General features: G+C 64.1%; 107 protein-coding genes, 1 tRNA gene, 1 other RNA gene and 7 pseudogenes (2 of these 116 running past the window's edge). 59 read left to right on the plus strand and 57 right to left on the minus strand.

The genetic code is table 11. The features are described 5' to 3' along the window. On the plus strand, positions 1 to 501 hold the 3' portion of the coding sequence (glk, locus tag AUC68_RS14805) for a glucokinase (RefSeq protein WP_069438475.1). Its footprint begins 477 nt before the window's first position; only the last 501 of its 978 coding nucleotides appear in the window; the start codon falls outside the window, past its left edge; the stop codon is at positions 499 to 501. Between the two features lie 18 nt (positions 502 to 519). Here glk and bla read toward each other — a convergent pair whose 3' ends face one another. The 3 genes from bla to carB all read right to left on the minus strand — a co-directional run bounded on the left by bla (position 520) and on the right by carB (position 5478). Beyond that, the gene (bla, locus tag AUC68_RS14810) at positions 520 to 1407 is read right to left on the minus strand and encodes a class A beta-lactamase (RefSeq protein ID WP_069438358.1); all 888 of its coding nucleotides are present in this window, start codon (positions 1405 to 1407) and stop codon (positions 520 to 522) included. Positions 1408 to 1475: 68 nt separating this feature from the next. Then, positions 1476 to 1949: a transcription elongation factor GreA gene (gene greA / locus AUC68_RS14815; RefSeq protein WP_069438359.1), complete on the minus strand. Its 474-nt coding sequence runs from the start codon at positions 1947 to 1949 to the stop codon at positions 1476 to 1478. A gap of 91 nt (positions 1950 to 2040) precedes the next feature. Beyond that, a complete protein-coding gene (gene carB, locus AUC68_RS14820) occupies positions 2041 to 5478 on the minus strand; it encodes a carbamoyl-phosphate synthase large subunit (protein ID WP_069438360.1) in 3438 nt (1145 codons plus the stop codon). A gap of 150 nt (positions 5479 to 5628) precedes the next feature. Here carB and AUC68_RS14825 point away from each other — a divergent pair, with 150 nt between their 5' ends. Further along, on the plus strand, positions 5629 to 6048 hold the full coding sequence (locus AUC68_RS14825) for a hypothetical protein (RefSeq protein ID WP_141701313.1): 420 nt from the start codon (positions 5629 to 5631) through the stop codon (positions 6046 to 6048). Positions 6049 to 6074: 26 nt separating this feature from the next. Here AUC68_RS14825 and carA read toward each other — a convergent pair whose 3' ends face one another. Beyond that, positions 6075 to 7325, minus strand: coding sequence for a glutamine-hydrolyzing carbamoyl-phosphate synthase small subunit (carA, locus tag AUC68_RS14830; RefSeq protein WP_083240795.1), 1251 nt, complete (start codon positions 7323 to 7325; stop codon positions 6075 to 6077). Positions 7326 to 7618: 293 nt separating this feature from the next. Here carA and AUC68_RS14835 point away from each other — a divergent pair, with 293 nt between their 5' ends. The 3 genes from AUC68_RS14835 to AUC68_RS14845 all read left to right on the plus strand — a co-directional run bounded on the left by AUC68_RS14835 (position 7619) and on the right by AUC68_RS14845 (position 9479). Continuing rightward, the gene (locus AUC68_RS14835; protein WP_069438361.1) at positions 7619 to 8068 is read left to right on the plus strand and encodes a GatB/YqeY domain-containing protein; all 450 of its coding nucleotides are present in this window, start codon (positions 7619 to 7621) and stop codon (positions 8066 to 8068) included. Positions 8069 to 8519: 451 nt separating this feature from the next. Further along, positions 8520 to 8906: a hypothetical protein gene (locus AUC68_RS14840; RefSeq protein WP_069438362.1), complete on the plus strand. Its 387-nt coding sequence runs from the start codon at positions 8520 to 8522 to the stop codon at positions 8904 to 8906. A 171-nt stretch (positions 8907 to 9077) separates the two neighbouring features. Beyond that, entirely contained in the window at positions 9078 to 9479 is a 402-nt protein-coding gene (locus AUC68_RS14845; RefSeq protein WP_069438363.1) for a hypothetical protein, read from the plus strand. A 104-nt stretch (positions 9480 to 9583) separates the two neighbouring features. On the opposite strand, the gene AUC68_RS14850 is transcribed toward AUC68_RS14845, so the two are convergent. Together AUC68_RS14850 and AUC68_RS14855 are read right to left on the minus strand one after the other, a co-directional pair. After that, complete coding sequence (locus AUC68_RS14850) at positions 9584 to 9841, minus strand: hypothetical protein (RefSeq protein WP_069438364.1); 258 nt, start codon at positions 9839 to 9841, stop codon at positions 9584 to 9586. A 98-nt stretch (positions 9842 to 9939) separates the two neighbouring features. Then, positions 9940 to 11133, minus strand: a complete 1194-nt coding sequence (locus AUC68_RS14855) for a D-alanyl-D-alanine carboxypeptidase/D-alanyl-D-alanine-endopeptidase (RefSeq protein ID WP_069438365.1) — start codon at positions 11131 to 11133, stop codon at positions 9940 to 9942. A 192-nt stretch (positions 11134 to 11325) separates the two neighbouring features. Here AUC68_RS14855 and AUC68_RS14860 point away from each other — a divergent pair, with 192 nt between their 5' ends. Both AUC68_RS14860 and AUC68_RS14865 read left to right on the plus strand, forming a co-directional pair. Next, entirely contained in the window at positions 11326 to 12132 is an 807-nt protein-coding gene (locus AUC68_RS14860; protein WP_069438366.1) for a class I SAM-dependent methyltransferase, read from the plus strand. 123 nt (positions 12133 to 12255) lie between these two features. Then, entirely contained in the window at positions 12256 to 13479 is a 1224-nt protein-coding gene (locus AUC68_RS14865) for a lipopolysaccharide biosynthesis protein (RefSeq protein ID WP_069438367.1), read from the plus strand. Here the strand turns inward: AUC68_RS14865 and AUC68_RS14870 are convergent. The 5 genes from AUC68_RS14870 to AUC68_RS14890 all read right to left on the minus strand — a co-directional run bounded on the left by AUC68_RS14870 (position 13429) and on the right by AUC68_RS14890 (position 17260). Next, entirely contained in the window at positions 13429 to 14469 is a 1041-nt protein-coding gene (locus AUC68_RS14870) for an SMP-30/gluconolactonase/LRE family protein (RefSeq protein ID WP_083240796.1), read from the minus strand. The genes AUC68_RS14865 and AUC68_RS14870 overlap by 51 nt on opposite strands. Positions 14470 to 14539: 70 nt before the next feature. After that, positions 14540 to 15313, minus strand: a complete 774-nt coding sequence (locus AUC68_RS14875; protein WP_069438479.1) for a DUF2189 domain-containing protein — start codon at positions 15311 to 15313, stop codon at positions 14540 to 14542. A gap of 117 nt (positions 15314 to 15430) precedes the next feature. Beyond that, complete coding sequence (gene pstB / locus AUC68_RS14880) at positions 15431 to 16255, minus strand: phosphate ABC transporter ATP-binding protein PstB (RefSeq protein ID WP_083240820.1); 825 nt, start codon at positions 16253 to 16255, stop codon at positions 15431 to 15433. A gap of 104 nt (positions 16256 to 16359) precedes the next feature. Continuing rightward, a complete protein-coding gene (locus tag AUC68_RS14885) occupies positions 16360 to 16614 on the minus strand; it encodes a hypothetical protein (RefSeq protein ID WP_141701314.1) in 255 nt (84 codons plus the stop codon). Between the two features lie 169 nt (positions 16615 to 16783). After that, positions 16784 to 17260: a MarR family winged helix-turn-helix transcriptional regulator gene (locus AUC68_RS14890; protein ID WP_069438369.1), complete on the minus strand. Its 477-nt coding sequence runs from the start codon at positions 17258 to 17260 to the stop codon at positions 16784 to 16786. A gap of 99 nt (positions 17261 to 17359) precedes the next feature. Between AUC68_RS14890 and AUC68_RS14895 the strand changes: the two genes are divergently transcribed. From AUC68_RS14895 to AUC68_RS16205, 6 genes are all read left to right on the plus strand, one after another. Then, entirely contained in the window at positions 17360 to 17728 is a 369-nt protein-coding gene (locus tag AUC68_RS14895) for an antibiotic biosynthesis monooxygenase family protein (RefSeq protein ID WP_069438370.1), read from the plus strand. 32 nt (positions 17729 to 17760) lie between these two features. Continuing rightward, complete coding sequence (locus tag AUC68_RS14900) at positions 17761 to 18207, plus strand: hypothetical protein (RefSeq protein ID WP_069438371.1); 447 nt, start codon at positions 17761 to 17763, stop codon at positions 18205 to 18207. Positions 18208 to 18352: 145 nt separating this feature from the next. Next, positions 18353 to 20281, plus strand: a complete 1929-nt coding sequence (gene dnaG, locus AUC68_RS14905; RefSeq protein WP_069438372.1) for a DNA primase — start codon at positions 18353 to 18355, stop codon at positions 20279 to 20281. Positions 20282 to 20746: 465 nt separating this feature from the next. Further along, complete coding sequence (gene rpoD / locus AUC68_RS14910; RefSeq protein ID WP_069438373.1) at positions 20747 to 22762, plus strand: RNA polymerase sigma factor RpoD; 2016 nt, start codon at positions 20747 to 20749, stop codon at positions 22760 to 22762. Between the two features lie 305 nt (positions 22763 to 23067). Beyond that, on the plus strand, positions 23068 to 23394 hold the full coding sequence (locus tag AUC68_RS14915) for a hypothetical protein (protein WP_069438374.1): 327 nt from the start codon (positions 23068 to 23070) through the stop codon (positions 23392 to 23394). Further along, entirely contained in the window at positions 23387 to 24505 is a 1119-nt protein-coding gene (locus AUC68_RS16205; RefSeq protein ID WP_083240797.1) for an ImmA/IrrE family metallo-endopeptidase, read from the plus strand. The genes AUC68_RS14915 and AUC68_RS16205 overlap by 8 nt, the downstream gene beginning before the upstream one ends. Here AUC68_RS16205 and AUC68_RS14925 read toward each other — a convergent pair. Beyond that, the gene (locus AUC68_RS14925) at positions 24486 to 25412 is read right to left on the minus strand and encodes an alpha-glutamyl/putrescinyl thymine pyrophosphorylase clade 3 protein (RefSeq protein ID WP_141701315.1); all 927 of its coding nucleotides are present in this window, start codon (positions 25410 to 25412) and stop codon (positions 24486 to 24488) included. The two genes, AUC68_RS16205 and AUC68_RS14925, sit on opposite strands and share 20 nt — an antisense overlap. Continuing rightward, complete coding sequence (locus tag AUC68_RS14930) at positions 25402 to 26349, minus strand: thymidylate synthase (protein WP_069438377.1); 948 nt, start codon at positions 26347 to 26349, stop codon at positions 25402 to 25404. Before AUC68_RS14930 ends, AUC68_RS14925 begins: the two co-directional genes overlap by 11 nt. Positions 26350 to 27093: 744 nt before the next feature. Between AUC68_RS14930 and AUC68_RS17975 the strand changes: the two genes are divergently transcribed. Next, the gene (locus AUC68_RS17975; protein ID WP_244500554.1) at positions 27094 to 27270 is read left to right on the plus strand and encodes a hypothetical protein; all 177 of its coding nucleotides are present in this window, start codon (positions 27094 to 27096) and stop codon (positions 27268 to 27270) included. Then, the gene (locus AUC68_RS14935; protein ID WP_244500566.1) at positions 27240 to 27794 is read left to right on the plus strand and encodes a zinc metallopeptidase; all 555 of its coding nucleotides are present in this window, start codon (positions 27240 to 27242) and stop codon (positions 27792 to 27794) included. The genes AUC68_RS17975 and AUC68_RS14935 overlap by 31 nt, the downstream gene beginning before the upstream one ends. A 210-nt stretch (positions 27795 to 28004) precedes the next feature. On the opposite strand, the gene AUC68_RS14940 is transcribed toward AUC68_RS14935, so the two are convergent. Beyond that, positions 28005 to 28631, minus strand: a complete 627-nt coding sequence (locus AUC68_RS14940; RefSeq protein ID WP_069438378.1) for a GNAT family N-acetyltransferase — start codon at positions 28629 to 28631, stop codon at positions 28005 to 28007. Positions 28632 to 29009: 378 nt separating this feature from the next. On the opposite strand from AUC68_RS14940, the gene AUC68_RS14945 reads away from it, so the two are divergent. Together AUC68_RS14945 and panD are read left to right on the plus strand one after the other, a co-directional pair. Further along, positions 29010 to 30305 carry an adenylate/guanylate cyclase domain-containing protein gene (locus AUC68_RS14945; RefSeq protein ID WP_069438379.1) on the plus strand — a complete coding sequence of 432 codons (1296 nt, stop codon included), beginning with the start codon at positions 29010 to 29012 and terminating at the stop codon, positions 30303 to 30305. 163 nt (positions 30306 to 30468) lie between these two features. Further along, a complete protein-coding gene (gene panD, locus AUC68_RS14950; protein WP_069438380.1) occupies positions 30469 to 30825 on the plus strand; it encodes an aspartate 1-decarboxylase in 357 nt (118 codons plus the stop codon). Here panD and AUC68_RS17980 read toward each other — a convergent pair. The 4 genes and pseudogenes from AUC68_RS17980 to AUC68_RS17990 all read right to left on the minus strand — a co-directional run bounded on the left by AUC68_RS17980 (position 30768) and on the right by AUC68_RS17990 (position 33728). After that, positions 30768 to 31844 (minus strand): erythromycin esterase family protein, encoded by a 1077-nt coding sequence (locus AUC68_RS17980; protein ID WP_244500555.1) that lies wholly within the window; start codon positions 31842 to 31844, stop codon positions 30768 to 30770. The two genes, panD and AUC68_RS17980, sit on opposite strands and share 58 nt — an antisense overlap. Next, positions 31844 to 32914, minus strand: a pseudogene (locus tag AUC68_RS17985) (protein-L-isoaspartate(D-aspartate) O-methyltransferase); the annotation flags it as partial. The pseudogene AUC68_RS17985 and the gene AUC68_RS17980, both read right to left, overlap by 1 nt. 101 nt (positions 32915 to 33015) lie before the next feature. Then, positions 33016 to 33513: an SIMPL domain-containing protein gene (locus AUC68_RS14960; protein WP_244500556.1), complete on the minus strand. Its 498-nt coding sequence runs from the start codon at positions 33511 to 33513 to the stop codon at positions 33016 to 33018. Beyond that, on the minus strand, positions 33510 to 33728 hold the full coding sequence (locus AUC68_RS17990) for a hypothetical protein (RefSeq protein WP_244500557.1): 219 nt from the start codon (positions 33726 to 33728) through the stop codon (positions 33510 to 33512). The genes AUC68_RS14960 and AUC68_RS17990 overlap by 4 nt, the downstream gene beginning before the upstream one ends. 174 nt (positions 33729 to 33902) lie before the next feature. On the opposite strand from AUC68_RS17990, the gene AUC68_RS14965 reads away from it, so the two are divergent. Next, positions 33903 to 33979, plus strand: a tRNA-Ile gene (locus AUC68_RS14965). Positions 33980 to 34108: 129 nt separating this feature from the next. Further along, positions 34109 to 34357: a hypothetical protein gene (locus tag AUC68_RS14970; protein WP_069438381.1), complete on the plus strand. Its 249-nt coding sequence runs from the start codon at positions 34109 to 34111 to the stop codon at positions 34355 to 34357. A gap of 133 nt (positions 34358 to 34490) precedes the next feature. On the opposite strand, the gene AUC68_RS14975 is transcribed toward AUC68_RS14970, so the two are convergent. The 12 genes from AUC68_RS14975 to AUC68_RS15030 all read right to left on the minus strand — a co-directional run bounded on the left by AUC68_RS14975 (position 34491) and on the right by AUC68_RS15030 (position 46210). After that, positions 34491 to 34727: a hypothetical protein gene (locus tag AUC68_RS14975; protein ID WP_069438382.1), complete on the minus strand. Its 237-nt coding sequence runs from the start codon at positions 34725 to 34727 to the stop codon at positions 34491 to 34493. A gap of 443 nt (positions 34728 to 35170) precedes the next feature. Next, entirely contained in the window at positions 35171 to 37900 is a 2730-nt protein-coding gene (locus tag AUC68_RS14980) for a phage tail tape measure protein (protein WP_069438383.1), read from the minus strand. Positions 37901 to 37906: 6 nt separating this feature from the next. Then, positions 37907 to 38449 carry a DUF6441 family protein gene (locus AUC68_RS14985; RefSeq protein ID WP_069438384.1) on the minus strand — a complete coding sequence of 181 codons (543 nt, stop codon included), beginning with the start codon at positions 38447 to 38449 and terminating at the stop codon, positions 37907 to 37909. Between the two features lie 280 nt (positions 38450 to 38729). After that, positions 38730 to 39158, minus strand: coding sequence for a hypothetical protein (locus AUC68_RS14990; protein ID WP_158008331.1), 429 nt, complete (start codon positions 39156 to 39158; stop codon positions 38730 to 38732). 110 nt (positions 39159 to 39268) lie between these two features. Then, positions 39269 to 40183, minus strand: coding sequence for a hypothetical protein (locus tag AUC68_RS14995; protein ID WP_141701316.1), 915 nt, complete (start codon positions 40181 to 40183; stop codon positions 39269 to 39271). Positions 40184 to 40203: 20 nt separating this feature from the next. Next, the gene (locus AUC68_RS15000) at positions 40204 to 40593 is read right to left on the minus strand and encodes a hypothetical protein (protein ID WP_069438387.1); all 390 of its coding nucleotides are present in this window, start codon (positions 40591 to 40593) and stop codon (positions 40204 to 40206) included. Next, positions 40583 to 41146 (minus strand): hypothetical protein, encoded by a 564-nt coding sequence (locus AUC68_RS15005; protein ID WP_069438388.1) that lies wholly within the window; start codon positions 41144 to 41146, stop codon positions 40583 to 40585. Before AUC68_RS15005 ends, AUC68_RS15000 begins: the two co-directional genes overlap by 11 nt. Before the next feature lie 839 nt (positions 41147 to 41985). Continuing rightward, positions 41986 to 42351: a hypothetical protein gene (locus tag AUC68_RS15010; protein WP_069438389.1), complete on the minus strand. Its 366-nt coding sequence runs from the start codon at positions 42349 to 42351 to the stop codon at positions 41986 to 41988. Positions 42352 to 42382: 31 nt separating this feature from the next. Next, positions 42383 to 43924, minus strand: coding sequence for a DEAD/DEAH box helicase (locus AUC68_RS15015; protein ID WP_083240801.1), 1542 nt, complete (start codon positions 43922 to 43924; stop codon positions 42383 to 42385). A 79-nt stretch (positions 43925 to 44003) separates the two neighbouring features. Further along, positions 44004 to 44237 carry a helix-turn-helix transcriptional regulator gene (locus tag AUC68_RS15020; protein WP_069438391.1) on the minus strand — a complete coding sequence of 78 codons (234 nt, stop codon included), beginning with the start codon at positions 44235 to 44237 and terminating at the stop codon, positions 44004 to 44006. 96 nt (positions 44238 to 44333) lie between these two features. After that, positions 44334 to 44882 (minus strand): hypothetical protein, encoded by a 549-nt coding sequence (locus AUC68_RS15025; protein WP_069438392.1) that lies wholly within the window; start codon positions 44880 to 44882, stop codon positions 44334 to 44336. Then, a complete protein-coding gene (locus AUC68_RS15030) occupies positions 44879 to 46210 on the minus strand; it encodes a tyrosine-type recombinase/integrase (protein ID WP_083240802.1) in 1332 nt (443 codons plus the stop codon). The genes AUC68_RS15025 and AUC68_RS15030 overlap by 4 nt, the downstream gene beginning before the upstream one ends. Positions 46211 to 46616: 406 nt before the next feature. On the opposite strand from AUC68_RS15030, the gene AUC68_RS16875 reads away from it, so the two are divergent. After that, positions 46617 to 46757, plus strand: a complete 141-nt coding sequence (locus AUC68_RS16875) for a hypothetical protein (RefSeq protein ID WP_158008332.1) — start codon at positions 46617 to 46619, stop codon at positions 46755 to 46757. Positions 46758 to 46812: 55 nt separating this feature from the next. Here AUC68_RS16875 and AUC68_RS15035 read toward each other — a convergent pair whose 3' ends face one another. The 3 genes from AUC68_RS15035 to AUC68_RS15045 all read right to left on the minus strand — a co-directional run bounded on the left by AUC68_RS15035 (position 46813) and on the right by AUC68_RS15045 (position 48666). Continuing rightward, positions 46813 to 47508, minus strand: a complete 696-nt coding sequence (locus AUC68_RS15035; protein ID WP_069438394.1) for a sulfotransferase family 2 domain-containing protein — start codon at positions 47506 to 47508, stop codon at positions 46813 to 46815. 6 nt (positions 47509 to 47514) lie between these two features. Continuing rightward, positions 47515 to 48207, minus strand: coding sequence for a sulfotransferase family 2 domain-containing protein (locus tag AUC68_RS15040; RefSeq protein WP_069438395.1), 693 nt, complete (start codon positions 48205 to 48207; stop codon positions 47515 to 47517). 87 nt (positions 48208 to 48294) lie between these two features. After that, complete coding sequence (locus tag AUC68_RS15045; RefSeq protein ID WP_069438396.1) at positions 48295 to 48666, minus strand: tellurite resistance TerB family protein; 372 nt, start codon at positions 48664 to 48666, stop codon at positions 48295 to 48297. A gap of 168 nt (positions 48667 to 48834) precedes the next feature. Here AUC68_RS15045 and AUC68_RS15050 point away from each other — a divergent pair, with 168 nt between their 5' ends. After that, positions 48835 to 49896, plus strand: a complete 1062-nt coding sequence (locus tag AUC68_RS15050) for an ELM1/GtrOC1 family putative glycosyltransferase (RefSeq protein ID WP_069438481.1) — start codon at positions 48835 to 48837, stop codon at positions 49894 to 49896. A 112-nt stretch (positions 49897 to 50008) separates the two neighbouring features. Further along, on the plus strand, positions 50009 to 51667 hold the full coding sequence (ettA, locus tag AUC68_RS15055; RefSeq protein WP_069438397.1) for an energy-dependent translational throttle protein EttA: 1659 nt from the start codon (positions 50009 to 50011) through the stop codon (positions 51665 to 51667). A 20-nt stretch (positions 51668 to 51687) separates the two neighbouring features. Here ettA and AUC68_RS15060 read toward each other — a convergent pair whose 3' ends face one another. Beyond that, positions 51688 to 52524 carry a class I SAM-dependent methyltransferase gene (locus tag AUC68_RS15060; RefSeq protein WP_069438482.1) on the minus strand — a complete coding sequence of 279 codons (837 nt, stop codon included), beginning with the start codon at positions 52522 to 52524 and terminating at the stop codon, positions 51688 to 51690. 165 nt (positions 52525 to 52689) lie between these two features. Between AUC68_RS15060 and AUC68_RS15065 the strand changes: the two genes are divergently transcribed. From AUC68_RS15065 to metH, 6 genes and pseudogenes are all read left to right on the plus strand, one after another. Continuing rightward, on the plus strand, positions 52690 to 53817 hold the full coding sequence (locus tag AUC68_RS15065) for an ArsR/SmtB family transcription factor (protein ID WP_083240804.1): 1128 nt from the start codon (positions 52690 to 52692) through the stop codon (positions 53815 to 53817). Further along, positions 53817 to 54803 carry a methylenetetrahydrofolate reductase [NAD(P)H] gene (gene metF / locus AUC68_RS15070; RefSeq protein WP_083240805.1) on the plus strand — a complete coding sequence of 329 codons (987 nt, stop codon included), beginning with the start codon at positions 53817 to 53819 and terminating at the stop codon, positions 54801 to 54803. The genes AUC68_RS15065 and metF overlap by 1 nt, the downstream gene beginning before the upstream one ends. Continuing rightward, positions 54800 to 55849: pseudogene (locus AUC68_RS15075) on the plus strand (homocysteine S-methyltransferase family protein); the annotation flags it as partial. The gene metF and the pseudogene AUC68_RS15075, both read left to right, overlap by 4 nt. A 16-nt stretch (positions 55850 to 55865) precedes the next feature. Further along, positions 55866 to 56228 carry a class I SAM-dependent methyltransferase gene (locus AUC68_RS15080; RefSeq protein WP_069438399.1) on the plus strand — a complete coding sequence of 121 codons (363 nt, stop codon included), beginning with the start codon at positions 55866 to 55868 and terminating at the stop codon, positions 56226 to 56228. A 62-nt stretch (positions 56229 to 56290) separates the two neighbouring features. Beyond that, a complete protein-coding gene (locus tag AUC68_RS15085) occupies positions 56291 to 56557 on the plus strand; it encodes a hypothetical protein (protein ID WP_069438400.1) in 267 nt (88 codons plus the stop codon). Further along, on the plus strand, positions 56539 to 59289 hold the full coding sequence (gene metH / locus AUC68_RS15090; protein ID WP_280138565.1) for a methionine synthase: 2751 nt from the start codon (positions 56539 to 56541) through the stop codon (positions 59287 to 59289). Before AUC68_RS15085 ends, metH begins: the two co-directional genes overlap by 19 nt. A 102-nt stretch (positions 59290 to 59391) precedes the next feature. Here metH and AUC68_RS16600 read toward each other — a convergent pair whose 3' ends face one another. From AUC68_RS16600 to AUC68_RS15110, 5 genes are all read right to left on the minus strand, one after another. Further along, positions 59392 to 59730, minus strand: a complete 339-nt coding sequence (locus tag AUC68_RS16600; RefSeq protein ID WP_141701319.1) for a hypothetical protein — start codon at positions 59728 to 59730, stop codon at positions 59392 to 59394. A gap of 84 nt (positions 59731 to 59814) precedes the next feature. Continuing rightward, entirely contained in the window at positions 59815 to 60309 is a 495-nt protein-coding gene (locus AUC68_RS17995; protein ID WP_244500558.1) for a GNAT family N-acetyltransferase, read from the minus strand. Next, positions 60306 to 61304: a polysaccharide deacetylase family protein gene (locus AUC68_RS18000; RefSeq protein WP_069438401.1), complete on the minus strand. Its 999-nt coding sequence runs from the start codon at positions 61302 to 61304 to the stop codon at positions 60306 to 60308. Before AUC68_RS18000 ends, AUC68_RS17995 begins: the two co-directional genes overlap by 4 nt. A 111-nt stretch (positions 61305 to 61415) precedes the next feature. Beyond that, positions 61416 to 62177: a vWA domain-containing protein gene (locus AUC68_RS15105; RefSeq protein WP_083240808.1), complete on the minus strand. Its 762-nt coding sequence runs from the start codon at positions 62175 to 62177 to the stop codon at positions 61416 to 61418. A 120-nt stretch (positions 62178 to 62297) separates the two neighbouring features. Continuing rightward, positions 62298 to 63455 carry a calcium:cation antiporter gene (locus AUC68_RS15110; protein WP_069438402.1) on the minus strand — a complete coding sequence of 386 codons (1158 nt, stop codon included), beginning with the start codon at positions 63453 to 63455 and terminating at the stop codon, positions 62298 to 62300. Positions 63456 to 63605: 150 nt separating this feature from the next. Here AUC68_RS15110 and AUC68_RS15115 point away from each other — a divergent pair, with 150 nt between their 5' ends. After that, positions 63606 to 64292 (plus strand): TetR/AcrR family transcriptional regulator, encoded by a 687-nt coding sequence (locus AUC68_RS15115; protein ID WP_069438403.1) that lies wholly within the window; start codon positions 63606 to 63608, stop codon positions 64290 to 64292. Between the two features lie 49 nt (positions 64293 to 64341). Here the strand turns inward: AUC68_RS15115 and AUC68_RS15120 are convergent, their stop codons facing one another. Beyond that, the gene (locus tag AUC68_RS15120) at positions 64342 to 65091 is read right to left on the minus strand and encodes a GH25 family lysozyme (protein ID WP_069438404.1); all 750 of its coding nucleotides are present in this window, start codon (positions 65089 to 65091) and stop codon (positions 64342 to 64344) included. 238 nt (positions 65092 to 65329) lie between these two features. On the opposite strand from AUC68_RS15120, the pseudogene AUC68_RS15125 reads away from it, so the two are divergent. Together AUC68_RS15125 and AUC68_RS15130 are read left to right on the plus strand one after the other, a co-directional pair. Beyond that, positions 65330 to 65703: pseudogene (locus AUC68_RS15125) on the plus strand (DUF2852 domain-containing protein). Positions 65704 to 65918: 215 nt separating this feature from the next. Beyond that, a complete protein-coding gene (locus AUC68_RS15130) occupies positions 65919 to 66269 on the plus strand; it encodes a hypothetical protein (RefSeq protein ID WP_069438405.1) in 351 nt (116 codons plus the stop codon). Between the two features lie 5 nt (positions 66270 to 66274). Here the strand turns inward: AUC68_RS15130 and AUC68_RS15135 are convergent, their stop codons facing one another. The 3 genes from AUC68_RS15135 to AUC68_RS15145 all read right to left on the minus strand — a co-directional run bounded on the left by AUC68_RS15135 (position 66275) and on the right by AUC68_RS15145 (position 71716). Beyond that, positions 66275 to 67459 carry an FAD-dependent monooxygenase gene (locus AUC68_RS15135; RefSeq protein ID WP_083240810.1) on the minus strand — a complete coding sequence of 395 codons (1185 nt, stop codon included), beginning with the start codon at positions 67457 to 67459 and terminating at the stop codon, positions 66275 to 66277. 84 nt (positions 67460 to 67543) lie between these two features. After that, positions 67544 to 71167 carry a hydantoinase B/oxoprolinase family protein gene (locus AUC68_RS15140; RefSeq protein ID WP_069438407.1) on the minus strand — a complete coding sequence of 1208 codons (3624 nt, stop codon included), beginning with the start codon at positions 71165 to 71167 and terminating at the stop codon, positions 67544 to 67546. Between the two features lie 18 nt (positions 71168 to 71185). Next, positions 71186 to 71716, minus strand: coding sequence for a gamma carbonic anhydrase family protein (locus AUC68_RS15145; RefSeq protein WP_069438408.1), 531 nt, complete (start codon positions 71714 to 71716; stop codon positions 71186 to 71188). A 183-nt stretch (positions 71717 to 71899) separates the two neighbouring features. Here AUC68_RS15145 and AUC68_RS15150 point away from each other — a divergent pair, with 183 nt between their 5' ends. The 3 genes from AUC68_RS15150 to AUC68_RS15160 all read left to right on the plus strand — a co-directional run bounded on the left by AUC68_RS15150 (position 71900) and on the right by AUC68_RS15160 (position 73898). Further along, positions 71900 to 72202, plus strand: a complete 303-nt coding sequence (locus tag AUC68_RS15150; protein WP_069438409.1) for a hypothetical protein — start codon at positions 71900 to 71902, stop codon at positions 72200 to 72202. A gap of 176 nt (positions 72203 to 72378) precedes the next feature. Further along, positions 72379 to 73038 carry a TerB family tellurite resistance protein gene (locus tag AUC68_RS15155; protein WP_342027504.1) on the plus strand — a complete coding sequence of 220 codons (660 nt, stop codon included), beginning with the start codon at positions 72379 to 72381 and terminating at the stop codon, positions 73036 to 73038. Positions 73039 to 73133: 95 nt separating this feature from the next. Beyond that, positions 73134 to 73898, plus strand: coding sequence for an N-acetylmuramoyl-L-alanine amidase (locus AUC68_RS15160; protein ID WP_069438410.1), 765 nt, complete (start codon positions 73134 to 73136; stop codon positions 73896 to 73898). A gap of 110 nt (positions 73899 to 74008) precedes the next feature. On the opposite strand, the gene AUC68_RS15165 is transcribed toward AUC68_RS15160, so the two are convergent. From AUC68_RS15165 to AUC68_RS16880, 6 genes are all read right to left on the minus strand, one after another. Next, positions 74009 to 74278: a hypothetical protein gene (locus tag AUC68_RS15165; RefSeq protein WP_069438411.1), complete on the minus strand. Its 270-nt coding sequence runs from the start codon at positions 74276 to 74278 to the stop codon at positions 74009 to 74011. Between the two features lie 192 nt (positions 74279 to 74470). Continuing rightward, positions 74471 to 74728: a hypothetical protein gene (locus tag AUC68_RS15170; protein ID WP_141701321.1), complete on the minus strand. Its 258-nt coding sequence runs from the start codon at positions 74726 to 74728 to the stop codon at positions 74471 to 74473. Between the two features lie 232 nt (positions 74729 to 74960). Further along, entirely contained in the window at positions 74961 to 75653 is a 693-nt protein-coding gene (locus tag AUC68_RS15175) for a hypothetical protein (RefSeq protein WP_069438413.1), read from the minus strand. Then, positions 75650 to 76027 (minus strand): hypothetical protein, encoded by a 378-nt coding sequence (locus AUC68_RS15180; protein ID WP_141701322.1) that lies wholly within the window; start codon positions 76025 to 76027, stop codon positions 75650 to 75652. Before AUC68_RS15180 ends, AUC68_RS15175 begins: the two co-directional genes overlap by 4 nt. 129 nt (positions 76028 to 76156) lie before the next feature. After that, the gene (locus AUC68_RS15185; protein WP_069438415.1) at positions 76157 to 76657 is read right to left on the minus strand and encodes a Crp/Fnr family transcriptional regulator; all 501 of its coding nucleotides are present in this window, start codon (positions 76655 to 76657) and stop codon (positions 76157 to 76159) included. Beyond that, positions 76632 to 76874 (minus strand): hypothetical protein, encoded by a 243-nt coding sequence (locus AUC68_RS16880; protein WP_069438416.1) that lies wholly within the window; start codon positions 76872 to 76874, stop codon positions 76632 to 76634. Before AUC68_RS16880 ends, AUC68_RS15185 begins: the two co-directional genes overlap by 26 nt. A 232-nt stretch (positions 76875 to 77106) precedes the next feature. Between AUC68_RS16880 and rnpB the strand changes: the two genes are divergently transcribed. Together rnpB and AUC68_RS15200 are read left to right on the plus strand one after the other, a co-directional pair. Beyond that, positions 77107 to 77516, plus strand: an RNA gene (rnpB, locus tag AUC68_RS15195) — RNase P RNA component class A. A 143-nt stretch (positions 77517 to 77659) separates the two neighbouring features. Further along, positions 77660 to 77830 carry a DUF1328 domain-containing protein gene (locus AUC68_RS15200; protein ID WP_069438487.1) on the plus strand — a complete coding sequence of 57 codons (171 nt, stop codon included), beginning with the start codon at positions 77660 to 77662 and terminating at the stop codon, positions 77828 to 77830. A gap of 272 nt (positions 77831 to 78102) precedes the next feature. Here AUC68_RS15200 and katG read toward each other — a convergent pair whose 3' ends face one another. The 3 genes from katG to AUC68_RS16885 form a co-directional block, all read right to left on the minus strand. Beyond that, the gene (katG, locus tag AUC68_RS15205; RefSeq protein ID WP_069438417.1) at positions 78103 to 80274 is read right to left on the minus strand and encodes a catalase/peroxidase HPI; all 2172 of its coding nucleotides are present in this window, start codon (positions 80272 to 80274) and stop codon (positions 78103 to 78105) included. A gap of 208 nt (positions 80275 to 80482) precedes the next feature. Then, positions 80483 to 81181 (minus strand): alpha/beta fold hydrolase, encoded by a 699-nt coding sequence (locus AUC68_RS15210; RefSeq protein ID WP_244500559.1) that lies wholly within the window; start codon positions 81179 to 81181, stop codon positions 80483 to 80485. Beyond that, the gene (locus tag AUC68_RS16885; RefSeq protein ID WP_069438419.1) at positions 81145 to 81429 is read right to left on the minus strand and encodes a hypothetical protein; all 285 of its coding nucleotides are present in this window, start codon (positions 81427 to 81429) and stop codon (positions 81145 to 81147) included. Before AUC68_RS16885 ends, AUC68_RS15210 begins: the two co-directional genes overlap by 37 nt. 589 nt (positions 81430 to 82018) lie before the next feature. Between AUC68_RS16885 and mraZ the strand changes: the two are divergent. From mraZ to ligA, 23 genes and pseudogenes are all read left to right on the plus strand, one after another. Further along, positions 82019 to 82500, plus strand: a pseudogene (mraZ, locus tag AUC68_RS16215) (division/cell wall cluster transcriptional repressor MraZ). Then, positions 82497 to 83534: a 16S rRNA (cytosine(1402)-N(4))-methyltransferase RsmH gene (gene rsmH / locus AUC68_RS15225; RefSeq protein WP_204377054.1), complete on the plus strand. Its 1038-nt coding sequence runs from the start codon at positions 82497 to 82499 to the stop codon at positions 83532 to 83534. Before mraZ ends, rsmH begins: the two are co-directional and overlap by 4 nt. Positions 83535 to 83578: 44 nt before the next feature. Next, positions 83579 to 83935 carry a cell division protein FtsL gene (gene ftsL / locus AUC68_RS15230; RefSeq protein WP_069438421.1) on the plus strand — a complete coding sequence of 119 codons (357 nt, stop codon included), beginning with the start codon at positions 83579 to 83581 and terminating at the stop codon, positions 83933 to 83935. 11 nt (positions 83936 to 83946) lie between these two features. Then, positions 83947 to 84417: pseudogene (locus AUC68_RS18005) on the plus strand (penicillin-binding protein 2); the annotation flags it as partial. Between the two features lie 289 nt (positions 84418 to 84706). Beyond that, positions 84707 to 85294 (plus strand): penicillin-binding transpeptidase domain-containing protein, encoded by a 588-nt coding sequence (locus tag AUC68_RS18240; RefSeq protein ID WP_280138566.1) that lies wholly within the window; start codon positions 84707 to 84709, stop codon positions 85292 to 85294. Then, positions 85279 to 85644, plus strand: coding sequence for a penicillin-binding transpeptidase domain-containing protein (locus AUC68_RS18245; RefSeq protein ID WP_141701326.1), 366 nt, complete (start codon positions 85279 to 85281; stop codon positions 85642 to 85644). The genes AUC68_RS18240 and AUC68_RS18245 overlap by 16 nt, the downstream gene beginning before the upstream one ends. A 78-nt stretch (positions 85645 to 85722) precedes the next feature. Further along, a complete protein-coding gene (locus tag AUC68_RS15240; RefSeq protein WP_069438422.1) occupies positions 85723 to 87174 on the plus strand; it encodes a UDP-N-acetylmuramoyl-L-alanyl-D-glutamate--2,6-diaminopimelate ligase in 1452 nt (483 codons plus the stop codon). Then, the gene (locus tag AUC68_RS15245; protein ID WP_069438423.1) at positions 87167 to 88618 is read left to right on the plus strand and encodes a UDP-N-acetylmuramoylalanyl-D-glutamyl-2,6-diaminopimelate--D-alanyl-D-alanine ligase; all 1452 of its coding nucleotides are present in this window, start codon (positions 87167 to 87169) and stop codon (positions 88616 to 88618) included. Before AUC68_RS15240 ends, AUC68_RS15245 begins: the two co-directional genes overlap by 8 nt. 60 nt (positions 88619 to 88678) lie before the next feature. Next, complete coding sequence (gene mraY, locus AUC68_RS15250) at positions 88679 to 89767, plus strand: phospho-N-acetylmuramoyl-pentapeptide-transferase (RefSeq protein WP_069438424.1); 1089 nt, start codon at positions 88679 to 88681, stop codon at positions 89765 to 89767. Between the two features lie 12 nt (positions 89768 to 89779). Continuing rightward, a complete protein-coding gene (gene murD, locus AUC68_RS15255) occupies positions 89780 to 91180 on the plus strand; it encodes a UDP-N-acetylmuramoyl-L-alanine--D-glutamate ligase (RefSeq protein ID WP_069438425.1) in 1401 nt (466 codons plus the stop codon). A gap of 11 nt (positions 91181 to 91191) precedes the next feature. Continuing rightward, positions 91192 to 92370 carry a putative lipid II flippase FtsW gene (ftsW, locus tag AUC68_RS15260; protein ID WP_069438426.1) on the plus strand — a complete coding sequence of 393 codons (1179 nt, stop codon included), beginning with the start codon at positions 91192 to 91194 and terminating at the stop codon, positions 92368 to 92370. Beyond that, a complete protein-coding gene (gene murG, locus AUC68_RS15265; RefSeq protein ID WP_069438427.1) occupies positions 92367 to 93470 on the plus strand; it encodes an undecaprenyldiphospho-muramoylpentapeptide beta-N-acetylglucosaminyltransferase in 1104 nt (367 codons plus the stop codon). Before ftsW ends, murG begins: the two co-directional genes overlap by 4 nt. Before the next feature lie 12 nt (positions 93471 to 93482). Then, positions 93483 to 94901 carry a UDP-N-acetylmuramate--L-alanine ligase gene (murC, locus tag AUC68_RS15270; protein ID WP_425283242.1) on the plus strand — a complete coding sequence of 473 codons (1419 nt, stop codon included), beginning with the start codon at positions 93483 to 93485 and terminating at the stop codon, positions 94899 to 94901. Next, complete coding sequence (gene murB, locus AUC68_RS15275; protein ID WP_069438429.1) at positions 94898 to 95818, plus strand: UDP-N-acetylmuramate dehydrogenase; 921 nt, start codon at positions 94898 to 94900, stop codon at positions 95816 to 95818. Before murC ends, murB begins: the two co-directional genes overlap by 4 nt. Positions 95819 to 95984: 166 nt before the next feature. Then, positions 95985 to 96920, plus strand: coding sequence for a D-alanine--D-alanine ligase (locus AUC68_RS15280; RefSeq protein ID WP_069438430.1), 936 nt, complete (start codon positions 95985 to 95987; stop codon positions 96918 to 96920). A gap of 164 nt (positions 96921 to 97084) precedes the next feature. Beyond that, entirely contained in the window at positions 97085 to 97384 is a 300-nt protein-coding gene (locus AUC68_RS15285) for a hypothetical protein (protein WP_069438431.1), read from the plus strand. Next, a complete protein-coding gene (locus AUC68_RS15290) occupies positions 97384 to 97902 on the plus strand; it encodes a cell division protein FtsQ/DivIB (protein ID WP_069438432.1) in 519 nt (172 codons plus the stop codon). Before AUC68_RS15285 ends, AUC68_RS15290 begins: the two co-directional genes overlap by 1 nt. 22 nt (positions 97903 to 97924) lie before the next feature. After that, a complete protein-coding gene (ftsA, locus tag AUC68_RS15295; RefSeq protein ID WP_069438433.1) occupies positions 97925 to 99220 on the plus strand; it encodes a cell division protein FtsA in 1296 nt (431 codons plus the stop codon). An 88-nt stretch (positions 99221 to 99308) separates the two neighbouring features. After that, positions 99309 to 101042: a cell division protein FtsZ gene (gene ftsZ, locus AUC68_RS15300; protein ID WP_069438434.1), complete on the plus strand. Its 1734-nt coding sequence runs from the start codon at positions 99309 to 99311 to the stop codon at positions 101040 to 101042. Positions 101043 to 101380: 338 nt separating this feature from the next. Further along, a complete protein-coding gene (lpxC, locus tag AUC68_RS15305) occupies positions 101381 to 102331 on the plus strand; it encodes a UDP-3-O-acyl-N-acetylglucosamine deacetylase (RefSeq protein ID WP_069438435.1) in 951 nt (316 codons plus the stop codon). 254 nt (positions 102332 to 102585) lie between these two features. Continuing rightward, entirely contained in the window at positions 102586 to 103485 is a 900-nt protein-coding gene (locus tag AUC68_RS15310; RefSeq protein WP_244500560.1) for an outer membrane protein assembly factor BamD, read from the plus strand. Positions 103486 to 103495: 10 nt separating this feature from the next. Beyond that, entirely contained in the window at positions 103496 to 105190 is a 1695-nt protein-coding gene (gene recN / locus AUC68_RS15315; protein WP_069438436.1) for a DNA repair protein RecN, read from the plus strand. A gap of 12 nt (positions 105191 to 105202) precedes the next feature. Next, on the plus strand, positions 105203 to 107347 hold the full coding sequence (ligA, locus tag AUC68_RS15320) for an NAD-dependent DNA ligase LigA (protein WP_069438437.1): 2145 nt from the start codon (positions 105203 to 105205) through the stop codon (positions 107345 to 107347). 43 nt (positions 107348 to 107390) lie between these two features. Here the strand turns inward: ligA and AUC68_RS15325 are convergent, their stop codons facing one another. From AUC68_RS15325 to AUC68_RS15340, 5 genes and pseudogenes are all read right to left on the minus strand, one after another. Further along, a complete protein-coding gene (locus tag AUC68_RS15325) occupies positions 107391 to 109220 on the minus strand; it encodes an aminopeptidase P family protein (RefSeq protein WP_342027505.1) in 1830 nt (609 codons plus the stop codon). 33 nt (positions 109221 to 109253) lie between these two features. Further along, positions 109254 to 110162: a 50S ribosomal protein L11 methyltransferase gene (locus tag AUC68_RS15330; protein WP_069438438.1), complete on the minus strand. Its 909-nt coding sequence runs from the start codon at positions 110160 to 110162 to the stop codon at positions 109254 to 109256. Next, complete coding sequence (locus AUC68_RS18015) at positions 110155 to 110499, minus strand: gamma-glutamylcyclotransferase (RefSeq protein WP_158008336.1); 345 nt, start codon at positions 110497 to 110499, stop codon at positions 110155 to 110157. The genes AUC68_RS15330 and AUC68_RS18015 overlap by 8 nt, the downstream gene beginning before the upstream one ends. Positions 110500 to 110543: 44 nt before the next feature. Beyond that, positions 110544 to 110690, minus strand: a pseudogene (locus AUC68_RS18840) (gamma-glutamylcyclotransferase); the annotation flags it as partial. Between the two features lie 9 nt (positions 110691 to 110699). After that, a pseudogene (locus AUC68_RS15340) lies at positions 110700 to 112816 on the minus strand (UvrD-helicase domain-containing protein) (it continues 169 nt past the right edge of the window).

Genomic DNA, 112816 nt, shown 5'->3' on the forward strand with positions numbered 1-112816 from the left:
GGCGAGGGGGGACATCAGACCTTTCCGGCCGAAAACGAGCGCGAACTGGCGATCCTTGAGCGCATGCGCAAGGGCCTCGAGCGCCTTTCGGTGGAGCGTGCGCTGTCGGGACCGGGCCTTGCCGACATCTATCAGGCGATTGCCGCGTCTTACGGCTTCAGCGACATGGCGTTTTCGCCCAAGGAGGTCGAGCAGATGGCCATCGGCGGCGAGGACGACATGGCCACGGAAGCCCTGGACTTCTTCGTGCGCTGGCTCGGACGCTTCGCCGGCGACATGGCGCTGGCCTTCGGCGCCCGCGGCGGGGTCTATATCGGTGGTGGCATCGCGCCGAAAATGCTGCCCCGGCTTGAGCAGGCCGATTTTCGGGAGGAGTTCGAGCGCAAGGGCCGCATGAAGCCTTATGTGGAGGCGATCCCGATCCACGTGATCGTCAGCGACTACCCGGGCTTGAAGGGCGCGGCGGCCGGCCTGCGGACCAAGCTCGCCAACGCCGCCTAGCGTTCGGCTCGGCGGCGTTCAGCTCACAGCGGACGCGATCGCCTCGCCCACATCGGCCAGGGCCGCATCGCGTTCCGTTTCGTCGGCCTTGGAGCCGGTGAGGAAGGCGGCGATCAGAATGGGATCGGGCCCGGTCGGCCAGGCCACGGCCACATCGTTGCTCGTGCCGTGCGGGCCGGTTCCCGTCCGGTCGCCCACGCGCCAGGTCTCCGGAAGTCCCGCCCTCAGGCGCGCCGTGCCCGTCTTGCAGCCGACGAACCATTCGGTCAGCAGGTCCCGGGAGAGGGGCGAAAGCGCATCGCCCACGAAGAGCTTGTCGAGATTGCCCAGCATGGCGTTGGGTGTCGTGGTGTCTCGGACCTCGCCGGGGCCGACATCGTTGAGCGCCGGCTCCATGCGGTCCATCCGCGTGACGTCGTCGCCGAGGGAGCGCACATACGCGGTTGCCGCCTCGGGCCCGCCGACCGTCTCGAGCACGAGATTGGCCGCCGTGTTGTCGCTCCAAACCATCGCCGCCGCGCACAGATCCGACAGGGATAGGACGCCCCCGGCATGTTTCTCGGTGACCGGCGCATAGGACAGGATCGCGCTTTTCGGCACGGGCACCTCGCGCGAGAGAGTCTCCTCGCCCTTGTCCACCCGGTTCAAGACTGCGGCGACCGCAAGCAGCTTGAACGTGCTGCACATGGGAAAACGCTCATCGCCGTGGAGCTCTGCCGCAAGGCCGGTTCCGGGATCCGAAACCGCGACGCCCAGCCGGCCACCCACCGCCGTCTCGATCTCCGAGAACCGGCGTGTCAGCGCGGCGCCGGGCGTGGCGTCCGCGCGAACGGGCCGGCCACCTGGCAGCAAGGCATAGGTCAAGGCCGCGGAGGCGCCCGCGACAAACATGCGGCGCGAGAACATAGGGTTCACTTACGTGCACATATCGGCAGAAGAAAGATTCCGGCCGTGCGAGCCCCGGATCGGTCGGTCTATTTGTACTCGACCTTGACGATCTCGTAGGACTTGCCGCCGCCGGGCGTCGACACTTCGACCACGTCGTTCTTGCGCTTGCCGAGCAGGGCGCGTGCGATCGGGGAGGTGATGGAGATCTTGCCCTCCTTCACGTTACCCTCGATCTCGCCAACGATGCGGTACTTGACCTTGTCCTCGGTATCTTCGTCGATCAGCGTCACCGTGGCGCCAAACTTGACCTGATCGCCCTTGAGCTTGGACACATCGATGATGTCGGCGCGGCTGAGCTTGTCCTCAAGGTCGGCGATGCGCGCTTCGGTAATGCCCTGCAGCTCCTTGGCCGCATGGTACTCCGCGTTCTCCGACAGATCTCCGTGGGAGCGCGCTTCGGCGATCAACTTGATGATCCGCGGCCGCTCGGCGGTCTTGAGATTCTTGATCTCGGCCTCGAGGGACGTATAGCCCTCTGCGGTCATCGGCACCTTTTCCATATCCGTTCAAACTCCTTAGGGGGTCCCCCATGACAATACTGTCAAGGAAGTGACCCGGCGAAGTCAAGAATCTGTTGATTTTGACCGTTTTCTAAAGCTCTTGGGCGGGCTCTTCAGGGCCCTGGCCAACATAGCTTTGGAGCGGGGCGACGGTCAGGCTGCCTGCGCGCAAGGCTCTAATCGCCTCGGTAGCGGCCAACGCGCCGGCGAGGGTTGTATAGTAAGGAATGTGGTTCAGCAAGGCCGAGCGGCGGATCGACATGGAGTCCGCCAGCGCCTTGGCCCCCTCCGTCGTGTTGAAGACGATGTCGATTTCGCCATTGGTAATGGCATCGACGATGTGCGGGCGCCCTTCCAGGACCTTGTTGACCCTCTGGCAGTCGATCCCATGTGCGGCAAGATGGCGCTGGGTGCCCCGTGTCGCGACGATCCGAAAACCCATGTCGATCATGGTGCGCACCGGTACGAGAAGCTTGTCCTTGTCGAGATCCTTCACCGACACGAACACGGTTCCCGCCAGCGGCAGTTTCGCGCCCCCGCCGAGCTGGCTCTTGGCGAAGGCGACGGCGAAGTCGCGGTCGATCCCCATGACCTCACCGGTCGAGCGCATCTCCGGTCCCAGCACCGGATCGACGCCCGGGAACCGCGCGAAGGGGAAGACCGCCTCCTTCACGGCGATATGGTCGAGTTTGGCCGGGGTCAGGCCGAAGGCTTCGACCGGCTTCCCCGCCATCACCTCGGAGGCGATACCCGCGATCGGTCTGCCGATCACCTTGGCGACGAAGGGCACCGTGCGCGAGGCGCGCGGATTGACTTCCAGGATGTAGATGTCGTCGTTCTGGATGGCGAACTGGATGTTCATCAGGCCGACCACGTTGAGCGCGCGCGCCAGCTCCCCGGCTTGCCGCTCCAGCTCCGTGACGATGGCCGGCTTCAAGGAATGGGGCGGGAGCGAGCAGGCGCTGTCGCCGGAATGGACGCCCGCTTCCTCGATATGCTCCATCACGCCGCAGACGAAGACGTCTTTGCCGTCGGCCAGCGCATCCACGTCCACTTCGATCGCATCGCGCAAATAAGAATCGAGCAGCACGGGGCTCTTGCCTGAGACCACCACAGCCTCGGCGATGTAGCGTTCGAGCTGCGCCTCGTCGTGGACGATCTCCATGGCCCGTCCACCCAGCACATAGGAGGGGCGGATCACGACCGGGAAACCGATCTGCTTGGCGATCGCGATGGCCTCTGTTTCCGAGCGTGCGATGCCGTTGTTCGGCTGCCGCAGACCGAGCCGCTCGATCAACGCCTTGAAGCGGTCGCGGTCTTCCGCCAGATCGATGGCGTCGGGCGAGGTGCCGAGAATGGGGACGTTGGCCTCTTCGAGCGCCGCTGCGAGCTTCAGTGGGGTCTGCCCGCCGAACTGCACGATGACGCCTTTGACCGTGCCGTTGGTCTGCTCCTTCCGCACGATCTCCAGCACGTCCTCTTCCGTGAGCGGTTCGAAATAGAGCCGGTCGGAGGTGTCGTAGTCGGTGGAGACGGTTTCCGGATTGCAGTTGACCATGATGGTCTCGAAGCCGGCATCGGATAGCGCGAAGGCGGCGTGACAGCAGCAATAGTCGAACTCGATGCCCTGGCCGATCCGGTTCGGGCCGCCGCCGAGAATGATGATCTTGTCCTTGTCCGACGGCCGGGCCTCGCACGACTCGCCGCCCGGGAATCCGGTCTCGTAGGTCGAGTACATATAGGCCGTCGGGGACGCGAACTCGGCCGCGCAGGTGTCGATGCGCTTATAGACCGGATGCACTTGAAGCGCGTTCCGCGCGCGCAGCACCTCGCCCGGAGTCACGCCCGCAAGCGTCGCAAGCCGTTCGTCCGAGAAGCCCATGGCCTTCAGTGTACGGAACGATGCGGAACTTGTCGGCAGTCCGTGCTCGCGCACCCGGTTCTCGGTATCGATGATGTCCTGAAGCTGGCGGATGAACCACGGATCGATGCGGCAGCTGTCGTAGATCTGTTCGTGATCGACGCCGAGCCGCAGCGCTTGCGCAACCTTCAGCAGGCGGTCGGGCGAGGGCGTGCCGAGCGCCTCGCGGATCACGTTCTTGTCCTCGCCTTGGCCGAGCCCTTCGAAATGGAACTCGTCGAGGCCAGTGAGGCCTGTTTCGAGCGAGCGCAACGCCTTCTGCAGCGACTCCGGAAAAGTGCGGCCGATGGCCATGGCTTCGCCGACCGACTTCATCGACGTGGTCAGCGTCGGGGTCGAGCCCGGGAATTTCTCGAAAGCGAAGCGCGGGATCTTCGTCACCACGTAGTCGATCGTGGGTTCGAAGGAGGCCGGCGTCGCCCCCCCCGTGATGTCGTTGGCGAGCTCGTCCAGCGTGTAGCCCACTGCGAGCTTGGCGGCGATCTTGGCGATCGGGAAGCCGGTCGCCTTCGAAGCCAGCGCGGAGGAGCGCGACACGCGCGGGTTCATCTCGATGACGATCAGCCGTCCGTCGTCCGGGTTCACGGCGAACTGGACGTTGGAGCCGCCGGTCTCGACGCCGATCTCGCGCAGCACCGCAATCGAGGCGTCGCGCATGATCTGGTATTCCTTGTCGGTGAGCGTGAGCGCTGGCGCGACGGTGATCGAGTCGCCCGTATGCACACCCATCGGATCGATGTTCTCGATGGAGCAGATGATGATGCAGTTGTCGTCCTTGTCGCGGACGACCTCCATCTCGTATTCCTTCCAGCCCAGCACCGACTCTTCGATCAGCACTTCGCAGGTGGGCGAGGCATCGAGGCCGCGTTCGACGATCTCCAGGAACTCTTCGCGGTTATAGGCGACGCCGCCGCCGGTGCCGCCGAGCGTGAAGGATGGACGGATGATGGCGGGCAGGCCCACGTCCTGCATCGCCTCCAGCGCCTCGATCAGCCCCCGCTCCACATAGCGCCGCCGCCGTTCGGAGTCGTTCCGGGCCCAGTCGGCCTCGACCGCGCGCATCGCTTCGGCACGGGCGTCCGGATCTGGATGCTCCGCCTCGATGCGCGCCACCTCGGCCGCATGGGTTTCGCGGTCGGCGCGCTTGAGAGTGCCGGCATCGGCGAGACGCGACTTGGGCGATTCGAGGCCGATCTTGTCCATGGCCTTGCGGAACAGTTCGCGGTCTTCGGCCTTGTCGATGACCTCGGCCTTGGCGCCGATCATCTCCACGCCGAACTCGTCCAACACGCCCGAGCGTTGCAGGCTCAGCGCCGTGTTGAGCGCGGTCTGGCCGCCCATGGTGGGCAGCAGCGCGTCCGGGCGTTCGCGTTCGATAATGCGCGCGACGAACTCTGGCGTGATCGGTTCGATATAGGTGGCGTCGGCCAGGTCCGGATCCGTCATGATCGTGGCCGGGTTCGAGTTGACGAGGATGATGCGGTAGCCCTCGTCCTTCAGGGCCTTGCAGGCTTGCGTGCCCGAATAGTCGAACTCGCAGGCCTGGCCGATCACGATCGGACCGGCGCCGACGATCAGGATGGACTCGATGTCTTCGCGTTTCGGCATGACAGGAAATGCTCTCGGCTGTGCGCTTATAGCGGAAGTTGGTCGGCTCGCAAGCGGCGCATCACAAGCCGGTGAGGGCCGGTTCCAATGGCGCGTGCGGGCGCGTACATGGTGCCCATTCCAGCGGCGGGACTACAATCGAGGGAAAACGTGCCACGCGACACCAAGCTAGAAGTCTGTCTTCTCATTATGCGGCTGACCTTCGCTGCATTCATCATGGTATGGGCGGTGGACAAGGTCATTGCGCCCGATCACGCGCAACGGGTCTTCTCCACCTATTACTTCACCGAGCTCGCGGCCTCGCCGCTCGTGATCGCCGGTGTCGTGCAGATCGTCATCATCCTCGCCTTCGCGGTTGGCTTCATGCGGTTCTGGACCTATGGCGCCATGCTCGTGATGCACGCGGTGTCGACGCTCTCGACCTGGGACAAGCTCCTGTTTCCTTGGGACGCCGGCCCGCGCGGTCTGTTGTTCTGGGCGGCGGTGCCGGTGCTCGGGTCCATCTTGGCGCTCTTCGTGCTGCGCGATCGCGATCGGCTTTTCTCGGTCGATGCCGCGCGGTCGCGGTAGGCGCGTAAGCAGCATCGGAGCGCGCACTAAGCCTTCGCCTTGTGGGCGGCCATCAGGTCGACGAAGCGCGTGAAGAGGTAGTGACTGTCTTGGGGACCGGGCGAGGCCTCCGGATGGTACTGCACCGAGAAGACGGGCTTGTCCTTGGCCTTGAGGCCGGCGTTGGATCCGTCGAACAGAGAAATGTGGGTCTCGGCGACCGTGTCGGGCAGGCTCTCGCGCGTCACCGCGAAGCCGTGGTTCATCGAGGTGATCTCGACCTTATCCGTCGCGTAGTCCTTCACCGGGTGGTTGGCGCCGTGGTGGCCCTGATGCATCTTCGCCGTTTCGGCGCCCAGCGTCAGGCCCAGCATCTGATGGCCGAGGCAGATGCCGAACGTGGGAACGCCGCTCTCGACGATCTTCTTCAATTCGGGGACGGCGTATGCGCCGGTCGCGGCCGGATCGCCCGGGCCGTTCGAGACGAACACGCCGTCGGGATCGCGCGCGAGGACCGCTTCGGCGCTGGTGTCGGCCGGGACCACGGTGATCTTGCAGCCGGCGGTGGCCAGCTCGCGCAGGATGTTGCGCTTCAGTCCGAAGTCGATGGCGACCACGTGGAAGCGCGGTTCCTCTTGCCGCCCGAAGCCGCGGCCCCATTGCCAGGAGGTTTCGTCCCAGGTGTAGCTTTGGCCGCAGGTGACGTCCTTGGCGAGATCGAGCCCCACCATGCCGGACCAGGCGGCGGCTTCGCGCTTCAACGCCTCCACATCGAAGATGCCGTCCGGGGCATGCGCGATGACGGCGTTCTGCATGCCGTTCTCGCGGATCAGCGCGGTCAGCGCCCGCGTGTCGACGCCGGTGATGGCGATGATGCCGCGCGCCTTCAGCCAGGCATCGAAGTCCTGAGCGGCGCGCCAGTTGGATGGCGCGGTGATCGACGTGCGCAGCACGCAGCCTTTCACGCCGGAAGAGGCCGCAAGGTTCGAGGTCTCGATGTCTTCGGTGTTCGCGCCCACATTGCCGATATGGGGGAAGGTGAAGGTGATGATCTGCCCGGCATAGGACGGATCGGTGAGGATCTCCTGGTAGCCGGTCATGGCCGTGTTGAAGCAGACCTCGCCCACGGCGCTGCCGGTCGCGCCCGCGCCGCGCCCCTCGATCACCGTGCCGTTGGCCAGAACGAGCAGGGCCGTCGGCGCTTCGTCCGTCCAGGGTTCGGTCCGGGGCGGTGCCGCCGGCGCGCTCGCATGCGTCGGCGCGGCCGTGGTCGGCCCTGTGTCGTGCTCGTCAGTCATCCGCGAATATCTATGTCCGGCCGGTGTCGGTGGTGGTCGCCAAGTCGGTTGCCAAGTCGAAAGCTGCAAACGGGGGCGTTGCGCTCGGGTCGGTCAGGCTCATGAACCACGAATCTTAAGGAGCGCGCGTCCTTAAGATGCGTTGTTTACGTCAGCTTTGTGACGCGGTCAATCCATGGCGTCAAAAAATTTCTTGTGAAAACAATGCGTTAGATGCGCAAATTCGCTTGCGTGTGTCCGTGCCGTCGATTAGGTTGGGGGCTTCCTTCCAAAAGCAGCCCAACGCGAGATCGATGCGCGAGACCATCACCGCCGCCCTGAAAGAGGCGACCAAAGCGCGCGAGGCGCGCCGTGTCTCCACGCTTCGGCTTGTGAGCGCCGCCATCAAGGATCGTGATATCGCCGCGCGCACCGCCGGGGCCGAACGGGCGAGCGACGCCGACTTGCTCGAGCTGCTCGCCAAGATGATCAAGCAGCGCGAAGAGTCCCAAAAGATCTATGCCGAGGCGGGACGCACAGAGCTCGCGGAGCAGGAGGCCGAGGAGGCCGCGATCATCCGCGACTTTCTCCCCAAGCAATTGTCCGACGCGGACATGGCCAAAGCCATCGACGAGGCCATCGCGGAAACGGGCGCGAGCGGCATGCGCGACATGGGCAAGGTCATGGGTGTGCTCAAAGGTCGCTATGCCGGCCAGATGGACTTCGGCAAGGCGAGCGGCGCGGTGAAGGCGAAGCTCGGCTAGTCATCCCGCGACTTGGACGCTGTAACGGACGCCGCGGGCAAAGCACACACGGCGTGAGCGCCGCACACACGCGCGCCAAACCGACGCCCCGACAAGACCACAATCGAGACGCGTGCCGCTTGTTTGTGCGTGGCGCGTGCGCACGCGCACGGGGCTGATGGAGCATTGTGCACCTGCACAATTTTGACTCGAAAACGGGCGCTTGGAGCGCGCGCGCATCGCCACACATTGGCCTGCCATTAACCGTTTCTTTACCTTAATAAGCCCGCGACTCGCCTTGTTTTTTCGATCAGAAATGCTGATCGAGTCATTCGGAAATTCCTGCGGCAGCCGGCCACGCGGCAGTATGTCATTGCGTTGCACCATAGACATATCGCGATGCAGCATTACCTATCGAGTCAACGGGGCGCGGAATCAGTTCGTGTCCGACTCGGAAATTGGAGGCCTACTGATGTTCAAGAACATCCTTCCTTTGGCAGCGGCGGTCATGCTGTCGCTGTTCGCCGTTACCGGTCTTGCCGGTGCCGGTGAATCGAACCACACGAATCTTGGGCCGGTCGGTCCGTACGAGCCGATCCTGACGACGGTCGGCAAGTCGCGTCTTGTTGCCTATTACGAGCCGGACGACGGCCGGTGCGCGGTGAGCGTGGTCATGTCCGACGACGGTGGCGTCAAGCCCATGCGCGTCCGTGTGGTGCTACACCCTGGCGAGCTGTTCCACCTCGACAGCGTTGCGGACGAGCGTGTCGTGATCACGTGCGCGCCGAACGCCAGGGGAATGGCCGTGCTCAACAAGGGCGAGATCCTCACCCGGTCGGCGAGCAACGTTCTCTACTAAGACAGACTCTGTCAGACGGCCCTAGCTGCGAGCGGGGACGAAAGCCGGGCGGCACTTCGGTGCCGCCCGGTTCTTTTTTGACGGGGTCTTTGCATCACTTTTCCTTGTGGCTTCGGTGCAACCGGGGCAGCATGCGCGGCGATTTCCACCACTCGAGACAAGGATGATGTGATGAGACTTCTGAAGTTGGCGGCCTTGGCGCCGCTCGCGGCTTTTGCTCTTTCGCCTGTGACCGCGCACGCGGCGCCGAAATATGCTTGCGCCGTACACGAAGTGTTCGAATGCACGGCCGTTTCGGGCTGCAAGCGGGTCAAGCACAGCGAAGCCGGAATCCCGCCCATGGTGACGCTCAACGTCAAGGAGAAGGGTCTTTTCTCGGGTCTCTTTGGCGGTGTCAATCTCTTGGAGAAGGGCGACGTCTACGAGGACGAGAAGGTGCTCATCATGCGTGGGCGCAAGGGCCTCCAGACCTGGACGGCGGTCGTCGAGAAGCCGAGTGGCGCCATGTCCGGAACGATCGCCCAAGCGGGACGCGCTTACACCCAGTTCGGTAGCTGCGTCGAAGCCCAATAGGCATCGGCAGATAGGCATTGGCGCGCAATGCGAACACCGTGCGCGCACTGCATGGAACGGGGCCGGGAGGCGAAAGCCTGCCCGGCCCTTTGTGTTTGGGCTGGCTATTGTGCGTTGGGATAATGGCCGCGCCGCGTGCGCCGCGTCATCAGGTAGAAGAGGGCGAAGGCGCCGATCGCGAGCAGCACAAGTCCGCCGGCCCAGGCCAGGGGCGTGCCATAGGCGTAGATGAGCCCGAAGCCGATCGCCGGCGTGACGCTCGAAGCCACGATGTCGGCCACGTCGATGTCGAAGCGCCACCACACGAACAGGGCGACCGCGGCGAACAGCGCCAGCAGCACGACCAGTACGATTTCGACCATCACCTGTCCCCAAAACGCCGTAGCATTGAGATATCACATTTTCCGACCGCGGGCAGGGGCTACGCACACGGTGCACGGCCTCGCTCGGGCCCCGGCGGCTAAAGGCCCCGTTCGATCGCCTTGAGGACCTGATAGCGTAGACGGCCGCCGCCCCTGAGGGCGATCACGAAGCGGACGCGGCCGTGATTGGCCGTATCGGCGTAGCCGGCCAGGGTCCGGATTCCCGACATCGTGCCCGTCTTGTTCGTGCCGCCGTCGTGGCCCTGCATCAGTTCGGCATAGGTCACGAACAGATTGAGCACCTGGGCCAGGCCGCGCGCCGTGAACCGGTTGCCGCGGCTGAGGCCCGAGCCCTCCTCGAGATAGATGTCATCCTGGAGCCCATGCGCCGCCAGCATCTCGTTGGCGACCTGGAGCGACTTCTCGAGGCTCACTGGCCCGCCATAGCGCTGCGCCCCGATCTCCAGGAACACCTGATTGGCCATGTAATTGTTCGACCCGATCAGCAGCAGGTTGATGATCGCTGCAAGGCTTCGCGATTGCTGGTGAATGTAGACGGGCTCGAGGCCTTCGGGCACCGGCCCGACGGTGATGTCGCCTTCGACCTTGCCGCCGGACTTTGCGATGAATGCCGACAGCAACTCGCCCGCATAGAGCAGGCTGAGCTTAGGATCCTTGGCGAGGCTGATGCGGCCGCGGCCCTTCGGCCCTCGCGCCTTGAACTGGCTGATCGCCAGCGGCGTAATCGGTGTCTGCTCCTCGCCGGGGGCGACCGTGTTGCCGCGTCGCACCGCGGCGATTGTATTGAAATTCACCGCCAGCGCGGAGTTCAGCGCGTTGTAGGACCGGCTATTGTCTTCGATGCCCGGAATGCTGACTTTTTCGGGATAGTAGCTGGGGTCCAGCACCATCCCGGCAACTGGCTCGGTGCCGATGGCCGCGACCAGTTCGGGTGCGAGCAATGCCAGTTCCTCGGAAACCAGCATCGGGTCGCCGCCGCCGCGCACATAGAGCACGCGATTTTCGTCCAGATAGAAGTGCGTCTTGAAGCGGTAGTCGGGACCCAGCACTTCCATGGCGAGCCACGCCGTCACGACTTTTGCGACCGAGGCCGGCACGAACGGTTTGTCGACGTTCTGCGCGACGAGTTCGTTGCCCTGCTCGTCCATCACGAAGACGATGCCGTCTGGCGCCAGGGCCCTGACGCTCTCCTTGGCACCGGCCAGAGCCGCTTTGGGGAGTCCCGGCGCGGACAGAAGCAACAGGACGAGAATGAGCAGGCGGGACCGCATGGCAGCTCTCTTTTACAGGCCGATATGCGCGCATGGCTACAGTGAACTCGGCCTCTTGGCACGGCGGTTCCCACCCGCGATAGGGTTAAGCAATAATTGAACAATAGCTGTAACGGTACCAAAGCGCGTGTTCCAGTCGGAGTGCCGGCCTCAAGATCATTTAAACCATGCCCCAGCGTACGGAGAGTCACTATGGGCCAAACGCCAATGACTGGCGCGGCCAGCAAGACAGATCAGTACGGGCTTGGCTCGTATCCAGCCATTATTCGCGAACCGCTCGTCGCCATGCGGATGCTCGCCAGTGCCGGCGTTGCGGCGACGTTCGATCACGTGCGCACGATCTCCTTGTTGCGGCTGCATAACCGGTTCGTCGACCGTCGGCGCCGCGAAAAATTCGTGGCCTCCCTGGAGCAGGCGACCAACGCCGATGCGCCGCGCGTTCGCACAACGATGCCCGAGGAAGTCGCCGAGGCCGTGCATTGCGCGCCCTTGCCGTCGAAGACCGTCAAGTGGGCCATCGACGCCGCGGGGCTCGATCCGGCCGAGTATCATCTCGTGGATGTGGGGTCCGGCTGGGGCTTCGCGCTCGAGGTCGCCTCGGAACTGCCGTTCCGGAGTCTGACCGGGGTGGAATTCGACGGCGGGTTCCATGAGATGGCCGTGCGGAATTTCGAGGACTTCGCGGCGCGCGGAACGGTCGCGCCCGGCCGGGTCACGCTCAAGCATGAAAGCGCGCTGGAAACGGACTTGCCGGCGGAGCCTCTGGTCGTCCTTCTGGCCAATCCGTTCGGCGAGCAGATCATGGCCCGCTTCCTGGACCGTCTGGCCGCAAGCCTGAAGGCGCATCCGAGGCCCGTGTGCATCCTCTATGTCAATCCGACCCAGGCTCACCTGTTCGACCGGCCCGGTCTCGACGAGATCGCGCTCCAGGGCGCTTCGGCGAGGCTCCTGCGGCTGTTCAGTCCCTACCGGGTGCGCGCCTATCGTTGGCATGGGTAAGGCCGGCGGCGCGATCGCTCCGGCGTTCAAGAGAGCGCTTCCGGACGCCTCCGCCGCGGTCATTACCGGAGTAAGGCTTCTTGGCGCCGGCGCGGCTTCGTCGCGCAGCTTCTGCTTGCACGTTTGCTCGGCGCCTCCGAACTCGGCCTGTTCTACGCGGTCACCAGTCTCGTCGCGGTCGCTGGTTTGATCGTCGTCCAGGGCTATCCGGTCATCATGATCCGCTTCGCCGCCCGCTACCGGGCTGCGATCCCGAAATTTCTCGCCTTCCTGCGCGGCTCAGCGCGTCAGAGCGCGCTGGCCGTGTTGCTCGCCTGTGCTGCGCTCGTGCTCGCCGCGCTTCTGTATCCGTTCGAGCACACGGAGACGCGCTGGGCGCTCCTCGTGGGCGCGGCCATGCTGCCATTCGTGGCGCTCATCAACATGACGTCGGCGATTGCCGCCGCGGCCCGCCGGTTCGCCGTTAGCTACATCCCGGAAGTCTTCGTGCGGCCGTTGCTGTTTCTGGCCGCCATCGTGCTGCTTGCCGGGACGGGCGCCACGGACTCCGCGATGGTCTTCCTGGTCGTCTTCGCCGCGATCACCGCCGGTGTCGCACTTGTCCAGACCCGTTTGGTCTGGCCGCTCGTTCCGAAGGGACAGCCCGCGGCCGTCCCTCCGCGGTTGTCGCGCCGCTGGCGGGGCGAGGCCCATATGGCCATAGTCGTGGCGCTGTTCATGACGGCCTTCGCCGACGTGGCCATCGTCCTGTCCTCGCCGCTCATGAACCAGGCCGACATCGCGGTGTTCGGCCTGTGCTTGAAGCTCTCCTTCCTGGTGGGCTTCATCGTCCAGATCGCCCACCACGTGGCCTCGCCCGATCTCGCGGACGCCCGCAACGCGCGCGATGGGGAGGCGCTTCAGCAGGCTCTGCGCAGGGCCGTGTTCCTGCCCGCGCTCGCAACGCTCGCCGTCATGCTGGCGGCGGTGTTCTTTGGCGACGCCATCCTGTCACTGTTCGGGCCAGACTTCGCGCGCGGCGGTCCCGTCCTCGCCGTTCTCATCGGCGCGCAGGTGCTCATGGCCTTGGCGGGTCCGAGCGTGACCATGATGACGCTGTCGGGCGCGCAACGGGACAATGCGGGTCTGTGCGGCATCGCGCTGTGTGCGCTCGCCATCGCCGACTTCCTGTTGATCCCCGCACTCGGTGCATTCGGAGCGGCGCTGGCCGTCCTTGCCGCCATTGCGATCTGGCAGGTCGCCGTGCTCGTCACGCTGCGGCGGCGCGGCGAAGTCAGAACCGATTGTCTTGCCCTTCTACAGGCCGCGTTTGTCTCGCGCCTGGGCGGCGGCACCGGCAGGCGGTAGCGCCATCCGTCCCAGCGCGGCGTGATGGGGGCTCGCGAGCCAGAGCGTGCCAGTTGCGTCGCCGGCGTCATGGGATTGGGCGACGCCGGTGACGAACGAGAACCGGCGGTGCTTCATCTTGATATTGTGGACCAGCCGTCCGTCGAGATCGTAGGCCTGCACCCAGACGACGCGCCGCGGCCGTGGCCGGAGCGCCGGTGGCATCCTCAGCGCGAGGGCCCGTAAGACCGGCGGCCGGGGCAGCAGGAAATCGAGGAGGCCCATGCGCGGCGCGGGCAGGGCTACCCAGAGGAGTCCCGCCTCCGACAGGCTCATATTGTCCGGGAAGCCAGGCATCCCCGTGACGAAGTCGGACCAGTTCCCGGCGTCCAGGCCCTTGAGCTGGAACTTGCGGATCCGGTAGGCGAGCGTCTCGGCGACGAGGACAAACGACTCGTCCGGCGCGAGCGCGAGCCCGTTCGCGAAGGCGAGGCCCCGGGCCAGCACGGTGACGTCGCCGCCGGGGCCGAGGCGCACCAGGCGGCCCGAGGTCGCGTGCGCAATCGTATCCGCATCGTAGTCGTCCCAGGTCGCGGTGTCGGACGAGGTGGTGAAATAGAGCGTCCCGTCGTCGCAGAGCACGGCGTTGCTGCAAAAGCGCAAGGGCGCGCCTTCGATCTCGTCCACCACGACCGTGATCCGTCCGCTCGCGGGATCGAGGCGCAACAGACCCTTGTCGTGGTCGCAAACCAGCAGGCTCCCGTCCGGGCAGGCCTCGATGCCGAGGGGCCGCCCGCCCGTGTTGCCGAGCACCGTGGCGCCTTCGCGCCCGAGGCGCACCACGTCCCCATTGCCAAGTCCCGTGACCACGGAGCCCGAGGGTTCGATCAGCGCGTCCTCGCCGCCGGGGCCGGGGAGCGCGTGCAGCGCGAGCGGCAGTGCGACCGCGCGGTCGCGCGATCTGGGAGGCGGGCGCCAGCGGACGGGGCGGTGTACTCGCTGCGGACACATGCCTTGCGATGCCACGTCCGGCGCGCCGGGGAAAGGGCGCACCAATGGAGGGCCGTCGAGGAACCTGGCCTCAGTCCGCCAGCGGTCCGGGAACCAGCTCCCGGTAGGCGCGCCAGCTTGCAAGGCCCAGCCACGGGAACACGATCGTCAGCGCCAGAAAGCCCGTTGCCGCGCTGGCGAGCGTCAGGACCCCGAGGATCGCGGCCCAAAGGAGCATCGGCCAGAAATTCTCAGCCACCGCGCGCACGCTGGTGGCGATGGCGGCGAAGACACCCGTATGCCGGTCGAGCAGCATCGGGGCCGCCACGACCACCCCGCAATAGGTGAGGAAGGCGATCAGGCCGCCGGCCACCGTGCCCGTCACGAGCATGGTGTTGCCGTCCGACGTGTGGAGGGCGAAGTCGACGAAGTCGTCGACCGTCCGGTGCAGCTGATAGGTGGAGAGCCCGTAGACGATCTGCGCGATCCGCCCCCAGAGGAGGTAGATCAGCAGCAGGAACAGGCCGAGATAGGCGAGGTCGCCGCGCACGGCGTCGCGGACATAGAGCATCTCCCCCAGCGTCGGTGTCTGCCCGTGTTCGATCTGGCGCCCGGCCTCGTAGAGCCCCATGGCGATCATGGGCGCGACGAACACGAAGCCGCAGGTGAGCGCCAGGGCCCAGAATTCCGCGTCCGAGGCGATCAGCGCATAGGAGATTCCAAGGCTCACCAGCGCAAGAAGGAAGCCGTAGACGAGGCACGGCACGGGCGCTTTCCAAAGGTCGCGCCAGCCGCCCGCCAGCCACCGGAACGGCGCCTTCAGGTCCACAGTGGCGACGTCGGGCAATCCTCCTGAACTATCCAATTCGTTCTCCCAATATCGGTCGCGGGTGTCGCCCGCGGCATCTTTCGCAATGAATTCAAGCAAAGGGCATCACAAGAAGAAATGAAGCAGAAATGGCGGGGACTTGTCACCCAAGCGTCACCCGTAGCGGCCAGAGACGAAATCGGAGCAGCGAATGGTTTTCGGCCGGACGAAGATGTCCTTCGTGTCGCCAACCTCCACAAGAGTGCCGAGGTGAAAGAACGCGGCGCGCTGCGAGATTCGCGCAGCCTGCTGCATGTTGTGGGTGACGATGACGATTGTGTAGTCCTTGCAGAGCTCATCCACCAGATTTTCGATCAGGGCCGTCGCGCCGGGATCGAGCGCCGAACACGGCTCGTCCATGAGGAGCACTTCGGGCTCGGTGGCGATGGCGCGGGCGATGCACAGGCGCTGTTGCTGGCCCCCGGACAGATCCGTGCCGGGCGAGCGCAAACGGTCCTTCACCTCGTCCCACATGCCGACGGCGTGGAGGCACTTCTCCATGAGTTCGTCGCCTTCCCGCCGGTTGGTCACGAGGCCCTTGATTTTGGCCCCATAGATGACGTTCGTGCGGATCGACCAGGGAAACGGATTGGGCTTCTGCGCGATCCAGCCGAAACGGCGGCGCAAGAGCGGCGGGTCGATCTCGGGGCGGTAAATGTCCTCGCCGTCCAGAAGGATCCGACCCTCCATGCGTACATTCGGGATGATGTCGTTGCTCCGGTTGAGGCAGCGCAGCAGCGTGGTCTTGCCGCAACCGGACGGGCCGATCAGCGCCGTGACCTCGTTGCGGTAGATGTCGAGCGAAACGTCTTTCAAGGCATGCTTGTCGCCGTACCAGAAATCCACGTGCTCGACGCGCATCTTGGCGGGATGCGCGTCATTGTGATTGGGCGTCGGACCCAGATGGGCCAGCAACTGCGTGGTGGCGGGTTCGAGCATGTCGATCTCATCCTCAAGACAAAGGACGTATGCGGCATTGCGGCACATCAAGGGCCGGACGCCGTCCGGGGAAATTTTCCGCACTTCCCTGCCTGCGGGCGGCCCTAAAAGGTTTCGGGCTGGCCGCCCGGGCCCGCCGTGAAGTCGGTCCGCTTGGACGTGTTCCTATTGGGCTTGGTCTTGGCCAGGACTTTCTGCATCTGTTTGGGCAGGTAAGGCTCGGCGCGATTGAGCTGCGCATCGAGTCCGCCGTTCCGCCGGCGCAAGAGCCGGGCGTGGGCCGCGACGGTCGGGCTGCTGGCGATCAGCAGCGTCAGTCCGACAACCATCAGGATCAGACCCGTGGGGATGGCAGCCACACCGTGGCGACGCCCGCGGCCATGCAGACCCCGCCGGTGATCTTCGTGATGAGTTTGCTCAGGCCCGAGCCAGTCCTGCCGCGCATCCATCCTGCGTAGTGTTTACGCGTGACAGTACTATGGCGCGGCGACGGCGCAGTGAGGCCGATCCCCGGCATCGCACTGGCGGTCAGTTTGGCTCCTCGTCCTCTCCGTTTCGCTCTAGTTTGTCCAGGAGTGCCGCCATGACCCGGCGCGTGGTTTCGATGTCCTTCACGCGAAGCCCGTCCGAAAGCGCGTTGATCCAGGGCGCCTGCAGCCGCATGGCCGCCTCGAATGTCCGCCGGCCCTTCTCGGTCAGAACGACCAGTTGCGCCCGCTTGTGATGCGGGTTCGGTTCGAAAGCGACCAAGCCCTCTTTCTCCAGATCGTTGACGATCCGCTGCACGTTCTGGCGGTTGGCGCCCATGTCCCGGGCAAGCCACGCGACCGGCTGCGGCCGCGCCGCGGCGACGACGGTCCCGAGCACCTGCCAGCGTGCACTTGTCAGGCCAAGATCGGCGATCAGCCGGTCACCAGCCGCGAGCACCCGGTTGTTGAGGGTGAAGAGGTCCAGGACGAGGTCCGTCAAGGCGGCTCCGGCGGGCGTTCGCGCGAAATCCTTCATTGTGTCACCATGAGTTCGTATTGACATCATCATGTCAAAACACTATGTGATGTATTGTGTCATGTTGACATCATATAACCAAATTGAACGGAGCCCGCCATGTCTTTCCTGCGCCCCCTCGACCCGGCCTTTCCCATCGACCGGCAGCTCGCGATCGAGGCCTCTCCCGTTGTGCTGGTGAACGTCTTCACGCTCGAAAAGGCGGACGAAGAGGCGTTTCTGACGGCGTGGCAGGAGGATGCGAACTTCATGAAGCGGCAGCCGGGCTTTATATCCACCCAGCTCCACCGCGCGATCGGCGACAGCCCCGCCTACCTGAACTATGCGGTCTGGGAGTCCACGGCCGCGTTCCGGGCCGCGTTCGAGAATCCGGACTTCGTCGCGACCCATGCGGCCTATCCAAAATCCGCCGTCGCCGCCCCGCACCTGTTCCAGAAGGTCGGGGTGGCCGGGATCTGCGTCGCCTAGCGGCCGCGAACGCGCACGAACGGAGAGTGACGATGCTCAAGATCCTTCATCCCGTGGCGGGCGCGGTCGCGCTCCTGACGATTGCGACCTTCTGGCTCTCGACGGCCTTCAGCGAGCTCTTCGGGTCCGAAGCGGCCGTGACCGCCGTCAAGACGGCCATCCCGTGGGGCTTCCTCCTGCTGATTCCGGCCCTTGCCGCTGCGGGAGGATCGGGCTTTGCCTTGGCGCATGGGCGCCGGGCCGGGTTGATCGGCCGGAAGATCAAACGCATGCCGCTCATTGCGGCGAACGGCATCCTGGTCTTGATCCCGGCGGCCCTCTTTCTCGCCTCCAAGGCACGCGCCGGACAGTTCGATGCCGCCTTCTATCTGGTGCAAACGGTCGAACTCGTTGCCGGCGCGATGAACATCACGCTGCTCGGCCTCAATATGCGCGACGGTCTCAGGATTGCGGGGCGGTTGCGCCCCCGGCCCGCGTGACGCAGGCCCCCCGCATGCCGTCCCTTTGGCGGCGCCGCGCACCGGCGGGCTGTTTTGGTTCCCCTTTCGTTCCAAACAGTGGATAGTGGTGAAGACTGCGAATCGCGCCGCGCCTTGGCGCGCCTGAAGCCCCACTGTCACGGAAATGAAGTTCTCCGATTCGTTCTTGGATGAGGTCCGTGCCCGGCTCCCCGTGAGCCAGGTCGTGTCGCGCCGCGTGCAGCTCAAGCGGGCGGGGCGCGAATGGAAGGGCTTGTCTCCCTTCAACAAGGAGAAGACCCCGTCCTTCACCGTGAACGATCAGAAGGGCTTTTATCATTGCTTCTCCTCAGGGCGGCATGGCGACATCTTCCGCTTCGTCATGGAAACCGAGGGCTTGAGCTTCCCCGAAGCCGTCGAGCGGCTGGCGGGCGAGGCGGGCGTGCCCATGCCGGCGCCCGATCCTCAATACGAGCGGACGGTGAAGGAACGGCTCGGGCTCATGGACGCGCTCGAGGCCGCCGCCAAACTGTTCGAGGAGGCCTTGCGCTCGGGCGCGGGGCGCGAAGCGCTTGGCTATGCGGAAGGGCGGGGGCTGAGCCGCGAGACCATCGCGGAATTCCGCATCGGCTATGCCCCGGGCGGCCGCGACGCGCTCAAGACCGCGCTCCTGAAGAAGGGCTTCACCGAGCCGCAGCTTCTGGACGCAGGCCTCATCATCAAGCCGGACGACGGGCGGCCGACTTATGACCGCTTCCGCAACCGGCTGACGATCCCCATCCTCGATGCGAAGTCGCGGGTCATCGCCTTCGGCGCCCGCGCGCTCTCCCCCGACGCGCAGCCGAAATATCTGAACTCGCCCGAGACGCGACTCTTCGACAAGGGCTCGATGGTGTTCAACTTCGCCCGCGCGCGGGCCTCCGCCTTCGACAAGGGCGAACTGATCGTCACGGAAGGCTATATGGACGTGATCGCGCTCCATCAGGCGGGGTTCAAGAACGCAGTCGCCACGCTCGGGACCGCCTTCACCGCGCGCCAGATGGAGCAGCTCTGGCAACTCGCGCCCGAGCCCGTGATTTGCTTCGACGGCGACCGGGCAGGCGAGGCCGCGGCGGCACGCGCCGTGGACCGCATGCTGCCCGTGCTGCGCGAGGGCCATTCCTTCCGCTTCTCCTTTCTGCCTCAGGGCCAGGACCCGGACGATCTCGTCCGCAGCGCTGGCCCGTCGGCCTTTTCGGCCTATCTCAAGAACGCCATGCCGTTGATCGACATGGTCTGGCGGCGCGAGATGCGGGCCGGGGCCATCGACACGCCCGAGCGCCGCGCGGCGTTCGAGGCCCGGCTCGAGGCGCTGTTGACCGAGATCGAGAACACCCGCGTGCGCGAGCACTACCGCCGCGACATCAAGAACCGGCTGTTCGAGCTCTGGCGTCCCCAGCCGCGCGAGCGCAAAGGGGACTGGTCCGGGACCAAGGGCAACCGGTCCGGCAAACGGAACGGAACGACGCCGCCCCGCCGCGAAGCGCTGCCGCCGCCGACCGCCTATGGGTTCGGCACCATCGTGACGCTCGCGCTCGTGAACCATCCCTGGCTGCTCGACCGCTTCGCCGAGGAGATCGCCAGCGTCGAGGTGCCCGACAGGAAGCTGGCTGCGCTGCTCGCCGCGGGCTCGCGGGCGATTTTCGATGAACCGTCGATCACCCGCGAGACGTTAATCACGACTTTGCGCGACGGTCCGCACGGGCCGCTGCTCGACAGGCTGTTCTGGGAAAGTGCCTATTCGCGGATGGCCTTCCTGAAGCCCGAGGCCCCGCGCGAGGAGGTGGAGGATCAGTTCACCGAGATCCTGTATCGCTGGCGGGCGCTGCCCACGCTCACGCGCGAGATCGCCGAGAACGCGGAAAGCCTTGCGGACATGTCCGAGGCCGAGTTCGAGCGCTTCGCCGTGCTGCAGCAGGAGGTGGCGAGCGTGGGGCTCAAGCAGGACACGGACGATGCGGCCATGCGCGATGCCAAGCAGCGCTTCGAGGACACGCTCGCGCGCCTGAAAAAATCGCCGCTGTCCAAGGGCCGCCGCCGCGAGAGCCGGGGGTGAGGCGCTTTCCGGAGCGGCCTTCCGCCAGACACCTCAGAACCACGAAAAAACCAGCCGGGTGCGCTGTTTGCGCCCTTGACAGGGGGCGCCCCGCTCGCCAAGTCATCCTGATAACTCAGATGTCGGTTGCTTGCGAACGTGCGTTTTTTCCGCCGTGCCTGCGTCTTTGAGAAATTCCCGGATTCCCGGGCAAAAATCGGGAAAATCCCCGGGGTTGAAAGTTTCCGGGCGGAAAGCGCCGCTCGGCTGTGGCCCATGCTTAATTGACGATTAAGGATGTGCCCGTTAATCGCTTCTGGTCCGTCTGGAGGGTTAGGCGGAACCAGAGACAACCGAAGAGGCTTTAGCCCTAAGACAGGCCTTTTAGACAGGCACGGCTGAAGCAGACGAGAGCCGAGGCGCATCGCGCGCTTCCCGTCGACATATTGGCGCCCTTATTTTCGCGCGCGCCCCGGAGTGACATGCATGGCCACCAAGACCGCCCAAGCCGAAGAACAAGAGACCGAGACCCAGTCCCAGGACGGACCGGTCCTCGACATGTCCGATGCCGCCGTCAAGAAACTGATCAAGACGGCGAAGCAGCGCGGCTTCGTCACCTATGACGAGTTGAACGAAGTGCTGCCCTCCGAGGAGGTCTCGTCCGAGCAGATCGAGGACACCATGTCCATGCTCTCCGATATGGGCATCAATGTGATCGATTCAGAAGAGGCCGAGGAAGGCGAGAACGCGGACGGCGAGGGCGGCAAGGCCGTCGTGGCGCAGTCCGCCGTGGCCAAGCCCGAGACCGCGGCCCGCGAGCCCGCAGAGCGCACGGACGATCCGGTCCGCATGTATCTGCGCGAGATGGGTTCGGTGGAACTCCTGTCCCGCGAAGGCGAAATCGCCATCGCCAAGCGCATCGAGGCCGGCCGCGAGGCCATGATCGCGGGGCTGTGCGAAAGCCCGCTCACCTTCCAGGCCATCATCATTTGGCGCGACGAGCTGAACGAGGGCAAGATTCTGCTCCGCGACATCATCGATCTCGAAGCCACCTATCAGGGCCCCGACGCCAAGCAGGTGCCCTCGCAGCCCCTGCCCGGCGAAGAGCCGGAAGCCGAAGAGGGCAAGCCCAACGGCAAGGCGGAGGCCAAGGCCGACGGCAAGGACGAGGAGGAAGACGAGGAGTCCGGCGAGGGCGAGGCCGAGGAGGACGACGACGACGATATGGAGAACTCGCTTTCGCTCGCCGCCATGGAGGCCGAGCTGAAGCCGCAGGTTCTCGAGACCTTCGACCTCGTCGCCAACAACTACAAGAAGCTCCGCAAGCTCCAGGACCAGCAGGTCGAGAAGGCGCTGAAGAACGACAGCCTCTCCACCAGCCAGGAGCGCCGCTACAAGCAGCTCAAGGACGAGATCGTCGCCGAGGTGAAATCCCTCCAGCTCAATGCCAACCGCATCGAGACCCTGGTGGAGACGCTTTACCTCATCAACAAGAAGCTCATGGGCTATGAGGGCCGGCTGCTCCGCCTCGCCGAAGGCTATGGCGTGAAGCGCGAGGACTTCCTCGGCGAATATCAGGGCAACGAGCTCGACCCCAACTGGCTGCGCCGCGTGGGCCGCCTGAAGAAGAAGGGCTGGGCCGATTTCATCCACGACGAGCGCGGGCTCGTGAAGGAGCTCCGCTCCGAGATTCACCAGCTCGCCACGGAGACCGGCCTGCAGATCGCCGAGTTCCGCCGCATCGTTTCCATCGTGCAGAAGGGCGAGCGCGAAGCGCGCCAGGCCAAGAAGGAGATGGTGGAGGCCAATTTGCGCCTCGTGATCTCCATCGCCAAGAAATACACCAACCGCGGCCTGCAGTTCCTGGACCTCATCCAGGAAGGCAATATCGGACTCATGAAAGCGGTCGATAAGTTCGAATACCGCCGCGGCTACAAGTTCTCGACCTATGCCACCTGGTGGATCCGTCAGGCGATCACCCGCTCGATCGCCGACCAGGCACGCACCATCCGCATCCCCGTGCATATGATCGAGACCATCAACAAGATCGTGCGCACCTCGCGCCAGATGCTGCATGAGATCGGCCGCGAGCCGACGCCGGAGGAGCTGGCCGAGAAGCTCGCCATGCCGCTCGAGAAGGTGCGCAAAGTGCTGAAGATCGCCAAGGAGCCGATCAGCCTCGAGACGCCCATCGGCGACGAGGAAGACTCCTATCTCGGCGACTTCATCGAGGACAAGAACGCCGTGCTCCCCATCGACGCGGCGATCCAGTCGAACCTGCGCGAGACCACCACGCGCGTGCTGGCGTCCCTCACGCCGCGCGAAGAGCGCGTGCTGCGCATGCGTTTCGGCATCGGCATGAACACCGACCACACGCTCGAAGAGGTTGGCCAGCAGTTCAGCGTGACCCGCGAACGCATCCGCCAGATCGAAGCCAAGGCCCTGCGCAAGCTGAAGCACCCGAGCCGCTCGCGGAAGCTGCGCAGCTTCTTGGATAACTAGGCGCGGGTCGCTCCCCAGTTCGTTCCCTAGTTTGTCATCGCCCGGCTTGACCGGGCGATCCAGTAACGCGTGTTATCTATGTCCGCGATGGGCGGTGGTTACTGGATGCCCGCCTTCGCGGGCATGACAGTCCCGTCCACGTCACACTCAAAGCCGTCGACACGGGCATCGCGCGCTTGGCAGCGGAGAGCGCCGCCAACTCGGGGAGTTGAGGGGAAGAATGGTAGGGCACCCGCAAGGGTTGCGCAAATCATCGAATCAGGGGTAAGCCTAACCAAGGGAAAGACTGCCTCGAGGCCCTCTTATTGGAGATCACCTTTCTTACCGCGGAAATTCGAGACCTTTGCGAGAAGCGGGAAGCGGCCTCTGACAAGCTGGGCTACGAGGCTGCGCGCGAACTTGAAGAACGCTTAGCGGATATCGTTGCGGTTGATACCGTCGACGAATTGGCGGACTTGTTGGGTGCTTCAGTTGTCGACGCCGGGCCGAAGGAGAAGGAATTAGTGCTTCAATCGAATCATCGAATTCGCATCGGCTCCGCACACCCCAAAGACATTGCTTCCAAAGACGCGACAGATTGGTCAAAGACAAACCGGGTGAAGATTTTGGAGGTGCGAAAGATCGATGGATGACGCCACTTTTCAACCGAACTGGTTCTCAAAGCCCGGCGACACATTGCTGACCTTGATGGAACAGCGGGAACTTACTGCTGAGGAACTCGCACAACAGCTTGGCTGTACGAATGCAGTAGTCCAGGGCGTTATCTCAGGTGCAGTGAGCATTGATCACAATCTCGCAAAGCGACTCTCGAAGCACGTCGGTGGTACGCCCAAATTTTGGGAAACGCGCGAGCGCAAGTATCAAGAGGCCCTTTCACGAGTTGCTGATACCGTTCCGCGAGAGACGAAAACGGAATGGGTCAGGCGATTTCCTCATAGCGAAATAGCCAAGAACGGATGGATCAAGCACTCGCGGAACAGGGATGAACTCGCTCGAGCTTACCTCGCCTATTTTGGAGTTACAGACCCGAATGAATGGGAAGACCGCTACGCGAAGTTTCTAAAGCAAACGCATTTTCGGACGTCGCCCACGTTTCAGTCTAAGGCTGGGCCGCTCTCAGCATGGTTGCGGCAAGGCGAGATAGAAGCCGAACAAGTTCGCTGCAAACCCTGGAACGAAGCTACTCTACGGGCGTCAGTGCCGCAGATTCGAACCTTATGCAAAACGAAGAATCTCAGTTACTTTTTGCCTCGCCTACAGCGGCTTTGCTCTGAGGCTGGTGTCGCGGTGGTGTTTGTTCGTGCGCCGTCTGGCTGCGTCGCTAGTGGAGCTACGCAATTTATTTCCCCCACCAAGGCGATGATCATTTTGAGTTTCCGACATTTGTCCGATGATCATTTTTGGTTCACGGTTTTTCATGAAATCGCTCATCTGCTTCTGCATAGCTCCGAACTAACTTTTATTGATGGTGAGGAGGGTTTCACGAACAAAAAGGAGAAGGAAGCGAATGAGTTTTCAGAGCAGGTGCTGGTGCCGTTTGATCGACGTGACGAACTGCTTGATCTGAAGCCGCAGCGTGAGAGCATAGTTAAGTTTGCGTATTCTATAGGTGTTTCGCCAGGGATAGTCGTGGGCCAGATGCAGCATCATGGCCTTATCAAGCGGAAGCAGATGAACTATCTAAAGCGGCGTTATAATTGGGCCGATATAGAATCGGCTGTATCTAGCCGCGGAAATGCTTGAACCTTTGTGGGCTCTTCTGCCAGTTGCAGAGCGCGTCCTCCATCACCTGCATGCCGACTGAGAGCACGGAATCAAGCCGCTGCAAGATGGCCTCTAGATCGTCGCTGGGCGTCGTTGACGAACGATTCCTGTCCACCAGCAATCTTGCGCCTTTCAGGGGTCCAGTAGCGCCTCGCAAATACGCCGACCCTGGCTCAAGTGGTGCGAGGTCTAAGCGCCCCAGCAGGCATAAGAAATCGAACTTGGCCAATCGGCCGAACCGTTTGATTTGAAGCGTCCTGTAGGCGACGTCAAAAATTGTCTTTGGGTCATTTCCAACGGCACGTGCTAGTGCGCTGAAGTAGCCTGAAGGTGATGGCGACACCAGATCGACGAAGCTCTGAATTACGTTTGCCGTACTACTCTTAGAGGCTGGATTGAGGGTCTCGTATTTCCGGTGATTTCCGAACGCGCCACCGATTCGGCTGTGGTTCTTTTCTAGCCACTTCCGGAAAGCATCAGGATCAACACTAGCCCGTTGCCAAGTCCAAGTGCCAGTTCCGAGTCCAGAATACACATCGCGAAGTCTTTTCCACCCGTGCTCACGATGTTGTCCAAGGTGGATTGATAGGAAGACGAGCCAGATCGCCTCGTCGACATCGTCCCCGCGCGCGTGAAAGATAGCTGCTCGCTCTGGATCAAAGAGCGGATCGCTGGGATCGGCTCGATCCGGATGAATATCCCTACCTTTAAGGATGGCCGTGTACTCAAGTCGTCGTAGGCTTGCGATCATCTGCATCGCTAGCGTCTTTCGAGCGCGCACGTCTTCTATGCCCTTTAGCCGAGTCTCCTTCTGCGAAAAAAGGGCCAGTCCATCTTCGATCATTGCCTGGCGTGCCGCTCGTTTTGGCCACATGTCATTCGCCATCGCGACGTCTGTCTATGAGTGCGGTAATGTATGGACGGTAGCCTTTGAAAGACATGTTTTCTCGGAGCGCTCGCATCGTGTCTACGTTGGATTGGAAGAACACTTGGAGCAGTCTGACAATGTCGGCCCAATAAGCGTCAACGCCGAGGTTGCCAGCGTCAAACTTTTCTTGCTGTCGCGCGCGCTGCTCTCCGTCTAACACGACCATTATCGAAGGCCATGGATCGCCAATTGGCATCTCAGGCATCCTCTTGCGGGCCTGAAACCCCTCGCTAATCAGCTCCTTGGCGTGTGTGCGGTGCTCATCGTACAAATGCATGCTCCCTACGAAATGACGATAGGTCCCCATTTCACAATTCAGGCTCCTAGCGCAAATCTCTTGGAGCATAGTGAAGCAGAACACGTCATGCGGTAGGCCGAGATAGGCGTCGTTGGAGCGCATGCTCACAATTAGATGGAGGCCATCGTCTCTAAGAAGGAATTGGAGCGTGGCTGTACAGGGTATTTCCTGGTGAAGCTCGGCAATATCCTCGGCATTGAAGATCTGAATCATCGCCCTGCGACTCGGGCGCTGTCGTAGCAAGTCCAATACGTTGTTGATCTGATTGTTTCCGCGTTGAGCGAACAGGCGTGGGCCATATCCCCCATATACCGTGAGTCCGTCTTCGCTCTCGTCTTGATAGCGATCGATATAGGGTTTGATAAACTGAAGCTCGTTTTTGCCGGTTAGGTACCAGAGTAACTCGCCAAGTGAGCTAAACAGTCTTCCTCGCGTCTCCGAGCGACTCAACCGAGCCCGTGGTTGCTCAATCTCGATTAGTACACCCACAAGCTCGACGTTGTCGCCACGAGATGAGACGACTTTGGACGTGACGTCCAACAATTTTGGATAGAGCGCCAAGAGAGCATCATCCAGTGTTTCTGCGTGAATAAGCATAGGGGCTCAGAGTGATTCTACCATAGGTTGGTGAGTACTACCTCTTCATGCTGAGTATTCCTAGTCTGGAGGCTGTCGCCGCTAGAACTTATCCCCCCTCCCCAAAACCTGCCGTACACTCCGTCCCATCCCTCGTTCGTGAGGACGCGAGCTGCAGACCGTCTGCTCTCGGGGCGGGGGACGCAGCGCCCGAGGTGGCGCGGAACGGAAGGGTGTTGATGTCTCCGTGGAGGCCTGCCCCGGACACCCGCGCCGCGGCTAACGGACCAGCCTCGGGGGTCCCCGCTCCGCCCGCCTGCGCTGTAACGCGTGGGCCATCGGGTGAGGCGCATGCGGTTTGCGTGCGCCTGTGCCACCGGCGGTAAGCAGAGCGGATGGGGGCTCTAAAACATCGCTGCGGCGTCGAGGGGCCGCTTTGCGACGTGCGATGCATGTCGCGAAGCGACTTCGATACGCCATGCGGGGCGCCGGAAGGCTGCCCACAAAAAACAAACGGACGGCGGCCGACCAGCGCCCCGCAAGTCCCGCTTCGCGGGCTTGAGTTTTGAGACGTAGAGAGACTTGTTCGGAGGCCGGGTGCATTCACGCGCCGGGACGCTTTTGCATGTCTACTCCGCTGTCATACCCCGCACCCGCGCTCAAGCAGCCGCTAGGCGATAGCGCACAAAAGAGACTCCTCATCCCGCCAATCTGGACAAGCCGGGCGCCCCAGCGCATCCTTTGCTCTCGAAGGAAGCGAAGGCGATGTTCGAAGATCCGCTGTTCTGGCTGCTGGTCGCCCCGGGCGTGCTGCTGGGGCTCTATGCACAAGGCCGTATCAAGGCGAATGTCGCCAAATACGGGCAAGCGCCGACACCGCGCGCGTCACGGGCGCGGATGTCGCCCGGCGCCTGCTCGACGCGCAAGGCCTGCAGGACGTGAAGGTCGAGAGCACCGACGGCGTGCTCTCCGATCATTACGATCCGCGCGCCAAGGTGCTGCGCCTCAGCCAGCAGGTGTATTACACGCCGTCCGTCGCCGCCGCCGGCATCGCCGCCCACGAGACGGGCCACGCGCTTCAGGATGCGGAGGATTATTTCCCCATGGAGGCGCGCACCTACATCGTGCCCGTGGTGCAGCTCGCCTCGCAGATCGCGCCTTGGGCCTTCGTCGCGGGGCTGATGCTGAATTCGAGCGCGCTGACCTGGGCCGGCGTGATGCTGTTCGGCTCCTCCTTCCTCTTCGCGCTGCTGACCCTGCCGGTCGAGTTCGATGCCAGCGCCCGGGCGAAGGCGCTTCTCGTCAGCCACGGCATCATCGGCCCCGACCAGATCGGCGGCGTCGACAAGGTGCTGGACGCGGCGGCCTGGACCTATGTGGCCGCGGCTGTCTCGGCGGTCGGCGTCTGGCTGTTCTACGTGTTCATGATGCTGGCCCGCGGCCGGGGGGCGCCCGCGGTGCGTTAGGGCAGATAAACCCGCGCTCAAGTAGCGCGAAGCGCGGTAGCGCAAACAATCAAGCCCTCAAGCAGCCGCTAGGCGGTAGGGCAAACGATCAAGCCCTCAAGCAGCCGCTAGGCAGTAGGGCGAACAAGGAAGGCCGGTAGCGCAAACAATCACGCGCTCAAGTAGGCCGCTAGGCCGGTAGCGCAAACAAGGAAGGCCGGTAGCGCAAAATCAGAGATCGCTTTCGGAGACCATCAGCGCGGCGTCGTTTGGGTCGCGGTGGATGTCGAGGTCGAGGCTGTGGGCAAGCTGGAGCATGGGCCCGTTCTCAGAATGGATCGTGCCCCAGATATGGGTGTAGCCCATCTCGCGTGCCGCGGCGAAGACGAGCTCCAGCGCCTGGTGGGCAAGGCCGAGCCCTTCCGCCTCCGGGCGGAGCGTCACGGAGTATTCGGCGGTTCTGCCGTCCCGGCTGCCGGTGATGCGCGCGCCGCCCAGGATCTCGCCTTCGAGCGGCCCGTCGCCTTCCAGCACGATGCACAGGTCGCGCTCGGGGTCGGGCATGCAGAAGTCGCGCGCCATGTCTTCGGAGAGGTGCGGCAGGTGATGGAGCACGCGGAACCACCGGCCCCGGTCCGTCATGGCGTCGTAGCAGCGCATGAGCGCGCCGGCGTCCGTCTCGTTGATGGGCCGGGCGAGATGGGGATGGCCGTCCTTACCGGCGATGGTCACCTTGCGGCGGATGAGCCGGTCCCGCAACGGGGAGAACGGCCGCGCAGGGTCGATCCCGGCGTGCGGGGCGATTTGAGCCGCGTGGCGCGCCTGAATGGCTTGGCTGGTCTGGTGGGCTTGGCCCATGGATTTACGCTCTGGTCTGTTGGTTCTCGTGAAAGCCTCTTAACAGAGGCCCTCTGGCCGACCTTGGCGCCGTTCCCTTGCGTTGTGCCGCCGATTCGCTCGGCTGTTGCTATGAGAGATAGGCATAGCTTGAGCAAAAGCCATGGCCGGATGGTGAAGTTTTTGCGGCGCGGGAAGCGGCGTATTGCCTCATGCCTTCAGGGTCTTACGCCCTCAAGCAGCCGCTAGGCGGTAGGGCGAAAGATCCTGCCCTCAAGCAGCGCGAAGCGCGGTAGGGCGAACGATCATGCCCTCAAGCAGCCGCTAGGCGGTAGGGCGAACGAAAATGTGACGCGCCGCCCCGATGCAGACACTTGGATGCATGATAAGGTCCGCCTCATGAGCGATGTCTTGATTCAGGATACCGCAGATGGCGCGCAGCCTGTGGCGGGGGCGCTGGACACCGATGCGTGCGTGTCCGGTCAGATCGCCGATGCGATCATCGCGTCGGGTCTGACGGACCGGCCCGTGGGCGATCTCATCGAGCAGGTGATGGGCCGGCTTGTGGCGGCGGGCGTGCCCTTGGCGCGGATGATGGTGGGCTTTCGCATTCTCCATCCGCTCTTCGACGGCATGACCATCGCCTGGACGGACGAGCACGGCGTGGAGGTCGAATATTTCCAGGCGCTGAACGAGGACAATCCGGATTTCACGCTGAGCCCGTTCTACTGGATGATGAAGGAGCAGGTGGAGCAACTGCCGCTGCGGCTCGACCGGGACGCGATGGTCGATAAGTTTCCGCTGCTGCAGCGCCTGCGCGGAGAGGGCTTCACCGGCTATTTCGCCCGCGTGGTGTCCTTCGGGAACAAGCCCATTGAAGTCGGCACCAATGACGGGCTCGCGCTGTCCTGGTCGACCAAGTCGCCGTCCGGGTTCTCCGCGCGGGACATCTCGATCATGCAGCAGATCCTGGCGCCGCTGTCCTTGGCGCTGCGGGTTATGATCAAGGATCAGATCGCCCGGAACACGCTCAACGCGTTTCACGGGCCGCTCGTGGGCGAACGCATCCTGTCCGGCACGATCAAGCGTGGCGATGGTGAACGGCTCGCCGCCGCGCTGTGGTACAGCGATCTGCGGAACTCGACGGGGCTGGCCGATCAGCTCTCCGTGGAGGGCTTCCTCGAACTGCTGAACGTCTATTTCGACTGCGCGGCCGGCGCCGTGATCGAGGAGGGCGGCCAAGTCCTCGATATCGTGGGCGATGCGATCCTGGCTTTCTTTCCGGCGGATACGGCCGGCGAAGAGGCGGCCGCCACGGCCGCGTTGCGCGCGGCGCTCAAGGCGCAAGAGCGGTTGGCCGCGGCCAAGGCGAGGTCCTGCAAATGCGCCGCGGAGATCAATTTCGGCGTCGGCGTTCATTTCGGCGATGTGGTGTTCGGCAATGCGGGCACGCCCGAGCGTCTGAAATTCGGCGTCATCGGCCGAGCCGTGAACGAGGTCGCCCGGACCCAGGACATGTCGAAACTCCTGGGCCAGCCCATCGTGGCGACGGACCAGGTGGTGCGCCGCACGCGCCCCGAGGCAGGCCTGCGGCTCAACGACATGGGCCTGCACGATTTGCGGGGCATTCCGGCAGCGAAGCGGCTTTGGGCGCTGCGGCATAATGCCGGAATCGCGCCCGCCAATGGCGCGTAGCGCGGAGATTTTGAGCCCCATACGCCAGACTGCGGGTAGAAAATCGCAGATTCGCGCGGATGTTGCGTTGCAACACTTCGGCACTTGCTCTATATCCACAGGCAAGAGAGAGGCCCCGAGTTGGGCCTGCTTGGGATTCGTATAGGAATCTTGGGGCGAACACGTGTTCCTGACCATGTTGAAGGCCAAGCTGCACCGCGCCACGGTGACCGGTGCCGATATGCATTACGAAGGCTCGATCGGGATCGATCGGGACCTGCTAGATGCGTCCGGCATCCTGCCCCATGAGCAGGTGGACGTGCTGAACATCAACACCGGCGCGCGCTTCACCACCTACGCCATCGAGGCCCCGCGCGGCTCGTCCGAAATCGCCGTCAATGGCGCCGCGGCCCGCCTTGTGCAGAAAGGCGACAAGGTCATCATCGTCGCGTACTGCCAGATCCCGGCCGAAGAGGCGCGCAACTACCACCCGAGCGTGGTGTTGCTGGGCGAGGGCAACGAGATCGTCTCGAAGTCTTGAGGCCGCGTCGGCGCTAAGCGCCTACAATCCAAATGGATACGTCTCGTCAGGCCCATGCGGATGGGCTTGTGGCCGCGCGGCGACGGCCTCGGTCTCCGTGAACCAAATCCACGCGTCGAACTGCTTGGAGAGTTCGGCCTGGAAATAATGCGAGAGCAACTCCGTCTCCGGCCGTAGATGACCCCGATGGCGCGCTCCAACATCGGTTCGGCCAGCGCCTCGCGAACGCTCGCCTTCTGGCCCGGACCCGTTTCGAGAAAGAACGCATCGATCCCTGCATCACGTGCGCGACCCTCGTAGGAGTCCGCGCGGGCCGTCCGCACACGTTTGATCTCCATGGGCTCGTCCCAATTGGACGCTGCCGCAACCGTGCCCCGATCCGTGCCGAAACCGATCAGCGCGCAGTCCTCGCCGAAGCGCGCGCGGGCCAACTGGCCGATGTTCAATTCGCCGCGAACCTGACCCATTTCGGTGAACTCCGCATCGCCGATATGGGAATTGTGCGCCCAGACCACGGCCTTCGAGTCGGGGCCGCGATGCTCGAGCACGCGCCCCAGCGTTTCGAACATGTGCTGGTCGCGCAAATTCCATGAGCGCGCGCTGCCGTAATACATCATGCGATAATATTGCTCGGCGGCCACCACGATACGGGCGTTTTGCTCGGCGTTGAAGAAGGCGCTGCCGTCGCGGGAGAGGTAGCCGAGACGCTTCTTCAAGAGGTCAATCAGCGCGTCGGCCACGGGCTTCTCGCATTGGGCATAGCCCTGCGAAAGAGCCATCCGGCCATAGCGCGCCGGGTCCGACCGGAACGGCGCAAGGCAGCCATAGCGCTCGCGGGCGATGCGCGCCGTTTGAGGATCGATGTCGTCCAGATAGTTGAGCACCGCGCTGATCGATGTCGCGAGGCTATACACATCGAGCCCATAGAAGCCGCGCGCCGGTCGGGGTCGGCGATGGTCTCGTTGACGGCTTTCAGCCGCCGGAGGAAATCGTTGACCTGCCCGTTCCGCCACATCCACGCAGGGAAGCGCGTAAACGCGCCGGACGGAACTTCGGGCCGGGGAAGACCCCTGACGAAGGCGTCGTAGACCGATGCATCCGGCCAGTCCGCCTCGACGGCAACGATGTTGAAGCCGTGCCGCGCAACGAGCATCTCCGTGATCCGCGCGCGCGCGTCGTAGAACTCGGCGGTGCCGTGGGTCGCCTCGCCAAGGAGCACGACCCTGTGATGGGCGAAGCGCTCCGCGAGCGCGGTGAGCTCCGTGAGGTCGCCAAACGGCTCGGCGGCGCTGGCCATCACGTGGCTCAGGCTCGTACGCAGATCGTCGGCGCGTGCTGAAGGGATTTGCAGCCCATTGGCAAAGCCCGACGCCTCGGCGTCGATATTGGTTTCCGCCTTCGGCTGCTCGGGGGCGCTCCAGCCTTCTTCTCCGATGAGCGGCACGAAGGCCACGCCGCCATGGTCCTCTTCCTCGAATGTGTCCTCGCCCGTTCGGCGCACGCGCACCAAGCGCTGCTGCACGTCTTGGCCCACGGGAATGACGAGCCGTCCGCCAATCGCGAGCTGCCGTTTCAGGGCCTCCGGAACCTTCGGGCCGCCGGCCGACACGATAATGGCGTCGAAGGGCGCTGCCTCGGGCCATCCCTTGGTGCCGTCGCCGCAAATGATCTCCACATTGTCGTAGCCGAGCCTCACCTCTCGTTCCCGTGCAAGGTTGGCGAGCTCCTCATGGCGCTCGATCGCGTAGACGGAAGAGGCGATGCGGCTCATTACGGCCGCGGCGTAACCTGAGCCGGCCCCCACCTCGAGCACGGTGTCTCCGGGACGGACCTCGGCCAGCTCGATCATCCGGGCGACGATATAGGGCTGGGAAATGGTTTGCCCGGCCGCGATGGGCAGCGGTGCGTCCTCGTAGGCGAACTCCAACAGCGGCTCCGATACGAAGACTTCGCGCGGCACCTTCGCCATCGCCCCGAGCACGTGGGCATCAACGATTCCCCGCGCCTCGAGATGGCGGGTGACCATCAAGGCGCGATCATGGGCGTGAATGTCTTCCTCGCCCGGCGATCTTCCAAGAGCGGATGTCATAGAAAAATACAGTACACGATCCTGCGGGGCTCAGCTTTGATTCGGATCAGAGAGCGTCGGCGTCGGCCTTGCCAGAAGAGGGGGACCGGTCCGGGCGAGCCCTATCTCAGTTCCCACGTGACCCGGATTTTGGCTTCCACGGACAACGTTCCGCCCTCGACCGGGACCGGGCTGGATTCGGCCATCATGGTCGCAGCCCGGGCCTTGTAGGGACGCGGGGTCATGCCGTCCTCCTCGGTAATGGTCACAACCGGGCCGAGTTCCACGCCGGCCGCGTCGGCGTAGAGCCTGGCATTGTCGCTGGCGTTGCGCATGGCGAGCTTCCGGGCCTCGTCCTTGAGCTTCTCGGGCTCCGCGATGTCGAAGCCGATCGAGCCGACCTGGTTCGCGCCGGCCTGCACCACCTTGTCCAAGACGTCCCCGAGCTTCTTGGTGTCGCGCACGGTGATGTGGACCTGATTGCTGACCCGGTACCCCGTGATGAAGGCGGCCTGCCCATCCTTCTTCTGCTCGTAGACAGGCGACACGGCGAAGTTCGTCGTCTGAATGTCTTTCGGCTCGATCCCCGCTTCCTTCAGCGTGCCGACGACCTCGGTCATTGCCTGCGTGTTCTTCGAGAGCGCTGCTTGGGCGGTTTGGCCTCGGAGGTCACGCCCGTCGTAATGCTGACGATGTCCGGCGCGGCCCTCACAGTGCCGGACGCGGCGAGCGAGATCGTCCGTTTGGCGGGTTCGGCCGTCGCGGACAGGGGCAGGGATGCGGCGAGGATGGCGAGCGCAGGCAGGGCGATGCGAAGAGCGGCGGCGCGGGGCATTGGGGTCTCCAGGTTCTTCGGGTTGGTCCTCGAATTTGGGGCCCATAAGGAATCTGTTATGAGGCGGAATTGTGAGTTGCAGCAGAAACCTCTAAAAGGCGAGGCTTCCATCGACGGCGACGTGTTCGCTCCGGATGGTGTCGTCTGGACTATCATCCGTCCTTTGCGCATTGGGGGCCCGTAGCTCAATTGGTTAGAGCCGGCGGCTCATAACCGTCTGGTTGCTGGTTCGAGTCCAGCCGGGCCCACCAACGATTTCAATGTGTTAGGAGAATCCGGGATCGGGGCGCGTCGGGCCGGGGCAGCGCCGGGGCAACAAGGTTCAGATTTGACCCACGGTTCAGCGACGTGCCGGATCAGATCAGGGGAGGGATGCCGTCATGACGAGGGGCACGACACGGACCGGAACAGGATCAGAAGAGGTCGAACGGCTCGCGGAGCGGATCGACGGCATGATCCGCGAGCACTGCGATATGGAAGACGCCTCAGAGGCTGAGGCGAGGGCCGTGGCGCACGGACTGATCCAGGGCTACATCGGGCCGGACCACAAGGTCATCGCTATGAGGGATTTCTATTCCGCGCTGGTCCAGGCGCTGCAGGAACAGCGCGCGCGGGTCGTGACGAGATGAGATCGATCTAGGAGGCGGGGTGCGGAGCCGTCGCCGCACAGTACCAAGAAACAAAACGACGGCCCCGCCATGCTAAACCCAAGCCCGACTTATGTGGTGATGGATCGAGCGGGCCGCAACGCTCCGCGCTCGCTCAGGCCGCCCTTTTCGTCTCGTTCGGATAGAGGGCGATGTGGAGTTTTTCGGTTTCAGCCACGACGCGCCTGAGAAGGTAGCTCACCGCCCCAGTTCCTGCCGTGCCATCGATCCGGTCGGCAAGACCTGTTCCGAACCACGCATCGTCAAGCGCGGCCACCGCGTCGTCCAGGTCAGACATGGCGTCCCTTGCGGTTTCGAGACGCGCTTCTGTGATATTGGGGTCGTTGGTCATCGCGGCGCTTCCTTTCAGTGCTGCGTTGTCAAGTACCGGCCGGGCGTGTCAGGCGCACGGCCGGTGCGAACGTGTCGCTTGGGAAGCGTTGCACGTTTTTAGGTCCGGCGGAATTGCCAGAAATCTGGCCACCTGGCGACACGGTTAACGGACCTTGGGCGGTCCGGGACCCCGGAACGGGGCGCTTGTCAGGCTGCCTCAAAACCATCCCGCATTTTTTAAGGGCTGTCCGAAAACCGCCTGATCCGTGTTGCGGGCCGGGCCGGTCCAAGCTATCCTGATCGCCCCGGCCCCTTCTTACCGCGCCAGGACAACGGCTGATCACACAGCCCCTAAGGCCCGTGCCCCGCGCTCGGGCCTTTTCCTTGGCCCTGATCCGCCGACTCCGTGCCCCCTTAACGTTTCCGCCTTCCGGCGGGCGCGTCCCGCGCGTGTCGTCTCGCTTAGCTGAAATACCAGCCCGGCTTACGACCACCTGATTTGACCTGCTCGCCAAGCGCAAACCTGGTCAGCTTATCGGCAACGTCACGCGGCGCGATCAGGCCACGGAACGTCTCACCGCCAATGGTCAGATCGAGCCGAGTCGTAGCGCCATCGCCCCGTTCCGAACCTCCGGACCGCAACGCATCCGCCACGACCCGGAACGGATCAGACTGTCCCGTCACGAGGCCACCAGATGCGAAGCCCTGGACCAGATCATGCACCGGGACCCGCACCGGACCACCGGCGCTAAACCCGTTCACAAGATCACGGAGCGCCGCTACAGGGACTCGCATGTTGTTCAGTGCGGCGAAGAAGGAAGACCCGTACCGGCGCACCGCTGCGGCTCTGATCACCCATTCCCCGGTGCTGAGCCAGGCCGGAACGGAGTCCGACGTTGAGGTGCCCGCACCGAAGACCGGACCGCCCCTGGCGTAACCCGAACCTCCCGATCCGCCAGAGTTGACCCTGGCGATCTCGTTGGCAGCGGCGGCGGCCCGTGCCGCGACACGATCCAGGGTGGCAATGATCTGACCCAGGCCCGACAGGATCGACGACACCGCCTCAGCGAACCCGTCATCCATCGCGTCCCAAAGCCCGGCCGTGGCCGACCTAACGCCTTGCAGGGCCGTCCTGATCTGGGCCGTGCTCGCGTTCGCCTGGGACGTGACGGATTGGAACGCGCCCTGCGCAGCACTGACCAGGGAGCTAAACGTCGATGCGAAGTCGAAGCTCAGCGCAGAGCCGATCTGTTCCGCCCCTACCGCCACGATTTTCGTGGTCTGATCGAACGCTTCCTGGGCAGCGATGGGGAGCGATCCCAGCAAGGCGCTGAAATCGATCTGCGTGAAATACTCTTGAAGCGTTCCGGCCAGGCCGGAGAGAGTCGTGGTCAGTTGAGACGCGCCACCCGCAACGGCGTCATAGACCTGAGCGAATGCCTGACCTGCGGACCGGGACAGACCCGAGAAGTCAATCGCATCTATCGCGCTCCGAATACTGTTCACGGCCCCCGTGATCTGGTCCGATTCGGTCCGGGCCGTTGCGCCTGTTCTGCGGAACTCTTCGTCGAGGACGCTGATCGAGCCCGACTTGTTGCCGAACTTCTCGCCGAGCAACGAAAAGGCGTTACTGGCCTTGCTCACCGAATCGGAAAGGACGGATACGGACTGCTGTCCTGTTGCGGCCAATTGTTCGAACGAGTTCTTGACCCGCCCGACCGAGTCCTGGGCCTTGTCCCCCATCACGGCCAGAGCCGTGCTGGCCTGATCCGACGTTCCGGCGAACCTACGGATCGCACCAGCCACACCATCCAGGGCGCGACCCGCACCGGACAGCACACCGAGGAAGCTTGAAATGCCGGTCACGTCGAAGGCGCGAAGCGCTTCTCCGAGCCCCTTGATCCCAGCGATACTTCCGACCAGGGCACGGAACGCGCCGGTCAGAGCAGCAGCCACGTTCAGCACGCCGCCGAGCGCATCGATGACCGGGCCGGTGAACTGAACCACCACGGAACGAGTGACACGGACCAGATCGGCCAGGGTCTCCGCCATGGCGGTGAAGGCGGGCAGAACAGCGTTGCCAATCGAAGCGCCGACACCCTCCAACGACTTACCGAGTTCAAGGGTCGCGGCGGTGAAGTCCTTTGCGATCTTTCCGGTGATCTCGTCGATCCCGCGACCCTGGTCCTTGAGTGCCGTGACGTACTCCCCGAGACCGTTCTTCATCTCGTCTACGGCGGGAAGAATGGACCGGCCCACGTCCTCACCGAACGCGGTCATCGCGATCCGGGCCTGTTCCGAGGCGTCGGGGATCGCGGCGAGTCGCTGGGCGAATTCGTCGAACAGATCGACGGGCCGCTTGAGTTTGCCCTCCGTGTCCCGGAGCGACACGCCGAGTTCTTTCAGGCCAGCCACGGCGCGCTTATTCCCAGAGCCGATCTGGGCAATCGCCGAGGTGAGCGCACCGACCGGCACCCCGGCCAGTTCGGCCACGTCGCTCAGGGCTTGAAACTCATTGGCCGTTGCACCGATCTCAGCGCCGCCCGCCTTCATGGCTTCCGTATTCGCGGCCGTACCCTTGGCAACGGCAAGGAGCGCCGTTCCGATCCCGGTCGCCACCACGGCGAGACCGGCCAGGGCGGCCCCGGCCGCCGATGCTACGGGACCAAGCCTGCCCAACGCGGCGCTCAGCTCTTTCACGCCGAGCGCAGCGTCACCGATCCCGGCCCACGAGCCAAGAACCTGGAACACCTTAAGGATGTCTGGTGCTGCGGCACTAGCACTGGCGCGCAAATCGCCGAACGATTGAACAACCGACGCAACGCCACTCGCCACGCCACTGAACGCACCGGCGGTGAGCCGGTCAAGAGCCTGGAACAGCGGTCCGAACGCACCTGATACGCCCTCACCGATCCCAGACACGAACGCGTCACCGATCCCGGTCAGAGCGCCACTAAGTTCCTGTGATGCCGTAACACCGGAACGGACCTGATCGGCAAAGCCTTCCAGAGCCGCACGGCTCCCCGCAAGACCAGCCTCGACTCTTTCCTGCGCATCGGCGGCGGCACCGGCCGCCTCGGCCAAAGCGTCGAACGCTTCACGGCCAGCCTCACCAATCGCATCGACCTGCTCAGCGGCACTCTTCGCGCCTTCGATTATGACTCGGGAGATAATGTCGTTGTCGTTGGCCATGTCGTTTTATCCCTTAAGCGAACGATACACTCGGTAATAGATGTCTTTCACGCGACGCCCCACGCTGCGACACGTCTCGCGGATGTGGAACTTCTGGGGAATGTCGACGCTTTCCTTGCCGAAATACTTCGGCTCACCGGTACTGCGCGACAAGAGCAGCGGAGCCTTGCCGGTACGATCTACACGGAACAATCCGCCCGGGTAGTCGCGAGCCATGACGTTACGTGCATCGCTCGCGAACCCAAGCGGAATCCAGAGCAAGGGCTTGCCCTTAATCTTTCCGCCATACTCGAAAATCTTGAAGTAGGGGATTGTCGAATAGACCGTGACGACGCCACGGGACTGGTTCACTTCGGTGTCGGCCCGCAACGAGGCAGGCCAGCGAGTCCCCCAGTTTCCCGGAGCACTCGTGATGTCACGGCGGCCCTCCTTAACGACGACACGCGCAGCCTCAGTCGTGGTACCCCGAACGGCCCGCGTGATGCGGTCCTTGATCGAAGCCATGGCATCATCGGCACCGCGCACCTTTTTGAAGCGAACCCGGGCCATCCTATTTTTCCGTTGCGCCGTGAAGCGCGTCCCGCGCGTGTCGTCGAATCATTTCTAGCTGCACCTCAACACACAAAAGCGCGACCCCATTGCCGGTGCGAGCCTTATCAAGGACGCGTTGCGCCCGGGCCGCGCCTTCCTCGATCCGGGACAGCGCCTCGGCTAACGGGCCCGACTCGACTGGGGGGGGGTCGCGTCGGGGCCCTGGTCCGGCGCGATCACGAGAGGGACCGCGCCGGATCGTCGGCGATGCGGGTGCCGACGTTCTGGAAAAATGTGGTCAGGCTCGTCGCAAAGGCGTCGAAGCCTTGAGGAAATGTCGTGTCGAGAATGGCCTCGATGATTTCCCATTGCTCCCCGACGCCGAGACTGCGGGCGTCCCGGATCGCATCGGCATCACCTGCCCTGCCGCACCCCGCCGCAATCGTCGCGGCGATACGTCCGGGAGAACGTCGCGGATATCATCGAAACCGACCTTCTCACCGCGCGTCACGATCACCTCACGGAGCAGATCGAATCGAGCGAGCAGATCGGCGACGTGATCAGCCGAAACTCCCGTGATCGCGAGTTCGGCCCCGCGAATCGTCACGACCCGTTTCGGCACGTCACCATCGAAAAGTCCGGCCATTTCAAATCCTTCCTCACTGTTTAGGGGCGGTGCGGGACGCCAACCCAAGCAAGAGATCACAGAAACGTCCCGCACCGTCACGGCACGAGCCTTACCGGCCCGAACCGATCTCAATGTCATGCGGGGGCGCGGCCGACACCTGGCAAGATGAGAAGCCATAAAACCACACCCCCGCCGGGGCCGGTCCCGCATTAACGGGGCCGACCAACTTCAAGGCCAAGCACGGCGCGCGGATCAGCGTCGCGACGCCGCGTCACGTTGTGACCCTGCGCCAGTGCCGCGCATATCGTCGCCTCTTCGTCCCGCTCGGCCGTGAGGATTTCAACGTCGAGTTCGGCGAGCCGCGCGTTTCGCTCGACACTGGTCAGGGTGTCCTTTCCTTCGAGCGCGGCATCGATGTCGGCGGTGAGCTTCTCCACCACATCGCTTTGGCGGAACCAACACATGAACGAAAACAAGGCCTCGACCTCGTTCTTAAAACTACGGCCTCGGTCGGACCGTAGTCGTGGTTCGCCGGGGATAACCGTATGAAGCCCGTACGGCACGCCCTGTGCCGCTCTGGCCAAAACGTGCTCCTTGGCCCGCGCGACAAGTTCCTCCCGGCTCAACGGTGAATCTCCGACCTCGGCACGGGCCCGTTTCAGCGCCGCGATCTCGTCGCGGATCACAGCGACTCGCCGGACCGGATCGGAGCCAGCTTTGGGAACCGGGCCCGGCACGGCGCGGATTTCCGTGCCCGGCTTCACCATGTTCAAGAACCCCTTCGTCAACTGATGAATGCTTTTGATGTGGTGCGCCTGCTCGACACGTTCGTCGCGGATTTGCTCTGCAATCTCAACCTCGGCTCGGATCGAATCGCGCGTCTCCGGGGTTAGTCGAGGATCGGCAAGCGTGTCGCTCAGCGTGCGGACCTTCGCCGCCATGTTTTGAGCGAGGGTCTGCGAGTCGGTCATGGCCTGCCTAAGCTCGGCTAACTTAAGTTCTACGGCGCGCGGCAACTTGGGCGCCAGCGTTACGGTCTTCGGGGCAGGTGCTGGTGCCGGTGCCGGTGCTGTTTCGGCCTTATCGATTATCGTTTCTGTCATCGTCATCGTCTTCTCCGTCACGTGGGTTGAGGGGGGACGCGCTACGCGGCGCGGGGCTTCTTGTGCGCGTTGCGCAGGCGTTCGCAGTATTGATCGTAGGCGTCGCGACGCTTCTTGATCCCGTCCTCCAGGTTCCGGTCCGCGACCCGAGTCGCGCCGGGCCGCGCCGGGCCGGGCTCGCCCGTGGCGGTGCCGGGTTTCTTCTTGTGGGCGTCACGGAGACGCTGGCACATCGCGTCATAAGCCTCTTGACGCTTCTTGATCCCGTCTTCGATCCTCTGATCCGCTGCATCGCGGTAGAGTTCGCCAGGCGAGGTCATCGCCACCGATTTTTGAAATCCGTCGCACATCATCAGAGGGACCCGGATCGATTCGCCGTCCGGAACCGGCTCCGGGGCGCGGCGCGCGCGCTTCTTTTTGTCAGTTCTCATTTTCGTGTTCTCCTATTTTTCCAAGTCTTGAGTCCTCGCCCACCTCCCGGGCAAAGGTTCCGTCGTCACCCTCGATCAGATCGACCCCGGCCTTGAGGGCGAGCCCGTACAAGACATCAAGCTCGTCCGCGTTCAGCCGGGACAGGTCCCAAAAGTGCCGGGGCTCATCGCCGTCACCGTCACCGTCACGGTCACCGACATACGCGCCGTTTCTCGCGAGAAGGCCCAATCCTTGAAGAAGCCGGTTCTGAGCCATCGAGGATCGAGCGAAACTTTCAGGGTCAAGCACCGCACCCTCGACGAGTCGCTCCTCGGAATCTTCGAGACTCATCGAAAGGGCCGCGACGCGCCGAACGGATTGCTTTTTTGCCTCGCTGAGCGACGCGAACCCGCCGAGGGGCCGCGACACCTCATCGATCAGGTCGCGGAACCTGCGGAGCCTCCCCTTGTTCTTCGGGGGACGCCGGAACAGACGCGATCCGTTCGTCACGGCTGATCTCGTCACACGCGGTTTCACTTTGTCCGTACTCTGCGTATCGATATTCGTCACCATGCCGATCAATAGACTCGCTTCGTTCCGCGTCGTAAATGGTCAGGTCCAGCGAATGCACAGCTAGCCCGGGGCAAACGTTGGGCAGCAGGCCAGCGCGGATCGACCTGATAGCCCCGGATCGAGTCCGGAACTACCCAAGAAAACCTGCGATTTTTTACGGGGTTTTTGGGCCAGATACGGTTGTGGACCGTCTGGTCGTGGCATCGGTGCGCAGCGCCGAAAAAATATGCCGTAGACGGAGGACAAAGAATCCGTACCCGCCGGATCGATTCCTGCCGGGCACAACCCGATCCGGTTCCGAACCGAAAACGACACCCACCCTGAGACGGAAATCTAAAATCCGTGATGCCGTTTCGGTGGGGCCGGGTCCCCAGACCAGCCCAACGACCGTTCCGTCGCTCCTGGGGCAGCTCTGGCCGCAACAGCGCCTGCCGTGTTCCGACACGTGACCCAGGCACAGTGCCACGCCTCGACACCGTTCAGATACGGAACCGGTTCGGGGCGTTCCTTCGTTCCACAGACTCCACCATCCGCTTCTGAGTCAGGTTCCGCCCTGACGGCGGGCGTGTCGGGCCAAGTGGCCCGCCCCGCGTCGCTCTCGTTTCGATTCGTGATCTGTCCCGTGACCGGCCCGGCCACCTGGTCCGATGCGTCACCCGCACCAGCGCCCCTCGGGGCGCACCGCCCCACCCACCCACCTGGTACAATGTACATGTGTCCTTGTGATCGGACTGGGGGGAATCGGTTTTATTGAGGAATTTCGAATTTGCGTCCTTCTCATCGGACTGGGACTTTCGTTGCGTCCTTCTCATCGGACTTCTGCGTCCTTCTCATCGGACTCAAGACTTAGCGTTTGCGTCCTTCTCATCGGACTGGGACATCGATTCTCGTTGGGGGAAATTTTGGTTCGGAAGATCGCCTGACACGTCGCAACGATGGAACGTGAGCCGCCATTCCGTCGCCCTCCGGCCGCGCCACACGCCGACCTTCATCGGTACGACAAGCCCGGCGTCATCCAACTCACGCATCGCACGGGACGCGGTGTCTTTGGTGCAGCCCAGTTCGTAGGCGAGTTCGCGAACCCCGAGCCCGATCATGCCGTTATTGATTCCGGTGTATCGGTCGAGGACCTCAATGAGGGCGGAACGCGCGACGGCTGAGAGTCCGTGATACGCCTCAGACCTCTTGACGTTGCGGTAGATCATTAAGAACTGCCGACCACCTTTTGATCGAGGCCTACCCATTTGCTAGGCCCCGCTTGTATCTGAGCTGACCCGCCCTGATCCAGGCCAGGACCTCGGGGCTGGGGGGAGCGGGTTCGACGGTGCGGCGCGGCGGCCAGGTCCCGAACTTTTCCTTATATTTGTGCCCGATCCAGCCCGGCTTATAGCCACGGCGATCCGCGACCCAAGTCAGGGCGGCGTGCCACTCTGCCTTCTCCTCGGGGCTGGCCCGACGCGCCGCTGCTCCGACCCGGACAAGATCGCCGTCGCGGTTCGTGACCTGTTCGGCGCGACGGGTCGGCAGGAATCCACACTCCGGACAGGGCTTCCCTCCGGTCCGTACAGCGCCGCAACTCGTGCAGGTCAGTAGGGCCCGGTCGGATCGGTTACGTTGCTCCTGGACCCGCGAAACGGCTCTGTGGTCCGGTCCAAGACTCCACTTGATGGGATCGCTGGGCAGGCCGTGACTGAACACGGCCCCTGAATGATCCAAAACGATTGCATCCGTTTTCCCCGGTGCGGGCCGAAGCACCCGGCCAACCATTTGCCGGTACAGCCCGAGCGACTTTGTGGGCCGGGCCAGGACGCAGCACGACACTTCGGGGCAGTCCCAGCCTTCCGTGAGCACGGCGCAGTTCGTCACGGCTTCGATCCGACCGTCGCGAAGCGCACCGACGATTTCGTCCCGTTCCGGTTTCGGCGTTGCGCCGTCAAGGTGGCAGGCCCGCACCCCGGCCCTAACGAATTCGTCGCGCAAATGAATCGAGTGCCCCACAGACGTGGCGAACACGACCGTCCCGCGCCGCTCCGCGAGCCGGAGCCATTGCTGGACCACATCGCCGATCAGGTCGGGCCGATCTACGCGAGCCGCGAGCTGGGACTCAACGTAATCACCCCCTCGCGTCTTAACGCCTTTCAGGTCGGGCCGGGCCGGGGCGAAGACTCGGGCCGGAACAAGGTGGCCGTCGCGAACAAGTTCGTGGACCTGTGGGCACTCCACCAGCGCATCGAACGTGCCGCCCAGGCCACGGCCGTCCCGGCGGCACGGCGTGGCGGTCAGTCCGATAATGGTGGCGTCGGGGTAGGACGCGATGAGGCGCTGATAAGTCCTCGCCGTGACGTGGTGCGCCTCGTCGATAAAGACGAAATCTGCGGGTGGCAGGTCAGCACTGCCCCGAACGCACCGAGCCCAAAGCGTTTGGACCGACGCGACCTGGACCCGCCGGGTCGGGTTGCGCGGCTCGCCCGCCAGGATCACCCCAGCAAAAACGCCGAACCCGGCCAGGTGCTGCTGGGCCTGCAAGATCAATTCGCGGCGATGCGCGAGGAAAAGGACGTGCCGGTCCGTGGCGCGCGCGATGATTTCCGAGGCGATTACCGTTTTTCCGGAGCCGGTCGGTGCAACGATCAAGGGCCTGGCGTGCCGTAGCGCCTCGTCGACAACGTACGACTGGTAGGGCCGAAGCCGAACCGTTCCGAAGGAATGGCCCGGATCGTCAGCCAACGGATCGGTGCGGCATTGACAGCGCGGCTGGGGTGTTGGATGGTGGGTCATTCGATGATCCCAAATCGAATTTCTTTTCCGTCAAAACGGGCCCGGCAGCACCACTGCGGGGCCCGTTTTTTTTGCGCCGTCACGCCGCGTGGCCCTGTTCCGCATTGGCGTTGGCCTCGGCTTCGAGGCGGTCGAGGTAGGCCGCGATGGTGGAGCGACGCCAATAAAGCTTCTTTTGCCCTGCAAGGTTGCGAAGCGGCTTCGGGAAGTCGGGGTCGTTCTTGAGCCGGGACCAGATCGTAGTCCTGCAAATCCCGAGAAGCCCCGAGACCTGCCGCAGCGAGAGGAGCTGCAAATCATCCGTACGCATCATTTCATCTCCGGTCGAAATTAATCAGACCGTGACAAAATGGGTGATGCGGGTTCGTGAAAACAACCCACATAAATCATCGTATTTTTACGGAGAAACTTAGCGGGACCGGAGCGGTCCGTTTTTCACGAGGTTCGATGCGCTACGGACCAGATCGTGAATCGCGACCCGGGTCGGGTCTTGGCCAGCCCTGGTAAGGCACCACTCCGCCGCGATTTCCAGCGCACCGATCCGGCCACGGTCTCGGTTCCGGCGGCCGAAGTAGCGGGCCCAAATCTCACGGATCGTTTCGGCGTCACGGATAACCTGGCGAGGCAGGTCGTTCCGGGGTCTGCCCCGTAGCGCGACACGTGGCGGTGGCGTGTAGGCCACGCCCACTTCAGCCATGACGATCCTGGCCAAGTCGTCCTTAGCGATCTCTCTGTCGTGTTCGGTCTGGCCCGTTCTGATTTGATTCATCAGGTGGCGCTTCGGATCAAGATCGACAACGTAGTCGGCGTGACGCTCGATAAGGTGTCGCGCGCCGTAGCGCTGGAAATAGGCGAAGTCGAGCGCCTCCAAGGTCCAGACCCGAAGCGCATCGTCGTCGTGCCAGTCCGGCAATTCCTCGCCTTCCGGATCGATGGGGTATTGTTCCGCGCGGGTCATGCCGCCGTGCCGCGTCGTGTCGCGAAGCTCACCACGTTTCCGCCGCGTTTCGGGGCGGGTCCGGTTTCGCCAACGATCTCCATCAGGACGCGCTCCCACCGCTCGAACGCCTCGCGAATCTCGGACGCGTAGGCGTGCCTATCGTAGATGGCCTCGATCCCGGTCCTGGCGTGCCCGATGCAAAGCTCAGCAACCTCAAGCGGTACGCGTGCAACGGCGAGACGTGTACGGAACGTTCTGCGGATGTCGTGAAACACGAAATGGGGCAGGTCGGTGTCGTTCGGATCGTAACCGCGCCGCCGGGCCAGGGCTCGCAGCGTGACGATAATCCGTGCATCGATTTTTTTCTTGATCGGGCCCCACCGATTCACAGCCTTAGCGCCGTTCGTCGTGGTGAAGATGAAATCGGCGTCACGATCCCCATCGAAACGAGGCGCGCCGTCCAGGATCGCAAGGGCCGTTTCAGTTAGAGGGATGGTGTGCGTCTGGCCGGTCTTGTAGCGGTCAGGCGAAACGACAAGGGTTGCGTCGTGGCGATTCGTTTCGCGCCACCGGGCCTCGCCAACTTCGGACAGGCGGGCCCCGGTCAACATGAGCAACCGGACCGCATCGCCGTCCGGGTAGCCGATCCGTTTCGCGGCTCGCCACAGCGCGAACAATTCATCGTCGTTCAAGACTCGGTCGCGGGCGCGCTTCTCGCCGATGGCGAGCTTGGGTTTGACCAGGACGGCCGGGGACTGGTCGACTCCGAACCTCCCAACGCCTTCATTCACGGCCCATGAAAAAATCGACTTGATGTTCGTCAGCGCGTTGTGCGCGGTACGGCTCCGGCCCGAGTCCCGGATCGCCCTGACTAGGGCAACGACATCGCCGTGACGAATCGAAGAGATGGGCCGGTCCCGCCAGACCGGCACCACGTCTCGCCTGATCTCGGCGGCGGTCCGAGACCCGCGACGCTTCCCGGCGAGGTGTTCGCGGATGTAATTGTTTGCCACGCTTTCGAACGTGACGGCACGGTCGCGGGCCTCGGCTTCACGGCGCGCCCGTTCGACTTCGACCGGGTCCTTGCCATCCTCGACCAGTGCAAGCCAAGCCTTAGCTTTCTTTCGCGCCTCGGAGAGGCCGAGGCGCTTCGCATCGCCGAGCTTCCGCCGGGCCGTTTTGCGCGTGCTGGGCCACCGCGCAACGACGACAAAACTCTTGGAGCCCGTGCTCGTCACCCTCAGCCCGAATCCCGGGACTGCGGCGTCCCAGTGGTCCTGCCTGCCAGATTTCGGTGGCTTCACGGATCGGACGAAGGTGTCTGACAGGCGGCGCTTCTGAGTCATTTCGGTCCTCGGGGCAGCAACGGGGCAACAACATCGGTGCGATGCCTTCAAACCGAACCATACACTTGCGAACCAAAAACGACAATGTTTTGATATGGTTAAGGGCCGTGGCGCGACAATTTCGAACCAGGCCAAACCATATCAAATAGGACGTAATTCCGTCTCATAACCGTCTGGTTGCTGGTTCGAGTCCAGCCGGGCCCACCATGTTTGAAGCGCTCTGAGCGTTTCCATCGTCCGGCGAGGGCCGTAAATTCGATCGTGAGATTTGAGTCCGCCTGCCCACATTAAGGTCATTCGAGGGCACGCTGCCTTAGTTGATAGGCACGCGGAACCAACCCTGTGAGTCGGCGTTCTTCCGTCCGCCTGCACTTGATGCAGGTGCGTTCAAACGGAGGATAAGACCATGAAGTATTTCGTTGCCATGCTTGCCGTCGCCACCACGCTCGCTGCCGCGGCGCCGGCTTTCGCCGGTCCGGACAACCAAGCCGACTGCGAGGCTGCCGGCGGCACCTGGAATGCTGAGAGCAACACCTGCACCCAGTAAGCCCCTTCGAGCGGTGGGCCGGACGCGGCCCGCCGCACTTTTTCGTCTCGAAACGTCAGAAGTCGTATCCGAGTAGGGCAATTTCAGGCTGGTACCATCTCGCCACCTGGTCCCTGAGCTCTGGCGTGTAATAGCTGCGATAGCCGCGGGCCGCATCCTTCTTCGGCGTCACGTTCACTTTCGGAACGCTGACCGGCGTTTTGACGCCGGCCTGCGCCAGCGCGGCATTCAAATCCTCTTCGAGCGTTTCGTAGCGGCCGAGGAAATCGACGGCGAGGCCGCCGTCCTGCATGTAGAGCTCGTGATTGTCCACATAGGCTGTCGGCTTTTGCATGTAGCGTTCGAAGCTCGGGCGCGTCTTCTTCGACTTGGTCTTGTAGAGATACCAGGACACTTGCCGATCCCACGGATTCCGGTCGAACGAGAATTTGAAATAGCTGTTCCAGACGTCCTCGCCCACATAGTTGCGAATGCGCCAGGCGGGCATGTGCTCGTAATAGCCGATCGTGGGATGCCAGTAGCGTTCAGGCCGTCCCAAGAGCTTGCGCCAGAGCGGTCTTTGCGGCTTCAGCGGATGTTCGATCCGGTAGTTTTGCGGGGGCCGTCCTTGGCGATCCTTTTCGCTGGCGGCGCGGTAGGGCGTGATGATGTCGTCCGGACCGCAAAGCTGCGAGATGGCCGCCTCGACAGCCGTGCCGGCGGTCTTTTTCGTCTTGATGAAGATGAAGCGATGCGCGTGTGAAACGATCATGCCTGGCTAGAACTCATAGTCGAGCAGCGAAATCTCGCGCTGATACCACTCGCCGACGCGGCGTTGCGTCTCCGGGGTGTAATAGTCGCGATAGGGCGTCGGATCCTTGCGGAACGTGCCCTTCGCCCGCGGCAGCGCGACGTCGTCACGAATATGCACTTGCGACAGCGCATGCTTCAGATCCTCCGCGAGGGTTTCGTAGCGGCCGACGAAGTCGACCGCGACCTCGCCGTCGATCGCATAGATGTCGAAATTGTTCAGCCGCGCCCGGCGGTCGCTCTCGACGAAACGGTCGAAACTCGGGCGCTCCGACTGGTTCCGGTAGCAATGGTGGTAGTAGGAGACTTGCCGGTCCCAAGGGTTCCGGTCGAACGCGAACTTGAAATAGCTGCGCCAGACCTGATCGTCGTCGAGCAGCTCCTTCGCCGCCTTCGCCGTCATATGGTTGTAGAAGCCGTAGTCTTGAGCGACGCGCCGGAACATGCGGCGCTTCAGGAACGGCCGCCGGCTCTGCCACCACCCGTGCCGCTCCCAGTTCCGCGCTCCCATGCCGCCCGCCCGTGCGGCCTCGTCGGCCTCGGCGAGCGGTGTGATGACATCGTCCTCGCCGCACAGCTTCGTCAGGGCCAGCTCGATACTCGTGCCAGCCGTCTTCTTCGTCTTCAAAAAGATAAATCTGTGTTTGTGCGAAACGATCATGGACGTCAGTAGACGGTCGAGGGATGGCTCCGGAACGGCCCGGGCCGCGCATGCTAGTTGTTTCCGCCGGGCTTCTGCAAGCCGGTCTCAGGCCTTGTTGTCGAGCGAAGCACTCAGCTCCTCGAGAATGGCGCCAAGATGAATTTCTGAAATTTCCAGGGCGTTGGCGATGTCGTGCAGCTTTTTGCGCTCTTCGCCGGCGACGCGGTTGTCCGCTAGCAGGACGCGATAGGCCGCGCAAATGATTTCTTCCTTTTCGGACTTCGCGAGCGCCGGCGCTGCCGCCGCAAGGTCGTCCCGAATATTGATGTTGGCGTTCTCCGCCGCCGAGCGCGCGATCGCATCGGCGGTGAGGGGGTGCCCCTTGCTCGCCTCGTAGATCCTTTGAACGTGGCCGATCTCGCGGCTGTCGAGATGACCGTCGGAGGCGCCATGGCGACCATGGCCTTGAGGACCCAATCGGATTGGGGCGTTTCGTCGCTCACGGAGGGCTCCTTCTAGAGGCCGGTTGGCGCGCTCGATTGTGCGGAAACCGGCCCGGTTTGCCAAGCGGCCTTGAAGGCCTTTGAAGAGGCCGCCAGGGTGCGGTATCAACCTGCCGCCGCCGCAAAAGAGCCACCGCATCCCATGCCTGACAAAACGCCTCTTCGGGTCATCTTCCTCGCCGATACCCGGCCCGGGCACTATCACATCGCCCAAGGCGTCATTGCGGCCCTGGCGCGGCTGCGGCCGGTCGACGTCACACGGATCGACGTCGAACGCAAATGGATCGTGCCGACCAGGTGGCTGCGGGCGCGCATCAACGCCAAGAGCTTCTATCCGCCCCGCATGCTGCGCATGGCCTACCGCATCGACGCGGATACGGTGCCGCAAGCCGATCTGGTCGTGTCCGCGGGAGGCGAGACGCAAATGCCCAATATCTGCGTCACGCGCCTCCTGGGCGTACCCAACATCTTCTGCGGCTCGCTTCTGCGGGGGCTGGAGCCGGAGAATTTCAGCCTGATCATTTCGTCCTACGAACGCGATGAGGGCAGCGACAAGCATCTGGTCGTCCTGAAGCCCTCGTCGATCGATCCGGACGAACTCGGACGTCCCAAGACCGTGCCGCGCTACGGCCCCGATCTGCCTCCCAAGACCCTTGGCCTTCTGATCGGCGGGCGGGCAGGGCGCTTCCACTACCGCGACAGCGAGTGGGAGACGCTTCTGTCGTTCGTGAAGGAGGTTTCAAAGGCCTGGGGGACGCGCTGGCTGATCTCCACCTCGCGCCGCACGCCCGATTCCGTGGCGGACCGCATCGCCGAGCTGGCCAAGGACGATAGCGTGGTGGCCAAGTTCATCGACTTCCGCACCGCGGGACCCGGGACCTTGATGGAGGTTTTCGCCATGGCCGATGCCATCGTCTGCACCGAGGACTCGAGTTCGATGATTTCGGAGGCCGTAGCGGCGCGGTTGCCAGTGGTCGGGGTCTCGCCGAAAGCCTGCCGCTTCACCGAGGACGAGCAACTCTACCGCGACTTCCTTATGCACAATGGCTGGTCGCGTACGCTGCCCATCGCCGACCTCTCGCCCGAGACATTTGCGGCGACGCTGTCCGAGATCGCGCCCCTGCAGGAAAACCCGCTCGACGCCTTGGCGGAAAAGCTGAAACAGCGCTTGCCACAGCTCTTCGACGACCACACATCCGTCTAGTGTGGCTGTCGCGATCGAACGCGGATGCCGCGATCCCGCATTGAGTTGGGCCGGTTGTTTGGCTAAAGCTGCGGGCAAATTTCCTCGAAACGCAAACCTTGAACGGACGCTGATGGCCAACCCGCAATACGTCTACGTCATGACGAAACTCAACAAGACCTATCCCGGCGGAAAGCAGGTCTTGAAGGATGTGACGCTCGCCTTTCTTCCCGGTGCCAAGATCGGGGTGGTGGGCGTCAACGGCGCCGGTAAGTCCACGCTCCTGCGCATCATGGCAGGCGAGGAGAAGGAGTTCACGGGCGAGGCCTGGGCGGCCGAGGGCGTGCGCGTCGGCTATCTGCCGCAGGAGCCCCAGCTCGATCCGGACAAGGACGTGATGGGTAATGTCATGGAGGGCGTGGCGGAGAAGAAGGCCAAGCTCGACCGTTACAACGAGTTGGCCGTGAACTATTCCGACGAGACTGCCGACGAGATGGCGCAGCTCCAGGACGAGATCGACGCCCAGGATCTGTGGGATCTGGATACCCAGGTCGAGCAGGCCATGGACGCGCTGCGCTGCCCGCCGGGGGACGCGGATGTCGCCAAGCTCTCGGGCGGCGAGCGGCGGCGCGTGGCCCTGTGCCGGCTGCTTCTGGCGAGGCCCGATATCCTGCTGCTCGACGAGCCGACCAACCATCTGGATGCGGAAAGCGTCGCCTGGCTGGAGCATCACTTGCGCGACTATCCCGGCACCATCGTGATGGTGACCCACGATCGCTACTTCCTCGACAACATCACCGAGTGGACGCTCGAGCTCGATCGCGGAGCGGGGGTTCCCTACAAAGGCAATTACTCGTCCTGGCTCGAACAGAAGCAGAAGCGGCTCGAGGTCGAAGGCAAACAGGAAGAGGCCAAGCAGCGCACGCTGGCCCGGGAACTGGATTGGATCCGGGCAAGCCCCAGGCCCCGCCAGGCCAAGTCCAAGGCCCGTATCAAGGCCTATGACGAACTCTTGGCCGAGGCCGGCAACGAGAAGAGCGCGCGCGCGCAGATCACGATCCCACCGGGTCCCCGGCTCGGCGACGTGGTGATCGAGGCCGACGGCCTCGAGAAGGCCTTCGGCGACCGGCTCCTCGTGGACGGTCTGTCGTTCAAGCTGCCGCCCGGCGGCATCGTGGGCGTCATCGGGCCGAACGGCGCGGGCAAGACCACGCTGTTCCGCATGATCGTGGGGCAGGAGAGCCCGGACAACGGCGCCATCCGCGTCGGCGACACGGTCAAGCTCGGCTATGTGGATCAGTCCCGCGATGCGCTGGACGACAAGAAGTCCGTCTACGAGGAGATCTCGGAAGGCGCCGAGGTGGTGACGCTGGGCAAACGCGAAGTGCCGTCGCGCGCCTATGTGGGCTGGTTCAACTTCAAGGGCGGCGACCAGCAGAAGAAGGTCGGCCAGCTTTCGGGCGGGGAGCGCAACCGCGTCCATCTCGCCAAGATGCTGAAGTCCGGCGCCAACCTGATCCTGCTCGACGAACCGACCAACGATCTGGATGTGGAGACGCTGTCCTCACTGGAAGCGGCGCTCGAGGACTTCGCCGGCTGCGCCGTCATCATCAGCCATGATCGCTTCTTCCTCGACCGCATCGCCACGCACATCTTGGCGTTCGAGGGCGACAGCCACGTGGAGTGGTTCGAAGGCAATTTCGAGGACTACGAGGAGGACAAGAAGCGCCGCCTCGGCGAGGACTCGATTGTCCCGAAGCGCATCAAGTACAAGAAGTTCGCCCGGGCCTGATACGGCCCGGGCCGAGTGCCCTAAGGCGCGGGCTTCACGAATTTGAGCGTCATGCGGTCGCTCTCGCCGATGGCCGCGTACTTCTCGCGGTCCTCGTCGCCGAGACGGAACGAGGGCGGCAGCGTCCACACGCCCTTCGCATAATCCTTCGTGTCGTTCGGATTGGCATTGATCTCGGACGTCTCCACGAGTTCGAAGCCGGCGTTCTTAGCCAGCGCGATCACATAGTCCTGGTTCACGTAGCCTTTGCCGGCTTTGGGATCCTGCTCGACGTCGGGATCGCCGCGATGTTGCACCAGACCGAGCACGCCGCCCGGCTTGAGCGCCTTGAACATGGCGGCGAACGAGGCCTCTTCGGTGCCCGCCCGCATGAAGCTGTGTGTATTGCGGAAGGTGACGACGAGATCGGCCGACTCCGCTGGCGCGATATCGCCATCCTCGGTCACCTTCGTCCGCTTCACTTGGCCATAGAGCTCGGGCGCGTCCTTCAGCTTCTGGTCAAACGCGTCGAGGGATCGCTGCAGGGCCTCATAGGATGGATCGGCGGGAGGCTCGGCGGCGTAGAGCGTTCCGGCCTCCTTGAGATAAGGCGCGAGAATCTCCGTGTACCAGCCCCGGCCCGGATAGATCTCGACGACCGTCATGTCCGGCTTGATGCCGAAGAAGCTCAGCGTCTCGTACGGATGACGGTATGCGTCGCGCGCCGCGTTGTCGGCCGATCTGTGATCGCCTGCGATCACCTCCTTCAGGCGATCGTCTTGGGCCGGCGATTGCTCGGCGCGTGCGTCAAGAGAGCCGAGTGCGAAGGATCCGAGCGCTAGAAGCAGGCAAGTGAGACCGGTGCGTAATGCGATCATGTTTTCCCCGTGCTGGGTGGTGATAAGGTCGAGTGCCGGCAACGTAGCAGCCGAAAGGCGCACGCGGACTCCTTTGCCTGTTCAAGTTTGCTTGAAAACGGACGGTTCTTGACGTCCTTCCGACGGCTCTTGCGCCCCCTGGAAAGAAGATATAAACATATCTTTATGTCAGATGGGCTCCAGGAAACCACGCAATCGCAATACGGGCCATTGGCCGTGACGGCCGCGCCAGGCGTGACCGCTACGCAGGGCCTGTCCAGCGCCCACGTGCTCGCGGCCTTGCGCGCGGCCGGCGAAGCGACGCGCTTGCGTATTTTGGCGCTTCTGGCGGAGATGGAGCACAATGTGAAGGATCTCACCCAGATCCTGATCCAGAGCCAGCCGCGGATCAGCCGGCATTTGAAGCTCATGGCCGAGGCCGGGATCATCACCCGCTTTCGCGAAGGCTCCTGGGTGTTCTTCCGCATCGCCGATAGCGGGCCCGAGGGCGCGCTGGCGCGGGCGATCGTCGACAGTCTCGATCCGTCCGATCTCACGCTTGCCCGAGACCGCGCCCGGGCCGAGGCGGTCCAGCGCGCACGTGCCGAAGCCGCGCAGGACTACTTCAGGGCCCACGCCGCCGAATGGGATTCGATCCGCACGCTGCACGTGGCCGAAAGCCAGGTCGAGGCGGCGATGGACGCGGCCTTGGGGCAGGGGCCCTTCGAGCTGCTTGTCGATCTTGGCACGGGCACGGGCCGCATCCTCGAGTTGTTCGGCCCCCGCGCCAACAAGTTGCTGGGGTTCGACCTCAATCACGACATGCTGGCCTATGCCCGCATGAAGTTGGAGCGGGCCGGGCTGACCCAGGCACAGGTGCGCCACGGCGATCTCTACAACATCCCCTTGCCGGACGGCGCGGCGGACGCCGTCGTCGTGCATCAGGTCTTGCACTTTCTGGACGACCCGGCCGCCGCGGTCGCCGAAGCCGCGCGTCTGCTCGCCCCGGGCGGCAGGCTGCTGGTCGTCGATTTCGCGCCGCACGAGTTGGAGTTCCTGAGGGAACAATCGGCCCATCGCCGTCTGGGCTTCAGCCGGGGTCAGCTCGGCCGCATGCTGGAGGCCGCTGGGCTTAAACTCCTGAGCTTTCGGGATCTGAACCCGCATGCGGCCGACGCCGGGGCTTCGGACGCAGAGTCTCCCGGCGGCAGTTCTCCGGAAGGCAAGTTGACGGTATCGCTGTGGCTCGGCCAAAGGCCGGCCGCCACAGGCAAGACAAGAAAACGGAACGGCAAAGTGGAGGTCGCCGCGTAATGCCTGCAACGCAACAAACTCAGGGCCAAGAGCCGCCAAAGCGCCGCTTTCTCGGCCGCGGGGACATTGAGGTCTCGTTCGAGTTCTTCCCGCCGAAGAACCAGGCGATGGAGGAGACGCTTTGGCATGCAATCAGGCGGCTGGAGCCGCTGCGCCCCAAATACGTCTCGGTGACCTATGGCGCCGGGGGGTCGACGCGCGAGCGCACGCACGCCACCGTGGCCCGGATCTTGAGCGAAACGACACTCGTGCCTGCCGCGCATCTCACTTGCGTCAACGCGACCACGGCCGAAGTGGACGACATCATTCGCGATTATTGGGACCTTGGGGTTCGCAACCTCGTGGCCTTGCGGGGCGATCCGCCGGAGGGCGTCGGCGAGCGCTATGTTCCGACTCCGGGCGGCTATGAAAACGCCGCGGCCCTGGTCGCCGGCATCAAGAAAATTGCGCCTTTCGTGACGTCGGTGGCCTGTTACCCGGAGAAGCATCCGGAGTCGCCCTCCGTCGAAGCGGACATCGCCATGCTCAAAGCCAAGGTGGACGCGGGTGCGGATGGCGCCATCACGCAGTTCTTTTTCGATAACGAGGTCTATTTCCGTTATCTCGACAGGGTGCGGGCCGCGGGCATCAACATTCCGATCATCCCGGGTCTCATCCCCATCAACAATTTCAAGCAAGCGGCCAGTTTCGCGAAGAAATCGGGCGCGACCGTGCCCGACTGGCTGGAACGGCGCTTTGAAGGGTTGGAGGACGACCCGGAAACGCGGCATCTCGTGGCTGCGGCGGTTGCGGCCGAGCAGGTGCTTGGCCTCGTCGACCAGGGCATCACCTCGTTCCACTTCTACACGCTGAACCGCGCCGACCTTGTCTATGCCATCTGCCATCTGCTCGGCTTGCGGCCGGCCAAGGCCTTTGCCGAGAAGGCGGTCTCGCCTGGCGCTACGCTCGAACCGGTTCCTGTGCAATCGGCAAAGGTGGCGTCATGACCCGCGAAGAACGCATCGAGCGCCTCTACGAGGCGGTCAAGGAGCGCATCCTCATCCTGGACGGCGCCATGGGCACCATGATCCAGCGGCACAAGCTGGACGAGGCCGGCTACCGCGGCGAGCGCTTCAAGGATTTCGACCGGGACCTCAAAGGCAATAACGACCTTCTGGTCCTGACCCAGCCGGACATCATCCGCGACATTCACAGCGCCTACATGGAAGCCGGTGCGGATATTGTCGAGACCAACACGTTCAACGCCCAGTCCATCAGCCAAGCCGACTACGGTTTGGAAGACCTGGCCTATGAGATGAACGTGGCGGCGGCGAAGCTCGCGCGCGAAGCGGCCGATGCCTGGGAAGCCAAGACGCCGGACCGGCCGCGTTACGTGGCGGGCGCCATCGGTCCGACGAACCGCACCGCGTCCATCTCGCCCGACGTCAACAATCCGGGCTTCCGCAACGTGGACTTCGACACGCTGGTCGAAGCCTATTCCACGCAAGTGCGCGGACTGATCGACGGCGGCGCCGACCTGATCCTGATCGAGACCGTGTTCGACACGTTGAACGCGAAGGCCGCGGGCTTTGCGGTCGAGGAAGTCTTCGACGAGAAGGGCGTGCACCTGCCGGTCATGATCTCGGGAACGATCACAGATCTTTCCGGACGGAACCTGTCGGGCCAAACCCCGGAAGCGTTCTGGTATTCCATGCGGCACCTCCGGCCGTTCTCGATCGGCTTCAACTGCTCCTTCGGCGCCGAACAGCTACGGCCGTCCGTGGACGAGATCTCCCACGTGACCGACACCTATGTCAGCATCTATCCCAATGCGGGGCTGCCCAACGAAATGGGCGAGTACGACGAGACGCCCGAACAGATGGCCGCGCTGCTGGAAGATTGGGCCGAGAACGGCCTGATCAATATTGTCGGCGGCTGTTGCGGCACGACGCCCGACCACATCCGCGCCATCGCGAAAGCCGTCGCGCCCTACAAGCCGCGGGTGGTCCCGCAGGTGGAGCATGCCTTGCGTCTGTCCGGCCTCGAACCTTTCGTGCACGGGTGACGCCATGACGGCACTGAAGTTCGAAGATCAGGAGATTCCTGATCTGGACGAGTACGCCACCCTGGCCGAACAGTTCATTCCCGGCCGGCGGGCAATCTTCGCCATCGTCGCGGCGTCGTTTCTCGAGCTTCTTCCGAAAGGGCCGGCCAGGATTTTGGTGGTCGGTGCCGGCGGAGGCGAGGACATCTTGCGCCTCGGTTCGGATAGTGCCGACTGGTCATTCGTCGGTGCCGATACGTATCAGCCCATGGTGGAACTGGCGCGGCGGCGTCTTGCCGGCTCGACCGTCGCGCCCGCGCGCGCGTCGAGACCACGACGATCGACGACCTGGACGAATCGGACTTCGATGCCGCCACGTGTCTCCTGACCGCGCATTTCGTTCCGGACGATGGGTCGAAGCTGGCGTTCTTCGAGGCCATCCATGCGCGCATGAAGCCGGGGGCGCCGCTTGCGATCGTCGACGGCGTCGGCGTTTCGGGCGAGCCTCAGACCGAGCTCTTGCGGCGCATCTGGAAGCGGCATGCCATCCGGAACGGCGCCGCGGAAGAGGTCGCTCAGAAGAACGCGGACAATCTCGAAAAAGTCGCTGTGGTGTCGGCGGAGCGTGAAGAAGAGCTGCTGACCAGCGCCGGATTCGAGCGCCTGACACCGATTTTTCGTGGACTCTCCATCAAGGGCTGGCTTGCCTTCGCCTAGCGCGAACTAGCCCGTCCACTGACCGCCAACAAGAACGGGGCTTCGACCGAATGTCTACCAACGCAGCGCAAAACTTCGTCATGGTCGGCGAACGAACCAACGTCACGGGATCCGCCCGCTTCCGCAAGCTCATCGAGGCCAACGACTACGCCGCGGCGCTCGAAGTCGCGCGCCAGCAGGTCGAGAACGGCGCCAACATGATCGACATCAACATGGACGAGGGCATGTTGAATTCCGAGGAGGCCATGAAGACCTTCCTCAATCTGATCGCCTCGGAGCCGGATATTTCGCGCGTCCCGATCATGCTCGACTCCTCCAAATGGTCTGTGATCGAGACAGGGCTTAAATGCGTGCAAGGCAAGGCGGTGGTGAACTCCATAAGCATGAAGGAGGGTGAGGAACCGTTCCTGGAACATGCGCGCAAGGTGCTGCGCTACGGCGCGGCCGTCGTCGTGATGGCGTTCGACGAAACCGGACAGGCCGAGACGGCGGAGCGGAAGTTCGAGATCTGCAAGCGCGCCTACGATCTGTTGACGAAAGAGGTGGGGTTCCCGCCGGAGGATATCATCTTCGATCCCAACATCTTCGCGGTCGCGACCGGCATCGAGGAGCACAACGATTACGGCCGGGCCTTCATCGAGGCCACGCGTCGCATCAAGGCTGAACTGCCTTACGTGCATGTGTCCGGCGGCGTCTCGAATCTCTCCTTCGCATTCCGCGGCAATGAGCGCGTGCGCGAGGCCATGCACACGGTGTTCCTCTATCACGCCATTCAGGCCGGCATGGATATGGGCATCGTCAATGCGGGCCAGCTTGGCCAGTACGACGACATCGAGCCGGAGCTGCGCGAGCTCGTCGAGGACGTGATCCTCACCCGCCGCGACGATGCCACCGATCGCCTGCTGGATGCGGCCGAGCGTTACAAGGGCGGCGCATCGCAGAAGAAGGAGGCGGACCTTTCCTGGCGCGAAAAGCCGGTCGAGGAACGGCTCTCCTACGCCCTGGTGCACGGCATCGGCGCCTATATCGAGGTGGACACCGAAGAGGCACGTAAGCGCGCGGAACGGCCGCTCCATGTGATCGAGGGCCCGCTGATGGCGGGCATGAACGTGGTCGGCGATCTGTTCGGCGCCGGCAAGATGTTCCTGCCGCAGGTCGTCAAGTCCGCGCGCGTGATGAAGCAGGCCGTGGCCTATCTCATGCCCTTCATGGAGAAGGAGAAGCAGGAGCTCGGCATCGTGGATCAGCCGGCGGCCGGTAAGATTCTGCTCGCGACCGTGAAGGGCGACGTGCATGACATCGGCAAGAACATCGTCGGCGTCGTGCTCCAATGCAACAATTACGAGGTGATCGACCTCGGCGTCATGGTGCATTCGCAAGTCATTCTCGATACGGCAAAGGAACAGAACGTCGACATCATCGGTCTGTCCGGTCTCATCACGCCGTCGCTGGACGAAATGTGCCACGTCGCGGCCGAAATGGAGCGGGAAGGGTTCGACATTCCGCTTCTGATCGGCGGCGCGACGACGAGTAAGGTCCATACGGCCGTCAAGATCAGCCCCAACTACCAGCGGAACCAGGCGATCTACGTGACAGACGCCAGCCGCGCGGTCGGCGTCGTCTCGGGGTTGATCTCCGAGGAGCACAGGGACGGCCACATTGCCAAGGTCCGCGCCGAATATGCGCAGATGGCCGAGTCCTACGCACGCGGTCAGGCGGAGAAGGCGCGGGCGAGCATCGCGCAGGCCCGCGCCAACGCCCTCAAGCTCGATTGGAAGGCCTACACGCCGCCAAAGCCGGCCTTCTTGGGAACGCGCACGTTCACCGCTTACGATCTCGGCGAACTTGCGCGCTATATCGACTGGACGCCCTTCTTCCATGCCTGGGAGCTCAAAGGGACATACCCGCGCATTCTCAATGACGACAAATATGGCGAAGCCGCGCGCCCGCTCTTCGAAGATGCGCAAGAAATGTTGAAGCAGATCGTCGGCGAGAAATGGCTCAAGGCGAATGCCGTGGTCGGCTTCTGGCCGGCGAATTCAGTCGGTGACGATATTGAGCTGTATGCGGACGAAGCCCGCGAGGTTCCGGTTGCGACGGTCCACACGCTGCGCCAGCAAATGGCGCGCAGCACCGGCAAGCCGAATCTGGCTCTGGCCGACTTCGTCGCGCCGAAGGACGGCGGCATTGCCGACTACGTCGGTGGCTTCGCTGTCACCGCGGGCATTGGCGAAGAAGATATCGCCAGGCGCTTCGAGCTGGCCAACGACGACTATTCGAAGATTCTCGTGAAGGCGCTTGCCGATCGTTTGGCTGAAGCCTTCGCCGAGGCGATGCATGCAAAGGTCCGGCGCGAGCTGTGGGGCTACGCGCCGGACGAGACGCTGTCGAATGAGGCTCTCATCGCCGAAGAGTATCAGGGCATCCGTCCTGCACCGGGCTATCCCGCCCAGCCCGACCATACGGAGAAGCGAACCCTCTTCCGTCTGCTCGATGCGGAAAACGAGATTGGTGTGAAACTCACCGAATCGTGCGCCATGTGGCCGGGCGCGGCCGTGTCCGGCCTCTATTTCTCCCACCCGGAGGCGCGCTATTTCGGTGTCGGAAAGGTTGGCCGCGACCAGGTGGCCGACTATGCGGGGCGCAAAGGCTGGTCGCTCGAGGAAGCCGAGCGCTGGCTCGGTCCTATCCTCAACTACGATCCGAAGCAGTCCGCCGACGCCGCGGCGTAGGAGCCAACACGGCAGAGGGCACGCCAAGACGAAGTGGTTCGTCTACGGCGTTTTGTCTCTGCTGGCTTGGTGTTGGCGGCCCAATGGCCAAATACACTCGCCCTAGATCATTCCAAGAATGACGGCGGCGAGGAAGCTGAACGATATGATGACCGAAGCCACGGTCAGTTTGGCTGTCAATTCCATCGGAAGCTCTCCTTTCCGATTGGAGGGGTGCCCGTTCTGCAATGCGATCATTTTACAAACTCCCCTGATTGCGTGCCAAGCTGTTTCCTTGTTGCGCCGCACAAGCAAATGGGCGCGACATACGTTGCCAATCAACGCGTCAAGAGGATTTCGGTTCACGCGGAGAACATTTTTTTCGGTTTTCCACCACGGATCGACGCCCCTGTGAGCGCTGTCGGGCTGCGACATCGTTCCGCAGCCACCGGTGCACAGCATGTGGAAAATCCTGGTGTCCGGAGCGCGCCGAAGCATCGCGCGCGGTCAAAAATGGGGTCGCGCGCCGATCCGCTTCCCGCCGCGCTACGTCAACGTCTTTCTGAGAAGCGTTTCGGCGAAACCATCCGTAACGAGGTCGGGCAGGCTTGCCGCTTCGGTGAAGCCGCAGCGTTTGTAGAAACGCATCGCATCGCTATTGAACTGCGAGGCGCAGACCCAGACGTTGCGCGCTCCAAGCCGCTTTGCCTCCGCCTCGACGAACGTGAGCACCTTTGTGCCAAGCCCGCGTCTCTGAACCCCCGGGAGGATGGCCAGGAGTTCCACATAGGGGCCTTTGAGCCAAGGGAAGCGAATGGACGCGACTCCGGCCAGAGCGTCGTCCACGACGATGGCGTAACGCCGTGCGCCGGAATCCTCGGCTTGCAGAAATGCCGTCAGTGCCTCCGCCGAAATCCCCAGTGTCGACCAGGGCGGGGTCGCCGCGAGCGCCGCGGCCACGGCTCGAGGCGCCTCCGGTGCGAGAGGGCGCAGCTGCACGGTGCCGAGGTCGGCCGTTGGGGGCAGTGCTGACGGTGTCACTTTCTTCGATCGCGGCGGCGCTTCTTGACCTGTGCCACGCGCCGTTGGTCGCCGGGGCGCTCCGTGTAGCAGCTCTGCGCGATCACGGGTTCGCCGGCGGCGAGAAGCTCGCTCACGGTCACGAAGCGATAGCCTGCCTCCTTCAGTTTGGGAATGGCCAGCGTCAAGGCCTCGGCCGTGTTGCGGCCATGGCCGTTCGCGTGGCCGATCACGATCGCGCCGGGATGGGCTAGGCTGACAATGGCGTTGGCGATTCTCTTCGCCGACAGGTTCGGGTCCGGATCGCCGGTCACGACGTCCCATTGAATGGCGAGTTGGCCGGCCTCGGCGACCGCCGACAAGGCTTGGGCGTTGCACCAGCCATAGGGAAAACGCATCAGCGTCAGCTCGTCTTGAAGGGAGGTGACGCCCTCCGCATTCCAGGCGCAGCTCTTGGCCATCAGCCGCCCGCGGGCGCGCAGGAACGCGGCCTCCATCAGGTAGATTTCGTCGTGCAGCGTGGATGCGCTGGCCCTTGAAAAATCGCGGTGGCTGAGGCCATGCCCGCCGATTTCGAAGCGCGGATCCGCGATGAGCTGCGCCCCCCGCTCCGGATGGCTCTCGAGCCATTTGCCGCTGACGAACAGCGTGGCCTTGACGTCTTCGTCGCGCAGATAGTCGATGACACGCCCGTCATAGCCCGTGCGATGGCCGTTGCTCTCGCAAAGATCGAAGGTGAGGGCGATCAGCTTTGCGCCGTCGGCAAGCCTCACGCTCCGGATCGAGCCGCGCAACGGCTCAGGTATGGGCGTGCGGTCCGGCCGGGTCACCTTGCGAAGGGCGTCGAGATCCAGCCGCGCCTTGTTCCAGGTGGAGCGCCGCTCCGGTTCGGTGCCCGCGAGAGCCTCGTCGCTCCAGCAGCCGGACAGCAGCGTCGAGGCCGTGTTGGCTGCATCGGGTCGGTCGTCCGCGGCAGCGGGCACGAGGCTCGCCAAGACGAGCCCGAGGGCACACATGACCCGTCGCCATAGATGCATTGCCGCCCCAACCCGTAGACACCAGACAAGCGGCTTCTTGAGCCAGTTGTGCGCATCGCGTCAATGAAAAGATGGGCGGGGAGGGCTGCGTCAGCGAATGGGGTTGAGCGGCGCCTGCGAGATCATGGGGCAGTCCAAGGTCTTCTCAAGCGCATCGACGAGCTCCTGTTCGTCATTGGCCTTGATGTAGAGACCGTTGTTCTGCTCCGCCAGACACATCAGGTCCATCACGCTGTTCCCGCCCGTCCAGGAATAGCTCTCGTAGCGAAAGCCGATCACATGGACGGTCAGCTGCGCGGCATTGTCGTGAAGCCGCTTGGCCAGTTCGCACGGCGACCGGCCGCAGGTTTCTTCGCCGTCCGTCACCACGACGACCACACCGGGATTGTTGCGATAGTCGAGCGCCTCGGCGGCTTGCTCCACGCCGGATGTGAGCGGCGTCTTGCCCGCGGGAATGATCCGGTTGACCGCGCGCATGATGGGCTTCGCCGCATTGGATGTCGGCTTCATGGCCAGCGACACGTTGCACTGATTGTAGGGGCCGGGGCCGTAGGTCACGAGGCCGACACGGCGGTAGCGCGTGGCGCTGGGAAGAACTTGCCGCAAGGCCCAGCGCACTTCGTCGATACGGGGCTTGGAATTGGGAATGCCGAGGACCTGATTGCCCGACATGGAACCGGAGGCATCGAAGACGATCATGGCGTCGTCGGTGCAAGGGGCTTTCTTCGTCTCCGGCGTGGCGGCATCTTCGGCGCTCGCAACGAAAGCCGAACCGGCCACGGCCGCAGCTGCAAGGCCGGCGACCCAGAATTTCCGCCACTGCATTGCAAACACGTTGCCGCGATCTTGCATAGTTTCCTTGCTCCATAGGCGATTTTGCCAATCATAACCCAATTGTTTTTGCTGCGGAATGGCAGAAAAACCGGGATATCGTTTGGGCGCGGCCCTCTCATGACGCCGTCCTGACCCAAACTAGGGACTGAAAATCAGGACCACATAGACGAGGAAGAGCAGGAGGTGCACCACGCCGTTGATGACGTTGGTGCGCCCTCCGCCGAAGGTCATGCCGCTCACGAACAGGGTCAAAACCAGCAGGACGGTTTCCTGTTCGGTCAGGCCGAGCTCGGCGTCGCGGCCCGTCAGCATCCCGATCGCCAGGACCGCCGGCACCGTCAGACCGATGGTCGACAGGGCCGAGCCGAGACAGATATTGATGGATCGCTGCAGGCGGTTCGACAGGGCGGCGGAGAACGCGCTGAGGCCCTCGGGCGTCAGCACCAAGATGGCGATCAGCACGCCGCCGAGCGCATCCGGCAGCTCCATGTCCTCGATGCCGTAATTGACGATTTCACCGAGATATTCGGCAAGAATCACCACGGGTAGCAGGCACAGCAGCAGCATGATGGTGTGGAAGGCCAGCGAATGGGACTTCTTTCCTGTCTCCCGGAGCGGGTCCTCGTCCGCGCGTGTGCCGTGCGGCTGCGCGTCTTGCGGCTGCGCGTCTTGCGGCCCTTGTTCCGGCTCGGCGAAGAAGGTGCGGTGCCGCATGGTCTGAATGATCACGAACACGGCGTAGAACAGCAGCGTGATCGCCGCGAACAGGATGGCTTTGCCAGGTGCTTTGACGGGATCGGGCGGGATTTCGGTGTGGTTCGGCAGGATCAGGGCAAACACCGATAGGGCCGTCAGGACGACGAGAAAGGCGCGCGCCCCGGCAAGATTGTAGTCCTGCTCCCAATAGCGCAGCGCCCCCATGAGGAGTGCCGTGCCGACCATGCCGTTCAAGACGATCATCAAGGTCGCGAACATGGCATCGCGCGCGAGTGTCGGGTTGTTCTCGCCCTTCAACATGATCGCCGCCAGCATGGCCACTTCGATGATGATCACGGAGAACGTCAGGATCAGCGTGCCGTAGGGCTCGCCGAGTTCCTCGGCCACGGCCTCGCCCTGCTGCATCACGGCATAGGCGCACCACATCATGACGGCGAACAGCCAAACGAAGAGAAGCGCGGACTTCGGGTGATTCTCGAGGTTCGACATCATGTCGTCCCCGAAGGCCACAAAGAGGAGTGCTGTGATGCCGCCGACGACCGCCGGCGCGACGCTATCTAGCAGGACATGCTTGTTCATGACGTTTCGACGCGACGGCTCCCCGGCCATGGCCCACCCTGTTGGCCGCTCTGCAGCGGCGACTTTGGACTGATTCCGATGCCGGTGTAACAGGCGGGCGATGACGGTGAACCTAGCCGAGGGGGCAGCTTTTATGTAATAGCCGTTTACATGAACGATTCCAGCGGCCGCTGGCAGCGGCGCTCCTACCACCACGGCAACCTCAAGGAGGTGCTACTCGAAGCGGCGCGCAAGCTCATCGAAGAGCACGGCGCGTTCGGCTTCAGCCTTGCGGAAGCCGCGCGGCTGGCCGGGGTCAGCCCTGCGGCGCCCTACCGCCATTTCCGCGATCGCGATGCGCTGCTCGCCGAGGTTGCCCGTACGGGATTCGAGCGCTTCGCGGCGCGCCTGGACGTGGCGTGGAACAACGGGATCCCGACGCCGCTGTCAGCCTTCGAGGCCCTGGGGCGCGCCTATCTTGCGTTCGCCCGCGAGGAACCCGCGAGCTACGCGGTCATGTTCGAGTCGGGCGCCGCGGCGGAGCACGGCGGTGAGGCCGTTCACGCTGCAGCCTCGTCGCCCGCCGCCGAGAAGGCCTTCAACGTGCTTCAGAGGGCCGCCGCCGCGCTTTGCCGGCAACTGCCTGAGAACGAACGCCCACCGCTGAAGCTCGTGGCCATGCATATCTGGACCATGTCGCACGGGATCGCATCGCTCTTCATCCAGGAGGGGAGCGCGGCGCGAAAGATCCCGCTCTCGCCGGAGGAGGTGCTCGAAAGCGGCATGCTGATCTATCTGAAGGGGCTCGGCGTCTTGCCGGAGGGTGACGGCCAGGAGTCGTCGAAGGAAACGCCCTAGCGGCTGGCCGTCCGCGCGCCGTGGCCGGTGCCGCTCGCCTCCAGCCATCTCAACACGAGATTCCAGTCCGACCGCGACCCGTTATAGATGTTGCGGTCGCACTTGCCGGGGACGCCGGGCACGCTTCCTGTTGCGGTGAACTGCCAGAAGGCCCATTTGCGGCCCGGATATTTCTCATGCGGTTCGGCCGCGACCGACCGCAGCCAGAATGGTAGTCCTCGAATTCGCCCTGGAGAATGTCCCGGTGAAATCTCGGATCGGTATAGATGATCGGCCGTTTGCCGGTGTGACGCTCCATGGCTTCGAGAATGATCTTGATCTTCTTGAGGGCCAGGCTCCGAGAGATCTTCTTCGGGCAGGTCTTCGAATCCGGGTGCCACTCGAGATCGAGAACGGGCGGCAGCGCGTCGGGATCGTTCGGCACGTTCCGGACGAACCAATCGGCCTGCTCCGAGGCATACCGGCACCAATAGATGAAGTGATAGGCCCCGCGCGCAACGCCGGCGCGTTTGGCGGCATACCAGTTCTGACGGAACTTGGGGTCGATGTGGTCGCCGCCTTCGGTGGCCTTGATGAAGGCGAAGTGGATTCCGGCCTCGCGCACGCGCTCCCAGTCGATATCGCCTTGCCAATAAGAGACGTCGATTCCCTGGACCGGCATGGAATGGGCCCGGGTGACGCCCTTGTGCGGTTTGTGGTCCTTCAGCGACCGGGCCGCGGCCGAACCACTGCCCAGAGCGGTGAGCGCAACGGCCCCGGCAACCGCAAGACTCAGGAACCGGCGATAAGCAGAACACATGGTGACGCCCCCCAAAAAAAAGCCCGATTAGCCTACAATTTTCGGCGAATTGGCGGGGAACTCTCGGGACTTGGGGTTAATTTTGTCTTGGCTGCTGGCGCGCCCTGGGCCAGCCGCCCAGGAGACGGAATCCGCGAACGGCAGACGAGAATCAGACGACGAGACGTTGAACGGCTTGCCAGGCAGACCCATATATGTGAATGTAAATAACATTCACTTGAGCCCTGAAAGGACCCCGATGCAGCTAGTTGCGACCCTCGACGAGTACGGAAAGCCCGCTTGGTTCGCCGCGATGATTCTCGGTTTTATCGTTTGGTGGCCGGTTGGCTCGGTGTTTTGGCTTATCTAATCTGGAGTGGACGAATGGGATGCGGAAATAGGAAGGCTTGGCGCTCGTACTTCAAGGAAGAGGCGCAGCGGTTTCACAGCGGTTTTGCCTCGACAGGCAATTACGCCTTCGATGCCTATCGCGAGGAGACCCTGAAGCGGCTCGAAGAAGAGGCCGAGGAATTCCAGTCCTTCCTGAAGCGTCTTCGCGACGCCAAGGACAAGGCGGAGTTCGACCAGTTTATGGCCGAGCGCAAGCAGGTCCAGCCGGTTCAGACGAGCTAAGCACGTTCATCCCCTGCGAACGGGCGCTGAAGGGCGCAGGCGAAAGCCTGTGCCCTTCATTTTGTGTGCAGCAGAGGCTTTTCATCGGCGGCCGGCTTTGTAGGATGCGGGCCGACGCGCCGCGGCCAGTGGCGCCACAGCGAAACACGAAGCGTTCGAGGTAGGAAACAATGGTTTGGTCCAAGGGGGGTCGCAGGGCTTTCTTGATTGCGGGCATGGGACTGTCGGCGTGCGTCACGCAAGTCCAGGCAAGCGACATCCAGGATCTCGTCAAGCACCCGCAGGACTATCTGGGGCAAGAGATCGAGATGAAGGCGTATTGCATCAAGGGGGGACGCTCTGGCGATGTGCTCGGCTATGAGTGCACCACGAAGGACGGCGTCTACGTGAATACCGGCGACATCACGCCCGAAGAGGCCAAGGCGAAGCTCGCCGACGATTGCGCCGGCGGCAAGTGCGAGACGACCATCAGCTTCGAGCCGCACTCCTTTACGACGTCGGGCGTCATCGAGCCGGACCGGGACGTCGTGGTCTTCAACACCAAGACCGCCAAAGTGAGCTTCTAGCCGGGCTAGACCTCGTCGTCCTCGAGAATGCTGCGCGATCCGAACGCTCGAAACGCGAACGGCAGGACGAGCGGATTGAACGCCGTCTGGATCACGAGACGGCGCAACCAGGGTTTTGACTGCGCCGTTGGGATGAAGATCTTCGCGAAGGCCGAGGCGTCTTCCTGACGCTCGGCGATCGCGGGCTTCATCATGGCCTCGTAGGAGGCGAACGCAGCCGCGTGGTTGCCGTCGTAGCGCTGGAGCTCCTGCGCCAGGATATACGCGCCCGCCATCGCCATGTGCGAGCCTTGTCCCGCCAGAAGCGACAGACATCCACAAGCATCGCCCAATAGTGTCACCCGTCCCCGCGACCAGCGTGGGATGGCGATCTGCGTCATCGTATCGAAATAGAGCGGTGCGCTGCCTTTGTAAGCATCGATCAGCGCCTCGCCGATCCACCCGGCGCCCTTGAAGGCGCGCCGCACGAACGAAAGCTGCTGCTCGGGCGGGACGTCCACTTCGTCGAGCCGGAACACAAAGGTCGCGTCGAGCTTACGGTCGCCAAGCGGGTAGTAGAAGGCGACGCGATTCGGTTCTTCGTGGATTTGCGCGACCTGGCCCACGGGGAGATCGTGATCCTCGATGTGAAACGCGGCCACATAGGCGCCGAGGAATCGGGCGAACTGGCTCTCGTCGCCGAACATCAGGCGCCGGACCCCCGAATGAACGCCGTCGGCACCGAACACCAGCGCGAATTCGTCCGTGCTGCCATCGTCGAAGGCGACATCGACGTGGGTCCCCTGGTCCCTTATGTCGGCGATCTCCGTGCCGAACCGGACTTCCACGCCGAGGGCCTCGGCGCGTTCGTACAGGATGCGTACGAGGTCGGGGCGGCGCAGATAGACATATTTGCCGTCCAGCGCGCGTTTGATACGCTTGATCGGGACCGTCGCATAGGACTTGCCCTCGGCATTCACGAATTGAAGCTTGTCGATGGGGTAGCGCAGGGCACGGAGCGCGCCGGTAAGGCCCATGCGTTCGGCCACGTCCCAGCCCGAGCCGAAGAAGTCCATCATGTAGCCGTCGTCGGGCAGAGCGGGGCTCTGTTCCACGACAACCGGATCGTCTCCGTATTCCTTCAGGCAAATGGCGAGCGTAAGACCCGCGATTCCCGCGCCGGAAATCAAAGCCCTGCCGTCAATTGCCATACGCTCGTGCCTCTTGCGCCCATGCTTCTTGCGCGACAGCCGCCCGGTTTCGTCGCGATTGCGCCCAGTACCGTCGTCTGTCGTCTATGCGGTCTCGTCCGGGGTTGGCTTACCATAACCGCCGCCGGTCGGTGTTCTGATTATCACGGCTTCGCCTTGGGCAAGCCTCGTTTGGTCTGACCCTTTGAGACGTTCCAGCGCTCCGTTCGTCCGGCGCACCCAGTTTTCCCCCTTGCGGCCCGGCGCACCGCCCCTTGTGCCAAAGGGCTGCACGCTACGGAAACCCGAGAGGATAGCGCAGTCCATCTTTTCCAAGAACCTCAGTGTCCGGACCGTACCGTCTCCCGCGCGCCACTGCCCCGCGCCTCCCGAGCCCCGCTCGATCGCGAACCGCTCCAACAGCACAGGGTAGCGGAGTTCCAGGACCTCCGGATCGGTGAGCCGGGAGTTGGTCATGTGAGTCTGCACGGCCGCCGGCCCGTCGAAACCGGGCCCCGCCGGGGCCCCAGAGCAGATCGTCTCGTAATACTGCACCCGCTCGTTTCCGAAGGTCAGGTTGTTCATCGTTCCCTGCGCGGAGCCCAGAACCCCGAGCGCACCATAAAGGCAGTTCACGACGGTTTGGCTCGTCTCCACGTTGCCGCCGGCGACCGGCGCCGGATAGTGCGGCTTCAAGAGCGATCCGTCAGGCAGCACGATCTCGATGTGGCGCAGACAACCGGCGTTCAGCGGAATGTCCTCATCCACCAGCGTCCGGAACACGTAGAGCACGCAGGCACGCGTGATCGGCTCGGGGGCGTTGAAGGTCGTTTCGGTCTGGATACTCGTGCCGGTGAAGTCGACGACGGCCTTGTTCGCCTTGCGGTCGATCGTGATCTCCACCGCGATCCGGCTTGCCTGATCGGTCTGAAGCGCGAAACGCGAACTCTTCAGAGTGCCGATGACCTTGCGCACCGCGTTCGCGGCATTGTCCTGCACATGGCCCATATAGGCCGCGACCGTGGCGAGACCGTATTGGCGCACCATCTTGCGCAGTTCGGCGACGCCCTTCTCGTTGGCGGCGACCTGCGCTTTCAAATCGGCGACGTTCTGGTCGACATTGCGTGCCGGATAGGGCGCGTCGGTGAACAGGCGCCGCACGGCATCTTCCTGGAAACGGCCACCGCCAACCAGCCTGAACGGATCGATATAGATGCCTTCCTCTTCGATCGAGGACGCGCGGGGGCTCATCGAGCCGGGGCTGATGCCACCCACATCCGCATGATGACCGCGCGCGGCCACGAAGAAGAGGATCTCCGCGCCGGCTTCGTCGAACACGGGCGTAACGACGGTAATGTCGGGCAAATGCGTTCCGCCGTTATAGGGCGCGTTCAGCATCCACACATCGCCGGGGCGGAGGTCTGTACCCACCTCTCGCAGAATCGTTTCCACGCTTCGGTCCATGGAGCCGAGATGGACGGGGATGTGGGGTGCATTCGCGATCAGAGCCCCGCCAGCATCGAAGAGGGCGCAGGAGAAATCGAGACGCTCCTTGATGTTGACGGAGCGCGCCGTGTTCTGCAGCGCATAGCCCATCTGCTCGGCGATCGAGACGAACAGGCTGTTGAACACTTCCAGCATGACGGGGTCCGCCTCGGCGCTAACCGCCTCTTTTGCCTGCTTCCGCTGGGCGCGCGACAAAAGAAGATGGTTCTTCGCCGTCACCGCCGCGCGCCATTCCGGTTCCAGCACGACGGTCTGATGGTCCTCGATCACGAGCGCCGGTCCGTCGATCTCGGCGCCCGGGGTTAGATCGGCGCGGGCCGAGACGGGGACATCGTGCCAGTGGCCATGGGTGAAGATGTCGGCCCGGCTCTGCGGCGCGGGCCGTTTGGCGGGGAGGGGGCTATCGGCTTCTTCGATCAGGGTGCCGCCGCCAATGGCTTCCACCTCCACGGCTTCGATCTCGACCCCCTTTTCGGGGCTGATAAAGCCGAAGCGTTTCCGATGCGCCGCCTCGAACCCCGCGCGCATCTCCGCGAGCGAGCCGGACGGGATCGGCAGCGAACTGTCCGTGCCCTCGTAACGCAAATGGACCTGCGCCGCGATCGTGTCCGCGACGATGCCCTGGAGCTCGAGTTCGCGGCGGGCCTCACGTTCCAAGGGCCCGCACGTTTCGGCGAGCGTCGCCATGCCGTCTTCGTCGAGCGGCGCGAGCACCGCATGGGTGCGGGTCGCGCGCACGCTGGCAAGGCCCATGCCGTAGGCGGACAGCACCCCGGACAGCGGATGCAGTAACACGCTCTCGATACCGAGCGCGTCGGCCACGAGGCATGCGTGCTGCCCGCCCGCGCCACCGAAGCAATTGAGCACGTAGCCGGCGACGTCATAGCCCCGCTGCACGGAAATCGTCTTGATGGCGTTGGCCATATTGGCGACGGCGATCTTGATGAAGCCTTCGGCGATCTCTTCCGGCAGACGGTCGTCGCCCAGCTCCCGGGCGAGCGCATGAAACGCCTTCACCACCGCGCGCCGGTCCAGAGGCTGGTCTTGGCCGGGGCCGAAAATATGCGGGAAGAGATCGGGCTGAAGCTTGCCCGTCATGACGTTCGCGTCCGTCACGGTGAGCGGTCCGCCCCGGCGATAGGCGCATGGACCGGGATCGGCTCCAGCCGAATCCGGTCCGACCCGGAACCGCGCTTCGTCGGCATGCAGAATCGATCCGCCGCCCGCAGCGACCGTATGAATGAGCATCATGGGGGCACGGACACGCGCGCCGGCCACGACGCTTTCGAAGGTGCGTTCAAGTACGCCGTCGTAGTGGCACACATCCGTGGAGGTGCCGCCCATGTCGAAGCCGATGACCTTGGCGAAACCCGCGCTCTTGGCCGTCTCCACGGCACCGACCACGCCACCGGCGGGGCCGGACAGGATCGCGTCCTTGCCGCGAAACAGATGCGCCGACGTGAGGCCGCCCGACGACTGCATGAATAGCAGCCTCGGTGCGGTCTCGCCGGCATCGCCGCCGCGAAGGGCGGAGAGCGCGCCCGCTACGCGGTCCACATAGCGGCGGAGCAGCGGCGACAGATACGCATCGACGACGGTCGTGTCGCCCCGGCCCACGAACTTCACGAGCGGGCTTACCTCGTGGCTGACCGACACTTGGGCAAAGCCCAGCTCCCGGGCGAGGGCGGCCGCCCGGCGTTCGTGGTCCGGATGCGCATAAGCATGCATGAAGACGATGGCGACCGCGTCGATGCCGTCTCGCCGTGCCTCCTCCAGCGCTTCGCGCGTGGCCTTGAGGTCCAGCGGAACTTCGACCGTTCCGTCGGCGCGGACGCGTTCGGGCACCTCCACGACGCGCTCATACAGCATCGACGGCTTCTCGATCCGTCGCGCGAAGATTTTCGGACGCGCCTGGTAGCCAATCTCAAGCGCGTCACGGAAGCCTTCGGTCGCGACAAGGAGAACGCGGTCGCCTTTGCGCTCCAGGAGTGCGTTGGTGGCGACGGTCGTCCCCATGCGCACGGTCTCGATGAGATGGGGCGGGAGGGGCCCTGCGCGCGGGACGCCGATCAGGTCGGCGATGCCGGCAATGGCCGCATCCTCATAGGATTCCGGATTCTCGGAGAGCAGCTTCGTGGTAAGGCGCGTCCCGTCGGGGCTACGCCCGACAATGTCGGTGAAGGTGCCGCCCCGGTCGATGAAGAACTGCCATTTGCCGGTCATGCCGCGGGTGGTCGCCTGTCACGAGATCCGTTTCAGGCCGGACGCATATTGCTTCCAGCGCCGCACATAGACATCCGCGCCACGGGCGATCATGGCGCGCATCTTGTCGTCCACCTCACGCACGGCCTTGGCGGGCGACCCGATGATCATCGCATTGTCGGGAAACTCTTTGCCCTCGGTGATGAGCGCCCCGGCGCCCACAAGACAGTTGGATCCGATCTTGGCGCCGTTTAGGACAATCGCGCCCATGCCGATCAGCGTGTTGTCGCCGATCGTGCAGCCATGAAGGATCACGTTGTGCCCGATCACGCAGTCCTCGCCGATCGTCACCGGGAACCCCGGATCGGTGTGGAGCGTGGAATTGTCTTGCACCTGAGAGCGTGTGCCGATCTCGATCCACTCGTTGTCGCCGCGCAGCACCGAGCCGTACCAGACACTGGCGTCGGACTTGAGCCGCACCTTGCCGGTCAATGTGGCCGTATCGGCGACCCAATAGAGCCCGTCCGCCGGAAATTCGGGCGCCTGCCCATCAAGCTCGTAGACCGCCATCGTCGCTCCTTTCGCCCCTCAAGCGCCGTGGATACAATTCTGAGATAGCCTTGTCATTCAAGATCGGGCTACAGGGCCGGGAGGTCCCGCCCGGCACGGAGGTACCGGAACCTCTTGTAACAACCCGATCACACCGGTAAGGAAAAGCGCCCCCAGCAGATTCTCAAGGGTTTGAACGCGCCGATGAGCACCGAAGACACCAAAAAAGGCGGAAATCCGCTGACGATCTTCATCGTTTCGCTGTGTGCCGCCATCGTGATGGCAGGCGGCTTCGCGATCGTGATCGAGGCCTTCATCCTTGCCGCGGCCAATCTGTTCGAGCTGGGGTCCACATTCGTCTGGATCACGAGCGGGGCGAATGCGCTCTTGGCCTTGTGGTTCGCGGTCTGGACCTTTGTCAGGTCGTGGCACGTGGAGCGGCGCCTCGGGGCCGGTCTCGAGGTCGATGAACCGAAGATGTCGATCCTTGGCAATCTCCGGGGATAGCAGCATGTTCTTGCCCTGGCGGCGGTGCGCCACCGGGACGATTATCCCATGCGGGACAACGGAAAAGCCCGTATGGTCTAACTGGATCAAGTGGTTCTAAGGGGGTCCGCTATGTCGGTTTGGGGAAAACTCGCAGGTGCAGCCGCAGGACTCGCGGTCGGAGGGCCGATCGGGGCGTGGTTGGCGGCGTCGCGGGGCACTACGTGATTGACCGGGACGGCGACCAGGCCGGCGGGGCCGACGGCGAGGACCAGGTGGCCTTCACCGTGGGCGTCATCGCGCTCGGCGCCAAGATGGCCAAGGCTGATGGCGTCGTCACCATGGACGAGGTCAACGCCTTCAAGGAGGTGTTCAAGGTCCCGGACGGCGAGATGAAGAACGTGGCGCGGGTGTTCAACCTCGCCAAGCAGGAAGTAGCCGGTTACGAAGCCTATGCCGACCAGCTGGCGGGGATGTTCAAGGGCAACAGGAAGCTGCTGGAAGACGTTCTGGACGGTCTGTTCCACATCGCCAAGGCCGACGACGAGTTCGATCCGAGCGAGGAAGAGTTCCTGAAGCAAGTGTCCAAGCGCTTCGGCTTCACCGAGACGGAGTTCGGCTACATCAAGGCCCGGCACGTGGTTGCCTCGAAGCGCAATCCTTACGAAGTGCTCGAGGTCGATCCGTCGGTTACGAACGATGCGTTGAAGGCCCAGTACCGCAAGTTGATCGCGGAGAACCATCCCGACAAGCTGATCGCACGCGGCGTGCCGGAAGAGTTCATCGCCATCGCCACGGACAAGATGGCCGCCATCAACGAGGCCTATCAGCAGATTGCCAAAGAGCGGGGCCTCTAACCCCTCTTGCCGCCGCGTAGGCGGATGGCTGGACGGTCTTCCCGTCGGCGGGATGGCCGCGAGACCGACGGCCCTTGCAGAATGGATTGGCTTGGATGACGGCCGCACCGGACAGCAAGCTTGCCGCGCATTGGGTGCCATCGCCCAATTTCGAACCGCGGCCCGAGGGACGGAAGCCCGACACGCTGATCCTGCATTACACGGGGATGGAAGCGTGCGACGCGGCCCGCGACTGGCTCGCCTCCGAAGAGTCCAAGGTCTCCGCCCACTATCTCCTCGACGAGGCCGGGGTCGTCACCCAGATGGTGGCGGAGTCCGAGCGGGCTTGGCACGCGGGCCAAAGCTATTGGGCCGGTGAGACGGACCTCAATTCGGCGTCGATCGGCATCGAGATCCACAATCCCGGCCACGACTTCGACTACCCGCCGTTTCCGGAGGTGCAAATGCAGGCGGTGGAAGCCCTGTGTCTCGACATTCTCGGCCGCCACGCGATCCCGAAAGAGCGTGTGCTGGCCCATTCGGACATCGCGCCCGGCCGCAAACGCGATCCCGGCGAACGGTTCGACTGGGCCCGGCTGGCCCGCGCCGGCATCGGACTTTGGACTGAACCCGTGCCCCTCGGCGACGATGCCGGCCTCGGTCTTGGCGACGAGAGCGAGGCCGTCGCCGAACTTCAGCGTGATCTCAGGGATTTCGGGTACGGCGTCGAGGACACGTCCACATACGGGCGCGGAACCGAAATCGTGGTGGAGGCCTTCCAGCGGCACTACAGGCCCGCAAGGGTCGACGGCCGTGCGGACCGCTCGACCCGCGAGACGCTGAAACGGCTCCTCATCGTCCGGTCGGGCGCGGTGGTTTGATCTGCTGGGTTGCGCTTGCGGCTCTCGGTGAATGGCCATGAAAAAAGCCCGCCCAAGGGTTGGGCGAGCTTTCGAATTCGTATCGTTCGGCGCGGGGCGCCAGGCCGACGCTAGTTGTCGTTATAGAAGCTCTCGGCCTTCTGCACGTTGCCGTCCGGGTCCTTCATGAACTCGTCCTTGGCGGCTTGCTTGCTGAAGCAGTAGATCTTTTCGCCGACCGTCTCGTGGATCGAGCAGTCCGTGTATTTCTTCTGGCCCTGGGTCAGACCCCAGGCGCAGTTGTTTCCGAACTCACCGAGAGCACCGGCGGCAAGCGCGGCAGAACCGGAAAGACCAATCACGGTGCCGGTGACCGCCGCGGCGAGAACAACCTTCTTCATCAATACTTCCTCCAGGACTTGTATTCACGTGGCGCATTTGGCCGTTGAGGTGCCAAGGAATCGGCAGAAATGCTCTCGCCGTCAATGGACAATTGCAGTGCCATCTTGCCTATGCGCCGGGAGAGGGCGGGGAAGACCCGCTTCGACGTGGAGGGTCTTCCCCTGTGCGCGCACGGAGGGCCGATGGCGCGGCTACTGGTTGTCGTCGTAGAAGCTCTGAGCCTTTTTGAGGTTGCCCTCAACGTCCTTCATGAACAGCGTCTTGGCCGTCTCGTTTCCGAAGCAATAGGTCTTGCCGTCGATCTCCGCGTTGACGGAGCAGTCCGTCTCGACCTTCTTCTCGAGAGACAGGCCCATGGCGCACATATTGTCGTATTCGCCGGTCGCCGCCATCGCCGAGCTGGCGAAGAGAAGGGCGCCGGTCACGATGGCGGGGGTCAAGAATTTCATCGGGGATTCCTCCATATCACTGTCTGTTCCGTGTCTGCGCGCTTCGGGCAGGTCCTGCCGTCAGCGTATACGCAGCTTACAAGTGCACAACGCGCCGAGAGTGTGACTGGGATCACGCAGGTGCGATCACATATTCGCGATTTCGGTTTGGATGTTTGGCAAAAGAAACCCGCCCCTCCGGGCGGAGAGGCGGGAGAACTTGGCAACGGCGTCGAAAGGCGCGCTCGCGCCGCTACAGCGTTTCTTCGAAATCCATGCCTTCAAAGGTGTACCGGTCCACTTGAGTCCAAATTCCGTCCTCTTGGACCGGAACCTTGTGGACCTTGACGTTGCCGACCTTCAGCGAACCGTCCGTCTCGTCGACCCAGAAGTCCAAGTCGTAATACTCGTCCTTGCTGCCGGGCTTGCGGAAATCGGTGCACGCAAAATATTTGCCTTCGCCTTTGAGCCGGCGCACGGGCCGATGCATCTCCACGAACTGAAGCTTCAGGTCTTCGCCCGTCTTGTCGTCCTTGACGGTGATGTTCCCGTCCTCGTCCTTGTTCTCGAGGATGTAGTCGTGGATCGAGGCCATCACCTGCCAGGCGCGCGCCCCTTCGATGCTGCCGGGATGTTCCTGGACCGGCAGCCACCACCACGCGACCGGGAGCCGCGTGATCATGAAGTAGCCGTCGCCGTCACGCTTGGGGCCCTTCTGCACGCGGATATCCTGAAGCGTGAGTTGCTGGCCTTCCGGCTTGAACCAGAAGTCGATGGCATATTGCTTCTTGGGCTCGTCGACGTCGTGGAAGATGACATTGGCGAACCAGCCATAGCCTTCCATGCCGCGTACGATCTTGATCTCCTCGAATTTCAGCTTGAGATCCGTATCGAGCTTGGGGTCGTGAAACACGAAGGCATCGCCTTCCGAACGCTCGTCGATCACTTGCTGGACTCGGGCGTGACGTCCGCCTCGGTGAAGACCTTTGCGCCGGAGGCGGCTTTCGCCTGCTGCTCTTGGAGAAACGTCTTGGCCCGGGCGATATTGCCCTTGGGGTCCTTCAAGAACGCGGCCTTCGAATTCTCGCTCGAGAAGCAGTACACCTTGCCGTCTTCGTCGGTCCAACTGACGGAGCAATCGGTCTTCACCATTTGCCCGTCGGCGAGGCCCATGGCGCAACTTTCATCGAACTCGGCTTCGACATCGCCATGATCCTCCATGGCGGGCGCCGTGGCGGGCAGGACCATGGCGAGCATACCGGCCAGGAGCACAGGCAATGTCAAACGGGAGATGAGCCGTCTTGATGTCATGTCTGTCATTGTCATTGATCCTTGGGCGTTGGGTCTCGTTAGCGAAGTGTTTGGCGGGTTGTTCAAAACTTCGGACCGTTATGTCCTTAGGGCTCGTTCAGGGGTCTTGTCTGTGACCTGAGTTACGTTGCGCAGCCATCACGCCTGAGAGCCTGATCGCAATGCGGGCCGGGAAAGGGCCGCGTCCCCCGCGCCATAGGTGGCGAGCGCGGCCATGTCGAGCACCTCGATCGAGCCGCGCGACGAGCGGAGCCAACCCAGGCGTTCCCATTCGGAGACGTACCGGCTGATGACTTCGCGCACGCTGCCGAGATCGAGCGCGAGCTGCTGATGGGTCTTCGAGACGACACGTGAGCCTTCGGCCTCGGCCAGAAGACGTCGTGCCAGGCGAAGATCGAGACTTGCGAAGGCCACTTCGTCCACGAGCATGATCAGGCTCGACAGCAAGTCCCCATAGTTCGACAGGACATAGTGCCGGAACCTTGGGGACGACGACATGAGCTTGAGAAAAACATCCGCCGGGATGGCGGCGAGCAGGACGTCGGCTTGCACGGTGCTTTCCGCGGGGAAGGGATTGCCGGCCATCAAACAGGACGTTGTCAGAACGCAGGTCTCACCGGCGCCCACCTGGTAGAGCATGATTTCCCGGCCCGACTCCGAGGTCTGAAGACGCGCGTCTGGCCTCGATGCACATGAGATAGTTCCGGCAGTGCTGGCCCTGGTAGTAGGCCACATCCCCTCGACGGAGCCGCTCGAACTGTATGACGTCGAGCAGCACGTCCCTTGTCTCCGGCTCGAGCTCGGCGAGTTCCGGAAAGACGTTGAGCCAGCGTGTGATCAGCACCTGATTGGTCATCGCTCGAAGTGGTCTTACCCAGCTTGTTATGGGCCGAAAGTTCCTGAAAGTGACGGCTTGCGCGGTTATGCGTCAGATTGCCGCGAGCATATGGGAACATTGGTAACCCGGGGATCAAAAAGCCGTGACGACTTCGGGAGCTCTTCTTTCGAAGGCTGGGCGAACGCCGGAAGAGCCGCGAGCGGGTCCCGGTACTTGACGAAAACACCCGACTTCCCCTTATTTTGGTTAGTCAGCAAGCCGGATGGCCGCTCCTCAGGACCTGGGGAGAGGAAAGTCCGGGCTCCATGGAAGCGCGGTGCCGGATAACGTCCGGCGGGGGCGACCCCAGGGAAAGTGCCACAGAAAGCAAACCGCCCTCGAGGCTGAAAGGCCGTGGAGAGGGTAAGGGTGAAAGGGTGCGGTAAGAGCGCACCGCGTCTTTGGCAACAAAGGCGGCAAGGCAAACCCCACCGGGAGCAAGACCAAATAGGGGCCGCAAGGACGATCGACCGTAACGCACGAGAGATCGCCCAGGTCTGTTTCCAGACCGGCGGCCCGGGTTGGTTGCACGAGGCGTCTCGCAAGAGTCGTCCCAGATGAATGGCCATCACCTCGCGGTGACGCGAGGAACAGAACCCGGCTTACAGGCTTGGTGACACGACAGGACCGGCGTGAGGGATACCCCCTCGCGCCGGTCTCCAATTTTGGCGTCCTGTGACGTATTTCGTGGGCCTGTCATGGAACAAGAGGCCGAGCTTCGTTGTTGGTCCAATAGACTGCAACCCAAACGAAAGGAAATCGTCATGCTTGGTTGGGCCTTGACGTTTTTTGTAATTGCGCTGATTGCAGGACTTCTTGGCTTCGGCGGCATTGCCGGCACCGCTGCTGGAATCGCGAAGATCTTGTTCTTCACTTTCCTCGTTTTGCTTGTCGCATCGCTGATTATGCATGTCGTGCGCGGCGCAGCGCCCTGATCCCCATCTGACCCCGCAAGCGCCCTCCAAGACCGGCCCCCGAGCTCCAAGACCGGCCCCCAAACCCCAAGACAGGTCCCCAAGCCCCAAGACAGGTCCCCAAACCCCAAAGAGTGCCCCCAGAAGTGCGCCCCAAGGGCTCGCGCAAAAGAAACGGCCGGCGGTAGGGGGCTGCGCCGGCCGTTCTTTGAAGAAGCACCTCGGGATGTTGGCGCTTCGGCTTTGGTTGAGCGGCGACGCGTGTCGCCCTGTCCTCTGAACGAGGCCGGCCTCTAGGCCAGGTCGAAACGATCCGCGTTCATGACCTTGGTCCAAGCCGCAACGAAGTCCTCCACGAACTTCTCCTTGTTGTCGTCCTGGGCGTAGACCTCGGCATAGGCGCGCAGGATCGAGTTTGATCCGAAGACCAGGTCCATACGCGTCGCGGTCCATTTGACCTCGTCGGTCTTGCGGTCGCGGATCTCGTAGATGCCGTCGTCCACGAGGACCCACTTGTAGGCCATGTCGGTCAGGTTGACGAAGAAGTCGGGCGTCAGAGCGCCTTCGCGGTCCGTGAAGACGCCGTGCGTGGTCCCGCCGTAGTTGGTGCCCATGGCGCGCATGCCGCCCACCAGAACAGTCATCTCGGGCGCGGTCAGGCGCATCAGCTGGGTGCGGTCGAGCATCAGCTCTTCCGGGCTGACGACATAGTCCTTCTTCAGCCAGTTGCGATAGCCGTCGGCGAGCGGTTCCAGCACGTCGAAGGACGACGCATCGGTCATCTCGTCCGTCGCATCGCCACGGCCCGGCTCGAACGGCACGGAGACGTCGTAACCGGCGGCTTTCGCAGCCTGTTCGACGCCGACATTGCCGGCGAGCACGATGACGTCCGCGATGCTGGCGCCGGCGTCCTTGGCGATCGGCTCGAGGACCGACAGCACCTTGGCCAGACGCTCCGGCTCGTTGCCTTCCCAGTCCTTCTGCGGGGCGAGGCGGATACGCGCGCCGTTGGCGCCGCCGCGCATGTCAGACCCGCGATAGGTGCGGGCGCTGTCCCAGGCGGTGGAAACCATTTCGGCGGTGCTCAGACCGCTCGCGGCGATCTTGGCCTTCACGGCGTCCACGTCGTAGTCGGTGGCGCCAGCCGGGATCGGGTCCTGCCAGATCAGGTCTTCTTCGGGCACGTCCGGACCGATGTAACGGGCCCTCGGGCCCATGTCGCGGTGGGTCAGCTTGAACCAGGCCCGCGCGAAGGTGTCCTTGAAGTACTCCGGATCGGCCATGAACTTTTCGCAGATGGCCTTGTAGGTCGGGTCCAACCGCATCGCCATGTCCGCATCGGTCATGATCGGGTTGTGGCGGATCGAGGGGTCGCTGGCATCCACCGGCATGTCCTCTTCCTTGATCCCGATCGGCTCCCACTGATTGGCGCCGGCCGGGCTCTTCTTCAACCACCAGTCATAACCGAACAGCAGATCGAAATAGCCCATGTCGAACTGGGTCGGATGGGTCGTCCAAGCGCCCTCGAGGCCCGACGTCACTGCGCGGCTGGCGAGCCCCTCCTGGTTGGGGTTGGCCCAGCCGAGGCCCTGCATTTCGGGGCCCGCGGATTCGGGATCCGGCCCCAGGTCGTCGGCATCGCCATTGCCGTGGGTCTTGCCCACGGTGTGGCCGCCGGCGGTCAGGGCGACGGTTTCCTCGTCGTTCATGGCCATACGGGCGAAGGTCTCGCGCACCTGGGCCGCGGTCTTCAGCGGGTCGGGAGTGCCGTTCACGCCCTCCGGGTTCACGTAGATCAGGCCCATCTGAACGGCTGCGAGCGGGTTCTCCATGGTCGAGGGATCGTCGACGTCCTCATAGCGGCCGTCGCTCGGCGCGAGCCATTCCTTCTCGGCGCCCCAATAGGTGTCGATTTCCGGATGCCAGATGTCCGCGCGGCCGAACCCGAAGCCGAAGGTCTTCAGCCCCATGGATTCGTAGGCGATGTTGCCGGCCAGGATGATCAGGTCGGCCCAGGAGACCTTGTTGCCGTACTTCTTCTTGATCGGCCACAGAAGGCGGCGCGCCTTGTCGAGACTGACATTGTCCGGCCAGGAGTTCAGCGGCGCGAAACGCTGGTTGCCAGTGCCGCCGCCGCCACGCCCGTCGGCCAGACGGTAGGAACCGGCAGCGTGCCACGCCATGCGGATCATCAGACCGCCATAGTGGCCCCAGTCGGCGGGCCACCATTCCTGGCTTTCGGTCATCAGCGCGGTCATGTCCTTCTTGAGCGCTTCGAAGTCGAGCGTCTTCACTTCCTCGCGATAGTCGAAGTCCTTGCCCATGGGGTCGGTCTTCGTGTCGTGCTGGCTCAGGATGTCCAGGTTGAGGGCGTTGGGCCACCAACTCATGACCGAACTGCCGGTCTCGGTAACCGCCCCGTGCATCACCGGGCAGCCACCCGATTTATCGACTTTTGCGTCCATTATCCTCATTTCCTCCGATTCGTGATTTTGCGGTGGGGGTGCCTCAAGGGCATGCGCCGGTATAGGAGGCACAGTGCGCGCCGCAGACCATAAGCGCAAATCGTATTTCCTTATTACGTCCATAAGAAAAACTAATGCCGTCCAGTCGAGCAACTGCCCGAGCCGAGCGGCGCCCGCGAGCGTACGCGTTGCCCAAGACAGGTTCGCTTCAGCGCCCCAAAAAGTCTTTGATCAGCCGCAACGTCGCCTCCGGCTGCTCCTCCTGAGGCATGTGTCCGCAACGTTCGATGATCTCGAGCCGGGAGGTTGGCATGTTGCGGCGGAGTTCGACGCCGATATCGAGCGGGACGATCCGATCGTTGTCGCACCAGGCAATCAGCGTCGGCTGTTTGATTGACGGATAGCGCTTGGAAATCTCCTCGAGCCCCTGGGGCACGATCTGGCGCGCGCTATGGATCATCGCGTGTTTGCCGGCCACGGTCCGCAGTGGCGCGGCATACATCTCCACGTCTTCCTCGCCGATCTTGCTGTCGTCGTAATACGCAAGCTTGAGCGCGACGCGCGCCTGCACCTCGGGGGGCACCATCCGCACGCCTAGATGCGAGACGAGAGGCATGTCCATCATCCTGAAGGCCACCGGGATGTTTTGCGGGTAAGCGATCGTATCCAGCAGCACGAGCTTGGCAATCCGCCCCGCAAGGCGCGGGTCCTCGTCGAGCGCCAGCATCAGCGAGATGCCGCCGCCGTAGGAGTGGCCCACAAGGGTCAGATTCTTGAGGTCGTTGTCGAGGATGAGCTGCTTGATGAGCTCGGCTTGATCGAAGATCGAATAATGCTCATCGAACGGCTTGTCCGACTGTCCGAAGCCCTTCAGATCCACCGCGATGACTTTGTGGTTTTCCGCCAAGCTGGGGCGATCCGCCGCCACGTAAACGTGCTCGCGCCGAATCCATGGATCAGCAGGATCGGCGCGCCCGTACCTTTCGACTCGTAGAACAGTTTGACCGGGGCCTCTGGCGGCCCGAGGCGCGCATAGGCGGCGCCTTCGGCCATGATCGCCGTGGCCGCGCCGCGCGCGGATGGGAAGCCGGAGGCCAGCAGAAGGACCGACAAGGCCGTCACGCGTAGGATGCGGTGGAGTGTCTTTCCCTGCATTGCCGCCAAACCGTCTATCGCCGCCTCGTCGAGGGCTCACGTCAGGCCGTCAGTAGGCGTCCCAAATACGCCGTCCATGTGGCCAGTTCCCATGTGGCCGGTTCCCATGTGGCCGGTTCCCATGTGGCCGGTTCCCATGTGGCCATGTCCAAGAGCCCGGCCGGGCAAATGACCACGTGCGCGGGGGGCATCCAAGAGCATGCGCTTCGCGCGGTTCGAGCGCCGTCCTGCGCGTGGCCTTAACCATACCTTTATCGCGCTTCGTGCCCACTCAGCAATCGGACTCCGTGCAAGCGAAAGGGCCGTCGCGCTCCGGTCGCGGGCAGAACGCTGGATGACCCACGCGTTTCCCGCAAAAACCAGCGATCTCCCACGTATCTCCATTGACGCCCATGCTATCCCATGGTATCCCATAAATGCCCGTTCGGTGAGTGGGGTGGAGGAAGCAGGCAGCGCTTCCTTTGAGGCCACGGGGGGATCCGCGCCGCTTCTTCCACCCATTTTTCGAACTCGCGGAAGGCCAGCGCCGAAGCGCCGTTTGTTTCAGTTCCGCATCGTCCAGTCGGCTTCGTAGCGCGTGAGGGAGGGGATGGATCAGTTTGTCTCGTCATTCACGAATAGGATCGACGCCAAGGGCCGGGTCTCGGTCCCTGCCTCGTTCCGTACGGTTCTCGCCAAAGACGGGCTTGACGGCATCTACTGCTATCCATCGCTTGATGCCCCGGCGCTCGACGCCGGCGGCCAGCGCCTCGTCGATAAAATCAATTCTTTGGTCGAAGACTCGCACCTTACTCCGATGAGCGCGATCAGCTCGCGACCGCACTCTTCGGCACATCCGAAATTCTGTCGATCGATCAAGACGGTCGTACGAGTCTCCCGGAGCGCCTGCGTGAACACGCTGGCATCACCAGCCACGTCACCTTTGTGGGGCTGGGCGAAAAATTTCAGCTTTGGGAGCCGAAACGCTTTGAGGCTCATTTGGCGGAGGCGCGCGACAAGGTCCGCGACCTTCGCAAGTTACTCGGCGCGGGGCGCCGCGAAAGCGGCGGTGCAGAGGGAACACGGGAATGATGACGGGCCGCGGCAGGCCATCGTTTGCCGCTGGCGGACTGGCCCGTCACATTCCCGTGTTGCTTTCCGAGGTCCTGAAGGCGCTCGAGCCTGAAGACGGCGACACCATCATTGACGGCACGTTCGGCGCGGGTGGCTATTCCAGGGCTATTCTCGAAGCCGCCGATTGCCGCGTCATCGCCATCGACCGCGATCCGGGCGCGCTTGCCCATGCACAGGAGCTGACGGAGACGTTCCCGGGGCGATTCAGGGCCGTGCTCGGCCGCTATAGCGAGATGGAACGGGTGGCGGACGCGGAGGGAATCGAGGCCGTCGACGGCGTCGTGCTCGACCTTGGCGTGTCCTCCATGCAGCTCGATCAGCCCGAGCGCGGCTTCTCCTTTGCCAAGGACGGTCCGCTCGATATGCGCATGGGGGCGGAAGGGCCGACGGCAGCCGACATCGTCAATAGCCTCGACGAGGCACAACTCGCGGATATCATTTATATTTTTGGCGAGGAGCGGCGCTCGCGCGCCATCGCGAAAGCCATCGTGAGGCGGCGCGCCGCAGCGCCGATGACGCGGACCGGCGAACTCGCGGATCTTGTTGCGGGCGTCCTCGGCCGGAAGCGCGACGAGGCGAAGCACCCCGCGACACGGACGTTTCAGGCGCTTCGGCTCCATGTGAACGCGGAACTGGACGAACTCGCCGAAGGGCTCGGCGCGGCCGAACGGCTCCTGAGACCTGGCGGGCGCTTGGTGGTGGTCACGTTTCATTCCCTGGAAGACCGGATTGTGAAGCGTTTTCTCGCCAGCCGGAGCGCGCCGCCACAGAAAGGGTCCCGGTTCTTGCCGGATTCGGGGGAGAAAGAATTTTTGCCAAGCTTCCAGCTTCTTAACCGTCGCCCCGTAGAACCGAACGAGGAAGAGGTCCGTAGCAATCCCCGGGCGCGGTCGGCACGGCTGAGAGCCGCCCGCCGGACGGAGGCTCCGGCCCACGGTTCGGGCCTGGCCGGGCTTGGAGTCCCCGAGCTGCGCCGCAAGGGGGACGCTTAGACTTTGCGTTGAGGGACGCGTCGGTTTGCGTACGCGTAGATGTGATGTTGCGCTTTGTGAATATCTGCCTGCTCCTCGGCCTCGTCGCCTTGGCCTACGTGATCTACCAGGTCAAATACGAGGCGCGGAGCCTCGACGAGAAGATCGTCGTGCTGCAGCAGCAGATCGAGGAAGAACGTGACACCCTGGCTGTCGCGCGGGCCGAATGGAGTCTTCTCAACCGGCCCGAACGCATCGAGCGCCTTGCCAAGAAATATCTCGAGCTGAGCCCTGTCCAACCGCAGCAAATCGTCATTCTGGATGAAGTGACCGAGAAAGACTTCGAGCGTGCCCAGGCGTTGGCGCAGTCTGCCAAGACGGATAGCGCGAAAGCCGCAAGTTTCAGTGCGGCGGCTCAGTAGGCACGGACAGCATGGCGCGGCGCGAAACTCACACACCCGATCCGGCCGAAGCGCGCGCGGCCCGCGCCTATCACGCGCGCTGCCGTACGCGGTTCCGGCTGGCCTGCCTCGGCTTCGCCCTGGCGTTCGTGCTCATTGGCGGGCGGTTGGTGTCGTTGGGACTGGCTGACAAAGGTCCCGGCCGCAACGGCGCCTACGACATCTCGACGACGATCCATCGCCCCGACATCCTCGATCGCAACGGGCAATTGCTGGCCACCGATATTCGGGGCGCGACGCTCTATGCCGATCCAAAACGCATTCTCGATGCCGACGAGGTCGTGAACGGTGTCGCGAGCGTCCTGCCCAACGTCGACAAGGCCAGGCTGCGCAAGCAGCTCGCGGGCCGCGGGCGCTTCGTGCGCATCGCCCGTGAGCTGGCGCCGCGGCAGCAGCAGCAAGTCCACGACCTGGGGCTTCCCGGTCTCGGCTTCATTCAGGAATACCGGCGCTTCTACCCCGTGGGTGGAACCGCCAGCCATGTCGTGGGCCTGGTGGACGTCGACAATCGCGGTCTCGGGGGCATTGAGAAGTTCATCGACAACAACCCGCAGCTGACCATGATGAACCCGCAGACCGAGTCGGGCGGCGAGACCGTGGCGCTGTCCCTCGACGTGGGTGTGCAGCATGTCCTCCGGGAAGAGCTGAGGAACGCGATCACGCTCTACGAGCCAAGGCCGCCTCGGGCATCATCATGGACGTGCACACGGGCGAGTCGTTGCGCTCGCCTCGCTGCCGGATTTCGATCCTCATCACCGGGGCGAAGCGCTCGACAAGGAGAGGATCAACCGTATCGGCTTCGGCGTCTACGAGATGGGGTCCGTGTTCAAGACCATCACGGTCGCAGGCGTGCTCGACTCCGGTTTGGCCAACGTCAACACGGTCTACGACGCGACCAGCCCCATCTATTTCGGGCGCTTCTCGATTAGCGACTTCCACGGCAAGCGGCGTCCGCTCACCGTGGAGGAGGCGTTCATCTATTCCTCGAATATCGCGTCGGCGAAGATGGCCATGCATATGGGCGTTCCGGCCCATCGCGCCTTTCTCAAGAAGCTCGGCCTTCTCGACCCTGTCGTCACCGAGCTCGGTCCGAGCGCGGCGCCGATCGTGCCCAAGCACTGGAAGAAGTTGAACACGATGACGATCGCCTTCGGGCACGGGCTGTCCGTGACCCCGCTCCAATTGGCAACGGCGACCGTGCCGCTCGTCAATGGGGGACTCGCGGTGCCGCCCACCTTCCTGCCGCGCACACGCGAGGAGGCCTTGGCGGTCTCAAGCGCGTCCTCAAGCCCGAGACCAGCGCCGTGCTCGTCAGGTTGATGCGGGAGAACGTGCTGCGCGGGTCCGGCAAGCGGGCCAATGCCGAGGGCTATCGCGTTGGCGGCAAGACGGGCACGGCGGAAAAGGTCGTCAACGGCCGCTATGCGCGCCACTCTCTCTTGAACAGCTTCCTGTCCGTGTTCCCGACGGACGACCCGCAATATGTCGTCCTCATCACGTTGGACGAGCCGCAGCGGGTCGAAGCCACCAACTACAATTCCACCGCCGGTGTGAACGCGGCGCCCACCGTGGGCAAGGTCGTGGCACGCATTGCCCCGATCCTCGGGGTTCCTCCCAAGCTCGGCGAGACGGCTTCCCGGTTTGACGCCAAGAGATCGGCCACCTATTAGAAGACGGCCGGGGCGCAAGACCCTTCGTCGCGGCCTCGAGATTCTCAATTGATAATAGCCGGTTACGGGCAGTCGGACATGACCCTCGGTGAGTTGATAGGCCCGGAGGCGAAGTTGAGCGCGGCAGTTGCGGCGCTCCCGATTGCAGGGATCACCGCCGACAGCCGTGAGGTGAAGCCGGGCTATCTCTTTGCGGCGCTGTCCGGCGTCAACACGGACGGGGCGAGGTTCGCCGCCGATGCCGTGGCCCGCGGGGCCGTCGCGGTTCTCGCGGCCGACGAGATCAATGTGGGTGTGCCGGCCGTCGCCGTCCCGGACCCCCGTAGAGCCCTTGCGCTGATCGCTGCGCGGTTCTTTGGGGCGCAGCCCGAGACGGCGGTCGCGGTCACGGGCACCAACGGCAAGACCTCCGTGGCAGCCTTCACCCGGCAACTGTGGAGCGATGCGGGTCATTCGGCCGCGAGCCTTGGGACCGTGGGCGTGGTGTCGCCGACCGGCACCAAGGTCCTCCGGCACACGACCCCCGACCCAGTCGAACTGCACCGCCTCCTGGCCGGACTCCATGCGGAGTCCGTGACGCATCTCGCGCTCGAAGCCTCAAGTCATGGCTTGCAGCAGCGGCGTCTCGACGGGGTCGCCCTGAGGGCCGGGGCGTTCACCAACATCTCGCGGGACCATATGGATTATCACGCGAGTTTTGAGGATTATTTCGCTCAGAAGCTACGCCTGTTCACCGAACTCTTGCCGCCCGGGGCGACAGCCGTGATCGACATGGACAGCGCGGAGAGCCCGCGCGTCGCCGACGCCGCCAAGGCCCGTGGCCTGAAGGCCCTCACCGTGGGACGGGCCGGCGAGACGCTACGCCTCGTCTCGGCGGAGGTCGAGGGTTTCGCGCAAGAGCTCAAGATCGAACATGCGGGGAAAACCCATACGGTCCTCTTGCCGCTGGTGGGAGAATTCCAGGCGAGCAACGCGCTCGTGGCGGCCGGCCTTGCGATGGCGACGGGCGCAAGCGCGGACGAGGTCCTGCCGCGGCTCGCGCACCTGCAAGGCGCGACGGGACGGCTGGAACTCGCCGGCACGTCGCATTACGGTGCGCCGATCTTCATCGACTATGCGCACACGCCCGATGCCTTGGCCAAGGCCCTCGACTCCTTGCGGCCCTACGCGGCGAAACGGTTGTTCGTGGTGTTCGGCTGCGGCGCGGACCGCGACCGGGGCAAGCGGCCTCAGATGGGCGCGGCCGCGGCCGCCAAGGCGGATGTGGTCATCGTGACCGACGACAATCCGCGCAGCGAGGATCCCGCCGCCATTCGGGACGAGATTTTGGTGGCCGTCCCCGGTGGCCGGGAGATCGGCGATCGCGCTATGGCGATCTCGGAGGCGATCCGCATGTTGCGCGCGGGCGATGTTCTGCTCGTGGCGGGCAAGGGGCACGAGACGGGCCAGACCATCGGCACGCGGGTTGTTCCGTTTTCCGATCACGGCGCGGTGGCCGCCGCGCTGAGCAAGGGGGCACAGCTTGGCTGATCCGACTTGGACTTTGGGCGAGGTGATCGAGGCCACGGGCGGACGTTGCGAGGGAGACCCTGCCGCGCCCATTTCCGGCTTTTCGATCGACAGCCGCGCGCTTGATCCCGGCGAAGGCTTCATCGCGATTCGGGGCCCGAACCGCGACGGTCACGACTTCGTTCCCAAAGCGCTGGATGCAGGGGCCGGCTGCGCCGTCGTCGAGGAGACGTTTCCCGGCGAGAGCGATCTTGAGACGCGCGAGGCGGATACGGCGCCGGCCGGTCTCGACGAGACGCGGCTGGTCCGGGTCGAGGACACGTTCGATGCCTTGAACGATCTCGGCCGGGCAGGCCGCGAGCGTACCGACCATGCGGTCGTGATCGGGGTGACAGGCAGCGCCGGAAAGACCGGTACGAAGGAAGCCTTGCGAGCCGCGCTCGGTCCCAGCGGCACCGTCCATGCCTCCGCCAAGTCCTTCAACAACCATTGGGGCGTGCCGCTCACCCTCGCCAATATGCCGCGCGACATCGACTACGGTGTCTTCGAAGTGGGCATGAATCACGCCGGAGAGATCGCCGCGCTCACCCGGCTGGTCCGGCCCCATATCGCGATCGTAACGACCGTGGCGCCGGTCCATCTCGGCTTCTTCTCCTCGGTCGAGGAGATCGCCGATGCCAAGGCCGAGATTTTCGAGGGGCTGGAACCGGGCGGCGCCGCCGTGCTCAACCGCGACAATCCGCATTTCGAACGATTGGCCGCGGCCGCGCGCGGCGAAGGCGCGAGATTGGTCTCCTTCGGCGAGGACGAGCGCTCGAAGGTCCGGCTCATCGATTGCGATCTCGGTCCCGAGGGTTCGACCGTCACGGCGGACGTCTTCGGCGAAACGCTCACTTTTCGCGTCGGCACGCCCGGACGTCACGTGGTGCAGAACACGCTTGCGGTGCTTGCGGCCGTGAAACTGGCCGGCGCCGACCTTTCGGCGGGCGCCAAGGCCCTGGGCACTGTGGGGGCGCCCGCGGGCCGCGGCGAGCGATTTGTCATACCGACGGAACAGGGCCCCGTTTGCATTGTTGATGAGTCCTACAACGCCAATCCGGCGTCCATGCGCGCGGCACTCGCGACCTTGGGCCTCACGTCCCGTGACGACTACAAGCGGCGTGTGGCCGTGCTTGGCGATATGCTCGAGCTCGGGGACGAGGGACCGCGACTTCACCGGGAATTGGCGGAAGCCGTTGACGCGGCCGGTATAGATGTTGTCTTTGCCTGCGGCGAGTGCATGGCGTCCTTGTTCGAGGCGTTGCCGCAAGCGCGCCGTGGCGCTTATGCCGAGACATCGGAGGGGCTTGCGCCGGTTCTGCTGTCGGCGGTCCGGCCCGGCGACATCGTTATGGTGAAGGGCTCGCTGGGGAGCCGCATGGCGCCGCTCGTGGCCGCACTGAAGCGCCGGTTCGAAGAACGATAGTTTCGGCCCACTTGGCCGCGAAGGGCCCGACGGGCCGGAATTGAAGGGGGGAGACACGCGATGCTTTACTGGTTGGCGGGGCTTGCGCCCGACGTCGCTGTTCTCAACATCTTCCGTTACATCACGTTCCGGACAGGCGGCGCGATCGTCACGGCCTTGTTGTTCGTGTTCTTCTTCGGACCGCGTGTCATCCGCTCCTTGCGTGTCAGGCAAGGCAAGGGGCAGCCGATCCGGACCGAAGGCCCGCAGAGCCACATCATTCAGAAGCAAGGCACGCCCACCATGGGCGGCCTCATGATTCTCTCGGGCCTCGTCGTCTCGGTTCTTCTCTGGGGCAACCTGTCCAACCCTTATGTCTGGGTCGTGCTGTTTCTGACGCTCGTCTACGGCGCGGTCGGCTTTTACGACGACTATCTCAAGGTCACGAAGCAATCCGTGCTTGGTTTCGCGGGACGGATCAAGATTGTCATCGAAGCCGGCGCGGCCATCATCGCCACCTACGTGATTGCATCGGTCGGGGAGCCGCCCCTGTCGACCTCGCTCACCATTCCCTTCTTCAAAGACATGGTGCTTCCGGTCGGCATGTGGCTGTTCGTCATCTTCGGCACCTTTATCATTGTCGGCGCCGGCAACGCGGTGAACCTGACCGACGGGTTGGACGGTCTCGCGATCGTGCCGGTGATGATTGCCGCGGCAACCTTCGGCTTCATCGCCTACGTAGTCGGCAACTCGCTCTTCGCCGACTATTTGCAGATCCATTTCGTCGCGGGGACCGGCGAGCTTGCCATCATCTGCGGCGCGCTCGTGGGCGCGGGCCTCGGCTTCCTCTGGTTCAACGCACCGCCTGCGCTCATCTTCATGGGTGACACCGGCTCACTGGCGCTCGGCGGGGCGCTCGGTACGATCGCCGTCGCGACCAAGCACGAACTGGTGCTCGCGATTGTCGGCGGCCTCTTCGTTCTGGAAGCCGTGTCGGTGATTGTTCAGGTCACGTCCTATAGGCTTTTCGGAAAGCGCGTGTTCCGCATGGCACCGTTGCACCATCACTTCGAGCAGAAGGGCTGGCCGGAGTCGACCGTCGTCATCCGCTTCTGGATCATCTCCGTGGTGCTCGCGCTCGCCGGTCTTGCAACGCTGAAATTGCGCTAAGCTTCACCCACGATGATTCCCGTCACGATCTTCGCTGGACGAAAACTGGCGGTTGTCGGCGCAGGTCTGAGCGGCCTTGCGACGGCGCGCGCCCTGCAGGCGGGCGGTGCCGACGTCGTCGTGTGGGACGACAAGGAAGCGGGCCGCGCCCAGGCCGCAGAGGCCGGGTTTCCAGTCGAGGATCTGGGGCAAGCCGACTTCGGCGCATTCGCGGCGTTGGTCCTGGCACCCGGCATCCCGCTCACCCATCCCGAGCCCCATTGGAGCGTTAAGAAGGCGCGCGCGGCCGGGATCGAAGTCATCGGCGACGTGGAGCTGTTCTTCCGGGCCCGGGCCGCGGCCGGCGCGGGCTGCAAGGTCATCGTGATTACCGGCACGAACGGCAAGTCGACCACGACGGCGCTGACGGCGCATCTGTTGGAGTCCGCTGGCCGGGACGTTGCGCTTGGCGGCAATATCGGCAACGCCGTGCTCAATCTGGCGCCCTTCGCGCCCGGGATGATCTACGTCCTGGAATTGTCGTCCTATCAGATCGATCTGACGCCCTCGTTGAAGCCCGATGCGGCCGCACTCCTGAACATCACGCCCGACCACCTCGACCGCCATGGCTCGCTGGCGGGTTACGCGAGCGTGAAGGCGCGCGTCTTCGCTCAACTCGGGGCGGATGGCACCGCGGTGATCGGCATCGACGATGCGCCGTGCCGGGCCATCGCCGAAACGCTGGATGGGCCCTATGCCGTGAAGCACGTCGCCATAGGCCGGACGGTCCGGAATGGCGTTTGGGCAGCCGATGCGACCCTTTTCGAGACGGACGACGGCAACGAGGTGGCGCGCGTGGACCTCACGGGCATCGGTTCGCTGCGGGGCGCGCATAACTGGCAGACGGCCGCGACGGCCTATGCGCTGGCCCGGTCGCAAGGTGTCGATGCGCCGGCGCTTCGGGAGGGCCTCCGCAGCTTCGGCGGCCTCGCGCATCGCATGGAGCAGGTGGCAAGGGCAGGGAAGGTTCTGTTCGTGAACGACTCCAAGGCGACCAATGCCGACGCCGCCGGGAAGGCTCTGGGCAGCTTCGACAATATCTACTGGATCGTCGGCGGCGTGGCGAAGGACGGGGGACTCGGCGGGCTCGAGCCCTTTTATCCGAGGATCGCCCGTGCCTATCTGATTGGCGAGGCGGCCGAAGCCTTCGCGGACCAGCTCGGCGACGCGGTCCCGCATACCGCCTGCGGCACGCTGGCGCGCGCCGTCGAGCAGGCGGCCGAGGATGCGAGCCGCTCGGGAGGCGACGAACCGGTTGTGCTATTGTCGCCGGCCTGTGCCTCATTCGATCAGTATGCCAATTTCGTCGAGCGGGGCGATGCGTTCCGGAAACTCGTGATGCAGCGTAACGGTGTCACAAGCCTTACGGGGTAGGGTAGCGTGTCATGAGAATTACGCGCGCCGACAAAAGCGTCCTTTCCGATTGGTGGTTCACCGTCGACCGGCTGATGCTCGTCGGCCTGATGCTGCTGATGGGGGCCGGGGTGGTGTTGTCGCTCGCGGCCAGTCCGCCGATCGCCGAGAAGCTCGGACTGGAGCAGTTCCACTTCGTGCGCCGGCACATCGCGCTGCTCGTGCCCGCCTTCGCGATCATGTTCGCGGTCTCCACGCTCACGCCGAAACAGATCCGGCGCGCGAGCCTCGTCATCTTCCTTGTCGGCATCGTCTTGATGCTCGGCATCCTGTTCATCGGCCCTGAGGTGAAAGGCGCCAAGCGCTGGCTGCCGCTCGGTCAGTTCTCGCTGCAGCCGTCGGAATTCGTAAAGCCGGCCTTCATCGTGCTGACCGCCTGGCTCTTCAACGAAAGCCAGAAGCGGAAAGATGTTCCGGGGCTCGAACTGGCGATCCTGCTCTACGCGGTGTTCGCGCTGCTTCTCGTCCTTCAACCGGATTTCGGACAGACGCTGCTCATCAGTATCGTCTGGGGTGCGCTGTTCTTCATGGCCGGCATCAACATGATATGGATCGTGGCGCTGATCGCGCTTGGCGTCGCGGGCCTGATCAGCGCCTACATCATGCTGCCCCACGTCGCCTCGCGCATCGACCGGTTTCTGGATCCGGCCTCCGGCGACACCTACCAGTCCGACCGGTCGCTGGAATCCTTCCTGCGCGGGGGCTGGTTCGGGCGGGGGCCCGGCGAGGGGACGGTCAAGGACGTGCTGCCCGACTCCCACACCGACTTCATCTTTGCCGTGGCGGCCGAAGAGTACGGCTTGATCGCCTGCCTGATCCTGCTCACCCTGTTCGCCTTCGTGGTGCTGCGCGGTCTGTCCAAGGCCTCGCAGGAACCCGATGGGTTCATTCGGCACGCGGTCGCGGGCCTGGTGATGCTGTTCGGCCTGCAGACCCTGATCAACATGGCCGTGAATGTGGGCCTGCTGCCCGCCAAGGGCATGACCTTACCCTTCATTTCCTATGGCGGTTCATCCATGCTTGCCATGGCGCTCACCATGGGGTTTACGCTGGGGTTGACCCGCAGGAGACCGATGGCGGGGCGCATGAAGCATCCGGCAAGCGCCGCGCATGATCGCGATCATGCCGAGGCAAGGGGGCAGACGGCTTGAGCCAGACCATTCTACTCGCCGCCGGTGGTACGGGGGGGCATCTCTTCCCGGCCACGGCCTTGGCGCAGGAGCTAACACGGCGCGGATTCGCAGTGGAGCTCGCCACCGATGAGCGGGCCGAGCAATACGGCACCGACTTCCCCGCGCGCGCCGTCTACCGCATTCCCTCGGCGACCGTGGCGGGCAAATCGCCCGGCGCTCTGTGGAAGACGTTCTCGACCTTGGGCAAGGGCTATTTCCGGGCGCGCCGTTTGCTCGAGATGGTGCAGCCGCACGTGGTCGTCGGCTTTGGCGGCTATCCGACGCTGCCGCCCCTGCTGGCCGCGCGCTCTCTGGCGATCCCCACGGTGCTGCACGAGCAGAACGCGGTGATGGGGCGCGCCAATCGACTGTTGTCCCGCTTCGCCGACGCGATTGCCCTGTCGTTCGACACGACGAAACACCTGCGGCGCAGCGCCGAGAAGCGCGCGGTGGTGACGGGCAATCCGGTGCGCGATGCGGTCGTGGCGTTCCGCGATCAAGACTACGCCGCGCCGGAAGCCGCCGGGCGCCTGTTGCTGCTTGTCTTCGGGGGCAGCCAGGGCGCGCGCTTCTTCACGGAGATGATACCGCAGGCCCTGACGCAACTGCCGTCGCCCTTGCGATGGCGGCTGTCGGTCGTGCAGCAGGCACGCCCGGAGGACGTTGCCGAGGTCCGCGAGGCTTTCCGGGGGGCCGAGATCACGGCGCATGTGGCGCCCTTCTTCCAGGACCTGCCCGAGCGGATCGCCGGGTCCCACCTGATCATTTCCAGAGCCGGAGCCTCGACCGTGGCCGAACTGACGGCGATCGGACGGCCCGCCATTCTCGTTCCGCTGCCGCATGCCATCGACAACGATCAGCTCGAAAACGCGCGCCGCCTCGAGGACAACGGCGGCGGCTGGTGCCTGCACCAGTCCAGCATCACGCCCGAAGGCTTGGCCGCGCGGCTGGAGGAGTTGCTCGGCAACCCGGATGTCCTGGTCAAGGCGGCGGCGAACTCCAAGGCCATGGGCAACGTCTACGCGGTGAACAGGCTCGCCGACCTCGTCGCGGACCTGGCCGGCCCGAACGGAGTTTAGGCGGCCATGCATTTGCCACCGCCCGAGACGACGGGCCTGTTTCATATCGTGGGCATTGGCGGCATCGGCATGAGTGCCATCGCCGAGGTGATGCATACGCGCGGCTATCGCGTGCAAGGCAGCGATCTGAAAGACGGACCGAACCTGACGCGGCTGCGCGAGCACGGCATCGACTGCATCATTGGCCACGATCCCGGCAACGTCGAGGGGGCGTCCTATCTGGTGATCTCGAGCGCGGTGAAGGCCGGCAACCCCGAATACGAGGCGGCCCGGGAGCGCGGCATCCCCATTATCCGGCGTGCCGAGATGCTGGCCGAGCTCATGCGCCCCTGCACGACCGTCTCGGTAACCGGCACCCACGGCAAGACCACGACCACCTCGCTCGTGGCCGACCTGCTCTACGGCGGCGGCCTCGATCCGACCGTGATTACGGGCGGGATCATCAATGCCTGGGGCACGAATGCGCGCATCGGCCAGGGTGAGTGGATGGTCGTCGAGGCGGACGAGTCCGACGGCACCTTCCTCAAACTGCCGACGCAGATCGGTGTCATCACCAATCTCGATCCCGAGCACATGGACTTCTGGGAGTCCGAGGAGGTGCTCTATCAGGCCTTCGAGCAGTTCATCGAGTCGATCCCGTTCTATGGAACCGTGGTCGCTTGCATCGATCATCCGGTCGTGCGCGGCCTCATCGCGGCGCTGGGCGGCGCGGAAAACGGGCGGCGCATCTTGACCTATGGCGTCTCGCGTTCGGCCGATATCCGGTTGTCAACGTGCGGCCCGATCACGCCACCACGTTCGACGTCCGGCCGGATCGGGCGTGCCGGGGGCGCCCGCGAAATCAACGACCTGACGCTGCCGGCACTCGGCCACTACAACGCGCTCAACGCGATTGCCGCGCTTGCGGTGGCGACGGAGGCCGGCGTCGGCGACGACATGATCCGCACGGTGCTGGCGAATTTCTCGGGCGTGAAACGGCGCTTCACACGCGTTGGCGAATGGCAGGGCGTCGCCATCTACGACGACTATGCCCACCACCCGGTCGAGATTGCCGCGGTGTTGCGCGGCGCGAATGCGGCTGGCAACGGCCGTATCGTGGCGGTGATGCAGCCCCACCGCTACACGCGGCTCCAAGCCCTGTTCAACGATTTCTCGGCATGCTTCGACGATGCCGACGTGGTGATCCTCACGCCGGTCTATTCGGCCGGCGAGGCGCCGATCCCCGGGATCGACCGGGACGAGCTCGCCGCGGGACTCAGCGCCACGGCCATGCGCAAGGTGCTGATGGTCGAGGACGCGGACTCCCTTGCGGTCACGGTCGCTTCGGTCGTCACGGAGGGTGATCTCGTCGTTGGACTGGGGGCCGGCACGATCACCGATTGGATCAACGCGCTGCCCGCCAAACTGGCAACGCAAGGGGGCGCATCGTGAGCGGAACCGAACTTTTCGAGACGCTCAAGGCGGCGATGCCGGACTTGCGCGGACGGCTTACGGCCGGATCGGTCCTCAAGGACTACACCTGGTTCCGCGTCGGCGGCCCGGCCGAGGTGCTGTTCTCGCCCGCCGACGAAGCGGATCTTGCGTATTTCATGCAAGCCCTGCCGGCGGAGATGCCGGTGACGACGATCGGCCTCGGCTCGAACCTCCTCGTCCGCGACGGCGGGATCGACGGCGTGGTGATCCGCCTCGGCCGCGGCTTCAACGAGATCACGGTCGAAGAGGGGAGCCGCTTACGTGTCGGCACCGCGGTCCCCGATGTGAAAGTGGCGCGGGCGGCCGCGGATGCGGGCATCGCGGGGCTCGCCTTCTATCGCGGCATTCCCGGTGGTATCGGCGGCGCCTTGCGGATGAACGGCGGCGCGCATGGGACCGAGACATGCGACGTGCTCGCGGAAGCCCGGGCCGTCGACCGCAAGGGCAATATCCACGTCCTGTCCGTCGAGGACATGCACTACAGCTACCGCCATTGCGGCGCGCCGGAGGACTACATCTTCACCCAGGCGTTGTTCCAGGGGCGGCCCGGCGACACGGACGAGATCCTCGCCGAGATGGACGAGATCGCCGCCTATCGCGAGGAGGTGCAGCCCATTAAGAGCCGCACCGGCGGATCGACCTTCAAGAACCCGGACGGCAACAAGTCCTGGCAGCTCATCGATGCGGCCGGGTGCCGGGGGCTGGCCGTGGGCGATGCGCGGGTCTCGGAGCTCCACTGCAACTTCCTCATCAACGAGGGCAATGCGTCCGCCGCAGATCTCGAAACGCTCGGCGAGACCGTGCGCGCGCGGGTCAAGGAAACGAGTGGCGTTCAGCTCGAATGGGAAATCAAGCGCCTCGGCAAGCCCGCCTAGGCGCCCGCACGCGGCCAGCCCGCGCGCCAACCCGTTTTTCGCCCCCATCGGCGTGCGTTCGCGCGCGAACACGGTTAATGCAGCGTTAACCGATTCAAGGTGTGTTGCGTCTTGAGAGACGCAAGGCGCCGATCCGCGTTTCAGACCAACCGACAGGGGCCGTTCCATGGCAGAAAAACAAACGCACGTCGCCGTTCTGATGGGAGGCCTGTCTAACGAGCGCGAGATTTCGCTCCGGTCCGGCGCCGCCTGCGCCGAGGCCCTTGAAGGCGAAGGATACCAGGTCACTAAAGTCGACGTGGGCCGGGACGTGGCCGAGCGTTTGGCGGCGCTCAAGCCGGATGTCTGCTTCAACGCCCTCCACGGCCGTTTCGGCGAGGATGGCTGCATCCAGGGCGTGCTGGAGACCATGGGCTTGCCCTACACCCACTCGGGCGTGCTGGCCTCGGCGCTCGCCATGCACAAGGAACGCGCCAAGGCCGTGTTGCGTGAAGCGGGGGTCCCGGTCGCCGAAAGCCGGGTGGTGAGCCGCGCCGAAGCGGCCAAGGGCCACCCCATCGCGCCGCCTTACGTGATCAAGCCGCCGGCCGAGGGCTCGTCCGTCGGCGTCTACATCATCCGCGAGGGGCAGGCCCATCCGCCGCAGGAGCTGCATTCCGCCGATTGGGCGCTTGGCGAGGAGCTCATGGTGGAACGGTTCATCTATGGCCGCGAACTCACTTGTGCGGTCATGGGCGACGAAGCGCTCGGCGTGATTGAGATCCGCCCGGCCGAAGGGCTCACCTTTTATGACTACGAGTCGAAATACGCGCCTGGAGGCTCAATTCACGTCCTGCCGGCGCCAATTAAACTAAATGTTTACCAATTGGTACAGAAGCTGTCGGTAGCGGCTCATAGGGCACTGGGCTGCCGTGGGGTCAGTCGTAGCGACTTCAGGTTCGACGACCGGCCAGAGGGAACGGGGGAACTGATCTGTCTTGAGGTCAACACCCAACCTGGCATGACGTCCACGTCACTGGTGCCCGAGCTCGCCGCCCATGCCGGGCGCTCTTTTGGCGACCTGGTCCGTTGGATCGTGGAGGATGCGTCGTGCAATCGCTAGGCACGTCAGGACGTTACCATACGCAAGGAGGGTCACGCCGGGCCCCGCGGGCGCCTGTCGCGGCCAACCCGTACGCGCACCAGCTCCCGGTGCCTCAGGCCAACCGGACGGTCGTTGCGCGGGGGCCGAGGCGCGTGCATCTGGGCCGGACGCGGCGTGGGCCCATGTCGGGCAAATGGCCGCTTCTTTGCGCGGCCTTCACGGCCAGCGCGGTCCTTTATGGCGCGATCGTCGGCGGTCAAATCGAGCAGATTTTTAACGCGGCGGTAACCGGTGCCGAGCGCGCCGCCGTCGCGATGGGATTCGGGGTCAAGCGCGTGGTCGTCGAGGGGCAGCGGAACGCGACCGATGCCGCGATTACGACCGCCCTCGCGGCGGGACCCGACACGTTCATGCTCGCCTTCGATACGGACGCGGCCAAGGACCGCCTCGAGCTGTGCCGTGGATCCGGCATGCGCGCGTGATGCGCCTTCTGCCCTCGACCCTGCAGGTCGAGATCGAAGAGCGCGATCCTTACGCGATGTGGCAGAACAAACGTCAGACCTTCGTCGTGGACAGCGAAGGCGTGGTCCTGGCGCCAGCCTTGCCCCAGGCCTTCCCCAACCTACCGCTTGTCGTGGGTGAGGGCGCCGGCAAGCATGCCGCGGCACTTTACGGGACTCTCGCGTCCTACACGGACTTGAAGAACCGGATGCTGGCGGCTTTGCGCGTCGGCGACCGCCGCTGGACGCTGAAGCTGCGGACCGGCACCGAGATCATGCTGCCCGACGGCAATATCGAGATGGCGCTGAATGCGCTTCAGAAGCTCGAGAAGGAGCGCGGTGTTCTGCAGCGGGACCTCGCGGCCATCGACCTGCGTCTTCTCGACCGGATCACACTGCGTATGCGTGAAACCACGGCCGCGGCCGTGGATGAAACAGTGCCCGCCGGGGTGCCCACATCGGCGACCGGCACGACCAACCAACCCGACGGCAGAACGTGACACGGAGCTTGAAGGCAGGGGGATGACCTACAACGCATCGATCAGAGGAAAGCGCCAGCGCATCGTGACCGCTCTCGATATCGGCACGAGCAAAGTGTGCTGCCTGGTCGGCAAGACCTCGGCGATGCCCGACTGGGTCGAAGGCAGCGGCGAGGCCGTGCAGTTCGACGTGCTCGGCTTCGGGCATACGCGCGCCGAAGGCCTGAAGGCGGGCATGGTCACCCATCTCGACACGGCCGAGCAGTGCATTCGTGCCGCGGTCGATGCCGCCGAACGCATGGCCGGCGTGGTCGTCGAGGATGTGCATCTTTCCGTCACCGCCGGACGCCTCAAGAGCGACAGCTTCTCCGCGGGCGTCGGCCTGCCGTCCGGTTCGGTCCGTGAGGCCGATGTGCAGCGCCTGCTGGCGGGCGGCCGCCAATACGCGGCGCGCGATCGCCGCACCGTGCTACATGCTCTGCCCACCGATTTTCGCCTCGACGACAACGGCGGAATCGCCGAGCCGCGCGGCATGTGCGGCGAGCGCCTTTCCGTGGATCTGCACACCGTCACGGCGGACGAAGCCGCGACCCGGAACCTGATGCTCTGCGTCGAGCGCTGCCATCTCGGCGTGTCGGGTCTCGTGGCCGCGCCGTATGCGAGCGCGCTGTCGGTCGTCACCCCCGACGAAGCGAAGCTGGGCGTGGCCAATATCGACTTCGGCGCCGGGAGAACCACCTTGTCGGTCATCGCCGACGGGCATTTTCTGCACGCCGATGCCATCGCGCTCGGCGGCAACGGCGTGACCATCGACATCGCGCGTACGCTCGGCGCGCCGATGGAACATGCCGAGCGGTTGAAGACCCTGCACGGCAGCGCCTTCGCGACGCTCTCCGACGAGCGCGAGATCATCACCTATCCGTGCGTGAGCGGAATTGGCCAAGGCAACATCAATCAGATCACCAAAGCCCAGCTCGCCTGCGTGATCCGGCCGCGCGTCGAGGAGATCCTCGACTTGATGCGTCACCGGCTCGCGGCCAGCGGGTTCCCCGCCGAGGTCGCCCAGCATCTGGTGCTGACCGGTGGCGGCAGCCAGCTCACGGGTCTCGTGGAGCTCGCCTCGAACATGTTTGGACGCCCGGCGCGGCTCGGCCGCCCGCGCGTCATGACGGGATTGCCGCCAGCCGCCGCCGCGCCGGACTTCTCCGCCGCGATCGGTCTGCTTCTGCATTGGGCGCGCGGTGACGAAAAGCTCGGAACCCAAACCGGGCAACGGTTCTTGCGTACGGGGACAGGCTACTTCGCCCGGGTGGGCGAGTGGATCATGGAGAACTTTTAACGGACACGAAGCTGGGGCACCGCGCGTTAATGGGGGTGTGGGTGCCGGCTCAATAGCAAGGGGCAATTCGCAAGGATTGGAAGCCGCCATGACGATCAATCTCAAAGTGCCAGATCTGACAGAGCTCAAGCCGCGCATTACCGTCTTCGGTGTGGGTGGAGCCGGCGGCAACGCCGTGAACAACATGATTGAGCGTGGGCTCAACGGGGTGGAATTCGTCGTTGCGAACACCGACGCGCAGGCCCTGACCAGCTCCAGCGCCGAACGCCGCATTCAGATGGGCAACAATGTCACCGAGGGGCTCGGGGCGGGATCGAAGCCCGAGATCGGCGCCGCCGCCGCCGAAGAGGCCATGGCGGACATCAAGGCCCACCTGGTCGGCTGCCACATGACCTTCATCACCGCCGGCATGGGCGGCGGCACGGGCACGGGCGCGGCCCCGGTCATCGCCCGCGCCTCGCGCGAAGAGGGCATTCTGACCGTCGGCGTCGTGACCAAGCCGTTCCAGTTCGAAGGCTCCCGGCGCATGCGGGCCGCCGAAGCCGGGATCGAGGAACTGCAGAAATATGTCGATACGCTACTCATCATCCCGAACCAGAACCTGTTCCGGGTCGCCAACGAAAAGACGACATTTACGGACGCCTTCGGCATGGCCGACGACGTGCTGCGCTCCGGTGTCGGCTGCATCACCGACCTGATGGTCAAGGAAGGCCTCATCAATCTCGACTTCGCCGACGTCCGCACGATCATGGCCGGCATGGGCAAGGCGATGATGGGGACGGGCGAGGCGAACGGTGAGCGGCGCGCGATCGACGCGGCGGAAGCTGCGATATCCAATCCGCTGCTCGACGATGTCTGCATGAAGGGGTCGAGCGGCCTGCTGGTTTCGATCACCGGTGGCAGCGATCTGACCCTGTACGAAGTCGACGAGGCGGCGAGCCGCATTCGTGCCGAAGCGGACGAGGACGCCAATATCATCGTCGGCGCGACCTACGACGACGAACTCGACGGCATGATCCGGGTCTCGGTGGTTGCCACCGGCATCGGAACGCTGAGCGAGGAGAAGTCTTCGGAAGACCGGGCCGCGCAGCCGCAAGCCGATCGCGGACGCCTGACCGAGCGCCTGGCCGGACTTGCGACCGTGCCGAACGGGAATCCCGACGAGCCGGTCGATCTCGACGAAAGCCTCATGGTGCCGGAGCCGGCCCAGGATGCCCAGGTCTGGCATGCGCCGAACGACGTGACCATCGAGAAGCGGCCCCAGGCGGTCAGCGGCGTCGCCCTGCCGCGTCCGCCCGCGCCGCCGAAGCCCGCGGAAGCGCCGCGGAACTTCCAGCCTGCGCCGCCCGCCGCCATCAAGCGGCCGGTTCGACGCATGCCGAATGTCGAGGAGCTGCCCATCGTCGCGCAGAAGGCCCTGCAGGCCAAGGCCGGCGACAAGGATGCGGTCGGCCTGCATGCGCAAAAGCGGAAAGTCGGCTTCCTGGAGCGTCTCGCCAACGTGGGACGGGGCAAGAACGACGAGGATGCGGAGATGTCGCCCAAGATGGAGCCGGATTTCGCACCGACTCCGGTTGCGGGCCGTCCGGCACCGCGCCCGCCAGCACCGCCCGCCGCGGTGGCACACGCTCAGGTGCCCCAGGCCCAAGCGCCCCGGTCGCTCAGCGTGCAGCGGCCTCCGGAACAGGCCCCGGCGCCCCAGCGCCTCGAAGCCCAGCCGCGTGTCGTCCACGGTCAGGCGGCCATGGCCGTCGCCCAGATGGAATCACCCGCGGACGACGATCTGGAGATTCCGGCCTTCCTGCGCCGCCGGGCGAACTGAAGCCGGGGGCGGGCGTTAACGATAATGCCCGCCTCCTCATCAGCGTCTCAGAAAAACGTTTTGAAATCAATGCACTAGAGAGACAGATCGCCGGTAATAGAGTGTAAGAAACCGTGATTTGTCCCGCGTCTGACCGAAGGGGTATGGTTCCTAATAGATTGATTGATCGACTCAAAAAGGCACACCCGCCAGGGCAACAACACCGGGTGTCACGATCCTAACCGAAACGGGGAAAAGGATCGAATGAAGTGCCAGGGACGGCTGATCGATTGGGGGGCTCGGGGTTCTCTCCGGGCTTGAGTAGGGACCTAAAGACTGCGCGGGGGCCAACGGGGGCCATGAAAGGTTTCATCGGGGCAAGGCAAACAACGCTTGCCAACGAGGTTTCACTGACAGGTATCGGGGTCCACAGCGGCGCTCCTGTTTCCATGACATTGTGTCCGGCCGATAACGACACCGGACTTCGCTTCCTTATTTCCAATGACGACGCGGACGGCATCGAGATCGCTGCGGATCAGCAGTGGGTCACCGGCGTCACGCTCTGCACGGTTCTCGGCGACGGGAACGGGGCGTCGGTCGCGACGGTCGAGCATGTACTCGCCGCGCTGCGCGGCCTCGGCGTCGACAATGCGCTGATCGAGATCGACAGCGGTGAAGTTCCGATCATGGACGGCAGTGCTGCGCCCTTCGTCGAGGCCATCGACGAAGCCGGGCTCATGGAGCTCGAGGCGCCGCGCCGGTTCTTGAAGATTCTCAAGCCGATCTGTGTCGAGGACAACGGCGCGGTCGGAGAACTGACCCCCTATAATGGCTTCAAGCTCGACGTCGAGATCGATTTCGAAACGCCGCTGATCGGCAATCAGCAGCTCTCGCTCGACCTGAACCCCGGCGCCTTTCGGCGCGATATCGCCCGGGCCCGCACCTTTGGGTTCATGAAGGACGTGGAGAGCCTCTGGGCCGCTGGCCTGGCGCTCGGTGCCTCGCTCGACAACACCGTGGCCATTGGCGACGACCGCGTCATCAACCGCGAGGGCCTGCGTTACGATGACGAGTGCGTGCGCCACAAGGCGCTCGACGCGGTCGGCGATCTGGCGCTGGCGGGAGCCCGATTCTCGGGCGCCTACCGGACCCGCCGCGGTGGACACCGGCTCAACGCGCTGGTTCTCAAGGCGCTGTTCGCCGATCCGGAAGCCTCGACCATGGTCGAAGCGCCCCGCTACCGCGACGTTCGCCATGCCGAGCTCACACCGGGCCTGGCGGCGGCGCACTTCGCGGCCGATCGCAGCTAGCCGGCGATTTTCCTAAACGATTCTAAGTCATTTTGTGGCACTGTGCCGCAAATGGAGCGCGGCTGCGGACGCCGGCAAGGGCGCCCGAGGCCCAAAAGACACCATATTACGGGCGTTTGTTGTGGGCCGGTCCGCTTAGCCCTTGCGGCGGGCGGGTTTTGCGTGTGATTGAGCGCATCATGACCGGCGATTTGAGGGGGAACATGTCCGGACCGGGTCGGCCGTCTTCGGCGACAACGCGGAGGAAGCAGAGCGTGCGGCTGCTGTCGTCGTTGCCGACGATTGCCGTGCTGCTGTGCGTTCCGCTCGTCGGCGGCTGTGGCTCCTTCGGCGGTTTCGATTCCATCGGCTCAGGCGGCGGCCCGCTGAGCAAGTGGTTCGGCAAGAAGGACGAGGTCGAGCCGCTCAACACCGATCCGGCCCACGTGATCTACGGTCAAGCCGATCAGATGATCGATCAGGGCAAATACAAGGAAGCCGCGCGCCAGTACGAAGAAGTCGATATCACCCACCCGTATTCGCGGGAGGCGCGCCGGGCGATCATCATGGCCTCCTACGCCTACTACAAGGCCGGGAAATACGACGAGGCCGTCGCCTCGGCGGACCGTTACCTGACGCTGCATCCGGGCACGACGGAAGCGGCCATGGCGCAGAACATTATCGCCATGTCGTATTACGATCGGATCCTGGATGCCAAACGCGACCAGACTTATGCGCGCCGGTCGCTTGCGGCGTACGACAAGTTGCTTCAGCGCTATCCGTCGTCCCAATACGCGGCAACCGCGGCGAACCGGGCGCGGATCCTGCGCGATTTGATCGCGGCGAGCGAGATGCAGGTCGGGCGCTATTATCTGCGCCGCAACAACTACCTCGCTGCCATCAACCGTTTCCGGACGGTGGTGACCGAGTATCAGACCACCGAACAGGTCGAAGAGGCCTTGATGCGGCTCACCGAGGCCTATATGGCGTTAGGGATTATCAACGAGGCCCAGACGGCCGCTGCCGTGCTCGGCCATAACTTTCCGGACAGTAAGTGGTACAAGCACGCTTACAGCCTCCTAGGACAGCGCGGCCTCGAACCCCAGCAATATCAGGGATCGTGGATCACCCGGGCCTGGAAGACCCAAAGCTGGACCGGCGGCGGACAAACCTAACAGGCGTCCAGTGTTAGCGGCCCTGTCGATCCGCGACATCGTTCTGATCGACAAGCTCGACCTTGAGTTTGGCGAAGGCCTGTCGGCGCTTACGGGCGAGACGGGCGCCGGGAAATCCATCCTCCTCGATGCCTTGTCGCTCGCGCTTGGCGGCCGAGGCGATGCCGCGCTGGTCCGTAGCGGCGCGGCGCAGGGGCAGGTGAGCGCCAGCTTCGAACTTCCCGAGGGTCACCCAGTCTTTGCGCTTCTGTCGGAGAACGGGATCGCCATCGAAGAGTCCCTTCTCATTCTGCGGCGGCTGCAAGGGGCCGACGGCCGCAGCCGCGCCTTCATCAACGATATGAGCGTCAGCGTGCAGCTCTTGCGGGAGGTGGGGCGCGCGCTCGTGGAAATTCATGGCCAGCATGACGAGCGGGCACTGATCGACCCGAGTGGGCATCGCGATCTTGTCGATGCGTTTGCCGGCTTGGAGCGCGAAGCCGCCGGCGTCGCCGCATGTTACGAGGCTTGGGCCGACGCGGATGCCGCGCGCCTGCGCCACGAGAGCGAAGTCGCCGCGGCCCGTGCCAACGCGGACTATCTCGCCCATGCCTTGGAGGAACTGCAGACCCTTGCGCCGGAACCGGGCGAGGAGGAGGCGCTATCCTCTCGCCGCCAGCTGATGATGAACGCGGAGAAGATAGCCTCCGAACTGAACGAAGCGAGGGACGCGCTCGAGGGCGAGGGCACCGCGGGCGCGCGCCTCGCCTCCGCGTTGCGGCGGATCGAGCGCCAGGCCGCCACGGCCGGGGCGGACGGCTCATCGCCCTTTGCGGCGGTCGCGGATGCGCTCGAGCGCGTGTTGAGCGAAACCGAGGCCGCGCGCGAGAGAATCGAGGAGGCCCTTGCCGCCACGGCGTTCGAGCCGGGCGATCTGGAACGCGCCGAAGAGCGGCTCTTCGCGCTGCGGGCGCTCGCCCGCAAGCATCGGGTCCAGGTTGATGCCTTGCCCGCGCTTCAGGAGAAGCTCGAAGCGGATCTCGCGGCGATTACCACCAGCGAGTCCACGGCCGCGGAGCTCGCCAAAGCGGCCGAGGCGGCGCGGGATGCCTACGAACTGGCGGCTCTGGCCCTAAGCAAGGCGCGCATCAAGGCCGCCAAGAAGCTGGACAAGGAGGTGGCGGGGGAACTTGCGCCGCTGAAGCTCGAAAAGGCGCGCTTCCTCACGCGGATCGAGAGCGTCGACATCCGCGAAGGCGGTCCCTCGGGCATCGACCGCATCGCCTTTTTCGTCGCCGCCAATCCAGGCACGGAACCGGGCCCCATGATGAAGGTCGCCTCGGGGGGCGAACTGGCCCGCTTCATTCTGGCGTTGAAGGTCGTGCTGGCTTCGCGCGGCTCGGCGCCGACGCTGATCTTCGACGAGGTGGAGTCGGGCGTGGGCGGCGCCACCGCGGCGGCTGTCGGCGAACGCCTGGCGGGCCTCGGCGAGAACGTGCAGGTGCTGGCCGTGACCCACGCGCCACAGGTGGCGGCGCTCGCACGCGGCCATTTGCGCATCGCCAAGGAAGCGGTGACGACGGCCAAGGGCGAAGCCATGTCGACGCGCGTCGCCGTGCTCGGTGACGCGGAACGGCGCGAGGAAGTGGCCCGGATGCTCGCCGGTCAGACGATCACGGACGAGGCACGCGCCGCCGCGGATCGTCTGATGCGCAAATCGGCGTAAGGCGGAAAGAGCATGGCCAAGAAGCCCGTCAAGAAGCCCGTCAAGAGCGCGACGACAGCCGACAAGCCTGTCGAGGCGCTGACCGAAGCGGAAGCGGCCAAGGAACTTGCGCGCCTTGCGACCGAGATCGCTCGCAACGATGCGCTTTACTACCAGCAGGATGCGCCGGTGATCTCCGACGCGGCCTACGATCGTCTGCGCCAGCGGAACGAGGCGATCGAGGCCCGGTTCCCGAAACTCGTGCGCGCCGACAGCCCCACCAAGAGGGTGGGCGCCGCGCCGGTCGACGGCTTCGGCAAGGTCACCCATAGGGTGCCGATGCTGTCGCTCGGCAACGTGTTCGACGATGAGGGCGTGCGCGAGTTCGTGGACCGCATCCGGCGGTTTCTAGGCCTGGATGCGGACGTGCCTCTGGACTTCACCACCGAACCCAAAATCGACGGGCTTTCCATCGGGTTGCGCTACGAGGGCGGATGCCTGGTCCAGGCGGCCACGCGCGGCGATGGCTATGTGGGCGAGGACGTGACCGTCAACGTCATGACCATCGGCGACATCCCGAAGCAGGTCAAAGCCCGCGACTTCCCCGACTCGTTCGAAGTGCGCGGCGAGATCTATATGAGCCACAGCGCCTTCGCGGCTCTGGACGCGGAGCAGGAGAAGGCGGGCGCCAAGATCTTTGCCAACCCGCGAAACGCGGCGGCCGGGTCCTTGCGGCAGCTCGACCCGTCGGTCACCGCCTCGCGACCGCTCCAGTTCTTCGCCTATGCCTGGGGCGAGGCGGCGAGCCTTCCCGCCGACACCCAATGGGGCGTCTACGAGGCTTTCGCCAAATGGGGCTTTCCGCTCAATCCGCTGGCGAAGCTCACCAACTCACTCGACGAGATGCTGGGCATCTATCGCGAGATCGAGGAGGGCAGGGCCGGTCTCGACTACGATATCGATGGCGTCGTCTACAAACTCGACCGCCTCGATCTGCAGGAACGTCTCGGCTTTGTGTCGCGGTCGCCGCGCTGGGCCATCGCGCACAAATTCCCCGCAGAGAAGGCCATGACGATCCTGCGCGACATCGAAATTCAGGTCGGCCGCACGGGCGCGCTGACGCCCGTCGCCAAGCTGGAGCCGGTGACCGTGGGCGGCGTCGTGGTCCAGAACGCGACCCTGCACAACGAGGACGAGATCGCGAGGAAGGACGTGCGCATCGGCGACACGGTCCTCCTGCAGCGCGCAGGCGACGTGATCCCGCAAATTCTCGGGCCCGTACTCGACAAGCGGCCCAAATCCGCGAAGCCGTTTGTGTTTCCGACCGTGTGTCCGGCCTGCGGCAGTCACGCGGTGCGCGAGATCAATCCCAACACGGGCAGGGAAGACGCGGTGCGCCGCTGCACGGGCGGCCTGATCTGCCCCGCCCAGCGCGCGGAGCGCCTGAAGCATTTCGTCTCGCGCAATGCCTTCGACATCGAGGGCCTCGGCGAGAAGAACATTCAGAGCTTCTACGACGAAGGGCTCATTCAATCGCCGCCCGATATCTTCACCCTGGCGGCCCGCGATGCCAAGGCCGAGACGAAGCTCGCCGAGCGGGAAGGGTGGGGCGAAACCTCCGTACAGAAACTGTTCGATGCGATTGCCGCGCGCCGCAACGTCACCCTCGATCGCTTCATCTATGCGCTCGGCATCCGCCATGTTGGCGAGATCACGGGACGGCTGCTGGCGCGCAATTACGGCTCCATCGAGCACTTCCTCGAAGCGACGGCCGAGGCGGCACAGGATCGCGAAAGCACGGCCTACACCGAGCTCGAGAACATCGACGGGATCGGGCCGACCGCCGCCGCCGCCATCGCCGACTTCTTCGGCGAGCCGCATAATGTCCAGGTCGTCCACGATCTCCTGAAAGAGGTGAGCCCGAAGCCGCTCGCGGCCGTGGACAAGGGCTCGCCCGTGTCCGGCAAGACGGTCGTGTTCACGGGCACGCTCGAACACATGACCCGCGCGGAGGCCAAGGCGCAGGCCGAACGGCTGGGCGCGAAGGTCGCAGGCTCGGTATCCAAGAACACGGACTACGTGGTGGCGGGCCCGGGCGCGGGCTCCAAGCTCAAGAACGCGAAGGAGCTTGGTGTCGACGTCCTCACGGAGGACGAGTGGCTGAAGCTAATCGGGTAGGCACCACTTGAGCGCTTGTTTACTCGCGCTACCGCGCTTCGCGCTACTTGAGCGCTAACCGATCGGTGCGGTGGCGTGGCGGAGCCAGGGCCGGTCTTCGCTGGCGATGAGCGGCTCGATCTTCTCGCGGACGCGCGTGATAGTCGTTCAGCCAGGCCAGCTCCCAGGTCAGAAGCTGCTTCGGATCGATCAGCCGTCTGTCGAACGGGACCAGCGTCAGCGTCTCGAAGCTGAGCATCTTGCGCTCGCCGCCCTCGATCGCCTCGGCCGGCCGGACCAGGACCAGATTCTCGAGGCGGATGCCGTATTCGTCCTCGCGGTAATATCCCGGCTCGTTGGAGAGGATCATGCCGGGCTCCAATTCCTCCGTACCGAGACGAGAGAGCCGCTGCGGCCCTTCGTGCACCGACAGATAGCTGCCCACGCCATGGCCGGTGCCGTGGTCGAAGTCCAGCCCTGCCGTCCAGAGCGGTCCGCGTGCGAACGGATCCAGGTCCTGGCCGCGCGTGCCGGCCGGAAAGCGCGCCGCGGCGATGGCGATATGGCTTCTCAGCACGAGGCCGTAATGGCGCTTCATCTCCGCCGTCGGCTTGCCGACGGCCACCGTGCGGGTGATGTCTGTGGTGCCGTCCACATATTGCCCGCCGGAGTCGATGAGAAAGAGCGAATTCTTGTCGAGCACACGCTTCGAGTCCGTCGTCGGGCGGTAATGCACCACCGCCCCATGAGGCCCGGACGCGGCGATAGTATCGAAGCTGATGTCCTTGAGCTGACCGGTTTCGCGGCGGAAGTCCTCCAGCTTGATCGCGGCGGAAACCTCGTCCACCCGGCCCGTCTCGGCGACCTCGTCGAGCCAGGCGAGAAACCGGGCCATGGCCACGCCGTCGCGCAAATGAGCGCGTCTTGCGCCCTCTTGCTCGGCTTCCGTCTTGATCGCCTTTGGCAGGATGCATGGATCGTCGCCCGAGACATGCTTGCCGCCGCCGGCTTCCAAAACAGTGGCGAAACGCATCGGGGCCGAACCGGGATCGAGCCGGACCTTCGCGCCGGACTCGGCGAGCGCCTTCAGAGCCCCGTCCAGGTCTTCCGGCTTGGCGATCTCCGTGAAGGGCTTCAAGGCGATGCGCATGGGCTCTCCGACCTTGTCCGGGTCGATGAAGAGCGTCGGCCGCCCCTTTGCGGGGACGATGGCATAGGCGAGGGCGACCGGCGTGTGCTTGATGTCGCCGCCGCGATAGTTGAACAGCCAGCAGATGGATTCCGGCGCGGTGAGGAGCACCGCGTCGTGTCCGGCATCCACCAGGTCCATCTGCACCTGCATGAGCTTTTCGCCGGTGCCCTTGCCCGCCAGCTCCATTGGCTGCGCGAAGATCTCCGCGCGCGGCGGGGCAGGGCGGTCCTTGCCCCAGATCTTGTCGATCGGGTTCTCGTCGACCGGGGTCAGGCGGATGCCGGCCGCATCCAGCGTCTTCGTCAGCCGCTCGATCTCGCTGATCGTGTGCAGACGCGGGTCGTAGCCGACCGCATTGCCGCGCACGAGCGTCCCCTTCAGCCATTCCGAGGGCTTGGCCTTCGGGATCTGCAGGACCTCGAAAATATCCGTGTCGACCTGTCGTGGCGCCTGGAGGATGTAGCGTCCGTCCACGAACAACGCCGAGCCATTGTCCGTGACGATGGCGACGCCCGCCGACCCGGTGAAGCCCGTGAGCCAAGCCAGCCGTTCCTCGCTCGGGGGCAGGAACTCGTTCTGGTGCTGATCGCTGTGGGGAACGAGGAAGGCTTTGAGCTGCTGCCGCTTCAGCTCCCGCAACACTGCCTTGACCCGGTCGCCGCTAGCCGCCGGAGCGCTGGCCTCATCGAACACTTGATACATGGCCAGCTTTGTAAGCCGAAGCGTTGCCGCCGATCAATCGAACAAAGTGCTTGCGTTGCCGCGTCCGAGCAGCAGGGCCGCCCAACCGTCGAGAAGGATTCGCTTTTCCAGGACGAAGCCGAGCGAGGCATAGCGCGCGGCGGTCGCGTGCGATTGGTCCGTGGTGATCCCGGACAGGAGCACATAGCCGCCCGGCCGCACCGCTCGCGCCATGGCGGGGGCGAGATCGTAGAGCGGCCCCGCTAGGATATTGGCGACGATCAGGTCCGGCGCGAGACGGCGCAAGGTCGGGTGGGACAGCCCATCCGCCACGAAGACATGGACCGTCTGGCCGAGCCCCGCCTTGGCGGCGTTATCCGCCGCGATCCGCACGGCGATCGGATCGTTGTCGGTGGCAATCACGGGCCTGTCGAAGGCCAGTGCCGCCGCGATGGCCAGCACGCCGGTACCGGTGCCGATGTCGAGCACCAGGTCCGGGCGCCCCCATTTGGCGAGTTCGTCGAGGGCCAGCAGGCAGCCCCGCGTGGTGGCGTGGTGGGCCGTTCCGAACGCCTGGTCGGCGTCGATCTCGATCGTGTAGCGGTTGCGGGCGATCCGCTCCCGGTCGTGGCTACCATGGACCAGAAAGCGGCCCGCACGGACGGGTCCCCGTTGGCCTTGGCTGATCGTGACCCAATCGGCATCGGGCACCGGCTCGATGCGCAACGGCGACACCAGCGCGCCGTCCGCGGCGCCGTCGATCAAGGCTTGGAGACGCCCCTCGTCGGGAAGTTCTTCGTAGAGTGCGGAAACCTCGTAGCGCCCATTTCCAAGCTCGAAAAAGCTGACGGAGAGCGCTTGCGGGTCGCCGGCATCGTCGAGGGCGACGGCGATCCGGCCTGCCGCCGGCGCTTCGGCTTCGACGGCCGCGCGATGGAGTCCTTGGGGCGAAGACTCAGCCATGGGCATTCCCATCCTTCAAGGCGACGACCGCCCGCCACAACGCGTCCACCGCCGGATCGGCGACACCGAGTTCGGCGAGGTGATCCCGGACATTGCGGATGTACTCGTAGCTCGACCCGGCGACGCCTTCGGCCAAAAGGATCATGGCCGCGCGGGCGCGAAGCGGGAGGTCCGCTTCGACCAGACGCGGGCCCTCGTAGATGTATGTCTGCGCCGCGATGGTTTCGCCGGGCAGGTGCACGGCGATCTCCGTTGCCGTGCAGGTCTCCCGTTCCGACAGATAATCCTCGATCTCACCCTGATGACGATCGGGAAACTCGAGGCGATGCCGTGGCACGGGGAGCCGTTTTCGCTTGCGCCCGCAAGATTCAAGGTCAGGCCCGGTTGGGTCCGGGTGCCCCAGCGCTCCAGCGATTTCTTGTTGAAGACGCGGCGGTGGTTGTGTGCGACGGCGTACTCGCGCCGGACGCAGCCGTAAGCCGTTTCCCATCCGTCCCACATGAGCGAGCCGTAACCGAACAGCCACATGGTTTCGCGTCACACCCGTTCGACGAAGGTGTCGACCACCTTCTTGCGCCCAGCCTTCTCGAAATCGACGGTCAGCTTGTTGCCGTCGACAGCGGCGACGCGGCCATAGCCGAACTTCTGGTGAAAGACGCGCTGTCCGACCTCGAGGCCCGCGCCTTCCGCGGTGCTTGCCGCGACCAGCGTGCCTTCGATGGTCACGGGCTCGCGCCGCGAACCGCCGCCGCCGCGTTGGCGTTCGCGCGGGCCCGCTGCCAGCCGGGCGTTTCGTAATAGCCGGAAGCGAACATGTGCTCGCTGTCGAAGCGGCTGGGGCCATAGCCGCGCAAGCCGTCGTCCTCGGCCACCTGGACGTGCTCGTGGGGGAGTTCGTCGATGAAGCGCGACGGCACTGCGGTCTGCCACATGCCGTAGGTGCGCCGGTTCTGCGCGAAAGTGATCTTCGCGTTCTTGCGCGCACGCGTCAGCCCGACATGGGCGAGCCGGCGTTCTTCCTCAGGCCGGAGCGGCCGGCCTCGTCCAGGCTCCGCTGATGGGGCAGCAGCCCTTCGTCCCAGCCCGGCAAAAACACGGTGTCGAACTCGAGCCCCTTGGCCGAATGCAGCGTCATCAAGTTCACCCGGTCCGTGCCTTCCTCGGTTGCCGCGTCCATGACCAGCGACACATGCTCCATGAAGCCGGCGAGCGTGTCGAACTCCTCCATGAAGCGGATGAGCTCCTTCAGGTTCTCGAGGCGCCCCTCGGCCTGTTGCGAGCGGTCCGCCTGCCACATGCCGGTATAGCCGGACTCGTCCAGGATGAGCTCGGCAAGCTCCGTATGCCGCATGGTGTCGACCAGGGACCGCCAGCGGTCGAAGTCGGAGAGCAACCCCGCGAGCGCGCGGCGCGGCTTCGGCTTCAGTTCCTCGGTCTCCACGATCAACCGCGCGGCCTGGGTGAGCGGAATCTCATCGGCGCGCGCGAGCTGATGCAGCGTCTTCAGGGTCGCTTCGCCGAGCCCCCGCCGGGGCACGTTGACGATGCGCTCGAATTTGAGGTCGTTGGCCGGATTGAGCGTCACGTCCAGATAGGCGATGGCGTCGCGGATTTCCTGCCGCTCGTAGAACCGGGGACCGCCGATGACGCGATAGTCGAGGCCGAGTGTGATGAACCGGTCTTCGAAGGCGCGCATCTGGAACGAGGCGCGCACCAGGATCGCGATCTCATTGAGCGCATGATCATGACGCTGAAGCTGCTCGATGTCCTCGCCGATCACGCGCGCTTCTTCCTCGTCATCCCAGCAGCCTTGCACCACGACCTTCTCGCCGTCGTCGCCGTCGGTGCGCAGGGTCTTGCCGAGGCGCCCCTGGTTGTGGGCGATCAGGCCGGAGGCGGCGCCGAGAATATGCGCGGTGGAGCGGTAGTTGCGCTCGAGCCGGATCACCTTGGCGCCCGGGAAGTCCGTTTCGAATCGGAGGATGTTGTCCACCACCGCGCCGCGCCAGCCATAGATCGACTGATCGTCGTCGCCGACGCAGCAAATGTTTTGCGGGCCGTCCTCGCTGCCCTGCGCCAGCAGCCGCAGCCACAGATACTGCGCCACGTTGGTGTCCTGATACTCGTCCACCAGCATGTAGCGGAAACGCTGCTGGTAGCGCGCGAGCACGTCCGGATGGTCCTGGAACAGGCGCAGGTTCTCCATCAGGAGATCGCCGAAATCGACGGCGTTCAGATCCTTGAGACGCCGCTGATAGGCCGCATACAGGTCGCGGCCCTTGCCGTTGGCGAAACCGTAGCTCTCGCCGTCGGGGACGCGCTCGGGCCGGAGGCCCCGGTTCTTCCAGCCGTCGATCATGCTGGCGAGGACCCGCGCCGGCCAGCGCTTGTCGTCGATATTCTCCGCCGCCAGAAGCTGCTTGATGAGCCGGATCTGGTCGTCCGTGTCGAGTACCGTGAAAGAGGGCTTGAGATCGACGAGCTCCGCGTGGCGCCGGAGGATCTTCACGCCGATGGCGTGGAATGTGCCGAGCCAGGGCATGCCCTCCACGGCGCCGCCGATCAGTTCGCTCACGCGCTGCTTCATCTCGCGCGCGGCCTTGTTGGTGAAGGTGACGGCGAGGATCTGCCCCGGATGGGCACGGCCCAAGCGA

Origin of the sequence: Methyloceanibacter methanicus, assembly GCF_001723285.1 — a bacterium.
GTDB lineage: Bacteria > Pseudomonadota > Alphaproteobacteria > Rhizobiales > Methyloligellaceae > Methyloceanibacter > Methyloceanibacter methanicus.

Excerpts from the sequence above, each read along its gene's own strand:
- AUC68_RS15110 (WP_069438402.1), bottom strand. The coding sequence starts at position 63,455 with ATGAACAAGCATGTCCTGCTAGATAGCGTCGCGCCGGCGGTCGTCGGC.
- AUC68_RS15180 (WP_141701322.1), bottom strand. The coding sequence starts at position 76,027 with ATGACAGACATGACATCAAGACGGCTCATCTCCCGTTTGACATTGCCT.
- AUC68_RS18000 (WP_069438401.1), bottom strand. The coding sequence starts at position 61,304 with ATGTGTGCCCTCGGGCTCGTCTTGGCGAGCCTCGTGCCCGCTGCCGCG.
- ftsL (WP_069438421.1), top strand. The coding sequence starts at position 83,579 with ATGTTGCGCTTTGTGAATATCTGCCTGCTCCTCGGCCTCGTCGCCTTG.
- AUC68_RS15025 (WP_069438392.1), bottom strand. The coding sequence starts at position 44,882 with ATGACCCGCGCGGAACAATACCCCATCGATCCGGAAGGCGAGGAATTG.
- AUC68_RS14980 (WP_069438383.1), bottom strand. The coding sequence starts at position 37,900 with ATGGCCAACGACAACGACATTATCTCCCGAGTCATAATCGAAGGCGCG.
- AUC68_RS14860 (WP_069438366.1), top strand. The coding sequence starts at position 11,326 with ATGGGCCAAACGCCAATGACTGGCGCGGCCAGCAAGACAGATCAGTAC.
- AUC68_RS15280 (WP_069438430.1), top strand. The coding sequence starts at position 95,985 with ATGGCAGAAAAACAAACGCACGTCGCCGTTCTGATGGGAGGCCTGTCT.
- AUC68_RS14895 (WP_069438370.1), top strand. The coding sequence starts at position 17,360 with ATGTCTTTCCTGCGCCCCCTCGACCCGGCCTTTCCCATCGACCGGCAG.
- AUC68_RS15015 (WP_083240801.1), bottom strand. The coding sequence starts at position 43,924 with ATGACCCACCATCCAACACCCCAGCCGCGCTGTCAATGCCGCACCGAT.
- AUC68_RS16885 (WP_069438419.1), bottom strand. The coding sequence starts at position 81,429 with ATGCAGGGAAAGACACTCCACCGCATCCTACGCGTGACGGCCTTGTCG.
- AUC68_RS17990 (WP_244500557.1), bottom strand. The coding sequence starts at position 33,728 with ATGCCCCGCGCCGCCGCTCTTCGCATCGCCCTGCCTGCGCTCGCCATC.
- AUC68_RS15135 (WP_083240810.1), bottom strand. The coding sequence starts at position 67,459 with ATGGCAATTGACGGCAGGGCTTTGATTTCCGGCGCGGGAATCGCGGGT.
- AUC68_RS14855 (WP_069438365.1), bottom strand. The coding sequence starts at position 11,133 with ATGCGGTCCCGCCTGCTCATTCTCGTCCTGTTGCTTCTGTCCGCGCCG.
- AUC68_RS15240 (WP_069438422.1), top strand. The coding sequence starts at position 85,723 with ATGACCCTCGGTGAGTTGATAGGCCCGGAGGCGAAGTTGAGCGCGGCA.
- pstB (WP_083240820.1), bottom strand. The coding sequence starts at position 16,255 with ATGCTCGAACCCGCCACCACGCAGTTGCTGGCCCATCTGGGTCCGACG.
- AUC68_RS15060 (WP_069438482.1), bottom strand. The coding sequence starts at position 52,524 with ATGATCGCATTACGCACCGGTCTCACTTGCCTGCTTCTAGCGCTCGGA.
- AUC68_RS14925 (WP_141701315.1), bottom strand. The coding sequence starts at position 25,412 with ATGGCGAATGACATGTGGCCAAAACGAGCGGCACGCCAGGCAATGATC.
- AUC68_RS15030 (WP_083240802.1), bottom strand. The coding sequence starts at position 46,210 with ATGACTCAGAAGCGCCGCCTGTCAGACACCTTCGTCCGATCCGTGAAG.
- AUC68_RS15040 (WP_069438395.1), bottom strand. The coding sequence starts at position 48,207 with ATGATCGTTTCGCACAAACACAGATTTATCTTTTTGAAGACGAAGAAG.
- AUC68_RS15290 (WP_069438432.1), top strand. The coding sequence starts at position 97,384 with ATGCGCCTTCTGCCCTCGACCCTGCAGGTCGAGATCGAAGAGCGCGAT.
- AUC68_RS14945 (WP_069438379.1), top strand. The coding sequence starts at position 29,010 with ATGAGCGATGTCTTGATTCAGGATACCGCAGATGGCGCGCAGCCTGTG.
- AUC68_RS15330 (WP_069438438.1), bottom strand. The coding sequence starts at position 110,162 with ATGGCTGAGTCTTCGCCCCAAGGACTCCATCGCGCGGCCGTCGAAGCC.
- AUC68_RS15035 (WP_069438394.1), bottom strand. The coding sequence starts at position 47,508 with ATGATCGTTTCACACGCGCATCGCTTCATCTTCATCAAGACGAAAAAG.
- AUC68_RS14850 (WP_069438364.1), bottom strand. The coding sequence starts at position 9,841 with ATGGTCGAAATCGTACTGGTCGTGCTGCTGGCGCTGTTCGCCGCGGTC.
- AUC68_RS14845 (WP_069438363.1), top strand. The coding sequence starts at position 9,078 with ATGAGACTTCTGAAGTTGGCGGCCTTGGCGCCGCTCGCGGCTTTTGCT.
- greA (WP_069438359.1), bottom strand. The coding sequence starts at position 1,949 with ATGGAAAAGGTGCCGATGACCGCAGAGGGCTATACGTCCCTCGAGGCC.
- AUC68_RS14900 (WP_069438371.1), top strand. The coding sequence starts at position 17,761 with ATGCTCAAGATCCTTCATCCCGTGGCGGGCGCGGTCGCGCTCCTGACG.
- katG (WP_069438417.1), bottom strand. The coding sequence starts at position 80,274 with ATGGACGCAAAAGTCGATAAATCGGGTGGCTGCCCGGTGATGCACGGG.
- carA (WP_083240795.1), bottom strand. The coding sequence starts at position 7,325 with ATGACTGACGAGCACGACACAGGGCCGACCACGGCCGCGCCGACGCAT.
- murD (WP_069438425.1), top strand. The coding sequence starts at position 89,780 with ATGATTCCCGTCACGATCTTCGCTGGACGAAAACTGGCGGTTGTCGGC.
- AUC68_RS14975 (WP_069438382.1), bottom strand. The coding sequence starts at position 34,727 with ATGACCAACGACCCCAATATCACAGAAGCGCGTCTCGAAACCGCAAGG.
- AUC68_RS15200 (WP_069438487.1), top strand. The coding sequence starts at position 77,660 with ATGCTTGGTTGGGCCTTGACGTTTTTTGTAATTGCGCTGATTGCAGGA.
- AUC68_RS14960 (WP_244500556.1), bottom strand. The coding sequence starts at position 33,513 with ATGACCGAGGTCGTCGGCACGCTGAAGGAAGCGGGGATCGAGCCGAAA.
- AUC68_RS14985 (WP_069438384.1), bottom strand. The coding sequence starts at position 38,449 with ATGGCCCGGGTTCGCTTCAAAAAGGTGCGCGGTGCCGATGATGCCATG.
- AUC68_RS16205 (WP_083240797.1), top strand. The coding sequence starts at position 23,387 with ATGGATGACGCCACTTTTCAACCGAACTGGTTCTCAAAGCCCGGCGAC.
- AUC68_RS14840 (WP_069438362.1), top strand. The coding sequence starts at position 8,520 with ATGTTCAAGAACATCCTTCCTTTGGCAGCGGCGGTCATGCTGTCGCTG.
- AUC68_RS14890 (WP_069438369.1), bottom strand. The coding sequence starts at position 17,260 with ATGAAGGATTTCGCGCGAACGCCCGCCGGAGCCGCCTTGACGGACCTC.
- AUC68_RS16880 (WP_069438416.1), bottom strand. The coding sequence starts at position 76,874 with ATGACCAATCAGGTGCTGATCACACGCTGGCTCAACGTCTTTCCGGAA.
- ligA (WP_069438437.1), top strand. The coding sequence starts at position 105,203 with ATGGCCAAGAAGCCCGTCAAGAAGCCCGTCAAGAGCGCGACGACAGCC.
- AUC68_RS15085 (WP_069438400.1), top strand. The coding sequence starts at position 56,291 with ATGAAGCCGGGGGCGCCGCTTGCGATCGTCGACGGCGTCGGCGTTTCG.
- AUC68_RS15105 (WP_083240808.1), bottom strand. The coding sequence starts at position 62,177 with ATGCAAGATCGCGGCAACGTGTTTGCAATGCAGTGGCGGAAATTCTGG.
- lpxC (WP_069438435.1), top strand. The coding sequence starts at position 101,381 with ATGAAAGGTTTCATCGGGGCAAGGCAAACAACGCTTGCCAACGAGGTT.
- AUC68_RS14870 (WP_083240796.1), bottom strand. The coding sequence starts at position 14,469 with ATGTGTCCGCAGCGAGTACACCGCCCCGTCCGCTGGCGCCCGCCTCCC.
- rpoD (WP_069438373.1), top strand. The coding sequence starts at position 20,747 with ATGGCCACCAAGACCGCCCAAGCCGAAGAACAAGAGACCGAGACCCAG.
- AUC68_RS15065 (WP_083240804.1), top strand. The coding sequence starts at position 52,690 with ATGTCAGATGGGCTCCAGGAAACCACGCAATCGCAATACGGGCCATTG.
- AUC68_RS15160 (WP_069438410.1), top strand. The coding sequence starts at position 73,134 with ATGACGGCCGCACCGGACAGCAAGCTTGCCGCGCATTGGGTGCCATCG.
- mraY (WP_069438424.1), top strand. The coding sequence starts at position 88,679 with ATGCTTTACTGGTTGGCGGGGCTTGCGCCCGACGTCGCTGTTCTCAAC.
- AUC68_RS16600 (WP_141701319.1), bottom strand. The coding sequence starts at position 59,730 with ATGCTGTGCACCGGTGGCTGCGGAACGATGTCGCAGCCCGACAGCGCT.
- AUC68_RS15130 (WP_069438405.1), top strand. The coding sequence starts at position 65,919 with ATGGGACTGTCGGCGTGCGTCACGCAAGTCCAGGCAAGCGACATCCAG.
- AUC68_RS15050 (WP_069438481.1), top strand. The coding sequence starts at position 48,835 with ATGCCTGACAAAACGCCTCTTCGGGTCATCTTCCTCGCCGATACCCGG.
- ftsZ (WP_069438434.1), top strand. The coding sequence starts at position 99,309 with ATGACGATCAATCTCAAAGTGCCAGATCTGACAGAGCTCAAGCCGCGC.
- AUC68_RS15325 (WP_342027505.1), bottom strand. The coding sequence starts at position 109,220 with ATGTATCAAGTGTTCGATGAGGCCAGCGCTCCGGCGGCTAGCGGCGAC.
- AUC68_RS15140 (WP_069438407.1), bottom strand. The coding sequence starts at position 71,167 with ATGACCGGCAAATGGCAGTTCTTCATCGACCGGGGCGGCACCTTCACC.
- AUC68_RS15170 (WP_141701321.1), bottom strand. The coding sequence starts at position 74,728 with ATGAAATTCTTGACCCCCGCCATCGTGACCGGCGCCCTTCTCTTCGCC.
- AUC68_RS15080 (WP_069438399.1), top strand. The coding sequence starts at position 55,866 with ATGACGGCACTGAAGTTCGAAGATCAGGAGATTCCTGATCTGGACGAG.
- rsmH (WP_204377054.1), top strand. The coding sequence starts at position 82,497 with ATGATGACGGGCCGCGGCAGGCCATCGTTTGCCGCTGGCGGACTGGCC.
- AUC68_RS15285 (WP_069438431.1), top strand. The coding sequence starts at position 97,085 with ATGTCGGGCAAATGGCCGCTTCTTTGCGCGGCCTTCACGGCCAGCGCG.
- AUC68_RS15185 (WP_069438415.1), bottom strand. The coding sequence starts at position 76,657 with ATGCTCTACCAGGTGGGCGCCGGTGAGACCTGCGTTCTGACAACGTCC.
- bla (WP_069438358.1), bottom strand. The coding sequence starts at position 1,407 with ATGTTCTCGCGCCGCATGTTTGTCGCGGGCGCCTCCGCGGCCTTGACC.
- AUC68_RS14835 (WP_069438361.1), top strand. The coding sequence starts at position 7,619 with ATGCGCGAGACCATCACCGCCGCCCTGAAAGAGGCGACCAAAGCGCGC.
- ettA (WP_069438397.1), top strand. The coding sequence starts at position 50,009 with ATGGCCAACCCGCAATACGTCTACGTCATGACGAAACTCAACAAGACC.
- AUC68_RS15005 (WP_069438388.1), bottom strand. The coding sequence starts at position 41,146 with ATGGTGACGAATATCGATACGCAGAGTACGGACAAAGTGAAACCGCGT.
- dnaG (WP_069438372.1), top strand. The coding sequence starts at position 18,353 with ATGAAGTTCTCCGATTCGTTCTTGGATGAGGTCCGTGCCCGGCTCCCC.
- AUC68_RS15165 (WP_069438411.1), bottom strand. The coding sequence starts at position 74,278 with ATGAAGAAGGTTGTTCTCGCCGCGGCGGTCACCGGCACCGTGATTGGT.
- AUC68_RS16875 (WP_158008332.1), top strand. The coding sequence starts at position 46,617 with ATGAAGTATTTCGTTGCCATGCTTGCCGTCGCCACCACGCTCGCTGCC.
- AUC68_RS15145 (WP_069438408.1), bottom strand. The coding sequence starts at position 71,716 with ATGGCGGTCTACGAGCTTGATGGGCAGGCGCCCGAATTTCCGGCGGAC.
- metF (WP_083240805.1), top strand. The coding sequence starts at position 53,817 with ATGCCTGCAACGCAACAAACTCAGGGCCAAGAGCCGCCAAAGCGCCGC.
- ftsW (WP_069438426.1), top strand. The coding sequence starts at position 91,192 with ATGAGAATTACGCGCGCCGACAAAAGCGTCCTTTCCGATTGGTGGTTC.
- AUC68_RS14970 (WP_069438381.1), top strand. The coding sequence starts at position 34,109 with ATGACGAGGGGCACGACACGGACCGGAACAGGATCAGAAGAGGTCGAA.
- AUC68_RS14940 (WP_069438378.1), bottom strand. The coding sequence starts at position 28,631 with ATGGGCCAAGCCCACCAGACCAGCCAAGCCATTCAGGCGCGCCACGCG.
- AUC68_RS15000 (WP_069438387.1), bottom strand. The coding sequence starts at position 40,593 with ATGAGAACTGACAAAAAGAAGCGCGCGCGCCGCGCCCCGGAGCCGGTT.
- AUC68_RS17975 (WP_244500554.1), top strand. The coding sequence starts at position 27,094 with ATGTTCGAAGATCCGCTGTTCTGGCTGCTGGTCGCCCCGGGCGTGCTG.
- AUC68_RS15150 (WP_069438409.1), top strand. The coding sequence starts at position 71,900 with ATGAGCACCGAAGACACCAAAAAAGGCGGAAATCCGCTGACGATCTTC.
- AUC68_RS15020 (WP_069438391.1), bottom strand. The coding sequence starts at position 44,237 with ATGATGCGTACGGATGATTTGCAGCTCCTCTCGCTGCGGCAGGTCTCG.
- AUC68_RS14930 (WP_069438377.1), bottom strand. The coding sequence starts at position 26,349 with ATGCTTATTCACGCAGAAACACTGGATGATGCTCTCTTGGCGCTCTAT.
- ftsA (WP_069438433.1), top strand. The coding sequence starts at position 97,925 with ATGACCTACAACGCATCGATCAGAGGAAAGCGCCAGCGCATCGTGACC.
- carB (WP_069438360.1), bottom strand. The coding sequence starts at position 5,478 with ATGCCGAAACGCGAAGACATCGAGTCCATCCTGATCGTCGGCGCCGGT.
- AUC68_RS15010 (WP_069438389.1), bottom strand. The coding sequence starts at position 42,351 with ATGATCTACCGCAACGTCAAGAGGTCTGAGGCGTATCACGGACTCTCA.
- AUC68_RS15120 (WP_069438404.1), bottom strand. The coding sequence starts at position 65,091 with ATGTGTTCTGCTTATCGCCGGTTCCTGAGTCTTGCGGTTGCCGGGGCC.
- AUC68_RS15115 (WP_069438403.1), top strand. The coding sequence starts at position 63,606 with ATGAACGATTCCAGCGGCCGCTGGCAGCGGCGCTCCTACCACCACGGC.